The 115,343-nt window shown below is 42.1% G+C and carries 98 protein-coding genes and 1 riboswitch (1 of these 99 only partly in view); of the genes, 5 read left to right on the top strand and 93 right to left on the bottom strand.

The genetic code is table 11. The annotated features are described in order from the left end of the window. The 3 genes in view from AC1TO9_RS10475 to AC1TO9_RS10465 are tightly spaced (at most 12 nt apart) and all read right to left on the bottom strand, a layout consistent with a single transcriptional unit that may run on beyond the window. Positions 1-898, bottom strand: the 5' portion of a protein-coding gene (locus AC1TO9_RS10475) for an ABC transporter permease (protein ID WP_482059106.1). Its footprint begins 377 nt before the window's first position; only the first 898 of its 1,275 coding nucleotides appear in the window; its start codon is at positions 896-898; the stop codon falls past the left edge of the window. Continuing rightward, positions 891-2,111 carry an ABC transporter permease gene (locus AC1TO9_RS10470; RefSeq protein ID WP_482059105.1) on the bottom strand — a complete coding sequence of 407 codons (1,221 nt, stop codon included), beginning with the start codon at positions 2,109-2,111 and terminating at the stop codon, positions 891-893. Before AC1TO9_RS10470 ends, AC1TO9_RS10475 begins: the two co-directional genes overlap by 8 nt. Positions 2,112-2,123: 12 nt before the next feature. Further along, positions 2,124-3,059 carry an ABC transporter ATP-binding protein gene (locus AC1TO9_RS10465; RefSeq protein WP_482056615.1) on the bottom strand — a complete coding sequence of 312 codons (936 nt, stop codon included), beginning with the start codon at positions 3,057-3,059 and terminating at the stop codon, positions 2,124-2,126. 181 nt (positions 3,060-3,240) lie between these two features. Here AC1TO9_RS10465 and AC1TO9_RS10460 point away from each other — a divergent pair, with 181 nt between their 5' ends. Beyond that, complete coding sequence (locus AC1TO9_RS10460; protein ID WP_482059104.1) at positions 3,241-4,398, top strand: sensor histidine kinase; 1,158 nt, start codon at positions 3,241-3,243, stop codon at positions 4,396-4,398. 109 nt (positions 4,399-4,507) lie between these two features. Then, on the top strand, positions 4,508-5,239 hold the full coding sequence (locus AC1TO9_RS10455) for a response regulator (protein ID WP_482059103.1): 732 nt from the start codon (positions 4,508-4,510) through the stop codon (positions 5,237-5,239). A gap of 613 nt (positions 5,240-5,852) precedes the next feature. Here AC1TO9_RS10455 and AC1TO9_RS10450 read toward each other — a convergent pair. Continuing rightward, positions 5,853-5,993: a hypothetical protein gene (locus AC1TO9_RS10450; protein WP_482059102.1), complete on the bottom strand. Its 141-nt coding sequence runs from the start codon at positions 5,991-5,993 to the stop codon at positions 5,853-5,855. Between the two features lie 558 nt (positions 5,994-6,551). Here AC1TO9_RS10450 and AC1TO9_RS10445 point away from each other — a divergent pair. Further along, the gene (locus AC1TO9_RS10445) at positions 6,552-7,226 is read left to right on the top strand and encodes a hypothetical protein (protein ID WP_482059101.1); all 675 of its coding nucleotides are present in this window, start codon (positions 6,552-6,554) and stop codon (positions 7,224-7,226) included. 126 nt (positions 7,227-7,352) lie between these two features. Here the strand turns inward: AC1TO9_RS10445 and AC1TO9_RS10440 are convergent, their stop codons facing one another. From AC1TO9_RS10440 to ftsE, 5 genes are all read right to left on the bottom strand, one after another. Then, the gene (locus AC1TO9_RS10440) at positions 7,353-8,789 is read right to left on the bottom strand and encodes a PDZ domain-containing protein (protein ID WP_482059100.1); all 1,437 of its coding nucleotides are present in this window, start codon (positions 8,787-8,789) and stop codon (positions 7,353-7,355) included. A 970-nt stretch (positions 8,790-9,759) separates the two neighbouring features. Continuing rightward, a complete protein-coding gene (locus AC1TO9_RS10435; protein WP_482056609.1) occupies positions 9,760-11,229 on the bottom strand; it encodes a S41 family peptidase in 1,470 nt (489 codons plus the stop codon). A gap of 129 nt (positions 11,230-11,358) precedes the next feature. Further along, positions 11,359-12,642 (bottom strand): murein hydrolase activator EnvC family protein, encoded by a 1,284-nt coding sequence (locus AC1TO9_RS10430; protein ID WP_482056608.1) that lies wholly within the window; start codon positions 12,640-12,642, stop codon positions 11,359-11,361. A gap of 85 nt (positions 12,643-12,727) precedes the next feature. Beyond that, a complete protein-coding gene (gene ftsX / locus AC1TO9_RS10425; protein ID WP_482056607.1) occupies positions 12,728-13,642 on the bottom strand; it encodes a permease-like cell division protein FtsX in 915 nt (304 codons plus the stop codon). Beyond that, positions 13,632-14,318: a cell division ATP-binding protein FtsE gene (gene ftsE / locus AC1TO9_RS10420; protein WP_482056606.1), complete on the bottom strand. Its 687-nt coding sequence runs from the start codon at positions 14,316-14,318 to the stop codon at positions 13,632-13,634. Before ftsE ends, ftsX begins: the two co-directional genes overlap by 11 nt. A gap of 204 nt (positions 14,319-14,522) precedes the next feature. Between ftsE and AC1TO9_RS10415 the strand changes: the two genes are divergently transcribed. Then, the gene (locus AC1TO9_RS10415; protein WP_482059099.1) at positions 14,523-15,971 is read left to right on the top strand and encodes a VanW family protein; all 1,449 of its coding nucleotides are present in this window, start codon (positions 14,523-14,525) and stop codon (positions 15,969-15,971) included. A gap of 477 nt (positions 15,972-16,448) precedes the next feature. Here AC1TO9_RS10415 and AC1TO9_RS10410 read toward each other — a convergent pair whose 3' ends face one another. The 24 genes from AC1TO9_RS10410 to AC1TO9_RS10295 form a co-directional block, all read right to left on the bottom strand. Beyond that, on the bottom strand, positions 16,449-17,246 hold the full coding sequence (locus AC1TO9_RS10410) for a hypothetical protein (RefSeq protein ID WP_482059098.1): 798 nt from the start codon (positions 17,244-17,246) through the stop codon (positions 16,449-16,451). Between the two features lie 15 nt (positions 17,247-17,261). Then, positions 17,262-17,984: a polymer-forming cytoskeletal protein gene (locus tag AC1TO9_RS10405; RefSeq protein ID WP_482059097.1), complete on the bottom strand. Its 723-nt coding sequence runs from the start codon at positions 17,982-17,984 to the stop codon at positions 17,262-17,264. 2 nt (positions 17,985-17,986) lie between these two features. Next, complete coding sequence (locus AC1TO9_RS10400; RefSeq protein WP_482059096.1) at positions 17,987-18,628, bottom strand: YhbD family protein; 642 nt, start codon at positions 18,626-18,628, stop codon at positions 17,987-17,989. 1,074 nt (positions 18,629-19,702) lie between these two features. After that, positions 19,703-21,124 (bottom strand): argininosuccinate lyase, encoded by a 1,422-nt coding sequence (gene argH, locus AC1TO9_RS10395; RefSeq protein WP_482059095.1) that lies wholly within the window; start codon positions 21,122-21,124, stop codon positions 19,703-19,705. Between the two features lie 86 nt (positions 21,125-21,210). After that, positions 21,211-22,443, bottom strand: a complete 1,233-nt coding sequence (locus AC1TO9_RS10390; protein ID WP_482056599.1) for an argininosuccinate synthase — start codon at positions 22,441-22,443, stop codon at positions 21,211-21,213. Between the two features lie 85 nt (positions 22,444-22,528). Further along, positions 22,529-23,485, bottom strand: coding sequence for an ornithine carbamoyltransferase (argF, locus tag AC1TO9_RS10385; protein ID WP_482059094.1), 957 nt, complete (start codon positions 23,483-23,485; stop codon positions 22,529-22,531). Positions 23,486-24,528: 1,043 nt separating this feature from the next. Next, the gene (locus AC1TO9_RS10380; protein WP_482059093.1) at positions 24,529-25,749 is read right to left on the bottom strand and encodes an acetylornithine transaminase; all 1,221 of its coding nucleotides are present in this window, start codon (positions 25,747-25,749) and stop codon (positions 24,529-24,531) included. A gap of 96 nt (positions 25,750-25,845) precedes the next feature. Further along, on the bottom strand, positions 25,846-26,637 hold the full coding sequence (gene argB, locus AC1TO9_RS10375) for an acetylglutamate kinase (protein ID WP_482059156.1): 792 nt from the start codon (positions 26,635-26,637) through the stop codon (positions 25,846-25,848). A 411-nt stretch (positions 26,638-27,048) separates the two neighbouring features. Beyond that, the gene (argJ, locus tag AC1TO9_RS10370; RefSeq protein WP_482059092.1) at positions 27,049-28,440 is read right to left on the bottom strand and encodes a bifunctional glutamate N-acetyltransferase/amino-acid acetyltransferase ArgJ; all 1,392 of its coding nucleotides are present in this window, start codon (positions 28,438-28,440) and stop codon (positions 27,049-27,051) included. 16 nt (positions 28,441-28,456) lie between these two features. Then, positions 28,457-29,506, bottom strand: coding sequence for an N-acetyl-gamma-glutamyl-phosphate reductase (argC, locus tag AC1TO9_RS10365; RefSeq protein ID WP_482059155.1), 1,050 nt, complete (start codon positions 29,504-29,506; stop codon positions 28,457-28,459). Between the two features lie 529 nt (positions 29,507-30,035). Continuing rightward, the gene (locus tag AC1TO9_RS10360; RefSeq protein ID WP_482056595.1) at positions 30,036-30,923 is read right to left on the bottom strand and encodes a YitT family protein; all 888 of its coding nucleotides are present in this window, start codon (positions 30,921-30,923) and stop codon (positions 30,036-30,038) included. 451 nt (positions 30,924-31,374) lie between these two features. Then, positions 31,375-32,491, bottom strand: a protein-coding gene (gene prfB / locus AC1TO9_RS10355) for a peptide chain release factor 2 (protein WP_482056594.1) whose coding sequence is annotated in 2 segments (ribosomal slippage) — positions 31,375-32,418 and positions 32,420-32,491 — 1,116 coding nt in all. Because the reading frame shifts where the segments join, the coding sequence is not laid out codon by codon here. Positions 32,492-32,654: 163 nt separating this feature from the next. Further along, entirely contained in the window at positions 32,655-35,162 is a 2,508-nt protein-coding gene (gene secA / locus AC1TO9_RS10350; protein WP_482059091.1) for a preprotein translocase subunit SecA, read from the bottom strand. A 333-nt stretch (positions 35,163-35,495) separates the two neighbouring features. Next, positions 35,496-36,050 carry a ribosome hibernation-promoting factor, HPF/YfiA family gene (hpf, locus tag AC1TO9_RS10345; RefSeq protein WP_482059090.1) on the bottom strand — a complete coding sequence of 185 codons (555 nt, stop codon included), beginning with the start codon at positions 36,048-36,050 and terminating at the stop codon, positions 35,496-35,498. A gap of 229 nt (positions 36,051-36,279) precedes the next feature. Continuing rightward, positions 36,280-36,477 carry a cold shock domain-containing protein gene (locus AC1TO9_RS10340; RefSeq protein WP_482056591.1) on the bottom strand — a complete coding sequence of 66 codons (198 nt, stop codon included), beginning with the start codon at positions 36,475-36,477 and terminating at the stop codon, positions 36,280-36,282. Positions 36,478-36,578: 101 nt separating this feature from the next. Continuing rightward, positions 36,579-37,646 (bottom strand): tetratricopeptide repeat-containing glycosyltransferase family 2 protein, encoded by a 1,068-nt coding sequence (locus AC1TO9_RS10335; protein ID WP_482059089.1) that lies wholly within the window; start codon positions 37,644-37,646, stop codon positions 36,579-36,581. Positions 37,647-37,692: 46 nt separating this feature from the next. Then, positions 37,693-38,367 (bottom strand): hypothetical protein, encoded by a 675-nt coding sequence (locus AC1TO9_RS10330; RefSeq protein ID WP_482059088.1) that lies wholly within the window; start codon positions 38,365-38,367, stop codon positions 37,693-37,695. 178 nt (positions 38,368-38,545) lie between these two features. Beyond that, complete coding sequence (locus AC1TO9_RS10325) at positions 38,546-39,730, bottom strand: class I SAM-dependent methyltransferase (RefSeq protein WP_482059087.1); 1,185 nt, start codon at positions 39,728-39,730, stop codon at positions 38,546-38,548. Next, entirely contained in the window at positions 39,714-40,649 is a 936-nt protein-coding gene (locus AC1TO9_RS10320) for an NAD-dependent epimerase/dehydratase family protein (RefSeq protein WP_482059086.1), read from the bottom strand. Before AC1TO9_RS10320 ends, AC1TO9_RS10325 begins: the two co-directional genes overlap by 17 nt. Beyond that, a complete protein-coding gene (rfbC, locus tag AC1TO9_RS10315) occupies positions 40,646-41,179 on the bottom strand; it encodes a dTDP-4-dehydrorhamnose 3,5-epimerase (protein ID WP_482059085.1) in 534 nt (177 codons plus the stop codon). Before rfbC ends, AC1TO9_RS10320 begins: the two co-directional genes overlap by 4 nt. A 124-nt stretch (positions 41,180-41,303) precedes the next feature. Continuing rightward, positions 41,304-42,533, bottom strand: a complete 1,230-nt coding sequence (locus AC1TO9_RS10310) for a methyltransferase domain-containing protein (RefSeq protein ID WP_482059084.1) — start codon at positions 42,531-42,533, stop codon at positions 41,304-41,306. Positions 42,534-42,547: 14 nt separating this feature from the next. Then, positions 42,548-43,624, bottom strand: a complete 1,077-nt coding sequence (gene rfbG, locus AC1TO9_RS10305) for a CDP-glucose 4,6-dehydratase (protein ID WP_482059083.1) — start codon at positions 43,622-43,624, stop codon at positions 42,548-42,550. Further along, positions 43,625-44,395 carry a glucose-1-phosphate cytidylyltransferase gene (gene rfbF, locus AC1TO9_RS10300; protein WP_482059082.1) on the bottom strand — a complete coding sequence of 257 codons (771 nt, stop codon included), beginning with the start codon at positions 44,393-44,395 and terminating at the stop codon, positions 43,625-43,627. 3 nt (positions 44,396-44,398) lie between these two features. Next, a complete protein-coding gene (locus tag AC1TO9_RS10295; RefSeq protein WP_482059081.1) occupies positions 44,399-46,012 on the bottom strand; it encodes a glycosyltransferase in 1,614 nt (537 codons plus the stop codon). 243 nt (positions 46,013-46,255) lie between these two features. Here AC1TO9_RS10295 and AC1TO9_RS10290 point away from each other — a divergent pair, with 243 nt between their 5' ends. After that, the gene (locus AC1TO9_RS10290) at positions 46,256-48,157 is read left to right on the top strand and encodes a glycosyltransferase (RefSeq protein ID WP_482059080.1); all 1,902 of its coding nucleotides are present in this window, start codon (positions 46,256-46,258) and stop codon (positions 48,155-48,157) included. Between the two features lie 62 nt (positions 48,158-48,219). Here the strand turns inward: AC1TO9_RS10290 and AC1TO9_RS10285 are convergent, their stop codons facing one another. From AC1TO9_RS10285 to AC1TO9_RS09990, 60 genes are all read right to left on the bottom strand, one after another. Continuing rightward, a complete protein-coding gene (locus AC1TO9_RS10285; protein WP_482059079.1) occupies positions 48,220-51,105 on the bottom strand; it encodes an IPT/TIG domain-containing protein in 2,886 nt (961 codons plus the stop codon). Between the two features lie 30 nt (positions 51,106-51,135). Beyond that, positions 51,136-51,504 carry a hypothetical protein gene (locus AC1TO9_RS10280; RefSeq protein ID WP_482059078.1) on the bottom strand — a complete coding sequence of 123 codons (369 nt, stop codon included), beginning with the start codon at positions 51,502-51,504 and terminating at the stop codon, positions 51,136-51,138. Further along, complete coding sequence (gene fliS / locus AC1TO9_RS10275) at positions 51,501-51,890, bottom strand: flagellar export chaperone FliS (RefSeq protein ID WP_482059077.1); 390 nt, start codon at positions 51,888-51,890, stop codon at positions 51,501-51,503. The genes AC1TO9_RS10280 and fliS overlap by 4 nt, the downstream gene beginning before the upstream one ends. A gap of 7 nt (positions 51,891-51,897) precedes the next feature. Beyond that, complete coding sequence (locus AC1TO9_RS10270; protein ID WP_482059076.1) at positions 51,898-52,248, bottom strand: flagellar protein FlaG; 351 nt, start codon at positions 52,246-52,248, stop codon at positions 51,898-51,900. A 62-nt stretch (positions 52,249-52,310) separates the two neighbouring features. Further along, positions 52,311-53,255 carry a flagellar filament capping protein FliD gene (gene fliD / locus AC1TO9_RS10265; RefSeq protein WP_482059075.1) on the bottom strand — a complete coding sequence of 315 codons (945 nt, stop codon included), beginning with the start codon at positions 53,253-53,255 and terminating at the stop codon, positions 52,311-52,313. A 175-nt stretch (positions 53,256-53,430) separates the two neighbouring features. Then, positions 53,431-54,249 (bottom strand): flagellin N-terminal helical domain-containing protein, encoded by an 819-nt coding sequence (locus tag AC1TO9_RS10260; protein ID WP_482059074.1) that lies wholly within the window; start codon positions 54,247-54,249, stop codon positions 53,431-53,433. A 116-nt stretch (positions 54,250-54,365) separates the two neighbouring features. After that, positions 54,366-54,593: a carbon storage regulator CsrA gene (gene csrA / locus AC1TO9_RS10255; RefSeq protein ID WP_482059073.1), complete on the bottom strand. Its 228-nt coding sequence runs from the start codon at positions 54,591-54,593 to the stop codon at positions 54,366-54,368. Beyond that, positions 54,594-55,016, bottom strand: coding sequence for a flagellar assembly protein FliW (gene fliW / locus AC1TO9_RS10250; protein ID WP_482059072.1), 423 nt, complete (start codon positions 55,014-55,016; stop codon positions 54,594-54,596). It abuts the gene before it with no gap. A gap of 57 nt (positions 55,017-55,073) precedes the next feature. Continuing rightward, positions 55,074-55,640, bottom strand: a complete 567-nt coding sequence (locus AC1TO9_RS10245) for a DUF6470 family protein (protein ID WP_482059071.1) — start codon at positions 55,638-55,640, stop codon at positions 55,074-55,076. Between the two features lie 32 nt (positions 55,641-55,672). Continuing rightward, complete coding sequence (flgL, locus tag AC1TO9_RS10240; RefSeq protein ID WP_482059070.1) at positions 55,673-56,569, bottom strand: flagellar hook-associated protein FlgL; 897 nt, start codon at positions 56,567-56,569, stop codon at positions 55,673-55,675. 14 nt (positions 56,570-56,583) lie between these two features. Beyond that, positions 56,584-58,143 (bottom strand): flagellar hook-associated protein FlgK, encoded by a 1,560-nt coding sequence (flgK, locus tag AC1TO9_RS10235; RefSeq protein ID WP_482059069.1) that lies wholly within the window; start codon positions 58,141-58,143, stop codon positions 56,584-56,586. A gap of 39 nt (positions 58,144-58,182) precedes the next feature. Continuing rightward, positions 58,183-58,680, bottom strand: a complete 498-nt coding sequence (locus tag AC1TO9_RS10230; RefSeq protein ID WP_482056573.1) for a flagellar protein FlgN — start codon at positions 58,678-58,680, stop codon at positions 58,183-58,185. A gap of 6 nt (positions 58,681-58,686) precedes the next feature. Further along, a complete protein-coding gene (gene flgM / locus AC1TO9_RS10225) occupies positions 58,687-58,962 on the bottom strand; it encodes a flagellar biosynthesis anti-sigma factor FlgM (RefSeq protein WP_482056572.1) in 276 nt (91 codons plus the stop codon). Positions 58,963-59,057: 95 nt separating this feature from the next. Continuing rightward, positions 59,058-59,468, bottom strand: coding sequence for a TIGR03826 family flagellar region protein (locus AC1TO9_RS10220; RefSeq protein WP_482059068.1), 411 nt, complete (start codon positions 59,466-59,468; stop codon positions 59,058-59,060). A 150-nt stretch (positions 59,469-59,618) separates the two neighbouring features. After that, positions 59,619-60,422, bottom strand: a complete 804-nt coding sequence (locus tag AC1TO9_RS10215) for a ComF family protein (protein WP_482059067.1) — start codon at positions 60,420-60,422, stop codon at positions 59,619-59,621. Positions 60,423-60,726: 304 nt separating this feature from the next. Then, positions 60,727-62,715 (bottom strand): ATP-dependent helicase ComFA, encoded by a 1,989-nt coding sequence (locus AC1TO9_RS10210; protein ID WP_482059066.1) that lies wholly within the window; start codon positions 62,713-62,715, stop codon positions 60,727-60,729. 151 nt (positions 62,716-62,866) lie between these two features. Next, complete coding sequence (locus AC1TO9_RS10205) at positions 62,867-63,301, bottom strand: hypothetical protein (RefSeq protein WP_482059065.1); 435 nt, start codon at positions 63,299-63,301, stop codon at positions 62,867-62,869. A gap of 170 nt (positions 63,302-63,471) precedes the next feature. Then, positions 63,472-64,197 carry a response regulator gene (locus tag AC1TO9_RS10200; RefSeq protein WP_482056567.1) on the bottom strand — a complete coding sequence of 242 codons (726 nt, stop codon included), beginning with the start codon at positions 64,195-64,197 and terminating at the stop codon, positions 63,472-63,474. Positions 64,198-64,201: 4 nt separating this feature from the next. Continuing rightward, the gene (locus AC1TO9_RS10195) at positions 64,202-65,356 is read right to left on the bottom strand and encodes a sensor histidine kinase (protein ID WP_482056566.1); all 1,155 of its coding nucleotides are present in this window, start codon (positions 65,354-65,356) and stop codon (positions 64,202-64,204) included. Between the two features lie 57 nt (positions 65,357-65,413). Further along, positions 65,414-68,131, bottom strand: coding sequence for a stalk domain-containing protein (locus AC1TO9_RS10190; RefSeq protein WP_482059064.1), 2,718 nt, complete (start codon positions 68,129-68,131; stop codon positions 65,414-65,416). Positions 68,132-68,501: 370 nt separating this feature from the next. Further along, positions 68,502-72,206, bottom strand: a complete 3,705-nt coding sequence (locus AC1TO9_RS10185; protein WP_482059063.1) for an S-layer homology domain-containing protein — start codon at positions 72,204-72,206, stop codon at positions 68,502-68,504. 174 nt (positions 72,207-72,380) lie between these two features. After that, complete coding sequence (gene metK, locus AC1TO9_RS10180) at positions 72,381-73,583, bottom strand: methionine adenosyltransferase (RefSeq protein WP_482056563.1); 1,203 nt, start codon at positions 73,581-73,583, stop codon at positions 72,381-72,383. Positions 73,584-73,778: 195 nt separating this feature from the next. Beyond that, on the bottom strand, positions 73,779-74,051 hold the full coding sequence (locus AC1TO9_RS10175; protein WP_482059062.1) for an alpha/beta-type small acid-soluble spore protein: 273 nt from the start codon (positions 74,049-74,051) through the stop codon (positions 73,779-73,781). Positions 74,052-74,159: 108 nt separating this feature from the next. Next, a complete protein-coding gene (locus tag AC1TO9_RS10170; RefSeq protein ID WP_482059061.1) occupies positions 74,160-74,690 on the bottom strand; it encodes a hypothetical protein in 531 nt (176 codons plus the stop codon). A gap of 139 nt (positions 74,691-74,829) precedes the next feature. After that, positions 74,830-77,622 carry an Ig-like domain-containing domain gene (locus AC1TO9_RS10165; protein WP_482059060.1) on the bottom strand — a complete coding sequence of 931 codons (2,793 nt, stop codon included), beginning with the start codon at positions 77,620-77,622 and terminating at the stop codon, positions 74,830-74,832. Positions 77,623-78,110: 488 nt separating this feature from the next. Then, entirely contained in the window at positions 78,111-78,452 is a 342-nt protein-coding gene (locus AC1TO9_RS10160) for a hypothetical protein (RefSeq protein ID WP_482059059.1), read from the bottom strand. Between the two features lie 135 nt (positions 78,453-78,587). Next, positions 78,588-82,532 (bottom strand): S-layer homology domain-containing protein, encoded by a 3,945-nt coding sequence (locus AC1TO9_RS10155; protein ID WP_482059058.1) that lies wholly within the window; start codon positions 82,530-82,532, stop codon positions 78,588-78,590. Between the two features lie 147 nt (positions 82,533-82,679). Beyond that, complete coding sequence (locus AC1TO9_RS10150; RefSeq protein WP_482056663.1) at positions 82,680-83,804, bottom strand: glycosyltransferase family 4 protein; 1,125 nt, start codon at positions 83,802-83,804, stop codon at positions 82,680-82,682. Between the two features lie 115 nt (positions 83,805-83,919). Beyond that, positions 83,920-84,684, bottom strand: coding sequence for a WecB/TagA/CpsF family glycosyltransferase (locus AC1TO9_RS10145; RefSeq protein ID WP_482056557.1), 765 nt, complete (start codon positions 84,682-84,684; stop codon positions 83,920-83,922). Then, the gene (gene csaB, locus AC1TO9_RS10140) at positions 84,681-85,838 is read right to left on the bottom strand and encodes a polysaccharide pyruvyl transferase CsaB (protein WP_482059154.1); all 1,158 of its coding nucleotides are present in this window, start codon (positions 85,836-85,838) and stop codon (positions 84,681-84,683) included. The genes AC1TO9_RS10145 and csaB overlap by 4 nt, the downstream gene beginning before the upstream one ends. Next, positions 85,814-87,829 carry a DUF5693 family protein gene (locus AC1TO9_RS10135; RefSeq protein WP_482059057.1) on the bottom strand — a complete coding sequence of 672 codons (2,016 nt, stop codon included), beginning with the start codon at positions 87,827-87,829 and terminating at the stop codon, positions 85,814-85,816. The genes csaB and AC1TO9_RS10135 overlap by 25 nt, the downstream gene beginning before the upstream one ends. A 19-nt stretch (positions 87,830-87,848) precedes the next feature. Next, on the bottom strand, positions 87,849-89,567 hold the full coding sequence (locus AC1TO9_RS10130; protein ID WP_482059153.1) for a phospho-sugar mutase: 1,719 nt from the start codon (positions 89,565-89,567) through the stop codon (positions 87,849-87,851). Positions 89,568-89,613: 46 nt separating this feature from the next. Next, positions 89,614-90,051 carry a 3-hydroxyacyl-ACP dehydratase FabZ gene (gene fabZ / locus AC1TO9_RS10125; protein ID WP_482056555.1) on the bottom strand — a complete coding sequence of 146 codons (438 nt, stop codon included), beginning with the start codon at positions 90,049-90,051 and terminating at the stop codon, positions 89,614-89,616. Positions 90,052-90,458: 407 nt separating this feature from the next. Next, complete coding sequence (locus tag AC1TO9_RS10120; protein WP_482056554.1) at positions 90,459-90,680, bottom strand: DNA-directed RNA polymerase subunit beta; 222 nt, start codon at positions 90,678-90,680, stop codon at positions 90,459-90,461. Positions 90,681-90,692: 12 nt separating this feature from the next. Then, entirely contained in the window at positions 90,693-91,532 is an 840-nt protein-coding gene (locus AC1TO9_RS10115) for a flagellar hook-basal body protein (protein WP_482059056.1), read from the bottom strand. An 89-nt stretch (positions 91,533-91,621) separates the two neighbouring features. After that, complete coding sequence (locus AC1TO9_RS10110) at positions 91,622-92,506, bottom strand: flagellar hook-basal body protein (protein ID WP_482059055.1); 885 nt, start codon at positions 92,504-92,506, stop codon at positions 91,622-91,624. Between the two features lie 43 nt (positions 92,507-92,549). Further along, positions 92,550-93,548 (bottom strand): rod shape-determining protein MreB, encoded by a 999-nt coding sequence (gene mreB, locus AC1TO9_RS10105; protein ID WP_482059152.1) that lies wholly within the window; start codon positions 93,546-93,548, stop codon positions 92,550-92,552. A 197-nt stretch (positions 93,549-93,745) separates the two neighbouring features. Continuing rightward, complete coding sequence (gene spoIIID, locus AC1TO9_RS10100) at positions 93,746-94,033, bottom strand: sporulation transcriptional regulator SpoIIID (protein WP_482056551.1); 288 nt, start codon at positions 94,031-94,033, stop codon at positions 93,746-93,748. Between the two features lie 415 nt (positions 94,034-94,448). Beyond that, entirely contained in the window at positions 94,449-95,189 is a 741-nt protein-coding gene (locus tag AC1TO9_RS10095) for a peptidoglycan DD-metalloendopeptidase family protein (RefSeq protein ID WP_482056550.1), read from the bottom strand. Positions 95,190-95,248: 59 nt separating this feature from the next. Next, positions 95,249-96,700 carry a stage II sporulation protein D gene (gene spoIID / locus AC1TO9_RS10090; protein WP_482059054.1) on the bottom strand — a complete coding sequence of 484 codons (1,452 nt, stop codon included), beginning with the start codon at positions 96,698-96,700 and terminating at the stop codon, positions 95,249-95,251. A gap of 552 nt (positions 96,701-97,252) precedes the next feature. Further along, a complete protein-coding gene (gene murA / locus AC1TO9_RS10085; protein WP_482056659.1) occupies positions 97,253-98,617 on the bottom strand; it encodes a UDP-N-acetylglucosamine 1-carboxyvinyltransferase in 1,365 nt (454 codons plus the stop codon). Between the two features lie 259 nt (positions 98,618-98,876). Next, a complete protein-coding gene (locus tag AC1TO9_RS10080; protein ID WP_482056548.1) occupies positions 98,877-99,134 on the bottom strand; it encodes a DUF1146 family protein in 258 nt (85 codons plus the stop codon). A gap of 247 nt (positions 99,135-99,381) precedes the next feature. Next, positions 99,382-99,798, bottom strand: a complete 417-nt coding sequence (locus tag AC1TO9_RS10075) for a F0F1 ATP synthase subunit epsilon (protein ID WP_482056547.1) — start codon at positions 99,796-99,798, stop codon at positions 99,382-99,384. Between the two features lie 95 nt (positions 99,799-99,893). Then, complete coding sequence (atpD, locus tag AC1TO9_RS10070) at positions 99,894-101,294, bottom strand: F0F1 ATP synthase subunit beta (RefSeq protein ID WP_482056546.1); 1,401 nt, start codon at positions 101,292-101,294, stop codon at positions 99,894-99,896. 41 nt (positions 101,295-101,335) lie between these two features. Beyond that, positions 101,336-102,196, bottom strand: a complete 861-nt coding sequence (gene atpG, locus AC1TO9_RS10065; RefSeq protein ID WP_482056545.1) for an ATP synthase F1 subunit gamma — start codon at positions 102,194-102,196, stop codon at positions 101,336-101,338. Between the two features lie 281 nt (positions 102,197-102,477). After that, entirely contained in the window at positions 102,478-103,992 is a 1,515-nt protein-coding gene (gene atpA / locus AC1TO9_RS10060; RefSeq protein ID WP_482056544.1) for a F0F1 ATP synthase subunit alpha, read from the bottom strand. Positions 103,993-104,003: 11 nt separating this feature from the next. Continuing rightward, entirely contained in the window at positions 104,004-104,555 is a 552-nt protein-coding gene (locus AC1TO9_RS10055) for a F0F1 ATP synthase subunit delta (protein WP_482056543.1), read from the bottom strand. Beyond that, positions 104,552-105,040, bottom strand: coding sequence for a F0F1 ATP synthase subunit B (gene atpF / locus AC1TO9_RS10050; protein WP_482056542.1), 489 nt, complete (start codon positions 105,038-105,040; stop codon positions 104,552-104,554). The genes AC1TO9_RS10055 and atpF overlap by 4 nt, the downstream gene beginning before the upstream one ends. Positions 105,041-105,134: 94 nt before the next feature. Then, entirely contained in the window at positions 105,135-105,347 is a 213-nt protein-coding gene (gene atpE, locus AC1TO9_RS10045) for a F0F1 ATP synthase subunit C (protein ID WP_482056541.1), read from the bottom strand. A 97-nt stretch (positions 105,348-105,444) separates the two neighbouring features. Beyond that, a complete protein-coding gene (gene atpB, locus AC1TO9_RS10040) occupies positions 105,445-106,206 on the bottom strand; it encodes a F0F1 ATP synthase subunit A (protein ID WP_482056540.1) in 762 nt (253 codons plus the stop codon). A 29-nt stretch (positions 106,207-106,235) separates the two neighbouring features. After that, positions 106,236-106,610 (bottom strand): ATP synthase subunit I, encoded by a 375-nt coding sequence (locus tag AC1TO9_RS10035; protein ID WP_482056539.1) that lies wholly within the window; start codon positions 106,608-106,610, stop codon positions 106,236-106,238. Beyond that, positions 106,603-106,836 (bottom strand): AtpZ/AtpI family protein, encoded by a 234-nt coding sequence (locus AC1TO9_RS10030; RefSeq protein ID WP_482056538.1) that lies wholly within the window; start codon positions 106,834-106,836, stop codon positions 106,603-106,605. Before AC1TO9_RS10030 ends, AC1TO9_RS10035 begins: the two co-directional genes overlap by 8 nt. Positions 106,837-107,007: 171 nt before the next feature. Next, positions 107,008-108,165 carry a non-hydrolyzing UDP-N-acetylglucosamine 2-epimerase gene (gene wecB / locus AC1TO9_RS10025; RefSeq protein ID WP_482059053.1) on the bottom strand — a complete coding sequence of 386 codons (1,158 nt, stop codon included), beginning with the start codon at positions 108,163-108,165 and terminating at the stop codon, positions 107,008-107,010. Positions 108,166-108,290: 125 nt separating this feature from the next. After that, a complete protein-coding gene (gene upp, locus AC1TO9_RS10020; RefSeq protein ID WP_482056536.1) occupies positions 108,291-108,926 on the bottom strand; it encodes a uracil phosphoribosyltransferase in 636 nt (211 codons plus the stop codon). An 835-nt stretch (positions 108,927-109,761) separates the two neighbouring features. Then, a complete protein-coding gene (locus tag AC1TO9_RS10015; protein ID WP_482056535.1) occupies positions 109,762-111,009 on the bottom strand; it encodes a serine hydroxymethyltransferase in 1,248 nt (415 codons plus the stop codon). A gap of 253 nt (positions 111,010-111,262) precedes the next feature. Continuing rightward, entirely contained in the window at positions 111,263-111,871 is a 609-nt protein-coding gene (locus AC1TO9_RS10010) for a TIGR01440 family protein (RefSeq protein ID WP_482056534.1), read from the bottom strand. 13 nt (positions 111,872-111,884) lie between these two features. Next, positions 111,885-112,340 (bottom strand): ribose 5-phosphate isomerase B, encoded by a 456-nt coding sequence (gene rpiB, locus AC1TO9_RS10005; RefSeq protein WP_482059052.1) that lies wholly within the window; start codon positions 112,338-112,340, stop codon positions 111,885-111,887. 106 nt (positions 112,341-112,446) lie between these two features. Beyond that, positions 112,447-112,528: riboswitch (ZMP/ZTP riboswitch) on the bottom strand. A gap of 53 nt (positions 112,529-112,581) precedes the next feature. Continuing rightward, positions 112,582-113,163 carry a low molecular weight protein arginine phosphatase gene (locus tag AC1TO9_RS10000; RefSeq protein ID WP_482056532.1) on the bottom strand — a complete coding sequence of 194 codons (582 nt, stop codon included), beginning with the start codon at positions 113,161-113,163 and terminating at the stop codon, positions 112,582-112,584. Positions 113,164-113,236: 73 nt separating this feature from the next. Continuing rightward, the gene (locus AC1TO9_RS09995) at positions 113,237-113,797 is read right to left on the bottom strand and encodes a manganese efflux pump MntP (protein WP_482056531.1); all 561 of its coding nucleotides are present in this window, start codon (positions 113,795-113,797) and stop codon (positions 113,237-113,239) included. A 70-nt stretch (positions 113,798-113,867) separates the two neighbouring features. Beyond that, on the bottom strand, positions 113,868-115,079 hold the full coding sequence (locus AC1TO9_RS09990; protein ID WP_482059151.1) for an L-threonylcarbamoyladenylate synthase: 1,212 nt from the start codon (positions 115,077-115,079) through the stop codon (positions 113,868-113,870). Between the last annotated feature and the right edge of the window lie 264 nt (positions 115,080-115,343).

Raw genomic sequence — 115,343 nt, 5'->3', positions numbered from 1 at the left:
CTTGTAGTACCCAACGACTAAGAATTAGAACAACAACGATTTGTATAAGACCAACCAATAAGCTCCCTAGCATAAGGCCAAGTGAGATCTCATAAGATCTTACTGGAGTGCTAAAGATACGCGCAATGGTTCTGCTCCTGCGATCATCCATGATCAACTTAACAGTACTTGTCACTAATCCCATCATGAACATAAGGGTGAATCCTGTTGCATTATTGATCCACGGATTGGCATACAGCTGATAGTCTGTCTTGTCCGATTGAATACGATGTTGACTGATTTCCGCTAAACTTTTGGCGAACACATCCAATGAAGCAACATGCAGCTCAGTACTACTCACTTGCTCTACTGCCGCATCCACACTACTCACCAGCTCTGCTACCGCTTCCCTACTACTCATCACCTCTACCGTCACATCCGTACTATTCACCACCTCTACCAACGGGTCCATGCCACTGATCATCCCTGCCGTCTGCACCATTCCCCCAATTAAGCGATTCAGGCTCATCTTGGTTATATACGTTGCTTCACTAGTTGTAAGCTCAAGCATCGTTATCTGAGGTTCTAGTCCTAGAAGTATCTGTTCTGTGAATCCAGCGGGTATCGAAAGACCAAGTGTCCCTTTTTTTCCAAGAATGATGTCTCTAACTTCCTCTTCACTATCTTTCAATTCCAGCACATAGTTACTATTCCTAGATAATTCATCAATCACATGTTGTCCTGCTGGTCCAGAGTCCTGATTCGAGTATGGAATTATTACCGTCGAACCATTCGCCCCGCCCAAAAATGCCACGGCTAGGGAAACAACAATACAAGGAAGAATAACATACATTAGGATGCCTTTGCGGCTTCCGATAATTCTCCTGATCATGTTCCAAGCAATCGTTAGGCTATTCATGGTATCCCACCTTTCGATATAGACCAACTGTCACTACGATTAGAATCAGGCACATACTTGCCAACATACCGATGCTTTTCATCGTTTCCATGGTATTGGCCTGTAACATAATTTGTAGCAAACTTTCCATTCCCCAATGGCTAACGTTCAACACTCCGATATAGTTAATGATATCCACGGGCAGAGGCATAAACCCACCACTCAGAAAAGTCATCGCTATAATAATAACTTGCATAATCGTATCGGCACTTGAACTGGTTCTGACCATCAGCGTCACAGACGCGGCAATCGCCATTGAAGCTATAATTAGCAAGATACAGACCCCAGCGAGCAATATTGGCTGGTTGCCCCAATCCACACCATATAATAGAGAAGATACCGTAATAATAACCGTTGCTTGAAATATGGCTACAATACTATTCCCAATAATTTTACCAATAAAAATTTGGGCAGATGAAATAGGTAGCGACTGAAGACGGTACAGGGTATGATTACTTTTTTCATTAAACAGGCTCGTACTGGCCGTACTACCCGCATATAGCAGGAACATGATCATCATCGCGCCCGCATAATACTGGGAAGCTGTGTATGCGACTCCTGAATCGCTCAATTTACCCACGGTAACATAGGATGGAGGAGCCTCAGGCGTATTCGAGCTTTGACTCGAATTTGAACTTATGTTTGCGGCCTCAGTATCGCTTAATGACTTCTCTCCGATATTTCCTATGACAGACGACACCGCTAGACTCTGATTCATCTCATCCAAAATAGTATCAAATACCGTACCCGCAACTAGATTATCACTTTGGTTATGTCCAAGGATCAACTCAAGTCTTGCTTCGTTACCACTTATCACTTGAGTATCGAAATCAGAAGGAACGATAACGGCATAATCTACTTCTCGTGCGCGTACACTTCGCTCCGCTTCTTCTCTAGAATCCGCTTGGTGTAGCTCTATCCTTTCCGCAACTTCTGGACTTCTCAAATACGCTTCTAATGGAGAACTCTCACCATCCTTCGTCCCCGCGCCCCCTACCATAGCAACTTGCACGACTTCGGGTGTAAACTCCTGATTACCATTGTTAAATGTACTAGAGAAAACAGTACCTAGTATGAAAATAAGTATCAAAGGTAGTAAGAACAAGTTGATTATTACCGACTTCGAACGAAACATTCTCCTTAACTCGTACCAGGCAATCGTCCATGTACTCAAGTCAACCACCCCCTAATCACGCAGCTTACGTCCCGTAAGATTTAGAAAAAGTGTCTCTAAATTCGGCTCTTCGCAAGCAAGCGATTGTATAATGACATTGTGTTTGGCACAGATAAATAAGATATCTTGCAAATCTTGCTGAGAGGAACCCACATACAGCTCAATCATATTTTCATTGACCGATACTTTAGAAATTCGTGGATGGAGCTTCAGCTCGTCTATGACAGCTGCTGGGACCTGCGTCGTCTTGATCACAACTCTCTCTTCACTTGAGACACGCTCGCGCAGCTCCTGTTGTGTACCACATGCGATGATATGCCCTTGCTCCATGATGGCGACCCGATCGCAGATCGCTGCTACTTCTTCCATGTAATGACTTGTATAAATAATCGTAGATCCCATCGCATTCAAGGTGCGTACAGATTCAAGGATATGATTACGTGATTGTGGATCAATACCTACCGTTGGCTCATCCATAATAATTAACTTCGGACGATGCATGATCGCACACGCGATATTCAGCCTTCTTTTCATCCCCCCAGAAAATGTAGCTGGTGTTTCTTTCGCACGATCTTGTAGGCCGACGAACTCTAACGCCTCATCCACTCGTTCCTTCCGCAGTTTACCCCGCAGTCCATATAATTTAGCGAAGAACGTAACATTGTCTGCTGCCGTCATCGTCTCATACAACGCTAGATCCTGCGGGACTAGACCAATACGTCTCTTCACATCAAGCGGCCGCTCATCTACTGATATACCGTCGACTATAATACTTCCTTGATCTAATTTCATTAACCCACTCATCATATTAATTGTTGTACTCTTCCCTGCTCCATTCGGGCCCAATAGACCAAATATTTCACCTTCATGAATGCTTAAATTCAAATGATCCACCGATATCTTATTCTCATAGCGCTTCACAACATCTTTCATTTCTACAAATGCCATGTTCATCGCTCCCTTGATCCTTTTTGACTCTTGCAACTTATTATACTGCCATTTTATTTATAAAAGAGGTCCTAAAGGTCATGAGCTATTGGTGACGAAAGTCATCTCCTTCCTCATTCCTGTCCTATGCTATAATGAAGCCATCTTGGACTATTTCGATTTATAAAGGATGTCGATCACCTTGTCCTATTCTCTCTCAGCGATTCGCTACAGCATCATTATCTTAAGTGCATTTATCTCGATGTATATCTATCCGTATGACAATTACGGGAAATTCACTTTAGTCATGCTGCTCTTTCTGAGCCTCACAGTATTAGAAAGATCTCTACATAACCTCTCTGTCAAAAGACTCATTCTCTGCGTGGAAGTCATATTTTCTGCTTGGCTATGTACTACATATGGTCATCTGATGTTGTTTGTATCGCTATCCGCCTTACTCTCCTATGCTTTCTTGCCGGCTGTTTCATTGCTCCGCTTGATGGCATTGGGTAGTCATCTTGCGCTACTTAATCTAGCTTTTCAATACGAAGAGCGTTTATGGATCATCTGTGCAAATTTCATTTTTATAATCGTGGCTATCTTAGTATCCTTATTAAAGCGTGCTACCACGGGCCGTGAAGAGATCATTGGTCTCTATGATGAACTACGCAAGAAGCACTACGAGCTGGATGAAACACGTAAACGACTAGTAGAGTTCAATCATCAAGTGGAGGGTGCGGCTCAATCCAGTGAGCGCGAGCGGATAGCTAGACAACTGCATGACGATATCGGTCACCGACTCATTCGTGTCAAAATGATGATGGAGGCAGCCATTCAGATCATACCAAACGATGCTCCCCATGGATACGATATGATGCTTCAAATACGAGACCAAGTATCCGAGAGCATGGATAACATGCGTAATACTGTAAAAAGAATGCATCCTATCACTTCTTTGAAGGATGAGTATGCTATCGATCGACTTCTTGAGAATATCGGTCGAGAAACAGGGGTTCACACTAGCCTCACCAACAAAGGAACTCCCTTCCCTTTGTACCCGAGCATACAAATTATATTGTACAAGAATGCCCAAGAAGCGCTTACGAATGCTCTCAGGCATGGCCAAGCTACATCCATTGAGGTCCTTCTTGATTATCAAGATAATGAAATACGTATGTCTGTCAGCAATAACGGGATCGTCGGTGAATCTATAGGTCAGAGTAAAAGACAACTCGGAATGGGCCTGATCGGGATGCAAGAAAGAATACAACTCGTTGGTGGGAGTGTAGATATTCAGTGGGCCTATCCCTTTACTGTTGTAACACGACTGCCTGTATACAGGAGTAGCGAGATTATATGAATAAAGGCCGGTAACACTGAGTCCCTCTGTCAAGTTGCAAGAGTAACTCGATCATACAAACACAGCGTATTCCAACACCAAGTTCATGTAGATATAGGGAGGATTCGAGATGATTTCTTTATTGATCGTAGATGATGATGAATTTATTCGTGAGAGTTTAAAAGTATTAATGGCTGTGGATGCTGAAATTAAGGTCGTAGGTTGTGCAGCAAATGGAGTGGATGCCGTAGAGTTGATGGTATCGGGGCTACATGTAGATGTCGTGCTCATGGATATTCGAATGCCGATATGTGATGGTGTCGAGGGAACGAAGCGGGTAAAGGAGCTATTTCCTGACACTCGGGTACTCATGCTCACTACTTTTGATGATGACGAGTATATTATTCAAGCACTGGAGAACGGTGCGAGTGGATATTTACTTAAGAACATCGCACCCGATCGCATCATCCATGGCATTAAAACGGTACATGAAGGAGATTTCCTAATTCATCCCGACATTGCCCGTAAACTCACGACTTTCTTGCGTCCCCCAGCTACTGCAGCAAATTTACAGGTAACTCCGGCTGTAAATGCAATTGCAACTGCAACAAATTTACAGTCAGCGGCAAGTACAACTTCAACTCCTCATGCTGATGGGAAAATGCTATCCCAGTACGGCCTATCGCCCATGGAACTCACAATCATCCGCCACATTTCAGAAGGACTATCCAATAAAGAAATCGCCCAGGAATGTTTCCTCAGCGAAGGCACGGTAAAGAATTATATTACAGACATCCTTAGCAAGCTACAGCTACGAGACCGCACCCAGATTGCCATCCTTTATCTCAAGGCTCAGATATGAGGATCATTTGCGGATGTGAGGAGCATACGGGGATATGAGAATGTGAGAATCGTTCGCGGATGTGAGGTGCTTGCGAGGATATGAGAATGTGAGGGGCATTTGCGGATATGAGGATCCGTGATCCGTACAAAGGCAAGGCGCACAGATCCATAAAGGAAATGGCTGCCCCCCACTCTGGATGGAGAGGCATCCTTTTATCGCCTGCGGTTGGCGCCTGCAGTTGCATTAAGTACATCTAAATCCAGCCATATTCTTCTTTAACCAACTTTAGTTGCACAAACTACATCTAAATTACTGGAAATTCCACTTTTCATCGTTTTCGCCACTTTTAACTGTAGTTTTGCAACTATTTCTCTCATTTCTGGCTGTTCCCCCAAATTAAGTGTATATTATGCAACTATTCCGCAGTATTGCGTTCTGATTAATCAATTACACGAATAGTCCGTTATACAACAGCACTTCAGTAAACTCTCGACAGTTATTCCGCATAATTTTTTATTCCTAATCCGTTACTGCAAGGTCCATATTAGTGACGAAGAGCATCCTACCATCTAATCTGATGAGTGGGGCGTTTCAGTGTGCGCTATTAAGTAAACGGATTAACGTTTGCCCCTTAGAAATAAGAGTTACACAATAAGCTACTCTCAGAGTGGATTGACACATACCAGTCTTTCTCCTTACCCTGCTCCTCCACTGGCACCACAAGTCGCTCCAACTCTACCCCTCCTGGAGCCCACACAGTTGCATTAAGCACATCTAATTCCGGCCACATCGCCCTTTAGCCAACTTTAGTTGCACAGCCTACATCTAAATCCAGCCATATTCCTCTTTAGCCAACTTTAGTTGCACAAACTACATCTAAATCCAGCCATATTCCTCTTTAACCAACTTTAGTTGCATAAACTACATCTAAATTACTGGAAATTCCACTTTTCATCGTTATCGCCACTTTTAACTGTAGTATTGCAACTATTTCTCTCATTTATGGCTGTTCTCCCAAATTAAATGTATATTATGCAACTATTCCGCAGTATTGCGTTCTGATTAATCAATTACACGAATAGTCCGTTATACAACAGCATTTCAGTAAACTCTCGACAGTTATTCCGCCTAATTTTTTATTCCTAATCCGTCACTGCACGGCTCAAATCAATGACTCTAGATTATTTGGATGTATATTGTTATAATCAAAATATATTAGTGACGAAGAACGTCCTACCATCTTATCTGATGAGTGGGGCGTTTCTGCGTGCGCTGTTAAGTAAGCAGATCCATGTTACTACTCATCCATCGACTAAGGAGTTGAATTGGAATGAGAAACTTTGAGGAGGAGCATCAGGTATTCTTCCAACATCATTTGAATCGCCGTTCAGGTGAGAGAAGAGGGCGTCTTGAACGCGGACACAATCATGGGGAAATTCTATTTCTGAAACATGTTTGGTGGCCACTCTATGAAAACTTTGATGGATTACACCCAGAATTCGAGGTTGCCGATTGGCGCGGTCGTTCCTACTTCGGTGATTTCGCCTATTTGAAGGGACACTTAAAGTTCATCATTGAAATTAAAGGTTATGGCCCACATGTGCGTGATATGAATCGCCAAAAGTATTGCGATGAGTTGAATCGGGAGTTATTTCTACAGTGTACTGGTTACCGCGTAATTTCCTTCGCATATGATGATGTCTCTGAACGACCAGAGCTTTGTAGAGACTTACTTCAAATGTTACTCAATCGGTATCTTGCGCTAGACCAACCAACGAATCTCTCATCAATATCCGAGAATGAGGTCATCCGCTTAGCACTATCCCAGACTAAACCTCTTAGCCCGAAGAGAGTATCCATTCATCTCGGTATTAACCATCGAACTGCCATGCGAATACTTCAATCACTGTGCTCCAAAGGCTGGATTCGTCCAATTGCAACTAGGGATGGTTTACGAATCCATCACTATGAACTACAACGCAATGCTTGGGAGTTCATCCATTGAACTAATAATGCTATTTATGACGGCTTGTCAAATCAAATACAACCCCAATTGGTTTGACAAGTCATCAGCTTTAGTTGCAAAAACGATCACCGATCCCACGGATATCGTACCGCTCCATCCACATCCTCACCGATCCCATGGATAGCGTATTACCACATCCGAGTCATCAGGGACGGTATCCGTTAACGTTGTCACTTTGCCGTCCGTTGACACTTTCCCATCCGTTGCCGCTGCTGTTTCGGCTAGCGCCAAGTCAACTGGCGATACAGGTTCCGTGATGTAATCTTCCCAACTTAATCTGAACCGCTTTCGAGTGTTAAGCTTCATTCCAACAATCTGATAGATGCTGGCGGGTCTCAAGTTGGCTACGTCTCTGACAGTTTGATCCGGCGCAAGAATAACACCCAACTGATGATGATCCCCCGCATACATTGGACGCTGAAGATATTTACTCTCGCCAGCCAAGTTCTGCACTTCTAATTTACAGAAGGCTGAGTTCATTCGCAAAGAGCTGTGAAGCTCCGCTTCAGTATGGAGAATAACACCATTTACTTTCAGCAACGTCTCGCCAGGGGTAATCCCAAGCTCTTCAGCCGGGCTATTAGGTACAATAGCAAGTACACGCAATCCCTCCACGGGGTGAACAAATAGCGAGTTACGACTTTGCTCCTCTATTTGACTAGCCCACTCCAACACTCTGTGCAACACAAAGCTCGCGAGCGCAGCCACAATCATAAGTGGATTCCACCATGCAGAAAGTGCTCCAATGATCAGAAGAATGACGCTATATATTATAAGCCTCTTGAATGTACTCTTAGACTTCTGTTGAGGAAGTACACTTTGTGTCATTCCACTAAACCCTATGATGACAGGGAGTGCCAGCATGCTAAAGCCGTAAGCCCAACCCTCTCCCCCAAGAAGAGGTGTCCAAGGTAATATATTACCCGTCGTCTGAGCTGGAATAAGTAGAAACAGTGGCAATGGCCAGAAGGCCTGCATCTGATACCCTCCCACTAGCTTTCCTCGTTTACTCTCCAATAACAGCGGCATCGCGAATGAAGCAGCTTGTTTCCTTATCAGAATAGCCTCAACCAAATGTAAAATAGCTACCAAGATAACTAGAGATGGTATATCAAGCGCCCTCACCGCTTCGGTCGTGCTCCCTAAATAAGATTCCGGCTGCCAATTCGGAAAGAATCCCAGAATAAACTGAATGACCCCCAGCACACCTACCGAGTAGGCCAAACATAAGTATCGAACACCTAACAGTAACAAAGCTAGCGTTACAACCCATATGCAAATAATCGCTGCTGGAGTTAATGAGATTCCTAGGAAAGCAATCACGATCGATACACATATACCACCTACCAAGCCGCCAATCAGCGTACGCCAAGCTTGTAGACTCCAACTATGAAGCCGTACATGGAATAACTTCCGTTCCATCAACATCTGTTGACGATAGAATAACAAGATAAACAGAATTGAAATATAATAAAAGGGCTGAGTCAACAGCTGTACTAGAGCGTCCGTCATATTCCACATCAATTCTAGAGCCACATCCAAAGTCTAGTCACACTCCTTCACAATCTAACACAACCATTCATAGCTAATCCTAAGTCTCAAGCAGAAACGGCTATGACGTCCTTTTTCGAGGACGGTACCCGTATCTGTTGAAATTTAAGAAATAGAGTATCAAGTGAAACTTATACTTTCTTATATTTAAAAAAAGGCGTCCATCGACGTCCTCGGCAAAAGAGTTCATGTGGTGGGTGTAATTTAAACGTCAAATCACCAGTTATAGTCACCTTCCACCATATACAACATATACAAATCACCAATAGTTGCAAAAAGCACATCTAAATTCGGTTAAACTTGGTTAAATCGCCCTGCCGAGGGTTTTAGTTGCATAAACTGCATCTAAATCCGGCTAATTCCCCCTGTAGCTCTATTTAGTTGCAGGGAGTACATCTAAATTACTGGAAAACCCTACTTTTACCGTTATCGCTACTTTTAGCTGCAGTTTTTACAACTATTTCTCTCTCCTACTACTTTTCCTTCTAAATAAGTGCAGTTTATACAACTATCCCAACTTCATCAGCCTTCATCCATGCGTAGCCTTATTCATGTGTATTCATCGTTCACGATCAGCCTTCATCCATGCGTAAGCTTATCCATGTGTGTTCATCATTCATGATGAGCCTTCATTCATGCGTGTTCATCGTTCACGATGAGCCTTCATTCATGCGTAAGCCTTATACGTGCGTGTTCATCATTCACGATCAGCCCTCATCCATGCGTAAGCCTTATTCATGTGTGTTCATCGTTCACGATGAGCCTTCATCCATGCGTAAGCCTTATTCATGTGTGTTCATCGTTCACGATCAGCCTTCATCCATGCGTAAGCCTTATTCATGTGTGTTCATCGTTCATGATGAGCCTTCATCCATGAGTGATGCTGCCTTCATGTGTGAAACGGATGCTTTCTTATCCTGTAAGTCCTGTAAGAAAAAAAGAAGGCTAACGTTCAGCCTTCTTACTTGTTCGACGCCATCGCCTTTATTTCCTTCTGCACTTCTGCAATACCTTGTTTCAATTGTGTATCGTTCAGAGGATCTTGTATATGCTTAATCAACATGGTTTCCAACGCCTCTGCTGTCTTCGCATCGACGATACCATTAGCCTCAATCTTCTGGCTGGTCTGGAAGCTCTTCACAGCTTTCTGAGTTCCTTGATCGAAATAGCCATCTGTACGTCCTGGTTTCATTCCAAGTCCGTCCAACATGATTTGAGCGCTTTTCACATCCTCACTGTTCATGTTGTACTCCAGGGTCTTCTCCTTATTAATCGGGGCTACCGAGAAGTATCCAGGCTGCAATACTGTAATATCTGGCTTAATTCCTTTCTCGTGAATCCAAGTACCATTAGGAGTAAGCCACTTCGCAATTGTAATCTTAAGTAAGCTACCGTCACCCAATTGCTTCTCGAAGCTTGTCTGAACGGTGCCTTTGCCAAAGGAGTTATCTCCCACTAATATTACACCAGCGGATTGTTGTAACGCCCCTGCCAATATTTCAGACGCACTTGCACTTCCTTTGTTCATTAACAATGTGACCGGATAAGATTTGCTTGAGCCCTTAGAGAAACTCTTCTCACGCTTGCCTTTCTTATCCTCCACTTGAACAATCATTTCACCCTTCGGTACGAATTGTTGAGAAATATCAATTACGACAGAGAGAACGCCACCCGGGTTGTTACGGACATCAATGACAAGTCCCTTCATCCCTTTTTGCTCCAACGTCGATAATTCATTCTTAAATCGTTCCGCTGTGTTTGAAGAGAACTGAGTGATCTCAATAATACCAATTCCATCATCTCCCAAACGAGCGTTGACCGTTTCTAAAGCGACATCATCGCGAACAATAGCGTATACAATGGGTTCAGATGTACCCTCACGTTTCACCTGTATTGTAGCTGTAGATCCTTTGACACCACGAATCTTAGCGACAGCAGCATTCAACTCAAGACCCGCCAATGATTCTCCATTCACAGAGAGAAGAACATCCTGAGATCTAATACCTGCCTTCTCTGCAGGAGAGCCCTTAATCGGAGAGACTACAGTAACGTTGCCATTGACCAAGGATACCTCTGCGCCAATTCCACTAAAAGAACCCTCGATTGTCTCTACGAATTGTTGTGCTGTCTCTTGTCCCATATACGTGGAGTAGGGATCAGACAATGCTTGCATCATGCCATTGATCGCACCATCTACCAAGGAACTGCGATCAATATCCTTATAGTAATTCCCCTCAATGAGATCAAGCGCCGCTCCGATCTTCCGAGTCTCAGCAGATTTCAGCCCACTACTAGTAATACTAGCAAATAGTCCTTCACCACTCGCAGCCTGTCCAGCGAAACTACTGGAATTACCTAGGAAAAGTGTCAGCAGACTACCGCTTATTAGGGCGACAACCACCATGAGTGCCGCCGTACGTTTCTTTAACATGTTGAGTTCACCACCTTCTTCGCGTCTGTCCAACGCTATTCACAGTCTTATTGTACCTCGCTTAGTATATGTTCGAAAGGTTAGGATTATTTACGTTAGATAAGCATGATTTAGAGTTTAACATATTGTTTAAATATATGGCGATGGATCTACGGTACTCCCATTAATACGTACTTCAAAATGTAAGTGGGGTCCCGTACTTTGGCCCGTGCTTCCAGACTCGGCAATTTTCTGCCCACGACTAACTCGGTCACCTACTTTAACCGAGATACCGCCTTTGCGAATATGTCCATATAACGTCCACATGCCACCACCATGGTCTACAATAACAGCATATCCGTAACCGCCGTACCATTCAGCTAGAATAATCGTTCCTGATTCTGCTGCACGAATCGTTGTCCCCTGTGGCACAGCGAAATCAACACCGTTATGCATCTTGCCTTTTGCACCCGTTACGGGATGTGTTCGTTTACCATATCCGGAGGATAATCGCCCGCCTGCTACCGGCATCATCAACGGACCTCCGCTACCACTATAGCTAGCCACTGAGGGTGTAGATTTAGATTTATTCTTAGCTGCCGCTTTGGCAGCAGCAGCCCGCTTAGCAGCAGCGGCCTTAGCTGCTTTAACCCGTGCAGCTTCTTCAGCTACCAACTTATTCTTCGCCTGTAGCAAGGTTGATCGCTCACTGGCAAGAGCAACTAGCTGTAGCTCCTGTTCTTCCGTTAATTCATTGGATTCTTCAATTTCTTTATCATACTGAGCAATGAGAACTTTCTTCTCAGCTTCCTTCTCACTTAGTATACTCTTCTGCGTCTCTATTTCCGAATAGAGGCTTTCCGCCTTGGCGTACTGTAATTCTAACTCCACTGTCTTCTCAACGACAGTTTCCTTGTCTTTCTTATGCTCAACTAATAAATTCTGATCCTGATCCACGATCATCTTAAGTGAATCAGCCCGTACGAGGAAATCACTAAAGCTAGTGGAAGCCATTAACACTTCTAGATAAGAAACAGTACCGTCCGTATACATCAGTCTCACACGAGATTCCAACATCACCTCACGCGTTGCAATACGTTCTTCCGCAGCATCTAGCTCAGTAGCAGCTATCGTTAAGTTTTCCTTCGTTTCATCAATTTGCCCTGAAATATCGGCTAACTTATTCGTAACGCTATCAATTTCATCTAGCACAGAATGTAAGTACTCTATATTCTTCTCCTTGTAATGCTCTGCTTCCTCCTTCTGAGAGGCTGCTTTCTCCTGTGTCTTCTTAGCTTCCTGCGCTCGTTCCTGCAGAACCTTCAATTCCTTCTCAATCTGACTTACCGTTTGCTTCTTCGCATAAGTATCACTAGGTTGAAATATCATGGTCGCCGCCAAAATAACAACCAATAATAGATTTATCTTCTTCAAATTGGTTTCGCCATCCTTTAGCATATTCTAATTCTATAATATATCGTTCACGTTAGCCGTTAGGCATGTCCGAAAGCTTTCAGCACTATACTTTCAAAAACTTACGAATAGAGACGGTACTTCCCCATATGCCGATCAATATACCTATAGAGAGCATCAGAATGCTCAATAACAACCATATATCAGATAACGGAATTAATATCATTCCTAGAGAAACATCCCCGCTTATCGCCTGTACCAACTGACCATATCCTATGAAAAGAAGGCCTAATGTAGCTAAAGAACCGATCCCTCCGATGAGCGCACCTTCTATAAAGAAAGGCCATCGAATGAAATAGTTAGTCGCCCCTACCAATTTCATAATGCTAATCTCACGACGACGAGCTAGAATCGTAACTCTAATCGTATTGGATATAAGGAACATGGACATCACTCCGAGAACCCCGACAAATATAAACCCTATGTTTCGCACAGCACGAGTAATCTTGAATAGCTTCTCGACAGCTCCTTCGCCATACTTCACCTTCATGATCGGAGACTCAGGATGACTCTCATTCAGCGCTGTAATCTTCTCCGCCACTTGGACTATTGTTATTGCTTCAATAACCTCAACCACCAACGTATCAGGAAGTGGATTATTGTCATTATCGAATCCTGAAAGAAGTTCCTTGCCATCTTCTCCTAAGCGCTCAGTAAATTCCTTCAGTCCTTGTTCTTTGGATATAAAGGTAACTTTGCTAACCTCAGGTATGAGACCAATCTCTGTGTTAATCGTTTCACGTAGCTTCTGATCTACATCAAGATTCAAGTACGCACTAATCTGGACTTTGCTATCGACGTCATCCGCCAATTGATTGACATTAAGCACTAATAAAATAAATACACCTAAAACGAAAAGAGAAACAACGATGGAAGTTATAGATGCAATCGACATCCATCCATTACGAAATACGTTCTTGCATCCTTCTCGTAGATGCCGCAAGAAGGTGTTAAAATTCATACCCATATTCCCCTCTCGCTTGGTCTCTGACAATGTTACCCTGTTCAATCGCGATAACTCTTTTGCGCATGCTATTCACGATATCTTTGTTATGCGTTGCCATCACAATCGTTGTCCCACGGAAGTTAATCTCATCAAGAAGCTGCATAATCCCCCATGAAGTCTCGGGATCTAGATTACCTGTAGGCTCGTCCGCAATAATAACAGATGGATTATTCACAATCGCTCTAGCAATGGCAATCCGTTGCTGTTCTCCACCTGAGAGTTGATCTGGTTCACGTCCCGCCTTGTTCTTCAATCCAACCATATCTAGTACTTCCATAACCCGCTTCTTGATCACACGTTTCGGCACTTCAATAGCTTCCATTGCAAATGCAACATTCTCATACGCTGTCATACGTGGTAGCAGTCTGAAATCTTGAAAGATAACACCTATATTCCTGCGTACGTAAGGGATTTTGCGTTGCTTCAGCTTACCTAGATTGAACCCGTTAACTGAAATTTGACCTTTCGTTGGAACTTCTTCTCTATAAATAAGCTTCATAAATGTCGATTTACCTGCTCCAGAAGGACCTACAACATATACAAACTCGTTACGGTCAATCTTCACGGAGACCCCCTGTAAAGCATGGGTTCCATTCTTATATGTCTTCCATACATCTTGCATTTCAATCATATTATCACTTCCCAGTTCCCATTATCAGCCAAATACAATTTCGACACGATCCAGCCATTTCCTCTAATAACCTTCAAGAAACATCACTATTTATATATTGTAACAAAATTGTTACCCTTTGAGTACCCGCAATTATCCTAATCTTCTGACATACAATATATAAGTGCGTGAATAACGGCTAAGAAGAGAGAAGGTAGATACATTATGAACAGGTTCCATATCAATCTATTTGCAGTTACCATTATATTCATCGTCGGGTCCACTCTATTCGGTTGCTTATATCTATATTCACAACAAGATAGTCTACCTAAAGGAACAACATTATCAGGATGGGCCGTAGGAGGGTTAACTACTGAGATTGCACTACAGGAGCTCGAGGATAGAATACATCGTCTGGAGCAACTACCACTCCATATCACTATTAAGAATCCATCCACATCCGAGACACACTCCAAATGGACTCTAGCTGATGCTGGTGTGCATTACGATGCAGATGTTTTTCGCAGAGCTGCATTGAAATTACGAGAGGGAAACATGTTTGAGCGTATCTCTTACCGTTGGCATTTCGAGAGTAGCTTCGTTATCACATCACACTGGAATCCCGCTCCTATGAAATCAATCTATAACGAGGCATGGGAAAAGAATCAGTTCGGCGTCCCCGTTAACGCTACCCGGCGCATTACCGCGGATGACAGAGTAGTGTACACACCTGAAACTTCCGCATATCGATTGGATTGGAATACCCTAACTACCCGTATGACTTCTTTAATTCCACACGATTTCGATAGATTGGAGCATGAAGCTGAAGATCCACTTGCTTGCGAACTTCCCTTCACGTTAGAACGTCCCAAGATTAGTATTGAAGATTTAAAAAATGAAGGGATAGAGCGTAAATTCATACAATTCTCCACTCCGTTGAAGACAAGTACTCCGGGCAGAGTATTCAATGTTAATTCTGCGGCACAAGCAACGAATGGCACCATTCTGAAGCCAGGAGAGATATTTGATTACGGAAAGGTGATCGCCCTTGCAGAGAAACAATACGGGTTCCGTGAAGCACCTGTTATTCTCAACGGAAAATTGGTTCCTGGGATAGGCGGAGGTATCTGCCAAGTATCTAGTACTCTCTATAGTGCGGCAATTCGAACGGGCTTGGATATTGTGGAACGAAGAAGCCACTCCCTGCCGGTTAGCTATTTACCTAAAGGTCAAGATGCCACCTTCGCTACAGGGTCGATTAATTTCCGATTCAAGAACAATACAGGCAAACATTTGTTAATTCAGACGACAGTGAGGGACCGTACACTTACAGTTAAATTCTTCGGTACCTTTCCTACTAATGTTCGATATGATATTGAATCGATTGTCGTCGAGACACTCACGTCCTCTAATAAATACGTCAAGAATTCTACCTTGCCCGTGGGAACTCAGGAAGTTCTCCAGAATGGAACAATAGGCTATGTCGTTGATACTTATCAGATTAAAAAAGTAGATGGTGTCGTCCAACAAAGAAAACGCATCTCACGCGATACATACCATCCCCAGAAGCGCATCATTAGCATCAACCCTGAGGAACAATTGGACATCGCTCCACCAATCGCTCCGAAAGAGAAGCAAATCATCGAGGATGGCGTGAGTGGTCCGAATTTTTGAAGAGGTGATGAGGCCTTACTCGGCCATATAAGGCGGGAGATGATGGGCGTGCCAACCTAATTACCCCGAATAAGTGCCTAAAGTACATCTAAATCCAGCCTTATTCCACTGCCGCTAACTTTAGTTGCACAAACAACATCTAATTTACTCAAAAACCCAAATTTCCACCATATCACCATTTTTAAGTGCACTTTTACATCTATTTCCTCCCCTCTCGCCCTTTCGCCCAAAATAGATGCATCTTATGCATCTATTTGATGAGCGACCATACAAACTCCCATTTCTTCAACTTTTCCACTCCTCCTCCACTCTCCGATTCCCCAACTCCCAACCCCACAAAGCTCCAAAAAGAAAAATAAGCGGTGCCCTATCGGGACGCCGCTTTTCTTGTATGGCACCATATGCCATATGCAATTTGCAATATGCAATTTAAAAATACCACTAGGTTACTTCGCTTTCTTTTACGAGAAAGATTCCCTATATTCTATTATACTGACCCACTACCGCTCCATTATCTTGCTTATATTCGTCCCTATATTCAACGAGTCCAATCTCACACCCAGCTCCAATGTAGACATTACGTCCACGAACGACAGAGGCTTTTGTATTCTCTAAGTGAATTTCGTCCCCTTCAATGCTATCTGCTTGCATGGCACCATAGGCACCAGGGGAGTATTTGCCAATGAGCGGAATCACCATGGCTTTGTTAATCGTAATCTTACCTCCGACAACTTCACGCGCACGGCTCGGACCATACAATTTTATTTCAATGACTTCCGCGTTTAGCATGTCTCCAATGTCCATAGAACCTTGAATCTTCAATTCCTCTCCCTGATAATCTCCTGTAATAACCACGGCACCTTGCCCGCTCATCTTCTCCACATTCACATTGCCTTCCACTCTAAATTCCCCATTGACCTTCATCGTTCCAGCAGATAAATCCCCTAGCACCTCGAGATCTCCTTGAATTGTAATGGCATCACTATGTAGCTCTTGGTGGACCTTCATATTTCCTTGGCAGTTAACGCTTCCTGATTTGAGAGCTCCCTCTACAGACACTGTTCCCATACATTTGAAAAGAGTACATTCGACATCCCCATAAATCATACTATCTCCCATTATTTTAACCTTATCGTACTGACCTCCGCCCGAACTACCATTGCCTGTAATTCTCAGATCATTCAATCGCGTTGCACCTGCAACTGAATCCGATCTATCCCCGCCTACCTTCATATAAATCCCTCCGTTTCTACGTTCATCGTAATATTCGTTCATATTCCAAGTCAGTCGTTATATTCGCACACAAGATCCAATCTTCGCATTAGGATCCTGATGAATGGTATTCTTATACTCCACTAATCGAATCATGCACCCTGGACCAATAATCACGTCGTTCCCACGAACAGTATCTGCCTCCGTATGCTCAAGATCAACATGGTCACCCTCAATCATGACTGCCTTCAGCCGAGCTGTGAGACCAAACTGTAATTGTTCCCAGAACCGAAGATTCTTCCATTTCCTCACGACAATACGTTCTCCTCCAATCTCATGTGCTGAGCAAGGTAGATTCAGCTTAATATCCACTTGATCTGCGTTCAGCAATCCATCAATCGTAAATTGTCCTTTCACCGAGAAAATCTCACACTGCACATCCCCTTTTGCCTTCAACGTCCCTCCAACTTCCACTTTATCGCTTTTTAAACTCTTTTCTATAGATGTTCTACCATAAATGGAAACTCTGCCACAATGTACTTCATCCTTAAATGTAGCCATTCCGCCAATGACCATCTCATCCAGCGTAGTGGCTCCCTCCACCTTTGCTGTCCCATTAATATTCAGCGATTCCGCATGAAGTGTGCCCTCGATCCCCACGGTACCGTTACATATGAACTTTACACACTCTATGTCCCCACCAACTTTGCCCGCGCCATCGATCCGAACATTCTTATAACAACCACCACCCGTTCGACCGATCCCAGATATATTCAGATCATGCCTAAGTTGCTGTTCCATCCTTATCCCTCGCCCCCACTCTCACTCAATTTTAACTTTAATTCCTCAATGCTAGACGCAAGAGGCAAACGAATAACCCATTTGACACCATTGTCAAAATACAATCGATCCGCTGATTCCGTAAGAAACAATGCAGATACGCCCATTTTGCGGATTAGAATCAATTCACTGCTCTTGCCAGCCAACTTACCATAATGTTCTTCCATCGTACGGACGAGTAAAACGCCCTCATCTCGCGACAATTCACCGCTTTGAAGCAACTTCTCTAGTATGTATAGACACAGTATATGATCAAATGTGAAATGCTCCTGTTGTCCTTGAAGTTCAACGTATAGGTCCAACGCTACCGTCGACACAATGTTACGTTCAATTAATTCAATCGATGATAATGAAGTCTCCCCCGCATTCGGCGAGAAGACATCCGCAAGCTCATCCAAGGATAGTTCATCTTTCATATTCATAATTTTATCAATACGCGAAATGATCTTGCTCCTAGGAAAAAAGGTTTCCTGCCCCGTATAAGAGGACTTGCGTATAAACCAATCCTCTGGGATTAGGCTTTTTCGTTTCCAGCGATACAGTTGCCCATAAGAGATACCGGTGATCTCTAGCAATTCTTTCTTCGATATTAAGTCGTCATCCACCTTGATCTCCTCCTTCAATAACAATGTAACATAACATTGTTACGTTGTAAATATTTTTTAATGATCAGAATCTCTTAATGTCAAGAAGCCACTCTCCCCGCTATTATTTCGCAACGCCGCTGATAAAATCCAAACATATTAGTGGCGTATTTTCTAACAGAACCCACAGACCTTATTCCACAAAAAAACACTCGTATGAAATTCTAACGGAAGCACAGGCCTCTATATGCAAATAACCAGCCTAAATCCGCAGAATATGACCAAATAAGGTCGCTCCGTTCCGTTAGAATATCAAAAGTCACATTTTGAGCCAAATAAGGTCTGTCACTTCCCTTAGAATGATGCACTCCCCATCATGTCAAGCAGAAACCGCTATGACTCACTACATATCGTTAGCACGGGGGAGCTACAACTATTTAGACGTTTTTGCTTATTCTGTCCTTCGGTCCCCGCCAACAGCTGCATAAAGTACATCTAAATTCGACCTTATTCCATTGCCGCCAACTCTAGTTGCACAAACGACATCTAATTTACTCAAAAACCCGGTTTTCCTCCATATCGCCAGTTCTAACTACCATTTTTGCATCTATTTCCTCCTCCCACCACCTTTCCTCCTAAATAGATACATGTTTTGCAACTACTCGATGAGTCGACCTTACAAACTCCCTAAACTCCTCCATTTCTTCAACTATTCAACTATTCAGCTTCTGCTTCCCGACTCCTCATCTCTTCAACTCTCTAACTTTTCATCTCCGCCACTTTTCCACTCCTACCTCTCTTATCAACGCCGGCGCTAACCTAGTTCCCCACTCGCGCGTAAGTAGAGTGGGCGGTAGGGCGGTTCACAGCAAAAAAGATGGCCCCTGATAAGTTCAGGGACCATCTTGTAGTAGCTTAAGGTAGTTATAGTTGTTGTAGCACGTGTCCACACAATCGGGCAAGCCAGGTTACGCTACCTGCTTGGTGACTCTTCATCGTATTGCTCAGCTCACACTGCTTCGCGGATTATTACGGCTACTTACTTAGTGACTCTTCATCATGCTGCTCAACCCACTGCTTCGCGGATTATTACGGCTACTTGCTTAGTGGCTCTTCGTCGTGTTGCTCAACCCACTGCTTCGCGGATTGTAGCTTCACTTCGCTGCGTTCTATTGCTGCTGCAACTTGGACCGTAGCTGTTCCGCCGTACACGTTACGTGCATTTACAACTGCTTCTGGTTGTAGCACATCATAAATTCGCTCATCGAATAATGTTGAGAATTCTTGGAACTCCTCTAGCGTCAGATCGAGCAAATATTTATTGTTCTGAATACAGTAAAGTACGGTTTTGCCGATTACTTCATGTGCTTGACGGAAAGGTAATCCTTTACCCACGAGGAAGTCGGCAATGTCCGTTGCATTGGAGAAATCCTTATTTACAGCTTCACGCATCCGACCTTTGTTCACTGTCATCGTTGCGATCATCGGAGCGAATAATTGCAGGGCACCTTCAAGTGTTGCCACTGTATCGAACATGCCTTCCTTATCTTCCTGCATGTCCTTGTTATAGGCTAGAGGGAGCGACTTCAATACGGTGAGAAGTCCCATCAAATTCCCATAGACACGTCCTGTCTTACCACGTACTAATTCGGGAACGTCTGGATTCTTCTTCTGTGGCATGATACTGCTACCCGTACAGAACGCATCATCGAGCTCAACGAAGCTAAATTCCGTACTGCTCCACAACACGAGTTCCTCACTAAGTCGGGATAGATGTGTCATGATGAGCGAAGCATTCGCTAGAAATTCAACGATGAAATCACGGTCACTGACCGCATCTAGACTGTTCTCATATACGCCATCGAATCCAAGTTGCTCAGCTACGAAATGGCGATCAATCGGGAACGTCGTACCCGCAAGTGCTCCTGCACCAAGTGGTAGAATATTAATCCGCTTATAACTGTCCATCAAACGTTCAGCATCGCGTCCGAACATCGATACGTACGCCATCAAATGATGGGCGAATAGAATCGGTTGTGCCCGTTGGAGATGCGTGTATCCTGGAACGATCGTATCTAGATTATCTTTGGCCTGAGTGATCAACGCTGCTTGTACTTCTTGCAGCATAGCCGTCAAAGCTACAACCCGCTTACGTAAATACAAGTGCATGTCCGTCGCAACCTGATCATTACGACTCCGTCCTGTATGTAGCTTTCCACCTACGGGTCCGATCTCCTCTATAAGATTCTTCTCAATATTCATATGGATGTCCTCATCTGAGACGGAGAACACGACTTCACCGGAGCGTATCTTCGCTAGTACCTTCTTCAGTCCTTGGCGAATCGTTTCTGCATCCTCCTCTGGCACGATACCACATTTACCAAGCATCGTTACGTGTGCCAAACTGCCTTGAATATCTTCTTCTGCAAGCACCTTGTCGAAGTTGATGGAAGCTGTATATTCCTCTACCAAATGGTTGGTCTGCTTCGTAAAGCGACCTCCCCATAGTTTGCTCATGATTTGTTCTCCCTTCTTATGACAACATAAGAGCCGCTCCTTCTTATTGAATAGACAAGGAGCGGCCACTTGCTGCCTTTAAGCTATTATTTGCTTTGTTCTACACCCGCTGCCACTTTAAGGCGCAAAGCATTGAGATTGATGAATCCAGTAGCATCACCTTGATCATAAGCTTGTGATGGATCTGCTTCCATTGTAGCAATATCCGGATTGTACAAGCTAACCGGACTCTTCACACCCGCTCCGATAATATTCCCTTTGTACAATTTAACGCGTACTGTACCAGTGACATTGTTCTGACTCTCCTTCACGAGCGCTTGCAGAGCTAGACGTTCTGGTGCGAACCAGAAGCCATTGTAGACAAGTGTACTGTAACGAGTGATCAGACTATCACGTAGGTTCATTACTTCACGATCCATCGTAATCGACTCCATTTTGCGATGAGCTGTGAATAGAATGGTTCCACCCGGAGTTTCATATACACCACGACTCTTCATGCCGACGAAACGGTTCTCCACCATATCCACGCGACCGATTCCGTGTTTACCACCGAGCTCATTCAGTTGTTCCATAACCTGCAGTGGGCTAAGCTTCTTACCATTAAGAGCTACACAATCGCCTTGTGCGAATTCAAGCTCCAAGTATTCTGCCTCATCCGGTGCATCCTCTGGGGATACGCTAAGTAGGAACATGTCCTTGTTCTCAGGAGAACTTGGGTCGAACCAAGGATCTTCGAGCACACCACTCTCATAGCTAATATGTAACAAGTTACGATCCATCGAGTAAGACTTCGCTGCGGATGCCGTAACTGGAATATCATGCTTCTCTGCATACGATATCATCTCAGCACGTCCTGGAAAATCATTACGGAACTCTTCTAGACGCCATGGCGCAATAACCTTGATGTCTGGCGCAAGCGCCGCAACACCTAATTCGAACCGAACTTGATCATTCCCTTTACCCGTAGCGCCGTGAGCAATCATCGTTGCCCCTTCAGCACGTGCAATATCTACCATACGCTTAGCGATCAAAGGACGAGCAATACTCGTTCCTAATAAATATTGACCTTCATACAAAGCACCCGATTGGAACATCGGATAGATGAAGTCATTCGCGAATTCATCGCGTAAGTCATCAATATACACTTTGGATGCACCCGTTGCGAGCGCTTTTTCCTCCAAACCGTCTAACTCTTCTTTTTGCCCAACGTCTGCTGTGAACGCAATAATCTCTGCATCATATGTTTCCTTAAGCCACTTCAGAATGATCGAAGTATCCAATCCTCCGGAGTAGGCGAGTACTATCTTTTCTTTAGCCATGTTCGATAACTTCCCTTCCCATAATTCCTTATATGAACTTCCAACCTATACTTCATTCTATGAACTTAATCATACTATGAATAATTTATCCCATCAACGCAGCCATCAAGGCCTTCTGTGCGTGGAGACGATTCTCCGCTTGGTCAAATATAACAGAATTACTTCCGTCAATTACACCTTCGCTCACTTCTTCACCACGATGTGCAGGTAGACAGTGCATGAAAAGATAGTCACTCTTCGCGCCTTGAACTAGCTTCTCATCTACTTGATAGTCTTTAAAAGCAGCTTCCCGCACCTTCTGTTCCTCTTCAAAACCCATGCTTGCCCATACATCTGTGTAGATCACATCTGCATCCTTCACAGCTTCTTGCGGACTGCGAGTAACGATGATCTTCGCACCCGTCTCACGAGCAATCTCAAGACATTCCTTCACAACAGACTCATCCGGCTCGTATCCTTCAGGCGTCGCAACCGATACATTAACTCCAAGCTTGGCACCACCAATCATCAGAGAATGTGCCATATTGTTGCCATCTCCGATATATGCGAGCTTCAATCCTTGTAGCTTCCCTTTGTGCTCATACACGGTCTGATAGTCCGCTAGAACCTGACAAGGATGCGCCAAATCGCTAAGTCCATTAATGACCGGTACAGTCGCATAACGTGCTAAATCAATCACATTCTCATGACCGAAAGTACGGATCATCATTCCATCCAAATAACGTGATAATACCTGTGCTGTATCGCTAATGATCTCCCCACGTCCAAGCTGGATATCATTCTTGCTCAAGAAGAGCGCATGCGCCCCCAATTGAAATGCTCCTACTTCAAAAGACACCCGCGTACGCGTTGAGGATTTCTCAAAAATAAGTCCAATCGTCTTGCCCTTAAGCGGTTGATATACCTCACCGTTCTTGTGCTTAGTCTTAATCTCAATCGCTAAATCGATTAAATATTGAATCTCTTCTGTTGTGAAATCATCTAACTCAATGAAATCACGACCTTTTAAGTTCATTGCTTGTTGCTGTTCACTCTGCGTCATTCGTCGAAACCTCCATTCATTATTCTGATGAGTTGTAGAAAGTACAGTTAAACCCAACTAATCAGTCCATCGCGTAATCGGTCCATCGCGGATTTTAGTTGCAGAAAGTGCACTTAAATTCGGCTAAATTGCCCTCCACCGGGTTTTAGTTGCAGGAAGTACATCTAATTACTCGAAAACACCCGCTTTACCTGTAATCCCCACTTTTAACTGTATATTTTGCAACTATTTCTCTCCAACTCTAACTTTCGCTCTAATTAGATGCATGTTATGCAACTAATTTTCTATCAACATCAAACTTCAACTTCAACTTCAACTTCAACTTCAACTTCAACTTCAACATCAACTTCAACATCAACATCAACATCAACATCAACATCAAACTTCAACATCAAACTTCAACCATCAACCATCAACCATCAACCGTCGATACCCAAATCAAACAGTTGCAGAAAGTACATCTAAATTCGGCTGAATTGCCCTCCAGCGGGTTTTAGTTGCAGGAAGTACATCTAATTACTCGAAAACACCCGTTTTACCCGTAATCCCCACTTTTAACTGTATATTTTGCAACTATTTCTCTCCAACTCTAACTTTCGCTCTAATTAGATGCATGTTATGCAACTAATTTTCTATCAACTTCAAACATCAAACATCAACATCAAACTTCAACTTCAACTTCAACTTCAACCATCAACATCAAAATCAACATCAACATCAACATCAACATCAACCATCAACCTTCAACCGTCGATACCCAAATCAAACAGTTGCAGAAAGTACATCTAAATTCGGCTAAATTGCCCTCCAGCGGGTTTTAGTTGCAGGAAGTACATCTAATTACTCGAAAACACCCGTTTTACCTGTAATCCCCACTTTTAACTGTATATTTTGCAACTATTTCTCTCCAACTCTAACTTTCACTCTAATTAGATGCATGTTATGCAACTAATTTTCTACAAGGTAGCATACAATCGCTAAATTTCAACTTTTCAAACCATTAACCCTATTTTGCTACAGTCCAATAACTATTCCGTTCCCGTCTAGACCGTCTTTACCTTCGTATGTTCGTGGATTAAATCTGCCACAATCGCTACCGCCTGATCAATCTCCTGCTCTGTTACATACAGGTTAGGCAACAGACGAATGACGTTCGGTCCAGCATTGACAAATAACAGTCCACGTTGTTGTCCTTCCATCACAAGACTACCTACTGGCTCCACACATTCAATACCAACTAGCAGTCCTAATCCACGGATTTCTTTGACAAAAGGGTTCCCCTTAAGCTCCTCATTCAACTTCGCGAATAAGTATTCACTCGCCTTCGCAGCTAGCTTGGGAACATCGTCTTCCCTCATCGTCTCGATTGTAGCAATGATCGCCGCTGTGGCAAGCGGTGTTCCACCAAAGGTCGAACCATGACTGCCTGCCGTAAAGGCCTCACGTAAATATTCTTTACCTAGCATAGCACCCGCTGGGAATCCACTTGCAAGTCCCTTAGCCACGGTGAAAATATCCGGTTCAATACCATAATGTTCATGAGCGAACCATTTGCCTGTACGCCCCATCCCCGTCTGAATCTCATCGATAATTAACAGCAATCCCTCTTGCTTACACAATTCTGCAACGGCCTGCACAAATTCCTGTTGTGCTACTAACACGCCGCCTTCAGCAAGTACCATCTCCATCATAATCGCTGCCGTCTGATCCGAAATCGCTGCCTTCAGTGCATCTAGATCATGTAATGGTACCGTCTTAAATCCAGCTGGAAGTGGTAGGAACCCTTCCTTCACCTTATCCTGACCTGTTGCAGTCAGCGTAGCTAATGTACGCCCATGAAAGGATTGATTGAATGTAATGACTTCATAGCGCCCGGTTTCTTTAACCTTTTGATGATAACGACGAGCTATTTTGATTGCTGCTTCATTCGCTTCTGCTCCACTGTTACAAAAGAATACCGCATCCGCACATGAGACAGATGTTAACAAAGTAGCTGCCTTCTCTTGGTTCGGAATTTGGAAGAGATTCGATACATGCCATAACTCATCGAGTTGATCTTTAAGCTTCTCTTTTACCTTTTCCGGGGCATGACCTAGATTCGTTACCGCCAACCCACACATGAAATCCAAATATTTATTCCCTTGATCGTCCCATAACCAGCTTCCTTGACCTTTAACCAAGCTAATCGGGTAACGAGCATATGTTGGGAATAAAGCACTTGGTGGTTGATTCTGTTGACCATTCGAGCTCACTGAGTTCGCCATGTATAATTCACTCCATTCTATTCATTGGCTATATCCATCGCATTGATAATATTTATCACCGTTAATGTATTGGCTACATTCACTTTATTAGTTATGTTACCCTCGAGCTATTCGAGTTCCGATCGTCTCACCTTGCATAACACGGCTTAACACCTTCGGTTCACTACCATCTACAATGACAACTTCTTGAACATCCCCGTGGATAGAGCTCATCGCTGCACGCACTTTCGGAATCATACCACCGTAGATTTCTCCAGTCTCAATCATGTCATTAATCTGCTGCATAGTAACCGTTGGCAACACGACCTTCTCGCCATTCACCGTCTGCATAATCCCTGGCACGTCGGTCACGACGATCATCCGCTCCACACCTAGATGGGAAGCGACAGCACCCGCCGCTGTATCCGCATTGATGTTATATCGCTGGCCGGATTTATCTATACCGATTGGGGCGATGACTGGGATATAACCCATGGCCTGCACCCCTTGAATAAGAGCAGCTTCAACGTCTGTAACCTCTCCGACCCAGCCTACCTCTGCGCTATTGGCTACAGGCTTCGCTTGAATAAGCATACCGTCCACACCCGAAAGGCCCCATGCACGTCCTCCGACATTCTGAATTCTCCGTACGATTTGCTTATTAATGCTACCAGACAGCACCATCTCGACCACATCAAGGACATCCTCCGTCGTCTTCCGTAACCCGTTAACGAACTCACTCTCAATTCCGAGCTTCGCAAGATTATTCGAGATTGCCGGACCCCCACCATGAACGATGACTGGCTGCACCCCACTCTCCTGCAACTCTCTCAAGTCATGGAAGAAGGAATCGGGTAACGCTGCAAGCGTACTTCCACCGCACTTCATCACGAAGCTTGCCTGCTCCATGCTGGTGATTGGAAGTTGCTCCTTCTCTTGACCTACAATACTCGTACCCATAAATAACCCTCCCCTCTCATTGAACGTCAACATTAACGTCAGTGCCAGTGCCAGCGCCAACTTCGTCGGCGTCTACAATAGTTGCAGATAGTACACTTAAATTCGGCCCAACTCCACTAATCCCATTTTTAATTGCAAATACTACATCTAAATTACTGAAAGTTCCCTATTTTCGGCGTTTTTCCTAGTTTATGTGTCCTTTTTACAACTATTTCTCGCATCTGCTACTTTTCTTCTTAATTAAGTGTTGTTTATGCAACTAAACCGCGCTCGTTCTGCTTCCTTCGAGTGAAGGTTGTTATGCAACTGCTCCGCGCACGCATTGATACCAGCCGGTGTCTTCCTACTCCTAACTCCTAATCAAGTCCGATATGCTGCATTGATTCGTACATAATCATATGTTAAATCGCATCCCCATGCTGTCGCTTGCCCTTGGCCGCCATGGATGTCTACGAATATACGTACTGTGTCACCTTTGAGATAGACTAATGCTTCTTCTTCGTCGAACACAACTGGACGTGATCCTTCGAGCACCGAGATCGACCCCAATTGAATATCTACTTGCTCTGGATTGACAGGTTCGCCTGCTCGCCCTACAGCAGCGATGATTCGTCCCCAGTTCGCATCCGCTCCGAACACCGCGGACTTCACGAGACTTGAACCCACAACGGTCTTCGCAATGACTCTTGCTGAGTTGTCACTAACGGCTCCGTGTACCACAACTTCAACCAATCTAGTAGCACCTTCCCCATCGCGAGCAATTGCCATAGCTAGCTTCTGACATACATACGTAAAGGCATCAGCGAAAGCAGCCCAATCTGGGTGCGTCGAGTTCAGACTCTGATTGCCTGCAAGTCCACTCGCCATCGTAATGAGCATATCATTCGTACTCGTATCACCATCTACGGTAATCATGTTGAACGTGAGATCCGTAGCTTGACGCATCAGTTGTTGCAGTGCAACTTGATCGATATTGGCATCTGTCGTCATAAAAGCTAGCATCGTAGCCATATTCGGATGAATCATCCCTGACCCCTTCGCTGCTCCGGCAATGGTAATCTCCTTGCCGTCAACTACAACAGATACACAAGCCTCCTTCTTCACCAAATCCGTGGTGAGGATGGCTTGTGAGAAGTCCTCCGCGCCGACTTCGTCTTGGCTAAGACGCGGCGGCAACGCCTCGATGCCTGCGTGCACGCAGTCCATCTTCAGCAACTCGCCGATCACGCCTGTCGACGCGACAGCCACATCCAGCTCCGCCACGCCGAGCTGGCGAGCCATCTCCGCCCGCATAGCGTAGGCATCGGCTTCGCCTTGCTGCCCCGTGCAAGCGTTGGCGTTGCCGCTATTGACCACGACGGCTCGTAGCTTGCCGTCGACAAGACTCTCTCGCGTCACCTTCAGTGGCGCCGCTTGGAACACGCTAGTAGTGTACACAGCCGCTGCTGTGGCCACCACATCACATACAATCGCGCCGATATCATGGCGCTCTGTCTTTTTCAATCCGCAGTGTACTCCGCCTGCGCGAAACCCCTTCGGTGTTATAATCGAACCACCCTTAACCACCGTGTATTTTCCATGTCCGACAGGTTGTTCACTCAACTCCACGCCCTGTCCTGTAAATTGCTCACTCGACTTGGTGTCATGTCCGGCAGGTTGTTCACTTGATCCCACGCTTTGTCCTACAGTCGTTCCACTCGACTCCACTTCTTGCCCCACAGCTTCCCCACTCAACTTTGCGTCATGTCCCATAATTAGTTTCCTCGCCTTACGGATACACTGGTGTGTAACCTAAACCGAGATTTTCCTCCCATCCCATCATCAGGTTTAAATTCTGAATCGCTTGGCCCGAAGCGCCTTTTACAATATTGTCAACGACAGAAATAATCGTGATTCTTCCTGTTCGATCATCTACCAACAATCCCATATCGCAGTAATTAGAGCCTGATACTTCCTTCGTCGCTGGCCATACGCCATCTTCTCTTACTCTTACAAAAGGCCGACCTTTGTAATAGTCTCGATACAACGCAACAAAATCAGCTTGCGTATGTTCTCCATTCACCTGTGCATACATCGTACTCATAATTCCGCGCGTCATCGGTACCAAATGCGTTGTAAACGACACTGTAACCTTCTCGCCCGATACATCGCTAAGCACCTGCTCAATTTCCGGAATATGCTGATGTTTATTTATTTTATAAGCTCTCAAATTCTCATTAATCTCTGCATAGTGCGTCGTTAGATTCGTTCCACGACCTGCTCCTGATACGCCTGACTTCGCATCAATAATAATACTCGACGCATCAATCCATCCTGCTTCTATTGCTGGAATAAGCCCAAGTAGCGTTGCTGTTGGGAAACAACCTGGATTAGATACAAAGTCCACGCCTGCAACACGATCACCATACACTTCGCAAAGCCCGTATACCGCCTGCTCAATATAAGCAGGATCAGCCGCTGGATGCTTATACCACTGCTCGTACGTCGCCCCATCCTTGATTCGGAAGTCACCAGATAAATCAATCACCTTTAGACCCGCTTGAAGAAGCTTCGGAACTAATGGTGTACTTACCCCAGAAGGTGTTGCTGCGAACACAACGTCAGCTTTACTCGCCATATTCTGTATATCTAGATCGTCTAATTCTTCCATAATAATATCTGTTAAATGTGGAAAACCTTTCGATATAGGAACTCCCGCACTTGAAGACGAAATAACAGAGGTTATCTCCACCCTTGGATGCCCCTGCAATAAGCGTATTAATTCTACTCCGCCATAACCTGTTGAACCAATAATAGCTACTCTAATCTTAGATTCCACTGCCATGATTATCGTATCCCCTCTCTCTTTGACCCTGAACGATGCCGCACTAATTAAGTATGTATTATTATACATCCGAGTTAATATAAATACAACAGTTATCTGACTAGTTATACAAGAAATCGAGTATCATATGAAACCTATGCTTTTACTTCCTTAGGACAATCTCGTCACCTACGCTATTTCGTACTTCCCCACTTCATCCGACCCAATCCCTCCTATTTGGAGTTAAGGAACGCAAAATTAGATAGTGAAACTCTTCCCACCTACTTGTTCAGATAAATGTCATATTCCTGCGAGAGTGCAGGCTTTTCCTTCTAAACGAATGATACAACAAAAATACCTGCGATCATGCAGGTATTTAATCGTAAATAGGAGAGTCTCTCCCTTTATATAGTAGGATAAAAGATGTTCATCGCAGGCATCTAGAGTAAACCTCCAGAACTGGAAGAATAAAGATGTGCAATCTCGCAGGTTTTATACCGTTTTATACCATACGTCGGTTGGTGTTGTCCTATACTTCTACATTCTACACCTGCCGCTTAAATCCTTCTCCCAGAACTTCATGCGCATTGCTAATAATGACAAAAGCATCCCGATCCACTTTCTGAACCAACGTCTTCAACCGCGTCACTTCATTCTGTCCTACAACGACCATTAGTACCGTCCGATCATCCCCTGTGAAGCCACCTTGCGCATTCAACTTCGTTAATCCCCGATCTAGATCCTGAAGAATAGCAGTCGTTATCGATTCAGTATGATCCGATATGATGTAAGCGACCTTCGTATAATTAAATCCTAGCTCAACGGTATCAATCACCTTACCTGTAACATACAACGCAAGCAACGCATACAACGCCTGCTCCATCGACATAACAAACGCGGCTAGAATAATGACCGTCCCATCTAATAACACCACGCATAAAGAGAAGCTGAGACCACTTATTTTCTGAATCACCTGTGCCAGTATCGTCAGTCCTCCCGTAGATCCACGTCCACGAAATACGAGACCTATCCCGAGTCCAACACATAATCCCCCATAAATAGAAGCCAGCAACGGATTAGCCGTTGGAATTGGCCACTCTTTCGTCATCAGCACGAATAAGGGTAGAATAATACTTCCAAGCAAAGAGCGAATACCATAATCTTTACCTAGCAATAAGAAACCCAAGACGAACAAAGGAATGTTAAAAGCCCATTGTGTAAAAGCGGGTTCTAATCCAAGCCATGCCTCACCCAGCACGGAGAGTCCTGATACACCACCCGATGCAATGCCATTAGGTAGAAAGAACAAATTAAATCCTACTGCAATTATAAAAGATCCAACAATAATACAGATCGTGTCAAAAGCATGCCTTGCAGGGCCATTCATGGGAATGAACCCTCCTGATCTGCGAGTTCGTGATGTTTGTGCCATTTATGTGTTGTTCTCCTCTCATTTTTTACTAAGAATACCTCTAACCGCGTCCTTGGTGAAAAAGCTACACTCGCCAGCCACCATATTCGCAGAAAGTTACATGCTCCAACCATAATAGTCTCAGAAGACACATGCGACAGTCACCATTAGTTGTATAAAGCACACTTATATTCGGCCAAATTCCCCAAACACTAACTGTAGTTGCATAGAGTACATCTAAATTACTGGAAAACCCTACTTTTCGCCATTATCCCCATTTTAACTGTACCCTGTGCAACTATTTCTCTTTTCTCCTGCTTTTCCCGCGAATTAACTGTGCTTAATACAACTACTCGCTCCTCATCTGTCTACTTCGCCAGCCACCATCGGCTATTGGTGGATTGATAAGTGTGCGATTACCTATTCCCAAAAAAATCCCTACACATGTTAGCGTGTAGGAATTTCATATTCTTTATTCACTTTCAGCCACTTTAAGTTGGCTACGGAGATATCCATCAATAAATATATTGATATCTCCGTCCATTACAGCACCTATATTACCTGTCTCGACAGATGTGCGGTGATCCTTCACCATGCTGTAGGGATGGAATACATAGGAGCGAATCTGACTGCCCCAAGCAATATCCGAATGCTCTCCGCGAATATCTGCCAACTCTTGACGTTGTTCTTCGAGCTTACGCTCCACTAATTTGGACCGAAGGGCTGTCATCGCCCAGTTCCGGTTCTTAATCTGAGAACGTTCAGCCTGGCTCGCTACGATAATACCCGTTGGGATATGCGTAATACGTACGGCCGAATCTGTTGTATTGATATGCTGTCCACCAGCTCCCGTAGCTCGGAAAGTATCAATCTTCAGATCCTCTGTACGAATCTCCACTTCTGCATCCTCTGTAATCTCAGGTACAACATCGCAGGATACGAATGACGTATGACGTCTTCCCGAGGAGTCAAAAGGCGAAATTCGTACTAGCCGATGCACACCCTTCTCCGCTTTAAGATAACCGTAAGCATTAAAGCCCTTGATTAGCAGAGTCACACTCTTGATACCCGCTTCATCACCCGCCAGATAGTCCATCGTCTCAACTTTGAATCCGCGCTTATCTGCCCAACGAGTGTACATTCTGAGAAGCATCTCTCCCCAATCTTGAGACTCTGTACCACCGGCACCAGGATGAAGTTCTAGAATAGCGTTCATCTTATCATAAGGTTCGCTTAGTAGCAGACCGAGCTCGAATTCACCCAGTTTCTTTTTGAGAAGATGTGTAGATTCTGCAATCTCTGTGAATAAAGATTCTTCTTCCTCTTCATCTACTAGCTCTGCCATCATTTCAATATCATCGTACTCGCTTTGGAGCTTCGCATATTCATCAATGGAAGACTTCACAGCATTAAGCTCAGCAATCAAGCCTTGTGCTTTCTCACTGTCATCCCAGAAATCAGGAGCAGCCATCTTCTCTTCGAAGTTAGAGATCATCTCTTGCTTAAGATCTAAGTCAAAGAGACCCCCTAAGATTGGTTAGTTTACTACCCATTTCACGTAGATCATGTCTTATACTTGGATCGATCATAATTTTCACGTCACCTCTACAAAATATTGTCTCTTTTCACTATCAGAAAATCCCTCAATTCAGAAGGTACATCAGTACACGTATCCCAGTCCCTCGCCGAGAATGAACGTAACTTCAGAACCTCCTAGAACTAAGGGAGTCTTATTCCTGTCTCACTTCTTCATTATGATGATTGACCATGACACTGTTTAAATTTCTTACCACTACCACAAGGACAAGGATCGTTACGACCGATCTGCTGACCGACATGCACCGGAGTCTTCTCGACTGGTTCAGCATTCGTAGATACTTTGGTCTCGTCAACGACTGCTTGACGTTCCTGGTTACCCTCAATCTGCGCCTTCATAATGTAATTCGAGACTTCTTCCTGGATATTAGCTGTCATCTCATTGAACATTTGGAAACCTTCAAATTGATATTCACGCAACGGATCTGTACCACCATATGCACGTAAATGAATCCCTTGGCGAAGCTGATCCATCGCATCAATATGATTCATCCATTTACTATCTACGGAACGAAGCACAATAACCTTCTCGAATTCACGTACTAGCTCAGAACCAATACGCTCTTCACGTTCGTTATACTTCGTCTCCACGCGACTATAGATGTATTCTATGATGTCCTCTACTTCTTTAGCCCATAGATCATCACGAGTAATAGTCTCCTCATCCAAAAGCTTACTATTCATGTAATCCGCAACTTCTTGTAGCTCCCAGTTCTCAGGAATGTCATCAACACAATGTGCTGTAACTACACGTTCAACTACGCTCTTGATCATCTCCATAACAACAGCCTTGATATTCTCTGACTCCAGAATCTCACGGCGTTGCTTATAAATAATCTCCCGCTGTTGGTTCATAACGTCATCATACTGAAGTACGTTCTTCCGCGCATCGAAGTTGTTACCTTCCACACGCTTCTGAGCAGATTCAACAGCACGTGTAATCATCTTGCTCTCAATAGGTTGGTCTTCTTCAAATCCGAGACGATCCATCATATTCAATACATTATCTGCACCGAAACGCTTCATCAATTCATCACCTAAAGATAAGTAGAACTGTGTAGATCCAGGGTCACCTTGACGCCCTGCACGTCCACGAAGCTGATTATCAATACGACGTGATTCATGACGCTCTGTACCAATAATATGCAAGCCACCGACTTCTGCCACACCGTCACCCAGTATAATATCTGTTCCCCGACCTGCCATGTTAGTAGCAATCGTCACTATACCTGGTTGACCTGCCTGCGAGACAATTTCTGCTTCTTCGGCGTGGTATTTCGCATTTAGAACGCGATGCTTCACACCTTTTCGCTTCAACATCTCAGAGACAAGCTCAGAATTCTCGATAGAGATCGTACCAACCAATATAGGTTGATTCTTCTTATGTCGTTCAACAATTTCCTCCACAACAGCCGTGAACTTGCCCTTCTCGCTCTTATACACGATATCTGGCATATCTTGACGTTGATTCGGCTTATTCGTTGGCACTTGAAGAACTTCCAAGCCATAGATCTTCTTGAATTCTTCTTCCTCTGTCTTCGCCGTACCTGTCATACCCGCTAACTTGCGGTACATCCGGAAATAGTTCTGGAATGTAATCGTAGCAAGCGTCATGCTCTCATTCTGTACTTCCAAGCCTTCCTTCGCTTCGATCGCTTGATGCAATCCATCGCTATAACGACGACCTTGCATCAGACGCCCTGTGAATTCATCTACAATCATGATTTCTTCTTCCGCTACAACATAGTCTACATCAAGACGCATGATGACATTCGCCTTCAGAGCTTGTACGATATGATGATTCAGCGTTACATTCGCATGATCATATAGGTTCTCAATACCGAAAGCCTTCTCCGCCTTGTTTGCGCCCTTCTCCGTAAGAGCAACTGACTTCACCTTAATGTCAACAGTGTAGTCCTCTTCGGCTTCTAGACGCTTCACAAAGCGATCTGCTGTGTAATACAGTTCCGTCGACTTCTCAGCTTGTCCTGAAATGATCAACGGCGTACGTGCTTCATCCACAAGTATGGAATCGACTTCATCTATAACGCAGAAAGACAATGGACGTTGTACCATTTGTTCTTTATACAACACCATGTTATCACGCAAGTAATCGAATCCGAATTCATTATTCGTACCATAAGTAATATCGCAGGCATAGGCCACTTGTTTGTCTGCATGATCCATACCATTCATGTTGACCCCGACCGTCATGCCAAGAAATTCATATATTATTCCCATCTGTTCGCTATCCCGTTGTGCCAAATAATCGTTGACCGTAACCACATGCACACCTTTACCCGACAGTGCATTCAAATACACAGGGAGAGTTCCTACAAGAGTCTTACCTTCACCCGTCTTCATCTCAGCAATTCTACCTTCATGAAGTGCCATACCGCCCACTAACTGTACATCGAAATGACGCATCTGAAGTGTACGCTTGGAAGCTTCTCGAACCGTTGCAAATGCTTCTGGCAAGATCTCGTCTAACGATTCACCTTTCTCAAGGCGAGTACGGAATTGCTCCGTCTTAGCTTTCAATTGTTCATCCGAGAGCGCTACATATTCTGGTTCCATTTGGTTGATTAGTTCGACCGTCTTCATAAGACGTTTGACATCACGCTCGTTGACATCACCGAAAATTTTCTTTACAAGTCCTAGCATGGTTAACCCCTTTCGTTCAAACAGATGGTAGAACCAACTTCTTAACTTCGAGGGTTAATAATGAAATTGATTCCTTTAATGATTGGTTTGCATAAATTGTAACAGTTTGCAACCGATGCCGCAACACACGTTGTCTCTTCTTTACCACTAAATTACTATAACACTACCTATATTAGAATGAACTAGAACTACGTTACCTTCGTTAATTCTATCTATATATACGCACAAAGAGCCCTATCCGTTGCACGGATAGGAGCTCATTTCAATAATATATACCAATTAAATGAATCTTCCTGACTGTGAACTGCGTGGATCGATTGGACTTTCGTCTAACTAACTTTGTTCAATTAGACCGTATTTACCATCTTTACGCTTGTACACAACATTCACCGCTTGATTATCAATATTAGAAAACACAAAGAAATTATGTCCAACCATATTCATCTGTAGAATAGCTTCTTCAATATCCATTGGCTTAAGGAAAAAGCGCTTCGTACGTACAACTTCCAATTCGTCTTCCACTTCACCATTGACAATCGAACCTGCTGCACCTGACGACTCAGTGAATAGTGCCTTCAGACTTCCATCTTGACGGAACTTACGATTAAGCTTCGTCTTATGCTTGCGTATCTGACGTTCCAGCTTGTCCACGACTGCATCAATCGATGAATACATATCATCACTATGATCTTCTGCACGGAGCATGAGACCAGGCAATGGGATTGTTACCTCTACCCTGTGTAACCCACGATTAGCACCCAAAGTAACGTTACCATCTGTCATCAAAGGTTCGTCGAAATACTTCGTAAGCCTACTAAGCTTCTTATCAACATACTCCCTCAAAGCATCTGTTACCTCAATCTGTTGACCACGAATACTGAAATTCATAAGGCACTCCTCCTTTGCTTATCCATTATATCACAAGTGTTAACGGGATGTAAAAGGATGATTTCGTGAGCCAACACAATATTGGAAGCACTTACAACCCCTCGGGTTTGACCACCTTTACAGACTTCTTGTAACAATAAAGACCCTGAATTTATCCAGGGCCTGAACTTTATGATTTCAGTTAAAAGTCATCATTCCAACTATATTGGTTCGGCAGATGCCGTACGAATTATAATTTGGTTACGTTAGCCGCTTGAGGTCCACGCGCACCGTCAACAACGTCGAATTCAACTTCTTGACCTTCATCCAATGATTTGAAACCGTCTGTTTGAATTGCGGAGAAATGTACGAATACATCGTTACCCTCATCTGTTTCCAAGAAACCATAACCTTTTTCAGCATTGAACCATTTCACTTTTCCTTGCATAGATCAACATTCCCTTCGTTTTTAAAAATAAAGTAGGAAAACGCTTACTTTAGGAATATAACACCTAAAGGTAAGGAATGTCAATTAATATTGAACTCTGATTATGGAGTCTTTAGTTTTGACAACCTCTCAATAGATGGAGCATAGTGATGTTTCTTTGCATATGAATATTGTTTCTTAGCCTTTTCAATATCACCTGTCACCTCATAGAATACACCCAGATTGTGATGTGCAGAAAAACTACCTGTTCCTATCACGCCACCCTCTCGATCCGTTTCTCCAATATCTAAAGCTCTCAAATAGAAACGTTCAATGTATGGCATCAATTCCCCAAACTGTGTAGGGTCACTTAGAATAAGCTCTAACAGATATAGGGCCGAAACAAAGTAAAAGTCAGGGTAATCCCTAAGATATTCTTGTTCATCCTCAACAACAGATATACCTTCTGATAAATTACCAGATTCCATAATAGCATATAGATAGTTCACAATAAGACTTGGTGCATATCCCTCGTTTCGTGTAATTGATGAATATGCCTGTTTCAAATGAGCAAATGACTTTTCATGATTTTTCAGCCCACGGTATTCTTTTGCAATTTGATAATGATAGTATGGGTTTTTCGGATTCTCTTCAATAACTTGCATCAAAATAGGAATATTACGATCCGTCTTCATCTGGTTCAGATACCCGTCATGCTGAATTTCAATATTCACCCTAAGTCTCGGCAGGTTTGATTGCACCTGCTCGTGAATTTTACCGCTATAGCGGCAATTAGATGGAAACAATCTCGAAATGTAGATTTGTTCATAACTGACGCCATCTTTGCTCATAAATTCATCTACTCTTTTTACCTTTCCAATAGATGGCCCATTAAGTATAAATTTCCTGATATCATCTGCACAATCATTAGATATATATTCATCTGCATCCAGTACCAAACTCCACTGACATGTTGACTTTCCCAAGGCGAAATTTCGTGCAGCTCCGAAATCATTCTTCCATTCATAATCGAATAATTTAGCTTGAAACTCAGAAGCAATCATCTTGGTACTATCAGTTGACCCTGTATCAACAACTACAATTTCATCTACTAGATTTGAGACACTCTCCAAACAACGTCTTATCGTTCTCTCCTCGTTCTTCACAATCATAACCAAGGATAACTTCATTATATACACCTCAAAATACACGATTTTTTTAAATTTTACGAATATCTTATTGCTTGAGCATATTGAAATAGCGCTCAGAAACGCTAGTCTTATTAATTTTATAGGTATTAGATCCACTATCATCTCTAAAAACTACAGTATGATCTGCAATATTTTTTTCATAGACGGATGCACTGTTACCTATAGACACATAGTCCCCAATTCTGCAATCACCAACGATCGATGAGTACGGTAACAGGGATACGCCTTTGCCTAATGTAGGGTATCTTCCTTTTTGTGCGCCAACCGTACTCCCCTGAAATGCTACCAAAAAATCAGAGTATTCAGCCTTGCCCAACATCGTCCCAACAGTGTGAAAGAGTAAAAAGATGTCCGGTAGTTTCGTGTCATACATACAGCTAAATCCATGAAGTGATTTATTTAAATAAAAAATTTTATTCGCTAATGTATTATTTTCATTTTCTTTCCATACACTATTCGACAGAAACCATAGAAAAACAGCATATTGATCTGAATGCAGATGATTAAGAAATGTATCGCCATTTTTCCGATAAGACTCCAAAGATACTTTAGAGAAACAATGATCTGTTCGATCTAAGGCTAGGTCAAACGCAGACTGCCCAGCTTCTTGGAAACGAACGGTGTGATTATCCGGAAAAAAATGATTAAGTTGCGCAGACGTATACCCTTTAAGATCATATAAAGAAAGCGATAATTCCATCACAATCACTTCTTTCCGATAACATTTTGTCGTATTAAAACTTCAAGCAAATTCATACCCTTTTACTGCATGGATTCAAAAAAGTTTGTACACCAATAATTACTTTAAATAGAAAATCACAACGAAATATTTAATTAGGAAGTGACAGTTATTAGTCTCTTCCTATTGAAATCCAATTTCATACATTCCATGCTTCAATATTAATAAGTTCTATCTTTAATTGTTCCTGTTCAACAAGCAACTTATTTTCTTCATAGTAATTAGGATTCATTACAATTACAGTTGATAAACCTCTGTTAACTAAAGCATTAATCCCTACTATTTCATGACCTGTTCCAGGTAAGAACTTACCTACCTTATTTGGATTAACATCTATTACACAATCAATATGTACCCTATCTGGATCATTCAAATTCAAGAAGGTTACACCTTTTGCACCTGCACCCCAAATTGCTATCTTACCCTTCTCAGAATAATGGACAAGCTTCTCCATTACATTTCGCTTCCATTCCCACTCATGCTGAGCAAACTGAATACTGTTCGTATCAACATGTCCTAGAGCTGTCTCATTATAAGATTTATCATTGGTATCCACAGCCTTAGCTTCTATCCACATATACTGATTATTAAATATATGTTCTATATTCACAACCTCAAAACCAGCTATTTCAAATGCCTTTGCAAGTGAACTCTTATTGAAATATGAACAATGCTCGTAGAAAAAATCAAACATAACTTTATTGTTAAAAATCCATTCCACACATGGTGTTTCAAAAAACACTCTAGCATGCGGAGAATGAGTCAGTGCTTTTCGAATAGCCTTCAGTAAAAACAATGGCTCCGGAATATGTTCGATAACATGCCGACAAATGACAACATCCGCCTTTATATCAGCGCAATCCTCATTATACAAGCGTTTCTCAAATCTCAATTTCCCCTCTAGTTCCACTTCTGGTCCAATATAACTTGGATCGAATCCATAACCGCAGTTATTACCAGATTCGACTATTTTTTTTAAAAAGACACCTTTTCCACACCCTACTTCTACCACGTTTACATTTCTTACTCCTTTTTTATTAACAAGATTAGAAACAAGATCATTTAAATACTGATTGAAATACTCTGAATAGGATTGAGTATTCTCATAATCACTACCATAAACAACTTTATTCGGATCGAAAGAGCTGTTAAAAACAAATCCACAGTCTGTGCACTCGACAATAGTCAACTCGCCTTTTACAATCTGCCTAGCACTATCAAAGCTATTAATCAGTAGATTTTGATATACTGGCATATTTTCACGAGTTAATATACTCCTTATATTTGATGATTCACATATTGGACAGTTATTTTTTGTCACCATGCTTGCCTCCAATAAAATAAGATTGCCACCATTGTACGGTCTCGTATATTCCTTCCTCTAACGTAACTGTTGAACTCCAGCCAACATCCTGCGCCAGCCTTTGCACATCAGCCAACACAATTTTTGGTTCATCCGCTGAGGTTGGAATTGCATTGAACTGAATGAGTTCTCTCTTATTCAGTACATCCGCTATATTATTTATAATTTCATATAATCGTATTGGCTTACCTGAACCAATATTAATAGGACCGTCAACTTCACTATCCAATAAACTGACTAACGCTTTTGCAGCATCCTTAACATAAAGATAATCACGAATTTGCTCTCCATGGGAACATTTTGCTTGATTGCCCTGCAATAATGATAATATAACAGAAGGAACCAGGCGCAATTCATGCTCACTTGGCCCGTATAAATAAAAAATTCGAGCCCACGCACTAGAGACTTTATAGTGTTTTTTATAAGACATCAACATATGATACAATGAATTTTTACTTGATCCATAAATGCTATTATACTCCAGTGGGGTCTCAAATTCTTTACAGACACCCTGACTCAAATCATATTCTGCGCAAGAACCTGCAGCTACGATTCTCAATCCCCCTGCAGAACAAAACTTGTCGAATAGAGACAAACTTGCCTTCATCCATTTGAAATTAGCAGATGAATTCCAATATTGACCTGGTGTGGTATCCCAGGCAAGGTGTAACAGGTGCGTTGGTGAGTTAATTATAGAAAACATTTCATCCAGTTGATTGTCATTAAGTAAATCAACTTTCACCCAAGTGACATTATTGGTGTTCTTTTTATTTACGAGACTTGATGTTATGGCATAGACTTGATCTTCTCGACCTACGAATTCGTTCAGTACATGACTTCCTATAAATCCATTTGCACCTGTAACAATAATTTTCTTCATTCTACATACCCGGAATAATTCAAATCTTTTTCAGATATTATTCGTTGATCTTCATTCGGCCATTCTATGTTAAAAGCAGGATCATTCCACACGATTCCACGAGCGTATTCTTCTTTATAAACCTGACCCATTTCATAAAAAACCTCAGTATCATCAGACAAGGTTTGAAATCCATGTGCGAAACCTTTAGGTATATAAAGCATCTTATGATTTAATTCTGATAATTCAATCCCATACCACTGTTTATAAGTCGGTGAATTGGGCCTTATATCAACGATGACATCATAAATGGAGCCTTTTGTACATCGAACTAACTTAATTTCTTCATGGGGGAATGCTTGATAATGCATCCCCCTAAGAGTACCCTTGTTCTTATTGAATGAAATATTACTCTGTACAAAGGAAGATATTAACCCACGTGATGCGAATTCTTCATTGCACCACGATCTAGCAAAAAAACCCCGTGAATCTGATAAAACTTCTAATTCTACTATATAGGACCCTGATAAGGGTGTTTCTGTAAAATGCATTTATTCTTCCTCCGTTTATTCGCTTGCTAAACATTTCAGATATCCATTCACAGTTAGGTGAAAATATAATCATATTTATGTTAATCCTACTGAGAAATAAAGACATGCAATTATCCATTTTTATTTAATCTATAATCACTACTTCGGGTATTGGGACAATCCATTTACCGCCCCACTCCCGAATAAACGAAGTCTGCTCCATTATCTCTTCTTTCAAATTCCATGGAAGAATAAATACAAAGTCTGGTTTCGTATGTTTCAACTGTTCAGGAGAATAGACAGGGATTCTTGATCCTGGTAAGAAGGTTCCCTGCTTATAAGGACTACGATCAACCGTATATTCCAAATAGTCACGATCAATTCCGCAATAATTAATCAAGGTATTCCCCTTAGCAGGAGCACCATACCCAGCAATGGTGTGTCCCTTTTCTTTCAAATCAATCAGGAAGCTCATAATGTTTCTTTTTAATTGAACCGCATTTTTATGAAACCCTTTATACATTTCAATTTTACTCATACCAAGTAACGTTTCTTTTTCTAATAGTGACTGAACAGCTTGACTTACTTTTAAATCCACATTTTCAGAATGACATGCAAAAATTCGCAGAGATCCACCATGTGTCTCTAACTGCTCAACATCGTAAATTGACAGGTTGTGACTCTCAAAAAGTTGGCACACGGTTGTCAAAGAAAAATAAGAATAATGTTCATGATATATTGTATCAAACTGATTATGTTCTATTAGTTGATGTAAATGAGGGAATTCCATGGTTATTGTACCCTCAGGTTTTAAAAGAATTTTCATACCTGCTACAAAGTCATTTAGGTCAGGAACATGAGCAAGTACATTATTCCCTAGCAAGAGATCTGCACTCTTACCTTCTTCCTTTAAGGATCTAGCCAATTCAGTCCCGAAAAAGCTCACTGTCGTGTCGATCCCCTTCTCAATAGCAACTTTCGCAACATTTGCCGCAGGTTCAATCCCCAACACAGAAATGCCCTTCTCTTTAAAATACTGCAATAAGTAGCCATCATTACTAGCGATTTCAACGACTTGTTGGTCAGCGGTATAATTAAATCTCTCTACCATGGTTTCAACATAATTACGACAATGGTTAAGCCAACTATCCGAATAACTGCTAAAATAAGCATACTCGCTAAATATATGTTCTGGAGACTCGAAATCCTCTACCTGAACTAGAAAACATTGTTCGCAGACATAAGTTCTTAATGGATACATATGCTCCATTTGACTTTCAGACTTCACATACGAATTGGACAATGGGGATATCCCCAAATCAAGAAAAACAGTACTTAGTGGCGTACTGCAATAGCGACATGTTCCGTTTGACATTTATTCGTATCCCCTTAATGAGCAAAAATTCTAGTAGCTTTTATACTTTCATATTGACTTATTTGTTTTAACGTTAAATCATGCAGATTATTACTCATATAATTAGAATACCATTCCATTGTCCATTCGATCGATTGGGAGACTGGTAATTGTATGCCCCAATCCAACAACTGGTGCGCTTTATCGCTATTAAGGACTAGACAAGACGCTTCATATGGCTGAGTGTTCGTCTCATATACTACATCCAGTTGGCCTCCGAGATGCTTGTTACATTCTTCGATCAGTTGAGCAACGGATATATTAGAAGATTCACCCGGGCCAAAATTCCAGGCCCCCACATGCTTTTCTCCGGATTCCCACATTTTTTGGGCAAGCAATAAATAGCCATTCAAACAATCTAACACATGCTGCCAAGGACGGATTGCTTGCGGATATCTGATATTTAAGGGCTTTTTATTAATAAGCGAGCGAATGACATCTGGAATAATCCGATCTACTGCCCAGTCTCCTCCACCTATTACATTACCTGCTCTAGCAGACGACAAGAGTTTACCACTAGCAGAGTAGAATGATCTTTCATATGCAGACGTAACAATCTCTGAGCATCCCTTACTAGCACTATAGGGATCAGATCCTCCCATAGGATCATTCTCACTAAAACCTCGTAAAGAGTTATTATTGTTCTCATAGCATTTATCTGTCGTAACATTAATAACAACTTGGACTGATTCAGTATTCCTAGCCACCTCTAATACATGAACCGTACCCATGACATTAACAGAGAACGTTGCAATAGGATCAAGATATGACTCTCTAACTAAAGGTTGAGCTGCAAGGTGAAATATAACCTCCGGTTGAATTCTTTGAGTGAAAAATTGTAACCGTTGGTAATCTAATATATCACCATACATGGACTCCATATCTTTCGAAACATGTGCAATTCCATATAAATTAGGCTCACTCACAGGTTGTAGACTGTATCCATACACATCTGCTCCCAACTGCTGAAGCCACAAGGCTAGCCAACTCCCCTTAAAACCTGTATGCCCTGTAATGAGTACCTTTTTGGATTTCCAAAAGTCTTGGTTCATTTATTCCCACACCTTCCATGGGGCATTTCCCTTTTCCCACATTTCATCAAGTTTCATTTTTTCCCTCAGCGTGTCCATCGGTTGCCAGAATCCCTCATGCATAAAGGCCGATAACTCCCTTGATTTTGCTAATTGCTCCAAAGGCTCTTCTTCCCATATGGTACTGTCTCCACTAATTAAGTCAAATACCTGTGGTTCCAGAACAAAGAAGCCACCATTAATCCAGTTTCCGTCTCCCATTGGTTTTTCTTGAAAGCCGATGATTTGATCTTTTTGAAACTCAAATGCTCCGAACCTTCCAGGAGGACGGACTGCCGTTACGGTTGCAAGACGTCCCTCGCTCTTATGAAATTGTACAAGTTCTGATATATTAACGTCACATAAACCATCGCCATATGTAAAGCAAAACGTCTCATCACCTACATAGGGCTGAACCCTTTTCAACCTTCCACCGGTCAATGTATGTTCTCCTGTATCAACAAGTGTCACTTTCCAAGACTCGGTGTTATTCTTATGAATTTCCATTTCATTCGTCCTGAAATCGAATGTAACATCCGATGTATGCATATAATAATTAGCAAAAAATTCTTTTATAAGATAGCCTTTATAACCCAAACATATAATAAATTCATTAATTCCATAGCTAGAGTATATTTTCATAATGTGCCAAAGCATTGGAGCTCCGCCGATCTCCACCATAGGTTTTGGTTTTAACACCGTTTCTTCACTCAATCTTGTGCCTAGTCCACCAGCCAATATTACCGCTTTCACGTGTTATACATCCTTTCTAAGGATAATATCCAGCCCAACTTCAGATGGATTCTTGCGTATGATTTCATTGTAAGTAACTGCTAACCCTTGTGTTTTAATTAAACTAAAATCTTTATTTATCTGAACTTCATCAATTTCTGGATAGCTTATGCTTAATGCTAATTGCCCTCCTTGATCAAGCAAGGCTATTAATTGACCTATGGTTTGAGGATATTTATTCAAAATGTTCGAGTCGAATTCAAAAATAATATAATTAAAACTTTCACCTTTCAATTCCATTTCAACATCTTGAATTTTCCCATGCATATAACGGTCTGAAACTGTGATGATATCTTCTAGATACCTCTTATCTAAACAGTAATTTGTGATATGTATATCAAGAGTACCCTTCTCTTTCAACATGTTCTTCAATTGTAATGGATTTCCGCCGCACTTCGTATTCACACCTAATATTGATGCTTTAATTGTTGACAATTTAAGTGACAATTCATTGAGTTGTAGTTGATTGAATCCAGTATCTAACCATGAATCTAAATTATACTTTTCTATAAATATATCCCTACTTACACTCAGTGAGTTATTATTCGTCTGGTCTTCACGAACCGTGACCGAACCAAAGTGATAAGTAAATGTATCCTTGCAATAAACCAGTTTATATCCTGCTCTTCGAATCCGAAAACTAATATCATCATCCGCAAACTCTCCATAATAAAATCTAGGATCATAGTAATCTATTTGTTTAAGTAACTCAGTCTTAACCATTAAGACGCATGGAAGAAGTCTCACTCTTTCTTCCCATTTACGAGGATCAGAATGATTGTATCTTTCTGCGAATTGAAGCATTTCCTCGAGATTATTATAATCTCCATCGATTTGCTGCAGATTACTTATCATACTAGCCCCAGGAGATACATACCCAATTCTCTCATCTGATTCTATACATATTAATAAATTCTCTAACCAACGAGGAGTGAAAATAAAATCATTACATACACAGGCTGTATATTTACCCTCCGCAACTTTCATTCCTTCATTAAAACCATTCGTAACTCCAACATTCTTTATCAGATGAAGGGGCTTTACCATGGGCAATGAATCAAAATACTCCTTTGTTCCATCAGTAGAACCATTGTTCACAAGAATAAACTCGTAACTAATATTCTTAGTATATTTCAATATACTTTCTATACATAATTTAGTGTAATCTAGTTTGTTATATGCTAGAACGACAATGCTGACTAGTGGCTTTTCAATTAGGGAACTCTGCTGTCTATTGTCATTCATAAATTGTTCTATAATATTTATAAGTTCAGCATCCTCAGTTGCCTCTAAAGCCTTTCTAAAGTAATAATTAGATTGAACGATATTTTCCCGTAACTTGTAAATATATCCGAGGTTAAACAGTAAATCAGGGTATTCAGAATCAATAAGTAATCCTTTTATTAAAAAGTCCTCAGCCTCTTGTAAATTATTATCTGCTACGGCTAGAGATGCCTTGATTGTGTACATCTCAATATCTTCAACTATCGGATTTATCTGTTCCAACTCTAACATTAGCTTCTTGGCATCATCGAGATTACCTATTTGAATAAGTTCTTGGATTTCCTGCTTTATCATACGGTTATATTCTCCATTCTTAACTTAATAACATTAATTATCTCTCATACTATATATCGACTAAACGTTCGTTATATTTAACTAGTAAATATTCTCACAATTAACTATAGTGATCAAGATGCTCTGTTACACTAGAGGAAAAGGGAGTTGCTCGATTGGGTTATTATATTATATATCGGATAATGAAGAAGAATCCGATATATATAATATAAGAATTAATATATGAACCAACTTGGAGGACACATGAAACTAATTTCACTATGTATGATTGTTAAAAATGAAGAAAAATTTCTCTCTCGATGTCTAGAAAGTGTGCAGGGTTTAGTTGATGAGATTATCATTATAGATACTGGTTCAGATGACAATACAAAGTCAATTGCCCATCAATTTACGGACCAAGTTTATGATTTCGAATGGAATAACGATTTCTCCGCAGCCCGCAATGAATCGTTGCGATATGCAAAAGGACAATGGATTCTTGTATTAGACGCTGATGAATATGTTCAAGACACAGGACATGAACAACTTCGACAATACCTTAAGAAGAACAGAAATAAAGGCCCCTCTGGGTTTATAGTAAATATCAAGAACTTTACAGGAAGCGGTTATGATGAGACTAAGACGATGGAGTCAACTGGAGCTCGACTGTTCAAGAACCATTCAAATATCCGTTATGCACAACCAATTCATGAACAGTTAACTTCTAGCAAAGGAGAGATTCAATTCACCTCTCTTTCATTCACATTATTTCATTCCGGTTATATACAAGAGGTCGTCCTAGAGAAGAATAAATCACAAAGAAATATGTCCATACTGGAAACAATGAAATCCAATAACCATAATGAATCCTATTACCACTTTATTCTGGGGAATGAATACTCAAATGCAGGGGAAATTAGATTAGCACTTGATTCCTACTTAAAATCTTATGATTCAGTTAAAGATACTAATACTTGGTACCATCACTTATTGAATCGCCTTATTACTATTGAAATGCAGCAAGATCTTTATCAGATGGCTTATACACATATTCATACTGGTATACAGTCAATGCCTCACCATACGGATTATTATTGTTTGCATGGCATTCTATTGGATACTTTGGGATATTGGAATGCAGCTGCGCATGAATTTGAGAAGTGTATTCAAATTGCAGATCATGCTGAACAAAAGAACGTCCCTTATTGGATAGTCCAACCTACCCATGGAAAGATCATTCCTTATCAAATGCTAGGTGACATATATCGAAAAAAGGGAGATCTAAAACACGCTGTTCAATATTGGGTTAAGGCACTTCATCTTCAGCCCAAAAACTTCCTGGTATTACAGCAAATGACCGATCATCTAATTGTCACTGAATCCCATGAACAAGTAGAGCACATTCTAGAGATGATATATCCAACTAATGTTCCTATGAACACTATCCTGTTATATAAAGTTGCTCTCCAGACAGGGAATAAACAACTGATTAATAAATATCAAATGTTAGTTCACAAGCTCGGTATTCAGTTAAAATTTGAAGACCTACTTTTATCCAATTTATGTGATCATACGAAGATTTCTACCATCAGCGGTTACTCGGAGAAAGTAGCTCCTCATATTGCTGTCGTGTCAGCTATTGTCACCAACAATATAGAATTCGCAAAAATATCAACAAGTGATTACAACTCTTGCGATATTCTTGCCGGCACGGCGCTCTTGTCCCTACAAGAACAAGAGTTGGACCTTGAGCTCCTAAATGGACATGAGCACTTATTATCACAAACATTGTTTCTGTTGTGGAAATATGATTATAAAGAAATTTACTTTACACTGTTACAAGGTATAGCCAATGCTGATACTCTTAATTTTCTCGCTGAGCTATTCTATCAAACAGGTCAAATGGAAGAAGCACTTGAATTATCTAGTCTTTTACTAGAGAATCAACTTCTCAATTCCCAAGGTCTTATGACTATTGGGCAATGGTACCTAAACATGGGACAGCTAGCAGAAGGTTATAAGTTTATCCATGCATCTTTAAATAGGGAGCCTTCTCTAAATTTACTTGGTATAATTACTGAGAACTTCCCCAATGCTGAGAGCATTGATTTACTAAACTTATATCATATTAGTTATCCTGAATTACAAGATTGCCAATTCTCATAAATTAAAAAGAACTGTTTGACCATTAATGGTCAAACAGTTCTTTTTTTAGAATCTATAATATATTACTGAACAGTGAATACATGTATATTACTTACCTGACCATCGACATTCACTACTTTCACATCAACTGTTCCAGATACATTCGGAACAGTCACCGTTAAACGTTTTGCAGATGCATACACTGCTGTAGCTTGTGTATCTCCGAAATAAACGGTAGATTGCCTTGTGAAATTAGTACCGTTAAGATAAAACATATATCCTACCGGACCACTTGTTGCTGAGGTCGTGATGGTTGGAGTCGGTAGAGCCGGTCCATTATCATACGTGAATGTAGTTGATGCCGTTAGACCATTCGACAATTGAACAACTAATGGTACTGTTCCAATATCTGAATTAGCAGGTATTGTTACTTGCAATCGAGTTGCTGACACGTATTTAACAATAGCAGCATGTCCATTCACAGTGACTGTAGCACTACTATCGAACATTGTACCATTGACATATATACTATCTCCACCCGCTTTATTACCTGTAGTGGATGATAAACTAGTAATAGTAGGTGCAACTATTATATATTCATAACCTTGAGCCAATGTCGCAGTTCCCCCATCTTTATTGGTAACTGTCACATCAACTTTCCCTAATACAGTCGATGCTGGTACAGTCACTTGCAATCGAGCGGAGCTGACAACTCTACTACTCGCTACGTTTGTACCCATGGTTACAATTGCTCCAGAAACGAAATTCTCTCCATTCACATAAATCACTTCTCCACCTGCCATATATCCTCTATCAGACGATAACGACGTAATAGCAACTGGTAAAATAACGGGAATTATATATTCATAGGCCAGAGGAAGAATGACCTCATGGGTATCTAATGTTAACTTCACATCTACTAATCCTACCGCATCTCCTGCAGGAATTGTAACTTGTAAACGTTTCGCGCTAACATATGTTGTTACAGCTTCCTTTCCACCAATAGATACTTTCGTAATATCTCTCACGAAATTCGTTCCATTTACATAGACTGCTTCGCCACCTGCGATTAACCCAGTATTAGGCGTTATAGACGTCACGGTTGGCGCAGGATATACAATTGCATTGTAGGTATATCCATTTGATACCGTATAACTATAAGTCGCTTCTTGAACAGTAACAACTACACCACCTACAGCTACACCTGCTGGAACAATCACACTATAACGTGTTGCCGATACATATGTCGCTGTAGCTTCTGTGTTACCGAAATAGATCTTCGATCCCGATTTAAAGTTTGTTCCATTTACATAAACTGTTTCTCCACCCGTTATAGGGCCGGAATTAGGATTGATACTCGTTATGATTGGATCTGTTTTTGGTGGTTCATTGTAGGTATAAGCTTGTTGAATTGTTGTCGTTGTACCATCAGGGTTGGTAATGGTAATATCAACAGTACCAGCTTCTAATGCAGTAGGAACTATCGCTGAAAAGTACGTCATGCTTGGATTCAGTGATACTGAAGTCGCTAGATTATCTCCAATCTTAACCGTTAGTCCCTTCATGAGGTATTTCCCGGTCATTACTATGTTAGTGCCACCTTCAAGTGGTCCATTATTAGGGTCTATACTTGTAATGAGGGGATCTGTCTTATACTGATATGGCGCAATTGCCGTCTGTCTATCTGGATTCATAACAGTTACATTAACCGTTCCTTGTACACCAGCAGGAACAGTGGCTGTAATTTGTGTATCATCTATCACTACAGCGTTTGTTGCACTACTTGAACCAAATAGAACGGTAGCACCACTAACGAAATGCTTACCATTAATTGTGATGTTTTCTCCACCATTAGGATGACCGAATGATTCACTTAGTGATGAGATTTCAGGAGTTGGTAAAGTAACCTTTAAAGTTGCAGACGGGATCGCTTTCGTTCTGGCTGCCCCTGCATAATCTTTATAATTAATGATTGAAGCCGCAGTAGAAGCTTGGAAACTACCCGCTTTAGACTTATCTACAGGTCGAATCTTATACTTAAATGTAAGTGCGCTGTCTTTAAGCTCATTAAAACTCCATGTTAACGTATTACCAGTTATTGTCGGTTTCGGTATATTGTTATCAGCTGAACCTGGTACGATCTCAAAATTCGGGTCAACAATATCCGTTACCGTAACATCATACGCACTAGCTAAACCAATTTCTTTTACAATCGCTGCATAAATTTCAGCCAATCCTGTCGAACCAAGCACAAAATGATGGTGGACCGCAGTCGTGGCCATCTCTTTAAGCAATATGTTTGGTCCACTTGTTTCTGGATTATCGGTTGTATTTAGTAATGCAATGGTATAGAAAATGATACCCGCATCTTTGGCATTTTGAGACTTTTGCTTCGCATATTCAAATGGATTTACAGATGGTACAGTAGCATCACCATCGGTCATGATAACAATGACTGGTTGTGCTTCTGGACGATGCCCTTCTAACATAGTCATTGCCACTTCTATTGCATCCCCGGTAGCTGTCGCTCCGTTAGCTTGAATTGTATTTATGTAAGCCTTAGTTGCATCTTTATCTGTGTTTAGAGGAAATGAACTTATTCTATCCTTCGCGGAATAATCAACAATTCCAACCTGATGCTTAGTTAAATCTAGTAAATCAACAAAGCCTTTGGCTGCATCTTTTGCATTGGTTATTTTATCATCAGGATTAGCAACTGTAGGCAACATACTTCCTGATTTATCTATTATGAGAACAACATCGTTCGGAACAACTACGTTTACGGGTGGTGTCCCAGTCAATTTTAAGATGACTTCGGCTTCATCCAACGTTGTCATCGAACTTGGATTTACCGATTTAGTTACAGTCACATAGTCATTTACCGCTGCATTAACTTGAGGCACAGCTAACCCAACAAATAATAGAGTTAGCGATATGAACATTATAAATAATTTACTCATTTTCTTCATAGTATATTACTCCTTTTTCTTAATAATAGTTCATTGCTGTTTATCTACGAAATATCCCATATGTTGAATATCTTCATGTTGATATACAGTACGTACTCGTTTACCCGAGGATAAACGCTCTAATTGTTCCTTCGAATCACGGAGAACAGCATTAAACTTCGAGGAGATCCGTTTCTCTAACTCGGAACAAGTTTTTAAAATTTGAAGTTCCTTATCCGTAAACGAACGTTCTTCTGTACTCATGATGTGATCGATCTGATCGCGTAGTTCTACTTGTTTATTCTGAAGATCAGGAATTATAGACTCGTCTAGATCTTCATCCACATTCAACTGTAAAATAGATCTGGTTGTATCCTCCATTTGCTCAAGAAGAGTTAACATTTCAAAGTTTGGGCTCATTTCGAATGTACCTTTTTTTCACTTTTCAGACTTTTCATCGCTTCAACCCAAGTATCTCGCAATTCCGTGATCATTATTATACTGTACTCTGCAGATGAGTGATCTAGTTTAATATTGGCTTCAGTAATTCTACTATGAATATAGGAGTATAAACTACTCAGATCACGGGAAATTTCATATTCCATTTTTAATGTTAACTGAAGTTCCTCAATAATATTCTGAGCTTTTACGAAATTCATATGTTTTCCCGCCATATCATCCTGATTTAAACAATTTAGCCCCATCTTTAAGAAACGAATACAACCGTTGTACAACATTAGTGTCAGTTCTCCTGGATTACTAGTCTGTACTTTAGTATTTAAATAACGTTCCTGCGCGTGATGCATTATAGGGTCACCCCATTTCGTCGATAATTGCGCCCACTGATAAATCTTTAAGCTTTTCTACCAATAGAATGAACTTTTCAGATGGCACCTCATGAATAATTTCCTGTGTATCTTTATTTAGTATTTGAACGATAACATCTCCAGTAGTCTCAAGAAATTTATACTTGAATTCATGGGGAGTGCCTTGAGCAACTTTGTTAGCCTTAGTTATAGACTCAAGTACTGCCTTCTCGCCAACTGTTAATATTTGAGTTTTGTTCTTTTCTTTAAGTTCAAAGTAAAGTCCGATTGCCTTAATACTATCCGTTCCATTCTTCGCAGGTGTCTGTACATGATGCAACTTGGGTTGAATCTCCATTTCAACATCTCCCTTCCCCCCTATTTGTTGCGATAAAGTTCAATGACAATTCCCCTTTACCACTAGCTAAATTGACTCGACAGCCAACTCATTTGTGCATTTCCATTTGCAATTGCCTTTTCCATAGCAGAAAACATACGATAATAATTGTCTTCCTTCCTAAGAAGGCTATCGTTTAATTTATTTATCTTAAGATCAATATCACTATCTGCTTTTCCCAGAGCCGTAGTAACGTTAGTGTACGATGACCCCATCCCGCCAGCCTTTTTAATAATCGCCGATACGGTGTTGCTAGTTGATTCATAAACCCGCTGACCAATCCCCATACTTGCCCCTGTGCCTTGAGCAGTAAACAGATCAATTACTGCCTGGGGATTGGCATCAATTGCCGCTTTAAGCTTGTCTGAATCTATATTTAATTTTCCTGCAGCAGCAGGATTACTTCTGTCATACTCTCCGGTTGCGATCCCAATATTATCCAATGATATTGTAGTACCATCAGCTAATTCGACCGGCGTACTCATCCCAGTCCGTAGTCCATTGTATGATCTCGATAAAATATCATCACGACGAAGTATGCCTGCTTGCGCTTTTTCCTCCCAAGTCTTAATATCACTCTCTGACATAGCTGACTTCTCATCACTAGTGAGTGGTTGATATGCTCTATCTGCAGTCTCCTCCATTTTGGACTTAACTTTATAGCTTGTTTCATTATAAGTCGTGACGAACTTGCTAATCTTAGCAGAGATTGCATCTTTATCAGCCTGGGTATACTCCCCATTAGTACCCGTGGCTTTAGGCCAGTCGCCACTGTATTGCACTTGTCTTGCTCCTTCTTTAAGCGTATTCACACTTGTGTTAATCGCTCGATAAGCATCCTGCATCCACTCATTTTTTACTTTCTTCGCCTTCATACCCTGGATAGGCATTCGGTCTACTTCCAAAAGCTTTTTAACCATGCTTTCAATATCCATACCCGAACTAAGTCCCGTCATACGCATTACCATATGATTTTCAACTCCTTCATGATTCATTCTTATACTATATTTATCGAATGTTTATCCTCTTAAAGTTAGCCTTTTCTAAAAATATTCATAAAATTTATGTTTTAAATATGAATTCCCATTACTTATGTAAAAAGAAGCCCACGTCCATACGAGGGCTTCTTTCTCTGATTACAGATTAACGAAGCAACTGTAGTACTCCTTGCGGCGCTTGGTTCGCTTGAGCCAGCATAGCAGTAGCTGCTTGTTGTAAAATATTAAACTTCGTATAAGTCATCATTTCTGAAGCCATATCTGTGTCGCGGATACGTGATTCAGCAGCTTGCAAGTTCTCTGCGTTCACACCAACGTTATTGTAAACGTGTTCCATTTGGTTTTGGTACGCACCTAGAGTAGAACGTGCTGTGTTAACCTTTCCAATTGCTAAATCTACTACTGCAGATTCTGCTAAGAATTGAGCCTGGTTAGTCATCGGATCTTGATCGACTCCAAGAGTATCACTTGTAACATCTACAGCTGTAAAATCGATTCCGATACTGTCAGTTTGGCCGCCACCAGTTTGGATTGTGACAGTACCTGCATCTCCGTCAAGAAGCTTTTTACCATTGAATTCGAATTTAGTACCGATATCGTCAATTGCAGATGCCAATTTCTTATACTCGTCAGCCATCGCTACAAGGTCTGAAGTACTATACGTTCCACTTGAACCTTGAACTGTTAATTCTTTCATACGAGTAAGCATGTCAGAAACTTCGTTCATTGCACCTTCAGCTGCTTGAACCATTGAAATTCCATCTTGCGCATTACGCATACCTTGGTTCATCGATTTGATTTGTGAGCGCATCTTCTCTGAGATTGAAAGCCCAGCAGCATCATCAGCTGCACGGTTGATGCGGAATCCAGAAGATAGCTTCTCACTAGATTTACCTTGTTGAGTGTTGTTGAACACCAAGTTACGGTGCGAGTTCATTGCGTTAAGATTGTGGTTAATAATCATTGTTTGTTCCTCCTTGAGTTTTTAAAATTTCACATCCATGTGAAGTAGGCTTTTCGCCTTACAATATATATATCGGTTATCTGGGACTAAAGTTTATAGTTATTTAAAAATCTTTTTTATTTTTTGTTTTTTAAGTTTTTTATCAGATTTGAATCAAGGTAAACTAAGGTTGCTTCACGATTATTCGCTTGAATCTCTTCTACTAGCTCCTTCCTCAAGATGACTACCTCTTCAGGAGCTCTGATTCCAATTTTGACGCTATCCCCTTCTATCGAAGATATATATATTTCAATATCATTATTGAGTAGAATCGACTGCCCTCTCTTTCTGGTAAGTACAAGCATTTACTCTCCCCCCTCTTCCTGAGTACCTGTAAGCATTAATGAACTATTCGTCCGATAGTTCGTCTTTTCTTGGAGCACATACTGGCACCCAACCTGTTCATGAACATTAATAATTAAAGGCGCCAATAAGTTAAGGGTAGCTGATTCTATAGATTCCTTTATGGTGACTATACATAGAACTAACGTATCTTCTGGACTCTCCAACTTCAGTTTCTTTTTCAATACATCATCCAGTTGAATAGTATAGTTCGGATGCCAGTGAAATGGAGATGTAATCACAAATGAAATATCCGTGTCTTCCATACTCTTCAAATATGCAAAGTTTGTATCTTCAATTGCTTCAATCACAAACATATTTAATTCATCAAATCCTAATATACTTCCTTGGAAGGCGAGTTCTACTTGATTAAATGGTTTGTACATTTCAATTCCTCCTATAAAAAAAATCTAAGACTATAGCTGTATAGCTATAGTCTTATTTCAACCGAATACATCATAATTTCTAACTGACATTTGTATACTATTCTGATTTACAAGGTAAATATTCACATTCCCAGGTTGATATGATGTTTGCGGCTTCTGAGGGGTATACTTAATATTTGTATCATGAAGACTCCAATTCATATTTATCTCAGCTGGTCTGTACTCAATATCTACGTTGTCCAATGATGCTTCTCCGTTATATTCAATATTAGATTGTTCCAAAGTACGCTGTAACATCATATTTGAGATAGAATTACCCGGTTTAGTGAAGTCAGCTAGTCTGTTTCCCTCTTCGACCATTTGTGACACATGAATAAGAAACTCTTGATGGATCTGGCTTGAAATCATCCAAAGCCATTCCAGATGATCGCCTTTTCCGAGTGCCATCCAAGCTCTTGAGCTATCTATATCCAGTTGATCAGGCTGGGTGCTAACTTCCATGGCCGATGGGGTGGTTTGAATCTCCAATTCACCTCTAGGTGACTGTATATTTAACTGGGCCGCTTGAGTACTAATACCAGTAGTAGCATAAGTCTGTTGAATAGAAAGTCGTAAAAGATTCATATCAAGACACCTCTACTCCATTTATCATTACTTTATCGTAAATAGTCCAAGAGACTTACTTGCATAATCTTGGCACTGGTCGCCAACGAAGCTTGGTACACACTTTCATCTTGTTTCAACTTCATTATAGTTTCAGCATAATCCGCATCTTCCGTCTTGGCCTGCATATCGGTTAGATTCATCTCTAGATCAGTTAACCGATTCGTTATCAATTCTACTCTATTCGTCTTCGCCCCTATTTCCGAGCGCGCTTCATTTATTTTGGAAATACGACCTTGTAGCAGTTCAAGTTCTCCCCGTGCTGCCGCTTGGTTTCCTGCACCAAATGCTGTTTGCATTCTAGTTAACACTCCAAATAAGTTATCTGTATCTGTTGGTTCACCAAACACGTCTTGACCTGTTACATTGATTGACAATGATGCTCCTTCTGTAAACTTATACGTTATACCGAAAGTATCTGTCCCTTGGGTTTGAGCAATAGCAGCATCGTATGGAGCTTGATCTGTAAATTGACCATTAAAAATATACTTATCATTAATTTTGGCATTACCGAGTGAAACCAGTTGTTCGTAAATTTGCTGTATTTCAATATTAACTGCATTCATTGCTTCTTGCGGATTAGATCCAGTTACCCCTTGAACTAATAATTCATTTGCACGTTGAGTAAGGTCATTAATCTGACCCAGAACCGTATCACTATAATCCAGCCAGGATACAGCGGCATCTGCATTCTTCTGATATTGATCATTGATGGACAGTTCACTGCGATATCGCAACGAATAAGTAATGCCTACTGGGTCATCAGAAGGTTTGTTCAACTTCATACCGGTGGATAGAATGTTCTGATTCTTATCCATGCTAACCAAATTTGTATTAATATTTCGCATCATCTGTAAATTCATCATGCCTGGCGTAACACGTAATGCCATTTCCTTCGCCTCCCTTATCTACCTACAATACCCATACTATTGATAACTTTATCCAAGTTCTGATCCATCGTTGTCATCAGACGCGAAGCAGCCCCGTAAGCATGTTGAAATTTAATTAAGTTTGCCATTTCTTCATCTAGGGATACGCCACTTACAGATTGTCTTCTAGATTCCACTTGATCGACAAGCAATTGGTTATTTCCTTGCTGACGCAATGCTTCTCTGCTCTCAACTCCCAATTGCCCCATAATTGAACGGTAGTAATCGTTAATCGTCCCATCTGTAATACCATTGTTACTTGCGATTGGATTAAACTTAAATGAGCCTTCTCTCAACTGCGACATAAGCAATGCAAGAGTGTTATTCCCCTTAACAGCTTCATCACCTGTTGCGCTTGTCAAGACACGTAAAGACGACACAATCTGATTCGGGTCCTTCTCAATAATAGTATTCAATTGAAAAGAAGCTGCTGTTAATGCCCCACCGCTAGAATTGAAAAATTCTACTCCACTTGTCGCTGGTGAGGAAAGAATATAACCTAGTCTATGGAGACCATTGATCCCATTGACTGTTGCAGTCAGATCCGTAGTCAAGGTACGATTGGCTCCACTATAAGTAATACCATTCAATATAGTCCCTTCAGGTAAAACAGAACCTGCTGGGATCGTTACCGTTACCTCACCATTAGCCATTGTATTGGCAAGTTGATCGAGTTGATCCGTATAATCTCTGACAATGACATCTCTAGACTTGATGGTTCCAAACATTTCACCACTAGTCAGTGTGTTACCTGCGTATGCTGTTTCCCAATTCGCTGCCGTTGTGAGAACGGAATCTCTTCCATTTACTAACTCCATACCACCCATAGTTACCCGATATCCGTCTTCCTCTTCGACTACGGTTGTATTACCCATCCTTGATAATTGATCGATAATAAGATCTCGCTGATCCCGCAAATCATTAGCATTCTCTCTATATCCTTCTATTTTGTATATCTCTTGATTGAGACTCGCTACTTGAGCCGTTAGCGAATTGATACTATCTGTATTTACAGATAAGCTGTTCGTTAAGTCCGACTGCATATCCGATAATTTTTTACTCATTTCATTAAACGCGTCCGCTAAAGCCAATGCATTCTCTTTTACAATTTTTCTAGAGGTCACATTCTCAGGATCCTTACTCATCTCTGACCAAGACTTCCAGAAGTTATCAATGACTGTCGTTAACCCCGTATCAGAAGGTTCATTAAATAACTTTTCAAGTTTAGACAGTGTAGTCGCTTGCGCCTCCCACTCCCCAAGTGAGCGGTTCACATCCCAATACTGGTCATCCAGGAATGAATCCCGAATTCGCTTGATGTAGGTTACCTCAACTCCAGTTCCTAATTGCCCAGGATTTGTAGACTTAAATAGCCCTGGCGCTTCTAGTGGTCTCGTAGCCGCCATACCCACAGTTTGGCGTGAATACCCCTGTGTACTAGCATTTGCTATGTTGTGTCCTGTTGTGTTCATCGCAGCCATCTGTGTAAATAAACTTCGCTTGGAAGTCTCAATGCCGTGGAACGTAGATGCCATTTATACCCCTCCTTAACTTTCTGCAAACTTAACTTCATACTAAACTTTGGAATCGAAGAAATTATTCTTCTTATAGCCTACTGACGGTTGCATCGGATTCTGATAAATCAATTCATCATCAACGCCTACAATAATATTTAATGAAAAATCAATGAAATGTAAGGATTGCTCTAGTAGTTGTTCAATGGTTTCATTTTGTTTCTTAAGAGATTGAACATGAAGGACTAATTGATCTCTAACCTTCAGTAATTTCTGTTTATCTTCAGGTTCGAATACAAGACGACTCAATTCCGTCACCGTTAGATTCAGACGCGATTTAATCCCCTTTTCTTTCAAAAATTCATCTACTACTCCTGTCCTTGTATCCTCTGTTATTGCAATTTGCTTTATCAACCGATTCTCTTGTGTCATTAAGCGTGTCAATTGTTCTATATCATTATCCACAATCGCTCGCTTCTTTTCATTCGCAGTGTTAATCAAGCATTCATGAAGTTCAATTAACTGCTCCAGCGTTGAGATGACCGGACCAATACTCACTCGATCTCACCCTCCTTTAAAATACGGCAGGAGCTTCTCAGCAATCTTACCCGCTTCAACATGATAGGTACCAGAAGATACGGCTTCCTTCAACTCCTGAATCCTCTCAGTACGTTTCGGATCCTGAACTTGATTATTCGCTTCTAGCATTTCCTGTGCCTCATTAGAAATCGATACCTGATCTTTTTGAAACTTCTTCTTATCTACATGATTCTCTCGAATGTCTATATTCCGTTGGTAAGGGTTCACCCCACTAATTCTTCCAGGTTCATTAATCTTCATAATCTTCACCTCACTGTTTATAAAAAAAGCCGATAATCTTTAATAAGTTTATCGGTCTCCATTGGAACATATTTAATAGCTGACAGCGTAATTAACTATTTATTGTATTTATCAATCGCACTATATACACGTTTACCGCTATCATTACTGTCTTTTCTAGACTGCTCATTCTTAATAGATTGATCTAATTCCTTGGTTAAACGCGTTCTACAAGAGGGGCACATATTACCTTCTTGAATAAAGTTAGTCCCACATACTTCACATGGATAGCTAAGATTTGGAGCATCAATAACGGAGATACGTCCTTCTCGTATGAATTTGGTAATCTGTCGTATAGTCACTTCTGTCGCCTCTGACAGTTCAGTTATCGTAGATCCTCTATGTTCCCTTAAATAATCAGAACACAAATGATATTCATCTTCGATTCCCTTCGCACAATCCGGACAAATATCTCTAAAATTCATTGCAAAAAGCTTGCCACATCGCGGACAATTCCCAAGATTCATAGCTTCTTACTCCCCCGTTCCATATATTTCATATAACCTTACAATCTAGTATACATAGATTAACGTATATAAGCATAATCCGTCTATCTTTTAAGTATGACGAATTACCAACCCTTGTCACACTCGGCTTGATAATTCGTTCTAGAAATATCAAGATCGTGCCCATGTCAGACTATATACCTCGACTGGATGTCCGATGAATTCCCCCGCTCCCCACAATACACCGGCACAAGCATTAATAGTACTTCCGGTCGTGTAGACATCATCGACCACAAGAATACGTAACGGAGCATTACTTAATGATCTTTGACGTGCCTGAAGAATGTTATAGACCGTACTAATCATATCCGGATCACTACTAAAAACATTCTGCATGTCGCGAATACGATCACTCCGACTCTTAAAGCTCTGTTTATCGGTATGTCGTTCCCTTATAAGCAATCTGGCAAAAGGAAGCCGTATAAGTTCTGCCAATCCTACAGCTAACACCTCAGCTTGATTAAACCCTCGCTCCTCTAGCCTAATTATACTGACAGGAACGCAGGTGATGACATCGATGGTCCATGGTGAGGCTCCTTTGGTCTGTCTGTGTTCACACCGCATGCTAACGTAAGCCTTACCCAGCATCATTACGAGTAGCGCGCTATATCTTTCATTCCCCCTATACTTATACTGTCCAAGCCACTCACGCATCATGGGGTTATACGCTACCACGCTCCGATTACACTCGAAAAAACGTTCATATCCATTCGTACGCGTACAATCCGGACAACCGATATGCCGACCGCAAATAGCGCAACGTGGTTGCCTAATCCATGGGATCACCCTGTAACAATCTGGACATATCCCATGAACATGAGTCGATCTGTTACTCATTCTTCCACACGTGAGACAACCCGCCACTGCGGGAGCAAGTAAGCGATGTATAGGATCTAATATACTTTTCCAGGTCATATTGCTCTCCTCTCCAAATCATAGCTATCAATTACCAACTAACAACTACCAGCACCAATAGTTGCATATCGTGTATCTAAACTGAGCTAATTTGCTCTGGAGCTACTTTTAGTTGCATAACGTGTATCTAAATTGAGCCAATCTGCGCCGGAGCTACTTTTAGTTGCACAACGTGTATCTAATTACTCCAAAACCCCTACTTTTCACCGTAACCCTACTTTTAACTGATCTTTATGCAACTACTTCTCTCTTCCGGCCTTTTCTTCCTAAATTAAGTATCTTCTCTACAACTACGGCACTATAGCTATGGCGCTTGTCTCTTCTTGAGATGGTTAGTTAAATACCCACCCTTCTGCGCGATACGGTTCATTCCTTTGATCTGAGAAATAGCTCTCTTCTGCGATCTTGTCCATGCGGGGGAGGCTAGGAATACTCTACCTGCTGGATCATCTTTGGACCTTCCAGCCCGCCCAGCCATCTGTATTAGCGAGGCTTCATCAAAAAGACCGCTATCCGCATCGAGAATAAATACATCACTTCGCGGCACAGTTACTCCCCTTTCTAGAATAGTTGTTGTAATCAGCAACCTAATCTTAGTATCCCTAAAGGCTAATACCTTCTCCGCTCGTTGTGGGTCTACAGATGAAGTGCCTTCTATGTAAGTACCTGGTAAATAACGACGAAATAGCATCACCAACGGCTCAATATGGCGAATCCGCGAGACGAATATGAAACACTGCGCACCTCGCTGAATGGATTGTCCCAAGTTACGAAGAAGCTTGTCTGGAATTCGCTGCTGACTAAGACATTGCGCTACAGATTTCATATCGAGTCGAGTAGGGACGGGCAGGGGATGTCCATGAAATCTCACAGGTACTTTGGCGTGAGAAAGTTTGCCGGAAGCTGCTTCTCTCTGTAATTGACGTGGGGGTGTCGCCGACAGGTACACGAACTTGCCCTCGGGTTTGCAAGCATTCTGTGCTGCATAGGCCAACATGGGATCATTATGATATGGGAATGCATCAATCTCATCAATAATGACGAGATCAAATGCCTGGTAGAAGCGCATTAATTGATGCGTTGTGGCTAACGTCAACATCCCCGGTCTCCAGCGTTCCTCACTGCCCCCATACAAGGTAACCACCGTCTCATCTGGAAAAGCTCTAGCTAATCTTGGTGCAAGCTCCAACACGACATCCCTCCGCGGTGTGGCGACAAGCACTCGCCCTCCAGCATGCAGTACGGCATGCAGCAAGGGGAATATCATCTCAGTCTTGCCCGCCCCCGTAACCGCCCAGAGGAGAAAGCGCTCTGGCATTACCGGAGCCGAAAGTGAAGACAAAGATTGCATAGGGAGCATAGCTCCTGTGTTCGATGTGGGAACCGAAGGTGAAGGGATCAAAGGGACCATATGCCCCCCCGCTCCGCCCCCTCCGGGAGGCTTCGCTAGGAACTGCAACGCCGCGCCTGCGGCTGCGCTTTGCGCTGCACTAAGACCCCACCGGCCCATGGCCTCGGTGGGGGAACCCCCGGCCGTGCCACGCACGGCCGGATGCGCTGCTCCGCGGAGCAGCAGCGCACAAGCGCGGCTGCGCCCCATAGCGAGGCAGGCCTCGCAATAGGCGCACGCCGCGCTGCCGCACGAGGCGCATGCCGTGCGGCCAAGGGCAACGCTGCCACAGCGATGGCAGCGGAGGATCTTACGGCGGCGCTGCAGCCACGAGGCGCCGCTACGAGGCACGGCAGCAGGCGCTACGCCTGCGCCGAAGGCGAGCTGGCCCTGGAGATAGGCCAGCTGAGCGGCTGTGAACCAGGCTCCAGCCATGGTTGGGGCCGCTTCCGCTAGAAGTGCGTCCACTTCGGACTTAAGCAGAGAACGCCCTCGGAGCACTTCTGCCAGCACTTCCGCCTCTCGGAACACTTCCTGCACCAGCCCATCTTGCTGTAATCCTTCCGTTTCAGGCACTGCGTGCACTTTCGACATTGAATCTTCACAGAAATATTGTACGAGTGACGAAGACTTAGACGCCACTTCTTGAAGTTCCTCTTCAAGAACATCGCTGATAACCTGTTGCCACTGAGCAATAGTCCAAGCATCCATCCCTTTATCACGTAACTCCATCTGTTCAAGCTTCATCCCCCATCCCAAAGGAATTCCCTCCGCCAGAAGTACCATCCTACTTGATGAGCCTCTCGCTGCTCGTCTCCACCACGCAAAGTCCACTCTCACATCGAGAGAAATCCTCATCCTCCAGCTCTCAGCATTGCGAATCGCATACACAGCTACCTTCATTTTTCCACACCCTCTCTAATTTATTGCATTAAACTTTACAGGATGACTGAACGCAAAAAAGGCACATTCTCCCGGAATCCCGATCTTGGAGAGTGTGCTTCACACCTTATCACCTATACGATTGCTACCCGTCTTCAGACAACACCATTTACTAGCCTTGCACATAAGGTATACGTCCGGCCTCATGCGGTATTCTTAAATCGATTACTGTTGATCCTTGTAACTCTTCTTGTGATATATAGTCATAGCTACTGAGTACATCTTCATCTACCCTTGCACAGACCCTTACCGATAGATTAGATCCTGAGTACTCACTCATTCTGCGAATCATTCGCACCGTTTCATCACTTGATGCATGATCCACGATAAGAATGCGCACTTCCTGATTTCTAAAATAAGAAAACAACCAAAGTGCACGCACATACCATTCTACATGATTCTCATGATTAGAAGTAATAAATATGAACTGATTATCATATCCCTTCCGTCGATTGCTACTATCTTTATCGGTTGTCGCATGTACGCCATGAACGACGGCTATCGCTAATCCGTAAATGATAGCAATCCAAATACATTGGATGATCACGGAGCCTCACCTCCTTCTTTACCAACAATATATGCTGATACAGAAGGCTAGGTGACAAGATATACTCACTCTGCGCCCTTATGCAACTATCCCGGTCTTACTGCGGCTTGGGTCTGCATCAAGCTCGGGTGTCTTGTTGCCAGTAACGAGTAACGGGTTACATTTACCGGCTACAGCCTTACCCAACCATATTTAATAGCATTAATAACTGCTTGCGTGCGATCATCAACTTCCATCTTTTGCAAGACACTACTGACATGGTTCTTCACTGTCTTCTCACTAATAAAGAGATGTTCAGCAATCAACTTATTACTCTTACCCTCAGCCATAAGACGTAACACTTCTGCTTCACGGCGAGTGAGTGGATTATCTTCTCCGCCCACAAACTTAACTCCAGCTTCTTCCATGGTAGACTTCTGATTCATTGCACCAGCTTCATTAACGAAGGTCATTCGACGCAACTGCTGAATAAGCTTCCCCGTTACTTTAGGATGGATAAAGGCATGACCCTGATGCACCGAACGAATCGCATTAATGAGGGACTCCGCCTCCATATCTTTCAGTAAATATCCATTGGCGCCTTTGCGCAACGTCTCAAACACATAGCTCTCATCATCATGTATAGACAAAATGATAACCCTAATATTGGGGAATATCTCTCGAAGCTTCTCGGTTGCTTCCACACCATTCTGCTCAGGCATATTAATATCCATGAGCACAACGTCGGGTTGAATCTCATTACAGAATTCTAGTACGTGGACACCGTCACTACATTCTCCGATGACCTCCATATCTTCCTCCATATTCAAGATCCGTTTCAGACCTTCACGAAACAATTGATGATCATCAACCAAGAGTACTTTAATGGTTTCTTTTCCAGAACCTCTATTTGTCATTTCGTCACTCCTTTCTCTTATCTACATTAGTAGGGATATGAATGGTGATTTTCGTCCCTTCTTTTAGTTGAGATTCGATCTCCATCCTACCCTCAAGGAGTTCTGCCCGTTCACGCATGCCTACTATACCGAAATGTTCATTTTTCTTTTGTTCCAATAGTTCGGGTTGAAACCCACATCCATTATCCTGTACAGCTATCTTCACGATTTGCGCCTGAAATGTCAATTCTACAACCACATATGAAGATCCAGAATGCTTAGCTACATTCGTGAGCGCTTCCTGCACAAGACGATAAATAGCCGCTTCCATTGCTGAGGTGAGTCTCCGTTCGTTCCCTCTCATTTCAAGTAAAGTTCGAATTTTTGTTTTCTCTTCGAAATCATAAATGAATTTACGGAGTGTAGGGATCAGACCCAAATCATCTAGAGCCATCGGTCTTAAATTAAAGATCACTTTGCGCATTTCTTCAAGACTAGCTCGTACTTGTCCCTTAAAATCTACTATTTCGTCTCCCACCATCTTAAATTCCTGCTTCTTTAACATTCTTTCAACAATTTCAGTTCTTAGAACTAGATTGGCTAGTAATTGAGCAGGCCCATCGTGGATTTCACGGGCAATTCGTTTACGTTCTTCTTCTTGAGCAAGAATAATCTTCAGTCCTATGAGCTGACGACTCTTAGCATTCTCGATGAAACGACCAACTTGGCTTATTTCACCAGACAAATACTCCTTTACCACACTCATTTGCGATCCAATACTCTCCGCACGTGTTACTGAACTCTCTACGTTCCGAATTCTCTGCTTTAACTCATCACGTCTGGCTTTGAGATACATCTCTTTTTCACGATATATGATTAGATCGAGTTGGAGCCGCGTTGCCTTCTCATAGGCCTGTCTAATATCCTCTTCCTTAAAGCGAACAAAGTCACGACTGACTTCCGTCAGACGAATACGAGATCGCCGATAACTTAACTCAAGCTGGTCTACTTTTTCTAAAGTCACCTGAGTTTCCTTCACCACGTACTCCAACTCACTCTTCATCGTATTCAACTCATTACGAGCACTTTCCATAATCTCGAATATTTGATATTTACTATTCTCAACTGCATCAATCGCATTCTTAATAACCTGATCAATAGCCTCTGCTTGAAAACCCACTTCAGCTCTACCCCATTCCAACTTTACCGTTATTAACTATTCCATATTATAGCATAATTACGATTCGATGGTGATCGTCTTCGTATTCTGATCCCAATTCACAATTAACCCCAGTTGTTCAGATACTAGACGTAATGGCACTAGCGTTCTACCTTGCGTAGTGAACGGCGCTACTGCCGCTGTAAACCTTTTTCCATTGAGTATAAATTCCTTCTTGTTCACTGTAAGATCTAATAATTTACCTCCACGTAGTACCGTAATACGCTGATTAGCAGCGTCCCAATTCGCACTTCCTCCAGCTGCATCTAGTACGAAACGAATCGGCACATACGTCGTATTACTCTGCATTATTGGTGCAACATCCATCGCTATCTTCTCGCCATTAACAGTCATCGATTTCTGTCCAATAACCATCGTTGCTGTTCCTTTAGGGAGAAGTGCCTCACTGGATAATGAAGGTATTGTAAATTGAATATTGTCAAAAGCAACCGAACCGCTCAACGCACGTTCATCCTGTCCTTCTCCTACATTAACGACATATAACCGCTTCAACTGTGCTGGGTATTGAATATTCAATCCGCTCAGATCGATGTTCAGATTCTTCCATCCTTCCCAATCAATCACCTCGGCTAGATCAACATAAACCGTCTTACCCGTCTTATCTATAAGCTCAGCACGAAGCCAATTCAAACTGTTATCCCCTTGAACATCCACTGACATCGATGTTGCAGGAGCCGAAATAGCTTTACCCGTCGTACCATTTATTTGTGCATAAGCGTACATTTTACCAGTTCCCTGGGTCATATCATATTGAAGACTTAGTACTTTGGAATTCGAGCGATCTCCACTTCCTTGCGTAATGTTTGCAGATCCCATCACCTCAGCCACATTACTGGTAAATTGAATAGGATAACTCGTATTCTCGAAATCTTCCCACATGCTATTCGCAGCTTCCGAGAGCACAATCACGGTACTAAATCCATTATATCGACCAATCGCATAACCGACCTTCGCGTTTGCATTTACGGAAGTCACCGTCAAATTGTCACCTTGTACATTCCCTTTGAATCCAACAAATTCCCATTTCAATGCACTAGCAGAGATTTGTATACTTTGTCCATTCTTTGTAATTGCCGTTATAGGAATTGATACGGTTGTTCCTGCGCTCAGAGGCGCTGTTGCATTAGCCGTGGTCAGACTCGTGAGTTCATCTGCCCCAAGAACGCTTACCTCCATACTTGTTTTCACATCACCGCTTATCGCCGTAATCGTCGTTGTTCCGGGTTGTACACCTATGATCTTACCACCACTGACTTTCACATTACCATTACTAGACTTCCAGGTAGGAGTAATCTGTGTGAGATCCATCGGATTATAGTAGGTATCATAGGCTTTTAGAGCATAAGCAGCTTCTTGACCAATCAAGAGTGATGAGCTGCCACTAATCTTAAATCCTTTCAATTGACCTTGTGGAGCCGTACTGAATACACCGAGGGCATTCACAATACTACGCTGCACGGTGCCATATTCCGTATTAAATGTTAGTGTCGCGTTATTCTCAGCTAAAGGGCGGGTTACCATCGTAGTAGAACCACCACCATCCAGATTCATCCCTTTCCACACACCTATCTTCACCATGAAAGCCTGTAGCTCGGATAGCGACATTCCTGAACTGTTGCTGTTATCCTCCGCTGTTACGATATAGGCATATCGTCCATCTTGCGAATAACCCAAGGCGGTACGAGCACGGTAGCCACCAATAGTTGCAACATCTCTTGTGAAACCAGATGCCTTGCCGCCATTCACCAGAAGGGTATGTCCACCAATCATCATTTGTAGACTCGTAGGGTCGACCTCTTGGCCTGTCGTTTCCGATAGAAGTGAGGAACTCACATTCACTGCCTGCCCTACGACTAAATTGGTGTTAGTGAATTCGGCAGCCGTTCCATGCGCACGAAGAATGTAGCCATCTTCTGGTACAGGTATTAGCAATGGCGATTTATAAGATATATCTGTTACGATTCCATTCTGTACAAGAACTTCCGTAGCCGTTGATGAACTATCAACAGGACGATCCAATGACTTCCAACTACTTGTATACATATACATTTTATTAACATGACTATAATTTGTGCCTGTTCCTTCTGGATAGTAGGCTGTCTTATTCACACCTGATAAAGGGAATGTTTGTCCATTATCTGCTGTTACGGAACCCTTGAATTCATATTCATCAATCATGGGTTTACCGTCTTTGGACACTGTAAAAGAATACATACCTTTCAAATCTGCTGGTGTAGCCATCAACACACCATCTGTAATCTGACCGCCTAATGGTGCCCATTGCGCCCCTAGCCCACTTGTAATGTAATAATCCCCATTCACCGCAGCTACAGCACCATTCTCTTTGGCCATGGCTAGAGTGCTTTGTCTAGTCGTAAACTGACCACCCACACCATTCATGACATCCATTTTCACATTAGAATTGTGTAGATCCACACGAATGACGTCAGCAAGCGTAGTCACCTGCTTACCAGAACGAGTCGTAGTAAACTTATATTTGTATAGAATAGCTCCAGAAGTAATGATGTCTTCTCCGATCTTAGTAACCGATTGCGAAGCAGCATTAACAACTGATCCTTGGAATGAACTATATATTGGAAATCCACTACCAACAACGGGGCCGATCCATAATAAACCCGCCATTGTAACAATAACCCACTTCTTACCTGTAGCGTTAACCACTCTTTTTTGCATTTGTTGTAAATCTCTCTTCATTATTTATGTAATCTCCCATCTGCTATCTTGTTCGCACAATCTTACATTTCTGTAGAAATGATAGACTATATATTTAGCGTATATACTATTAGACTTGGTTTTTGAATAAAAGTTACGAAATCGACATTATTTATTCTAGATTTTACAATTCTATGCAATATAACCGACTTTCCCACCAATTTCATATTAAATTCCCCCTAAAGCGACAGCTTCAGAGGTTGAACAGTTCATTCTAAACTTCATCATTTTATTCTTTTAAGTTCTCAAATAATCGTCTGCTGTTCAACTTAGATAAAGTATAACATACAAAAAAAACGATAACCCCTCCAGATCCGAAGAGGTTATCGTTATATGTCTTTCTAGAATCCTATTATAGATACCCTATTATACTCAATAGTCTCTTCAGCATCACCGCAGCTTGGGCACGTGTTGCATTCCCTTGCGGTTGGAATGTTGTTGTGGATACGCCTTGAATAATTCCTTCCTTAACGGCTCTTGAAACAGGCTCCTGTGATTGGATTTTACCAACATCCTTAAATTTAGACAGTGTTGCTGTAGCCGTACTTGTGTTGGTAGTCTTATACTCCGCATAATCCATCGCTCGTACCATCATGATCGCCAATTGCTCTCGAGTGATATTATTGTTAGGTTTAAACGTTCCGTCCGTATTCCCGGCAATAATACCCGCTTTAGTAGCTGCTCCAATGTACGCACCTGTAATTGATGTTGACTGAACGTCACGGAACCGTTCTGCTGCCTGAGAATCTCCTGACAATCCTAAAGCCTTCGCAATAAATACTGCAAATTCGCCACGAGTAATGTTGCTATTCGGTTCAAAAGTGGTAGCGGTTCTTCCATCTACAATATATTTGGCTAGAAGTTCATTGATTTCGCCCTTCGCCCAATGATTACCGACATCACCGTAGAACTTGCTAGCCGTTACTCCGGTTACCATATAATTGTCTTTCACCATCGCATGTAAAATAGTACCCCCACTCCATTTCTCGATCTTGGTGGGTACAAATGAGATTTGAGCAGTCGATTTATCAAAGTATACGAGTGCTGATGTACTCTCAGGTACTGACTTAGCTGTACGTATCAAGTATTCACTTGAAACATGTACAGGAATAGATCTTCCAGAAGCCGTATTTTCCGCAGATACATAAAAGTCATACGTGTCTACAATCATGTTTGCTCCAACTTCACTAATTAGATTATTCATTACAGACACAGCACTAATCGGGACTTTCTCGATCTGGATCCATATCATTGCCGTCGAAGTAGCCGATGTAAGATCCCTCGCGATTTGACTAGTATTCAGGCTTCGTAATGGAATAGTAACGATACTATCTCCTAATCTGACTGCGAACTGTGCTGTTGGATCCGAGAGAGATCCATCTTGAAGTGATTGGACAGGAACTCCCACATAGGCTGCTCTCTCGGTAGTAGGAACCTCAAATACAATCGTTTTGCTAGTTGCATTGGCCGTCGCCACATAATCATAGGCAGCCTTTAATTTTATCGAATCTACCTTATACTTTTTAACGCTTTGGTTATATTTGGATTTACCATCACTACTAGTTGCAGCACTGGTATCGAGAACGTACATCATTCTACCGAATTCGCTCTCATTTAACGTTCCCAGATTACTAGGAGTAAAGACGCCACTGCTCGCTGAATTCTGCACATCTAGATTAAGGAAAGACGGAATATTATTCCCTTGACTGTCCTTAAGCGCAGTACTCATTGAACTATAAGATACTTGTACTTTCTGGCCGAGTGATGCAGGAGACATCAATTGAAGAGTCACCGTATTCCCACTCACATTGGTAGATAGTATAGAACGCGCATTGTTGTCCACTCTTACGGTAAACAATGCGTTTAATGCGTTTGAACTTAGTGAACTTGTCAGACTACTGTGGAATTGAAGTGTTAATATATCTCCCTTAATCGAAGCCGACTTCACATCAGCGTTGAGCGTACTGGTACTTACACCAACGGGCTCAAGATTGAGGTAGCCTGCACTATTTCCATTTAAATCAGTTATACGTTGGCTTCCAACACCTGGTACATAAGAAACAGTAGCCTCTTGGGTTACAGTTATAGGAGATGCCAACGTTAGTTCTACATGGTTAACATTCACAGCCATTGCCGTTACATAGACAGCTGTTTTATTCACCAATACTGAGAATTGACTCTTCATCGGTAAGTTATCTGATTTCAGAGCTTCATTATATTTCAAGATAACCTTACTACCAGACCCTTCCGCTCCCATAAAGATTGGGGCTTTGGTATCATTCTGATTCCGGACAAAGAAATCACTAAATGCAGACATATTCATGCCTCTGTAGTCCTGAATTGGATATGATCCAGGGCTATAGGATACTTGAACGACATCCCCATTACTAATGCTCTTATTCAAAGTTAATACTAGCGTTGAACCACTCTGATACATACTACGAACGCCTAGAGAAGAACCATCTGCCATTACAGTGAACTGTTGATAAGCACTCGTTGACGGCGACTTCAACGTCTCATTGAAATAAAGAGATACTGTTGTTCCATAAGCCGTACCCTCACGAGGCTTCGGTAGCGCAGAATCGATCCCATTCGTCACCTCTCTCAGCCCGAAGCTAGCTGCTGGATTAAGGGCGCTATCTATAATTCCGGAGTTACCGCCAGTGTAAGATATTTTGACATTTTGTCCAACGGAAACCCCAATCTCTAATACAACATATACACTTTCACCTGATGTATATACTTGACTAACTTTTCTATTCTCATCATTAACGGTCACAGCAAAGTTTGATGAGTACAAATAATTCGAATAATTCAACGTCTCATTATATGTCAGTCGAATGGTTGTTGCATTATGCATTAGAGCGGTCTGGAGAACGGGAGCCACCGTGTCGCTAGAGCTCGTCCTAAATTTCCAATTGGAGTTGCCATTCAGACCCCCATAGACGATACCTGCATTTACTCTATCTATAAACACGCCACTATCCACAACTACATAATATGAACTGTTCTGATCCAACGTCACCTTATTCACTGAACGGACCTGTGAAGGGTTATTGGCATCTACTACTACATTGACGTTGAATGATTGCCCGCTTGTTGCGTTGTACAGTCTGATTACTGCTTGATCGGACCCATTAGCCGCTTTCACGGGGCGATTGAGGGTTAGAACCAAATCTATGCTCAGTGGTACGGCTGAACTGCCATTCGCTGGTGATACGGCGGTCTCCCGCAATGCAGATGAATCACCAATAGCTGTGAACGACCAGCTCATTTCATTCTGTGGTACTGAATTACCGGCATTATCTAGAAAGGCACCTACTGGCATCGTTACTGTATATTGTTTATTATTCTGGAATGTGATGTCCGGTTTAATAACAATCGTATTCGTACCCTCCCCCGTAACTCTCGGTGAGATTACTGGGATATTCGATTCAATCGATGAACTTCCAGCGGATCGAATCGTTATATTCCCACTGCCTTTATTAACCGTCTGATTAAATATGAGTTGAATTGGGCTGCTTATGGGAACTGACGTAGCCTCATCCGCTGGGATTGTCTGAGTCAAGACACCCGGACTTCCCTTCGTAGTAAATACCCATTGCGTATTGTCAGTTATACCAGCAAAAGCTGTACCATCCACATCTACTAGTGTTCCTGAATCGATTAATACATAATAAGTTGTTGATGGAGCGAGTTGCGAAGTCTCGATGTTAATGAGATCCTGACGGGCAGGACTCAAAGAAATCGTAGTAGAGCTTCCCGATTGAACGGATAGCTTCTCGACCTCTTGATTGTCTGCTACCTGGTGTATATGTATCATACCGTCAGCTAAGAACACCTCTTTATTGAACAGTAGCTGAAGCATTGCCTGGTTAGGCTCTACTCCAGTTGCGCCAATCGTAGGTGTATATTGCGAGATCGCAGCAGGATCTGTACTCGCGATCACTGGTTGACCTGCAGCTTGAACACTTATTGAAGTTCCTAATCCTAGACTAGGTACCAATATTTCCAATGTCATTATTAAAGCAATCCAAATTGAAATCTTCTTCTTCATTACGATTATAAACTCCCCTCTTTGAATACACTTGTATCTATATTTTCGGTTTCAAGTGCTTACAAGTTTAGAGCAGTGACATTATTTCATTGAATCGAACGATTTCTCTGCGCACCAAAAAGCCGCTGAACGATCCAGCGACTTGAATTGTACTAATAATAAGGGCAATAATCTTTACATTCCTGCTTGTGCCTTCAAAGTCTCCGCCTTATCCACTTGTTCCCAAGGAACATCTAGATCCGTACGACCGAAGTGTCCGTAAGCTGCCGTCTGTTTGTAGATCGGACGACGCAAATCAAGCATTTGAATAATGCCAGCTGGGCGAAGATCGAAGTTCTCTTGGATGAGCGCAACCAATTTCTCTTCGCTCACTTTACCTGTACCGTAAGTATCCACATTAATCGATACCGGCGTAGCCACACCAATCGCATAAGCCAATTGAATCTCCAACTTATCTGCCAGACCCGCAGCTACTAGGTTCTTAGCTACATAACGCGCCGCGTAAGCCGCTGAACGGTCTACCTTCGTAGGATCCTTACCAGAGAACGCTCCGCCGCCATGACGCGCATAACCACCGTATGTATCGACAATGATCTTACGTCCAGTTAGACCCGCATCTCCTTGAGGACCGCCAATAACGAAACGTCCAGTAGGGTTAATGAAATATTTCGTATCCCCATCTAGCAACTCCGCAGGAACAACAGGAAGAATGACGTGCTCTCTAATATCCGCTTGGATCTGCTCCAACGTAATCTCTTCCGCATGTTGCGTAGATACAACGATCGTGTCAACACGTACTGGCTTATCATCCATGTATTCAATCGTAACTTGCGTCTTACCATCTGGGCGCAAATACGCTAACGTACCATCTTTACGCACCGCTGCTAAGCGACGTGCAATACGATGTGCTAAGGCAATCGGAAGAGGCATCAGTTCAGGTGTCTCATTCGATGCGAAACCGAACATAAGCCCTTGATCTCCGGCCCCAATATCTGCCGTTTCCTTATGCATCTGATCAAGATCACGATTCTCTAATGCAGCATTCACCCCTTGGGCAATATCAGCCGATTGCTCATTCAATGAAGTTAGTACAGCACTTGTATTATAATCGAAACCATATTTAGCATTGGTATAACCAATCTCTTTGATTGTATTTCGAACGATAGCTGGAATGTCGACATATTCAGAGCTTGTACTAATCTCTCCAATAACAAGCACCAATCCTGTTGCCACAGCTACTTCACAAGCAACGCGTGCATTAGGATCATTCTCTAAGAAAGCATCTAATACCGCATCTGAAATCTGATCACAGATTTTATCTGGATGTCCTTCTGTAACGGACTCTGATGTAAACAAATGACGTCCTTTAATTGACATGAATTAACCTCCTATAAGCAAAAAATGAACCTTTCCCAATTGGAAAAGGTTGCAGTACAATCCTTATTCGTCATATTAACTTATTTGCGAAATCGTGTCAAACGTTTCTCTATTATAAAGGAAGACCAAAAAGTCAGCTGGTGATCATGATATATCCTTGAACTGCTAAGGATTAATAGACATTGTGGACTCTTGTTACAATAAGGTCTGTTCAGCTTGGCGTATCAACCGTTTTGTAATTTCCCCACCCACGGAGCCATTCTCCCTTGAGGTGAGGTGACCCCAGCTTGTCCGTCCACGATTCGTATATCCTCCAACCTCTCCGAGATCAGAAGCGAATTCAGCATCCATTCCAGCCAGTCCACCAAATCCACCTACCTGTAGTCCGAACTCCGCTGCAATCTCATATTTCATCTGATCAATCATCTGACGACTTGCCGGTACTACTGTCCGATTGTTCCTTGCCATTATAATAAGCACCTCCTGTATGATGATCCTACAAGAGTATTATTAGCATGCTGATTCAGATTACACGTATAAAAGATTGCTACTACTGGCAATAATAAGGGATAAGCATTATTGAATGCTATATCCACCGCGTACCATAACAACTAGACCGAATTTCTGCCCATCTTGAACCGTAATACCGCGCCCATCTCTTGGGAATGATAATAGATGATTCGTAATAACCGCTTGTCCATTTACAATATCTATACCGTCAGTCAAATCTGCTACACCATTAGCATCTTGACTATAGATTACCGCTTTACCATTACGAACAATAAATTCAGCTCCTGCTTCGGCAATGAGCTTCTCACCTGGTCTCACATCAACGATAACAACAGCGTTGCTTGTGCTCGCAGCACTATTATTAGTTGGATTCGTTGGTACCGTAGGTGCTGGTGTAGGTGTCGTCGTTGTACTCCCACCACCTAACGCTTTTTGGATCTGTTGATCTACGTAACTTTTGGTGACAACAGGGTCATCGGCTGTACCGGGTTGACCCATAGCTCCAGCACTGCTGGCTGTGGTGTTGAGTAGGGAGCCTAGCCATACACCGCCACATAGCAATGTAGCTACTGCAGTTACTTTCCAAACAGGTTTCATGATATATCCTCCTTATGTATACTCGTATCGATCACAAGCACTTTCAATTCTGTGATCCGTACTTATAAAAATAACAGGAAGCCATTATTCGGCTCCCTGTTACTTTATCTAACTAAATCATTTAAGATGTTTTACAATACTACTTTTTTACTACACCTTTAGTGTCTTTAGTAAATTCAGCTACTTCGTTCTTAGCAGCGGAAGTATCTGTAAGGTACTTAGAACCCAAGAACTTCACTGTGTACTCAGTTGCATTCTCTCTATCATCAGTAAGTCTAATTTCGATACCGTTAGTTCCTACTAGAGCAACTGTAAATTGGTTACCTGCAACTAACTTCTTACCGTCATAATAACGAGTAATTTCAAAGTCTTTAGCAAGCAATACAAGATTGGCATTTTTATCCAAGACGATTTCTTCACTGAAGATAGCAGTCAATACTTCACCATCAACAGATAAGTTGTCACCTTTGAATGTTGGAGCTACTTTGTCTAGAACTTTTGCTGTACCAGTACCAGATACATTTCCAGCTAGAGTTGTCAACTTGCCAAAGTCTACTTCAACTTCAAGGTTATCACTGTAAGTTGTATTCAATACGCTATCCTTGAAGTTCAACTTCACTGTAGAAGTTCCATTATAGTCAACACTATTAACAGCATATACTTCCTCAGTAACAGTGTTTTTAACAACGAATGCAGAAGCAGGAGCTGTAGATACACCAGCAGACAACTTCACATTAATTTGGCTTTTACCTACCAAAGCAGCTTGATAACCGGCAATTTTATCATCATATACAGCTAACTCCAAGGTAATATCTTTAGTCAAATCAATTTTATTCTCATTATTTTGTTTAGTGAATTCTTTCAATAGGTTACCAGCTTCATCTTTCAAGCCACCTACAAATAACGATGAAATTTGTTTCGAACTAGCAACAATATTTTTATCTTTATCACGAGTACCGAAGCTTACGTCTTCAGCAAACTTAATGGCAACAGCGTTGCTATCATTAAACACAGTAATATCAGCTACTGAACTAGTTAATGTTCTACGAGCAGCATCAGTACCTTCACCATACTGAACATGGTAGTTCGCAAGATCTTGTAATGAAGCAGGATCCATTTTCTTGTCGAAACCAATGATTAGAGTACCAGTTCTCGCATTGAACAATTTAGAATCAATTTTCGGAGCAGATACGTCAGCAAGATTCACTTTGCCGCTGTAATCAAGCATAGTGTTTTCAAGTCTTGTGCTATCTTTTACATTCTTGATTGTTACTGTGTTATCACCAGTGGACAATGCAGTGTACAATTCAAGAGTTACTACGTTGTTCGAACCTAATTCTGCGTTTTTAACAGAAATCACATCACCATCTTTATTCTTGATAGTGTAGTTCCCTCTAGATTCTGCAGATTCCTCTAGTACTGATTTAGAGTAAGTAACTTTGATTGTTTTATCATCTTCAGCTACTACCTTTTTCACTACTGGACGAGTTTGGTCGATTTCAGGAGTTACAACAACAGTAGTTCCATCAGCAAGTTTGTTGCCGCTGTAGTCTTTCACACCTTCAACATGAATCGGAAGGGCACCTGTTGGTAAAGAGTTAGCTTTAGTAAAGAAGAATTTAACTTTATCATCAGCTACTACAGTGAAAGTATCCGCTGTTTTCTTGCTATCACCAGACTTCCAGTAAACATTGGAAGCACTGATTGTATCAGGATCAACTTCTTCAGAGAAAGTTACAGTTACAGTTTCCAAAGTTGCTGACGCTTCAGTAATTGTAGGAGCATCTTTATCTTCAACTACTGTAATATCATGAGTGCTAGTTAGTGATCTGAATCCTGCGAAGTCATAAACTCCTCCAATAACAAGCTTATGATCTCCTACTGCAAGAGCAGATGTGTTGTAAGGAGTCAAGATAACTGTTCTAGATGTTGGAGCAGTGATCTTACCGAAGTAAGCTTTACCATCCAGTTCAAAGCTAGCTTCTACTGGTAATACTACTGGCTCACTGAATACAACTTTAACTGATTTAGTTCCCAATGATTTAACGGAAGCAACTTCTGGAAGTACGTTGTCAGAAGTACTGAATTGATATTCCTTTTCACTAAGTACGTTATTTCCAGCTTTAACATTAGAGAAATTCAAGAAGTCTGCTTTGTTATTAGCAAGAACGCCGCTTAATGTAAGAGTAACTGTCTTCTTGTCTTCAGATAATGAAGCCGATTTAACTGCTTTACCTGATTTCAAAGAGTAGTTAGCTTCATCTTCAGCAGTATCAGTGTCAACAGTACCGTCAAAAGTTATAACAACTTCTTTCAGGTTGCTTGCAGATACGCTTGCAACTTTAGTTGCATCTGTAATTACAGGGTTCAATTTCGCTTCAGCTGCAAATGCTGCTTCTACTAACAATGAACGCTTAGCGTTTGCTTGGAAGTTAAGGTTTTTGTCAAGGAGTCCAGCGTCGATTGCTGCTTGAACTTTTTCCTTTTCCCAAGATGCACTGTTGTCTGCAGTTGCTGGAACTTTAAGATCCAATGCGTTAGTCAACACAATTGCCAATTCTTGAACAGTTACGTTAGCTTTAGGAGCGAACAATTGCTTAGTCAAATCTTGACCTTGCATAATTCCTGCTGCTGTTACTGCTTCGATGAATGGAGCAGCCCAGTGCTTCTCGTTGTAGTTCTCGTCTTTGTAAGAAAGAGTTTCTGGCAATTCTTCATTCAACCCTGCTACCTTAGCGATAACTTTCGCGAATTCAGCGCGAGTCATGTCATTGTCAAGACCTGCAGTACCGTCTACATAACCGTTGAAAATACCTTTTGTTTTCAATGCATCATACTTCTGTTGGTTTGTTAGTTCGTCTCCGAACGCTACAGATGCAAACATTGAGAATGCCATTGCTGTAGATAGTGCTACTGATAAAATTTTCTTCATAACCTTTTTGTCTCCTCCTTGGGAATACATAACATTATTATTTTTATTTTCATAGAGTGGGCTCGTATTACTCATTTGTTGTTGCACCCCCTTTCTCGAGTTGAGCAAGTAAATATAAATGATGTCTGTGACGGGTATCACAGAAACTGGTAAACAAAAATCTGCAAATATAGACTAGCATCCAATCCTACAATAAGTATTATACATTGGGTCCAAGTTGCCGTAAAGCTAAATTTTCTAAAACATAGATAATTTTCTTTATCCGGACACAATTGGATGACTCCCCTTGCTGAATCCTTATAACTCTTAGACGCATGAGTTTCTAAAAAGTTGCACCTTTTTAAAAATAAAATCATTTTTGTTACTAAATTAACAGTAAGCGTATGATTTAATAACTAGAAAACCTTATTCTAACTATAAAGACAAGAAAAAGACGCCCTTCGGCGTCCTTTTCACGCTGTTCTTCCATATTAACTATTACAAATTTGTTACCGGATTTTCATCGACAATTGAATAATCTGCGCTCTCGTCTCAAGACTATTGCTGAGGCTTGCATACATTCTTTCTATTGATTGCTTATTCTCACGATAAGTCTTATCATGCTTAATTGTAACATGTGACCATGCGATGAGGTTATTCTCTGCTGTCTTCAATTCATTGTAAGCATCATGGAAGCCTGTCTCAAGAACGAGCCCTTCCATCAATTCCTGAGTAACCTCTGTCTTCTTACGAGTTGCTTCAATTTTCTTCTCCATCACACTAGCTCTATTCTCAAATACCGTCTTTGCCTTCATATAATCCATCTGAGCTTTAGAATAGATTGGTTTCATTAGTAACGTTCACCCTCTAGAAAAAGTTAAGTTCTTAGACATTGTATCGCATAGATCCGTAAATTACAAAATATAGTTCATGGAAAAAGAGTAGTTGACAGGAGACTCCTGCCCTCTACTCTTTACCAGTACTACTTAGATTTTAGGAAGTTTCTTCATATCCACCATTACTTTAGCAATAATGATAGCTGCATCACCACGAAGCATATTCGCTTTTGGATTAAATGTATATCCCTTTTTCAGATCCGTAGGATCCACAGGACTTCCCGTTATAAATCCCTTTTTGGCAATGGCCAGAACAGAAGGTTGAGCATAATAATCTATATTCGTATAATCAACGAAATACTTCTGTAAATCTTTAGTGATCTTAGCGCGATCAGTATCGAGCTTCAGATTTAGTCCTCTAGCAATCATGACTGCGGCGTCCTGACGCATGATGTTATCATCTGGACCAAATACCTGAGGTTCTACCCCTCTAATGATCCCCGCTCTTGCTGCTGTCTCTACATATCGGAAATCCCAAAGTCCATCATAGTTAATCGTGGCTATGTCGGTAGGAATATCCACGAAATGCTTATTCCCATTATAGTTCAAAGGCAAGTCAAGGGATCTAACTATCATTCTTGCGAATTCTGCCCGACCTACATATACATCTGCACCGAAACGACTGGCTGGATCTTCAGCATTCATAACACCCTTTGCAAAGACTGTCTCAATGTACTCACGAGCATAAGGATGTTGGACAGTATCATTATAGGTGTACCCAAGTTTCCCTACAACGAAATAACCAAAGCGGTTAAATGGAACCGTAATGGTATGTTTCTTCTCATCTACGACTCCGCCAATATTCTCCCATTGCTTCAATACAGGGTCGAAACGGAATACAGTAACTAATCGGCCAGCATCTTGAGTAATACTCTTATCGTAAGAGAGCGTCATTTTTCCTACTTTAGAAGGTATCAACTCACGGCTCGCATCGCGTTGATAGAAATTAGCGATTGGTGCATTAGGGAATTGATATGGATCGTTACCATATTTTACCGGATCATAGGCATTTGGCGTATTAATATCATCGGCTAATCCTGCATCTATCCAATATACAGCACTTGATTTCACAAAACGCTGTTGGAAGTTGCCTGTGAATACTTGCTTACCTATCGCCAACTCTAGATCGTAATTAGCTGGAATAGCATCAAATTCATGTCGATCGACTACACCATCTGCACTATTGGCAATAGAGAACAAGATATCGTGATTTGCGAATACTTGGTTCTTGAATTGTTCAGGTACATTGTAGTCTTTACGCACCAGGCTTGTTCCTTTGGCAAAACTAATGTTCAAAGCTCCTTCAAAAGCCTTATGAGATGTTTTCATTGCCTCCATGTATTCTGCCCCCGGAATGCTTGTAGGAACATATTTCACGGTAAAGGAATCTTTAATCTGATCATTCCCTCGTGAAATAACCAACTCAATCTTCGTATCCTTATTGGGTTTCAAGTTCTTAACAATGGCGCGATACGCTGGTGCATATTCAATAATACCATCATAATCGGGATCATAATTAATCTTCTCAGCTTCTACTTTGTTAATGATGACTTTCTCAGCACCTTCGGAATAAATGACAACTTCCACAAAGTTCTGATTAAGTACACGCTTCTGAGTAAGTGGTGCTACAACCGTATACGGGATTGAGATCGGGTTGACTTCCAAACGATATGTCGCTCTTGGTCCACCTTTACCAGAATTAAATACAGTCATAGTATACACTTTCGGGCTACCATCTAAGGGTATCTTCTGATCTTTCATTACAAAACCGAAATATTCATGCTCAAGATCATAATAAACATTTATTCCTGGTACCTCTGTAGCGCCAGATGAAGTAGGGTTTAGAGGAAGCCCTCCTACTCGAGAAGTTAATTTATTCCCAAGGTTCCACTCGATTGGTTTTTCGCCAGGAGATTGAATCATTAAGATGTAATTATCCAGATCTGTCCCCATGCTCCCCAACTTGGTCTGCACGCTTAGCTCATTAGTTCCTAAATCTAGAAAATCAAATGTACCATGCACATTCATAATTGCTTCCTTCGTCATAAAGACGCTACCCTTAAGCTGAAAATTGGTATCATTCGGCTTAGGTTCTAGGTAAGTCGTGCTGTACGGGTACACACCATCTGTTCCTGGTGCCGGGATAACTGGAATATTGGTAGGAATCAAACTAATGACAAAATTCTTCTCATATGTGTTCTTATTCGTTGTGAACAAGAACTTAATGTTGTTATCCCCCGGAAACAATGCATCATAGGCTGCTTCTAAATTAGTATTACCCACAATCCCGAACTTGCTTGAGTCCGATGCGTCTCCCGTTAGTGCCACAAGCGTGTTATTAACATATAGGAATACCGTTTGTCCGGTAGTACCATATTCAATCTTCTCATCACTTGCTACATTTATTAATTGTCCCTTGAAATTCAAGAGTTCATTCATTACTTTATTCTGCCTTATATCCTTAGCATCCGTGGTATTGGTGTAAATCTTCATATCGTCATATGCACCATCAAATTTGACGTAAGGACCATAAAGTAGAGTTACAGGAACTTTCTTCTCTACTCCACCAGTAACATTAAAGTAAATATTTTGTTTCCCTGAAATAGGAAGCTTATTTATTACAAGAACGATTCGTTGTACTGTTGTAGGCACGCCGTTAATGTTCTCAATCACCGTCGTATTCAAGACGACAGTCGATGCAGGGGCGTTCACCAGGAGAGCATCCGCTCCATCTGTTATCTTACTTATTGCTGCTGTTACGTTTCCTCCCGTAGGGTTAACAATCAATATTTCAGCCGCAACTGGCGTAGAGAATATATCTGCATTCTCCATCGTTGTGCCTGTAAGACTAGATATAGAAGCTGAACTCATACCTGCTGAATAACCCGTTAGATAGTTCACTTTGTATATATAGGATTGGCTCTTATTCTTAGGCATGAAGGATAAATTTCCTTCTGTCTCATCCACAGGAGGAGTCAACGTTCTATTCTGTGTAGTTAATGCTAAAGACACACGTTGATCCCATTGAATTGTCCCCACAGGAATGGTAAATTCCACCTCAACACGAGTATCGCCTGGCTGTATTGTCGCATGAGTCGGCGTTACACTACCTGTAGCGTTGACACCACCTGAAAGCGTATAACGGATATCATCCAACGCGATCCCTGTAGTAGGAATAATCGCCTTCCCCGTTATTGTAGCTGCCGTAGCACTTCCCATTGGAAAGTCAGGGTTACTACTTAAATCAGGTGATACATCCGCTCCACTCTTGGCTATCACATCAAAGAAGGTAACTCTACCATTATAGAATGTGATCTCACGGGTTGTTTCTACTGTTTGGCTTTGATTAGAAACTCTAATTGTAATAATGTTCTTACCTTGCTTAACATTTAAAGGTGATGCATAAAATTTATAATCATTCGTACTTGATACATTATAGGTCCAACTTCGACCATTAATGATTACAGTTACTTTATCAGCATTAGGTGCTTTACCCACTAAAGCAATATCCGTATTGGATCTACCAAACGAAGCTCCAGCTGGTGCAGATGAGATCACTGTCGTCCCCTGCTCATTCACATTGGTAGTAATTCCATCAATAATGGCTTCCAAATCATAAATCGTTGGACCATTACGATATTCAATATAGATGGAATCTTCCACTTCCATAGTCCCTTGTTGGCCTTTGAACGTAATCATGTTCAATCCCGGAAACAATTGAAGGTTATTTACTGTCATATTTGAACCGCTTAGTTGAATATTCCCAGTCTGTCCTTCGCGAGAATTAATCGCTGAGCCTCCATCTTTGGGAATTTGAAATACACTGTAGGAAATGGTACTTCCATTAACATTATTTAGTGTACCCTTAATCGTTACGCGTTCTGTATTGGTAATTCGTGCAGATGCCAAATCATACTGTTCGCCTGGCAAGATAAAGAACCTTCCCACCGCTGCTTCAGCTGACTGCGATAAGGTTGCCGGTATTAGGCTGACAATCATGGCTAGCGTCAACATCAATGATAATAATCTTTTCAAAATTATTTTCCTCCTCTTTTTGAATCCTCATCCATATCAAATTTGATGAATTCATCTCGTTATCTTCTATATCGGTAATAAACCTACAAAATTTTAGAAAAACATACAAAAAAACAGCCCACCATGAAATGATGAGGCTGTTAATCTTTATTTCGATCTCGTACCCGCATTTTCCTTCATCCGTAATCTTGCGATGAGGTTCAGCAGCGGTTTCGTTGTTTTGCCGATGAGGCCAATGACCTCGGCTCCGATCTGGAGTAACAACATCATCATGCAGATGACGACGAAGGTGACCCAGTTCGCATCGTAGAATGCAGCGGATGATTGAATAACGGCCAATACACCGAAGAAAGTAGCAATTCCGTAAATGATGAGCACACTTTGACGGTGGCTGAAGCCCAGTTCGCCTAAGCAATGATGTAAGTGACCTTTATCTGGAGCAAAGATCGGCTTCTTCTGAACCCAACGACGTACGATCGCAAAGAATGTATCCGATAACGGTACAGCGATAATAATTAAGGGTGTAATTAAAGATACTACAGCAATCTGCTTAAATCCTAACAATGATAACATGGCCAGGCAGAAACCTAAGAAGAGGGATCCTGAGTCGCCCATGAATATCTTCGCCGGATGGAAGTTAAAGAATAGAAATCCAATAATAGCTCCTAGCAGAATCATACATAGTAATGCAATCATCATATTCCCCATCAACAAAGACATCACTAAGATTGTCCCAATGGCAATACCTGACACACCTGCAGCTAGCCCATCTAATCCATCGATCAGATTAATAGCGTTCGTCACACCAACAATCCAGAAGATGGTGAGGGGTATGGAAATCCAGCTTTCTAATGAAGAGTACGTATCATTAAAAGGTATATTTACAACGTTCACGGATATATCAAATCCAAATACGACAATGCACGCAGCTGCAATCTGTGCGACGAACTTCAATTTAGCAGATAATTGAAAACGATCATCCAACGCACCAATCAACACGATCATCGTTCCACCGATCAGAAAGGCTTTGATGAAATTCGCATCCCTCATCGACAAGTCATTCGCTATGAATGGCAATGCCAGTAGAAGAGCTACGACAAAAGCTAAATAAATTCCGAGTCCACCCAAGCGCGGCATAATCTTCGTATGCACTTTACGGGCGTCTGGTACATCTACTGCTCCCACTTTAAATGCAAATTTCTTTACTTGCGGCGTCAATATAAGTGCCAGTCCTAAAGCGACGATAAATCCTATAATCGATATCATCAAAATATTCAAAGTTCAACCTCCATTTTCTCTAACGGAATAAATTATACTCCGTCCGAAAAATAAACACCAACTCCGTATTTCAGTAGTTTTTCACCTAAATCAAGCGATTTAGCCCATTTCAACTCGATTTTGTCACGTTTCCTCTATCCCGTAACACTTTGACAACGAATTGCGGCAATGCAATCATTCTTCGATATCTTGTTGGCTCACTTAACAGACGATATAACCACTCTAAGCGAAGTTTCTGGAAGATCACAGGTGCACGTTTGATTTTACCTGAAATGATATCAAAACTTCCTCCAACTCCCATCATAACTGGAACAGCAAGTTGAGCCTTATATTTCGCAATCCAAGGTTCCTGCGTGTCGGCGGATCGAGCCACGAAGAGGATATCTGGCGAAGTCGCTCTAATCTGTTCAACCACCGCTTCATCTTCCTCTGGACCAAAGAACCCATCATGATATCCCACAATTTCCACACCTAGATACTGCTCTTGCAGTCTAGATGCAGTCGCCTTAATGACCTCTGCTGTTGAACCAAGTAAATACACTCTCCAACGATAGTTTTCTCCTGTGCTCATTAATTCATGTAACAGGTCATAACCTGCCACCCGTTCTTGTACGGGTTGTCCACCAACACGCGCAGCCCATACCACGCCTGTCCCATCCGGAACGATGAGTTCAGCATGCTGCATAACCGACATATACGTCGTGCTCTTTAATGCCGCCATGATCATAATGGGATTAGCCGTAATAACCTGATGTGGGGTCCGTGATATAATCACTTCCGTTAAATACTTAACGGTGTCGTCCATCCCCCATTTACTTACGTGAATTCCGAATATGGGAACCGTCGGCACTTCTTTTAATAATGTCTTATTCATTTTATCACCTTACTTGCTATATATTCAACAATACGCTCAGCAGGCTTTGAGGCTTCCTGCTTCAATTGATCAATCTGTGCAGCATGGGCTTCACGCCAAGCTTCTTCATGGAACAACAATTGTTCCAGCGCAGTAGCTAACTTAGCTGCATCCAATGATGACGTATCCCCCACTGGTTGAAGCTCCAACCGCTGAAGGAAGTGATCAATCTTCGGATCATAGGAAATACCGATCATCGGCACTTGGACATTGGCCGCATAGATCAAGCTATGAAGTCGCATTCCAATGACGATCTTGCACTTACTGACCTCCTCCAGCATGTCCTGTGGAAGAACAATGTCTGGGCAAATACTGACGCGGCTTCCTGTTGCTGTGACATCTCCAAGCAATTTCACCATGAACTCTGAAGCTTCAACATCAGTTGGGAGATGAAATGGGAGAAATCTAATATGAAGGGATTGTCGTGCCATCACTTGTTGTAACCCTTCAACAATCTGCATAAGTTCCTTCTTGTCTTTCTCCCAATAACGAATCGAGATCCCAACGACCGGTAACTCCTCGTTATTCATAGTAGCTACATCATTCTGAACGTCTGCATTAGACCGCTTCCGATCATTCTTTCGTTGTAATCCCATCACCGCATCGGGAACAACATCTATCTTGCTTCCTTGCAAGCCCATCTGCTGAAGTAACTCGGAAGACCCCTGGTCACGAACTGAAATATACGCACATTGATTAAATACTGATTTAATCATCGGGTGAAAAATCCCTCGGCTAACAGGGCCAACTCCTTGAGAATAAATAAATGTTGGCTTTCTCATCCATTGAGCTAGCTTAATGACACCTAAATAATAAGGGATCGTCTTGGAACCGGTAGCGTCCTGAAGCAAGCTCCCGCCACCACTGATCAGACCACAGCTATTCTTGATCGCCTGCCTTACTTCACCAAGCTTCAATCGATGAACAGCTTCGACGCCGTAAGTAGACCTGGTCCACTCGGGATCAATCGATAGAACTACAGGCTGAAGTAGCAATCCTGCAACTTCAGCCTGTTCTTGTAATGCTGTTAAAATCGATTGAAGCACAGCTTCGTCCCCGCTATTCTTGTATCCATAGTACCCCGATATGACTATCCTTTGAGGAGTGGTGACCATCGTTTCCAACACCCTTCTGCAATCTGCCATATCGCTATGGCAATAAGCCCAATAATAAGTCCTAATCCTAACCCAAGTAGGTCCCGAACGAGTGAAATGCTCAGCGGTGTATGGATATGTGCAAATGTATCCACCATAGACAGTTGACCTATGACCGCAACGACCATCATGTAGACAGCATTACGGTATTTAATGGACATAAAGATACCTAGTAGAAATATAGGGTGGGCCATCATAAATTCCTTATTACGTGGACGGACACCGAAAGTATCTTCCATTAGCGTACGGAATGTCATTTCAATCGACGTTACCGAACCGCCGTTACCAGTACGTTGTAAATAATACCAGCCTACCACACCGATGATTCCAACGACTATGATACCCATTACAGTAATTCGACTACGTAGAATTGTACCTATTTGCTGACGTAGATTCCCTCCACGATAGAGAACAACGTACAAAGCCACAAGTGCAATTGGACCAAGGTGCAGTAGACTAACACCGCGGAATTGTTCAAGAACCATTTGATACGTCACGTTATTCAACAGTGCCACTACAAAAGGTATTGCGCTCAAAGAAATAATCGCAGTCTTCACATATAGAACAACTGTATGCGTTAAACGACGACTCAACTTCATTTCTACATCATTGACATTCAGTTCGTTCAATTTGCGTATAGCTAGCACCATCGCTATCGTTGGTCCACTAATCGCCACTAGCAACGCTAGTGCCTGTTCGAACAAAGTTGGTCTTAGCATAAATAGTCCAGCACTACCGATCATCCCAATTACGAAGGCAGGGATCGTTAATAACGGAATGAAGTACGACGCTAACAATGCTATGAATGCAATCGCACCAAGTACAACAACCATTTTAAGAATACGTTGATAGGATGAGTCTACAATGTTGAAGGCTTTTGCCTCACCGATTGTAAAGCCATTGCTCTCAATCTTATCTATAGCGTTACCTGGTTCTACAAGGCTGTGGATTAAATTATCCATTGGATCTGTAACCATCGCTTTGGCGGTATTACGACTTGGTGCCGCATTCAAGTAAAATATACGGATATTACGATCTTTACTCGCCAATGCGAAACGATCAGCAATTGTCTGTACATCCAGATATGCGTCGGCTTCACTCAATGAATACAAGCGTACAATATTATAATCAAGTGCGTAGGCTAATTTGTTCAAGCCCAGTTGAGGTTTCTTCAAATTCTCAATAGCTACAACACCTATTCCATGCTCCTTAAGAAGTTCAGCAAAGGCATCCAAACTATTCATATCAGCATGATCATTGTACCCTTTGACGGATTCTCCTTCAAAAAGAATACGCGTTACCCCTTCAGAGGCATAATGAGATATCACTGACTTCATGTATTCCTGATTATAGGGAAGACTATCCCCCAGCCGTGGCATAATGTTAAATCCCTTGCTACGTAGCATAGCGAACGTAACAGGATCCGACTGCATCGGCTTCATGATAGCATTCTCCAAAGGCGTCTCGATCACAAGCCCTCTTTGATCCCCATTCGACCATGGTCTAACTACAATCTCCAGCATATCAAATGTCTCTTCAATAACAGGAGCGATTTCACTTTCATTCTCTTCATTCGTAAATGAAATATACGTGAAATTCTCATTGACTGGGATCAGTTGATTGTTCTGCATAGCTATATCCTTACTACTATAAAGCATAATACGTCGCGATTTCTGGAATTCGTCCAACGTACTTTCAAACATAGCCATCGTACTCACTCCGGCATCCTTCAGCCGATCCAATTGTTCGTCTATATAATCTTGGGGATGGGCTTGTAAGACAGCTATATCCACCAAATCACGGTAATCGAAAGCAAACTCCACTTGATTCGTAGATGTCTCTGTCTGGAAGCGATCATACGCGACAGGCATAGCGGCTACAATTCCGATTACAACTATAATCCATAACCATTTGCGCGAAGACTTGCTCCACTGGTTCCATTTATACTGCACTACAAGTACCTCCTCATTCTCAAGCGTCAACACGTAGCATAACGACTTCAACTAACTTCGCTATCCGCTCTTTCGCATGTATTATAGTCTCTCCATGGACTGCAAAATAAACCTTGATCTTCGGTTCTGTTCCTGATGGTCTTAAACAGAACCAAGAGCCATCTTCCAGCATGTACTTCAGTACATTTTCTTTCGGAAGTCCATTAAGACCTAATGAGTAATCCAGCACTTCCTGCACTCGAACTCCCCCAATCTCAACCGGAGGCTGATTACGCCAAGCTACCATTGTGGATTGAATTTGTGCAAGTCCATCCTTACCTTTTAACGTGCGCGATTCCAATTGCTCTTGGTAATATCCGAATTGCTCATACAGCTCTTCCAATACTTCGTATAACGTCTTACCTTGACCTTTATAGTAAGCACCCGCTTCAGCAATCAGCATCGAAGCAAGCACCGCATCTTTATCCCTAGCATAATTCCCCGCGAGATAACCATAGCTTTCCTCATAACCGAATAAATACGTATATTGACCAGTCTCTTCATATTCAGTCATTCGCTCACCAATATATTTGAATCCAGTCAGTGTATTCACAACTTCCACTCCGTAGTGGCGTGCAATGGTTGCGCCCATCTCGCTTGTCACGATCGTCTTCACTACGACGCCATTGTCAGGGAGCTGTCCCGCTTCCTTCAATTGGCTCAGTAAATAATGAATCATGATCGCCCCAGATTGATTGCCTGAGAGCACGACGAATTCACCATTTCGATCTTGAACAACAGCACCCATGCGATCACAATCCGGATCCGTTCCAATGAGTATATCTGCATTCAACTCTCGCCCTAACTTCATAGCTAATGTAAAAGCTTCACGTTCTTCAGGGTTAGGAGATTTAACCGTTGAGAATTCTGCATCGGGTTGCTCTTGTTCCGGAACGACATGAACATCGGTAAATCCAATCGACTCTAGCGTCTTCCGTACAGGTATGTTACCTGTGCCGTGTAACGGGGTATAGACGATACAGAAATCTTTACTTAATGAAGAACGTATAAGATCCGCATTCACACTTTGCTGAGCAACTGTACGGACAAATGTATCATCATCCGCTTCACCAAGCCATACTAACAAACCTTGTTCTTCAGCTTCCGCTTGGGTCATTCTCTTCACATCTGCGAAAGAGCCTACCTCTTGAATGCTACGAATGACATGCTCTGCTTCATGTGGAATAAGCTGTCCACCTTGTGCATTGTACACTTTATATCCGTTATACTCTGGTGGATTATGGCTTGCAGTAATAACAATACCACCGGTCGCTCCCAAATCACGCACACTAAAGGACAACTGAGGTGTCGTTCTTAAAGATGGGAATAACTTAGCAACTATCCCATTACCCGCAAGTACAAGTGCAGCTTCCAGCGCAAACTCAGGTGAGAAATGGCGAGAATCATGTGCGATAACAACAGATGGTTTATCCTTTGTCTGATCATGACTACTTACTATAAATTGTGCGAAACCTTGTGTTGCTTTACCAATCGTATAACGATTCATTCGATTGCTACCTGCACCTATAACACCTCTAAGTCCCCCCGTACCGAACTCCAAATCCTTGTAAAAGCGATCCTCTAGCTCTGTTGGGTCCTGCTCTAAACTCCGAAGTTCCTGTTTCGTTTCCTCGTCAATGGAAGAATCCTGAAGCCATTTCTGAATATTATTAATAGATGTTTGAGTTAATTGAGTCATCATGAAATCCCCTTTCGTTTCAACCTCATTGATTATAAACTTATGATTACGATTTAGTTGGATCGGATAAAGCAAACATAATCTCGCCTTCTGCTACAACTTTGCCATCAACCGAAGCTTTGGCATGACCTTTACCGATGCTGCCCTTTAATCTGGTAATTTCAACTTCTAGTCTCAACGTGTCGCCCGGTACAACTTGCCCACGGAAACGAAAATTATCAAGTCCCGCTAGAAATCCGATCTTGCCCTTATTGCTCTCCACATTCAAAATAGCGACAGCTCCTACTTGAGCCAACGCTTCTGTAATAAGAACACCTGGCATGACCGGGTACCCTGGGAAATGTCCTGTGAAAAATGGTTCGTTGATCGTCACATTCTTAATTCCTACCGCCCGCTTACCCTCCTCGATCTCTATAATACGATCAACAAGTAGAAATGGTGGTCTATGAGGTATGATCTCTTGAATTTGATTCACATTTAACACAAACAAAACTCCCTTCGAATAACATTATTGTGTAACGGCTATACTATGTAATATCCTTCATATTCTGCAGAATGTGGAGGTTCAGATAAGGAGCTTTCTTACGCTAGGCAATTACTGCCTACTGGGGAGAGCTCTTTTGTCCTTAGTCCTCAACCATTATACATTTATCAGCCCAAGAAAACCACCTTTCGAACCAATAAGCCACCTCTTGAACGCCCATAATTTGGTATTTTATACAGTGGACTATTACTAGCGACGGTAGCATAATTAGCATTGCCATACGATTCTTTCTAAATCTGCGTTCAAATAGAACAGCAAAGACGGGTACCGTCCTTTTACAAGGATGGCACCCGTCTCTGTAGGAACATAAGGTATAGAGTGTCCAATGTAACTTATGCTTTCTTTACTTATGATGGGGCAAAAACAAGATCTAATACATGCTTCCAAGTTTCCCAATGAAATACTTCATCGATACTACGCTTACCGAAAACAACATACCCTACAATCATCCCGCCCATTAAGCCTATCAGTAGAAATACTGGCACCAAGCACCGTAGAACAATTCTCCATGCAGGCGTTTTGGACTTGGCACCCTTTGTAGTCTTGGTGAGTTCATCAGCTTTACTCATGGATATCGCCACCTATCCTCGCATATTGTTTGCAAGGTTCATCATCGTATCACTTGATGTTAATGCACGTGACATCAGCTGATATGCCCTTTGAACTTGAATCATCTCTGTCAACTCAACAGTCAGATCCACATTAGATTTCTCTAAATGTCCTGATAGTAAAACTACCCCCTCAGGCGCATTCTCAACAGCACCGTCTGCCGATGTTCCAAATACATCTACTGCTGTTACACCATTCGCTAGAACAAACTTATTCCCATCTATTTGAACCAATCCTTCAGGTCTTGCTGGCTCAACTACATAAATCTTCCCAGCCAGTTCTCTATCCATTGTGCCATTCGGTATCGTCCATACATTTCCTTTATCATCAATAGCGACCTTCGCATCGGTTGGAACTTTGATCGGGGCTGGATCAGCTTCTCTGCTAAGGACCTTATCACCCTCGTTATTCACCAAGAGCATAGAAGACGCATCTTCTGGATCAGGAACGAAATGAAAAGCCCCTTCACGTGTGTAGGCAATATTTCCGTTGCTCTCTACTGCAATTAACCCATTCCCTTGAATAGCAATATCCGTTGGAATACCCGTCTCCTCCAAAGGTCCTTGCTCCCAGTTCGCAGCAACAGAAGCAGGCTTAATACCGTACCCTACATTATAACCCATCGGCGTAGCCCGATCTGTGCTCTTAAAGTCTTTATGTTGCTGTTGTATCGTAGTGAGCACGTCTTCGAAAGAATTCTCTTTACGTTTATACCCAACTGTGTCCATATTGGCAATGTTGTCTGCAATGACGTCAAGTCTTGACTGCAGACTATTCATAGACACCATAGCGCTAATTGCGGAGTTGTTCATCGTGTGACCTCCCGAAAGCTTTACGAAGTAAAGCTACTTCGTAAGCATATACCAAGCTTTACGAAGTAAAGCTACCTCGTAAGCATATACTATATTCTGCCGATTTCGTTCACGGCCTTTTCCAAACTTCTATCATAAAACTGAATGACCTTCTGGTTCGCTTCATAAGCACGCGCGGCTATATTCATTTCTATTACTGATTGGGCTGAGTCTACGTTGGACCGTTCTAAATACCCTTGACGCACAGTAACATTATCGTCTTCTGCAATGAAACGAACATCCGCCGCTTCTAGATTATCTATCCGGTAGACGCCATTTCCTTCTCTTACCATTTCATAAGGATTATTAACTACGCTAATGGCTAAAGTTACCCCAGTCTCTTCACCCGTATCGGTATTTATTATTCTACCTTGCCCATCTATCTTAAGTTGTTCAATCGTCCCATTTACGATGATCGGCTGATTATTGTTATCCATCACACTGAATCCGGTAGATGACAGAAGCTGACCAGCAGCATTCACTGTGAAGCTCCCATTACTAGTGTACCTAGTCTGTCCTTCATTATCCTGTATGGTAAAAAAAGCTTGTGACTGAAACATGATATTGCCTTCTCCATCCACATATTTACCATTATCATCGAATGCTATAGGTTGTCCCGTAGCAGGGTCATTCATTTGTAGATTAGATACAAGTGCAAAATCTGTTGGATTGTCACTCTGTGTCACATCTCCCTGTAAGAACATTGAGAGACTTTCCTCCATAAACACTCCTGTATTCAGCTTACCTAACTTGCGATTGCTAATATTAGGATCCCCGCCTTGGATGGACACAAGCGCTTCCGGAAAAGAACGTGCAGCCGTATTTACTTGTTTGTATCCCGGCGTATTAATATTCGCTATGTTCTGTACTACTGTATCATGTCTGCGTTGTTGCGTCAGCATACCCGCAGCAGCCGTATAGAGTCCTCTTAACATAAGGTTGCCCTCCTTTGATTACTTCTTAATATTTATCGGTTAGTTAGAAGCTTTTCTTAATAACCCGATCTAAATTGTCGAGCATAATGCCGGTTCCCTTCACAACACAGTGCATAGGATCTTCGGCTATTAGTACTGGAACATGTAGCTCATCGGACAATAATTCATCTAATCCGTTCAATAATGCGCCTCCACCTGTGAGGATCACTCCACGATCAATAATGTCTGCTGACAACTCTGGAGGTGTTCGTTCTAATACGGATTTCGCTGACAACACAATAGCCATTATCGGATCAAATAACGCCTCTTGCACTTCATTTGAATAAATAGTAACTGTCAAAGGAAGTCCTGTGACCATATCTCGCCCACGAATATCCATCTCAGCCTTAGTTCCACCTGGACGCACAGATCCAATATTCACCTTGATATCTTCAGCCGTACGTTCCCCTATAAGGAGCTTATATTTATTCTTTATGTACTTAGAGATAGCTTCGTCGAACTTGTCCCCTGCTACTTTAAGAGAAGAAGCGGTAACGACGTCGCCCATAGAAATCACTGCGACATCTGTCGTTCCGCCACCGATATCGATAACCATGTTACCACTCGGTTCATATATATTCATACCGGCACCAATTGCTGCCGCTTTAGGCTCTTCTTCTAAGTATACCTCTTTAGCTCCGCTATGTTCAGCAGCTTCTCGAATAGACTTTTGTTCCACAGATGTAATATCCGTTGGGGTACAAATGAGGATACGAGGGCGACTATACCAATTACGCCCCCCTACACTGTCGATGAAATATTTCAGCATCATTTCTGTCACTGCAAAGTCAGCAATGACTCCATCACGCAATGGACGAATCGCAATAATATTGCCCGGAGTACGTCCAATCATGCGACGTGCATCTTCACCCACAGCAAGAACCTTTTTGGTATCCCTTTCAATAGCAACAACCGAAGGTTCGTTTAATACAACGCCCCTCCCCTTAACGTGAATGAGCACATTTGCCGTGCCGAGATCTATTCCAATATCCTTACTTAACATCATGAAAGGGCCCCCAAAGTGTTATTTTATGGTGAATAGAGATGTCTAACGTGTCTATCTTCTGCATTCGACAATAAGCTACAATATCCCTGCATTCTCGAATACTTTATGATTACACAATTCGACTCCATACCATCTTTTAACATATCATACTTCAGGGGGAGTATTCAACGGGAATTGTCAGTATTCTAATAAACTTAAGACTTTGCTGTGCCTACTGTCTCTCTTTTTTTACTGTTTGTTTTCTTATACTTAATTTTCGTGGCTTCTCCTCCTCTAAGATGGCGGATAGATTTGTGGTACTCGAGAATATTCTTGACTTGATCCGCTAGCTCAGGATTAATTTCTGGCAGCCGTTCCGTTAAATCTTTATGCACTGTGCTTTTCGATACGCCAAACTCCTTGGCAATGGTTCGGACCGTGTTCCTAGTCTCCACGATACAACGTCCAATCTTAATGGTCCGTTCCTTAATGTAATCGTGCACGCCCCCGCCTCCCTACTGTGGATGGTTTGGTACATTATATGAGGGGCGTGCCCATATATTCGCAGTTTAGAAACATGACAAGCTTCATTATGCTCATTTATTTTGTGGACATGTTGTGTTTAAGGGGGGTGAAGGGAGATTAGATACCCGTTATATAGCTATTCAGCGAGCCTACCCTACATACTCCCCCAGATCTTCAACTAATCATCTCCCCACTTCCACATTTCCCAATTAAGTTTCCTTTTTTCACAAAACACACTTAAATAAATAGCCCAGAACAAGAGAAAGACACCCCTCGGGGTGTCCGTTAGTTATACTGTCCTAACAAGAAAAAGGGATAGGTATGTAGCTCATACCCATCCCTTTCTGTGCATTATAGTAACCTCTTCATCCAATCCACCGTTAAGAGTTCTGATTACTTCGGAGGAAGTAATTCTGCTGGGTTGACTAAGTTCCCCTTGCTATAGACTTCGAAATGCACGTGGTTACCGAGATCACTTTCCATCTCGCAGCGTCCGGCGCTCGCAAGTGTGTGCCCTTGAGTAACCTCATCACCAATCTTCACTTTAGCGTCGGTTACGCTTTGGTATACGGTCTTCAAATCTCCAGAATGAGTAACTTCCACAACGGTTCCCATTAACGGATGCATCTTCACTTCGGTGACCTTACCACTAAGCGCTGCTTTTACTTCGAACGAGCTGTTATCTTCACGAGCTAGATCAATACCATTGTTCGTTACAGAAATATCATTGTATTGAACCATAGCTTCTAGATGATTCTCCTTGGTACCGGCTGGATCATAAAATGGTTTCACAACATTGACTTCTTGGGCGTTAGCTACTGGCCATGTCATACTTTCTGCTTTTGCAAGAACTTCTAGTGCTTCAGGATCTACCATATCCGTATTCGCGGGCCCAATCACTTGAGAGACTGTGTTCCCTGAACCATTAGTGAGGTCTGAAGTAAGTGATTTCTGACTGGCATCCTGATAGACCCACACTAAGGTTAGTATAATTGCTGCTGCGGCCATGTAGGCTGCCGGATAAACCCACCTTTTCGACAACAGTTTCTTCCATGCAGACGGTTCATTAACCGGTGCTCCTTTAAATGGTTTAGGAGTTTCTCCATGGTTTTGATCTTTGTTTTGTTCATTCATTGTTATCACCTCTGTAACCATTGTTACCGAGATGAACTCTTTTATACCTTCTCTATATATTATTTTTTGGCGAGTAGTTTAGTAACTTGTTGGAATTCTATCCCCGTATAGTAGTGTTCGAGAATCTGAGTAGCTGTATATCCTTCTTGAGCCATCCCATTCGCTCCCCACTGACTCATTCCTACGCCATGCCCGTTACCATACGTGGTAATCACAATATCATTCCCAGAATCCACCCAAGAGAATTGGCTTGAGCGTAGTCCGAGCTTCTCTCGAACTTCACGACCACTAAACATAACACCACCAATACTCAGTTCTTTTATACGGTTTCCTTGAGTAGTTGAGAGTATATGAATAAGAGAGTCCAGAGAATACTCTCCTTGTTTGTTCTTCAATGTGGCTGTAGCTAGCTTGTTTAGTCCCATTTGATTCAGAAATTTCTCCTTGCTTAACTTGACAGTATCTTTATAGTGCGGGGCTATTTCGATATCCCAAGGGCTTGATACACTGCGCAAATAAGGAATAGTAGTCTGCCAGTAATCTTCTGAATTCTCAGTATATCCATTACTAGTAGAAAAAAAGGTTGCAGTGATCGGCTTTCCTTTATACGTCATAACTATGTTACGACTTTCCAACACTGCACGCTGTACATTGGCCAACTGGGCGGCCTTCCCCTGGCTCTTCCACTCTGTCTCAAGTGTCTGCAGGGACAGATATGCTTGATGAGAGACTGTATCGGTGACATCTGCTCCTTCTACAGGAACACCACTCGTATCATTCGTTAATAGTCGTTGCACGATATAGGTACGAGCAGCCGTGGCCTGTGCCTTTAGTGATTCGAATGCAAAATCAGCAGGCATCTCTGCTGCAACAACACCTCTTACGTAGTCTTCAAGCGGAAGAGTCTCGATCTGACCCAGCTTAGTTAGATATACCGACACCTGAGGCTCCTCCTGCTCTGCTTCTGCAATCAAGCCGGACAGCGCTTCTTCTGGCAGTGGTGGAACGGATACTGGAGGGTTATGATGTACATTCACGATCAACACGGGAAGAAGCATCGCCATAACTAGTAATCCTCCCACTGCTAATAAGATCGGAGGGATTCGCCACTTGATGGGGTTAGTCGTGCGCCGACCGAAACCTCGACGCGTAGCACGCTTACGACGGGCGTTAACTCCCCTTGTAGGGGCGAGTCGCGACGCCGCTTTCGCATCAGTGACATCAGGAACAAGGTGCGACAGGGGTGGCTCGGGCGCGACATCAAAGGCAGGCTGCGATAGGCCCGGTGTGGGCGGTAGATGCGCAGTGTCGCACGATTCGACAACGTTCGCGGATGATGATCGATGCGACATTACAGGTGACGCTGAGACTGATGGGGCGACACTCTCAGATTGTGATAACGACGGGTCGAGCGATGCTATCGTCGACGAAATGTTACATAACGATGCAGGTATCTGCGATAGATTGTCTGGCTCCATCGGGCTGCTCGTTTGCTGATCTTGCTCTTTCATATAACGATAAACCTCCGTTCTCTACATCGACATGCCTACGATTTCTTGTTCTATCTATCTTATACATATGAATCCGAAAGATATGATAGAACCATTTAGTAGAATGAAGATTTACCATTAATGCTAGAACGGATAGTTCCATATCCCTTCAGGCTGATCTCCAACAGCTGCAGAAAGTACATCTAATTCCATCCTATTCGCTCAAATGGTAACTTTAGTTGTACAACCTACATCTAGTTACTCGATAAACCCTACTTTTTACGATTTTCCTTATTTTAAGTGTAACTAATGCAACTATTTCCTTCTCCTCCCACCTTTTCTGCCAAATAGGTGTGCTTTTTACAACTATTCGGCAATTACGGCGGTTGATGAGTCGTTCCCCAACTTTGCTGCAATCGCGATGGATTAGACGTATGGGCGTTCAACCGCAATCATAAAAATCAAAAAAGACCAAAAGATCAACCCGATTGGGCTCTTCTTTTGGTCTTTTTCATAACATAGATTATATAATATTTCATTCTAGTATTAGGTCTTCGCTTGAAGTCTCGTTATCTAGACCCAGGTTGGCTGAGTGGAGAAACGTTTCACTTCATCTTTCACTTTATGCGAAACAGCCTTAGCCTTCGACGGCTCCAATGTAGACTCCTTTGAATGCTCATCCAAGCTAATTCGCCAAATATCAGCACCCAACTTGGATAACTTCTCAGCTAAGTTCACATATCCACGATCAATATGATGCACACCACTAACCTCAGTTGTACCATTAGCTACAAGCCCAAGCAAAATTAATGCTGCACCTGCGCGAAGATCAGTTGCACATACTTTAGCACCATTTAGTTTAGCTCGCCCTGTAATAATGGCTGATCGACCTTCAACTTTAATCTCAGCGTTCATATGTTGAAATTCATCCACATGCATGAAGCGATTCTCGAATACCGTCTCCGTTACGACACTGGTTCCTTCTGATACAAGTAATAAGGACATCATCTGAGACTGCATATCTGTAGGAAACCCAGGATAAGGTAGCGTCTTAATATCCACTGAACGTAAAGGATGATTCGCAGTAACACGAATACCATTCTCGTCCGGTACAATCTTCACTCCCATTTCTTCCATCTTGGAAATGACAGGACCTAAATGATCCGCGATTGCACCTTCAACGTATACATCCCCGCCCGTAATCGCTGCAGCCACCATATATGTACCTGCTTCTACCCGGTCAGGAATAACAGTGTGCTTGACACCATGCATTTTGTCGACACCTTCAATACGAATGATCCCTGTACCAGCACCGCGAACTTTGGCACCCATACTGTTCAAATAATTCGCTAAATCGACAATTTCCGGCTCTTTTGCTGCATTCTCTATCGTCGTAATACCCTCAGCCAGAGTTGCGGCCATCATAATATTCTCAGTTGCTCCTACACTTGCAACATCCAAATAAATTTTGGCTCCACGCAGTCTACCGTTACTTTTTGCTTCAATGAAACCTTGACCAAGACTAATCTCTGCACCAAGAGCTTCGAATCCCTTCAAATGCTGATCAATTGGTCGTGTACCTATGGCACAGCCGCCCGGTAATGAAATTCGAGTGTGACCCATACGCGCCAACAATGGACCCATCACTAAGAATGAAGCTCGCATTTTACGCACATACTCATAAGGCGCCTCACAGGTTGCTATTTTCTCTGCATTCACTCGCAATACTTCGTTGTCATAGCTTACTTTCACACCAAGCGATTCCAATACTTTACTAATTGTCATCACATCGTCAAGAGGCGGGGCATCGTAAATGGTGCTTTCCCCTTCTTCCCCAAGTATAGAGGCAGCGATGATCGGAAGAACTGAATTTTTGGCTCCACTAATTTTAACATTTCCGATCAATCTATTGCCACCGCGGACGATAAATTTGCTCATCATGATTCCCTCCGCGTCCGTAATTTTCATCTTTATTAATAAGGCTTAATAAAATCACTCTTAAATTCCCAACTTTCATCATAGCATTGATTTTTTGACGTGTACAAGCCTTTTTTATAATTTCATCTTAAGAATTAGATTTATTATTCAAGTTAGTTATATCATTATGTTGAAAGTTCACAATTGGTTCTAAGAAATAGTTAGACTTATTCCCCATTGTTTACATAATGATATGTTATTATTCGACACTAACGAAAGATTAAAACATGTATTTGATCATTTGGCTCCAGTTTAGATAATCAATAATAAATCCCGCCACAAAATGACCCAAAACAATCGCCAAAAGTACTTGTAACAACTTCCCTTGAGTTCCCAGTGGATTACGAATGAATAAATCTAATTTCAAATTCTGCAATGCCCACCATGATATCCAAATACAAATAAGCGATACAATAATGGAGACAAGTCCACTCACGCCCACTGCCCCAGAGACTGCACTTGATATACTTTGATTCATAACAATTCATCTTATCCTTTCCGGTTACAGTTCAACGCTTTAACCCGACTCTACTATCATACTTTCCTTATGCAAAAGAATCCACTTTTGTAATCGCTTTAATTGTTTCTTTTGAAAATAAAGTTGTTACTCAACCTTGTCTGCACGATGGAATACCAAGCCAAGTGTCCAATACGATCGTGCTTAACATTCCATCGTGCACAAAAACAGCCAGGCCTAAGTAGCTGACTGTTTTTGTGTATAGTAATTATTTATTAATATGAGAATGTACTTTAATCCGATTCATTGCTTTCTTCAGGGAAAGCTCTGCACGGGCGAAGTCAATATCAGCTTGATTACGCTTCTTAGCACCAATACGACGTTCTGCACGTTCTTTGGCAGCCATTGCACGTTCCACGTCGATCTCTTGCTCGAGCTCAGCGCTTTCGGCTAATACCACCACTTTATCTTTACGAACTTCCACAAATCCACCACTGATGGCTATGAAGGTATAATCTTGGCCTATTTTTATACTAATTGGCGCTACCTGTAGCGGAGTTATGAATGGAATATGCCCTGCTAAAATACCTATTTCCCCTTCGATTCCACGAACAGTCAAGCCATCGACCTCACCAGAGTAGGCTAAATGATCTGGTGTGACGATTTCCAGTAAAAAGGTGCTCATTTGTTCTCCTCCTTAAAGCTATTCGAAGAATAGCTTACTACGAAAGCATGTGCTGAGCTATTCGAAGAATAGCTTACTACGAAAGCATATGCAGCTTAAAGTGTCTTCGCTTTTTCAACTGCTTCTTCAATCGATCCTACGTAAAGGAATGCTAACTCTGGAAGATGGTCATGCTTACCTTCGAGAATTTCCTTAAAGCTACGAATAGTGTCTTTAACAGGAACATATTTACCTGCGAACCCGGTGAACTGTTCAGCCACGTGGAATGGTTGAGACAAGAAACGTTGAATTCTACGTGCACGAGAAACGATTATTTTATCGTCTTCACCCAATTCATCCATACCCAGAATGGCGATAATATCTTGAAGCTCATTATAACGAGCTAGAATCTGTTTCACACCTTGGGCTACGTTGTAATGTTCTTCACCTACAATTTCTGGAGCTAGAATCCGTGAACTGGATGCTAATGGATCTACCGCTGGATAAATCCCCATTTCCGAAATTTTACGTTCCAAGTTCGTTGTTGCATCCAAGTGAGCAAATGTCGTAGCTGGAGCTGGATCTGTATAGTCATCCGCAGGTACGTAAATGGCTTGAATGGAAGTAACTGAACCTTTCTTCGTAGAAGTAATACGTTCTTGTAATTGACCCATTTCTGTCGCCAATGTTGGTTGATAACCAACCGCTGATGGCATACGACCAAGTAGTGCCGACACTTCGGAACCTGCTTGTGTGAAACGGAATATGTTATCAATAAACAACAGAACATCCTTGCCTTCTTCATCACGGAAATATTCTGCCATTGTTAGTCCTGTTAACGCTACACGAAGACGTGCGCCTGGAGGCTCGTTCATCTGACCGAATACCATCGCTGTTTTCTTAATAACGCCTGATTCCGTCATTTCATGATACAAGTCATTACCTTCACGTGTACGTTCACCAACACCCGCGAACACAGAAATACCACCATGTTCTTGAGCGATATTGTTAATTAATTCTTGAATAGCAACTGTTTTACCAACACCGGCACCACCAAAGAGTCCAATTTTACCACCCTTTTGATATGGTGCGAGAAGGTCGATTACTTTGATTCCTGTCTCAAGCATCTCAGCTTGCGTTGACAGTTCATCATATTTAGGAGCTTCACGGTGGATAGGTCTCTTAATTTCAGTAACAACTTCACCAACTTGGTCGATAGGCTCTCCCAATACATTAAATACACGACCCAATGTTTCTGGACCTACAGGTACTGTTATGGAAGTTCCTAGATCTAGAGCTTCCGTTCCACGTACCAATCCATCTGTACTGGACATGGCGATACAACGTACTCTATTGTCACCTAAATGATTAGATACTTCCAAAGTCAGGTCAATCGATCTATTATCCGATAAGACCGTCTGAATCTTAATCGCATTGTAGATTGCTGGCAGTTGACCTCTGTCAAATTCAATGTCAACAACCGCACCCATAATGCTGACTACGCGTCCTTTATTCATCTTTTTGTTCCCCTCCTACAAGTATGCTTCAACCATTAATCTTAAGACTGTGAGTCTGCTCCTGCCACAATCTCGGAAATTTCCTGCGTAATCGCTGCTTGGCGGGCACGGTTATAAATCAACTGTAAATCACCAATCATCTTGGTAGCATTCTTAGTCGCACTACCCATGGCCGTCATCTTCGATCCCAATTCACTTGCTTTTCCGTCCAACAGGGCACCAAAGATTAGTGTCTCTGCATATTTAGGCAAAAGCACTTCCAAAACAAAACTTGCAGAAGGTTCGTATTCGTACGGATCTGTATCCGAATTTGTATGAACTGTTTCCATTGGCAATAGTTGTACCGTTTCAGGTATCTGTGTCAAAGCATTAATGAATCGATTATAGCAGATATGAAGTTCATCAATATCGCCCCGTTCAAAACGTTGAACCGCTGTATATGCGATGGATTTAATATCTGCGAAACTAGGGGTATCCGACAAGTCCATGAGTTCATCGACAATAGGAAGCTCCCTACGGCGGAAATATTCACGTCCTTTTCGACCTATGACGTATATTTCATACTCATCCTTCGACTTGTGATTCTCAGCAATAGTTGTCATTACTTTTTTCAGAATATTCGTATTATATCCACCCGCAAGACCGCGATCTGAAGTGATAACTAAATACCCTGTTTTTTTGACTGGTCTCGTCTCAAACATCGGATGGCTAATTTCTTCCGAACTAGAAGCAATACTAAACACCAATTCTTTAAGCTTCTCCGCGTAAGGTCGGGCTGCGGTTGCCTTCTCCTGCGCTCTTCTTAGCTTAGAAGCGGCTACCATTTCCATTGCCTTCGTGATTTGCTTGGTGCTTTGTACACTCTTGATTTGACGTTTGATATCACGTAATCCTCTTGCCATGTTTTCACCACCTTAAAGTTTTGACGGAGTCAAAACTAGCATCGTAAGCGTTAACTTAGTTTTGACGGAGTCAAAACTAGCATCGTAAGCCTTGTTATTTTTAAAATATAAGAAAGTACAAGTTTCACTTCATACTCTATTTCTTATATTTCGGCAGAGATGGTTACCTTAAAGCGATACGAAGTATCGCTAGCATCGGAAGCATAAACTTCTTCAGAAGAACGGCCCAGCCATTTCAGCTTGTAAATAGTGATACCGAGCCTCCCGGCCCGGTCTATGGTCTATACTGATACCGAGAATCCCTTTTTGAATGTCTCAATAGTCTCTTTCAAAGCAGTCTCATTGTCAGCAACCAAGTCCTTCGTATCCGTAATAGATTGAAGAATTTCAGGTCTGTTACTTTCTACAAAAGCTATGAATTCCTTCTCGAAACGACGGATATCTACTACCGGAATATCATCCAAATGACCTCTTACTGCTGAGTACAAGCTAATGACCTGTTGCTCAACTTGGAGCGGCTCGTTGACACCCTGCTTAAGAATTTCCATCAATCTAGCACCGCGATTCAGACGTGCCAATGTCGACTTATCCAAATCCGATCCAAATTGGGAGAATGCTTGCAGCTCACGATATTGTGCAAGGTCAAGCTTCAAACTACCTGCGACTTTTTTCATCGCTTTGATTTGTGCTGAACCCCCTACACGGGATACCGAAATACCAACGTTAATTGCTGGGCGTTGACCCGAATAGAACAACTCTGATTCCAGAAAGATCTGTCCATCTGTAATCGAGATTACGTTCGTTGGAATATAAGCAGATACGTCTGAAGCTTGCGTCTCGATGAACGGCAATGCCGTCAAAGATCCTCCGCCCAAAGCATCACTTAATTTAGCTGCACGTTCTAGTAAGCGAGAATGAAGATAGAACACATCCCCTGGATAAGCTTCCCGACCTGGTGGGCGACGAAGTAACAAGGAAAGCTCACGATAAGCAGACGCTTGTTTCGTTAAGTCATCATAAATAATGAGCGCATGCTCACCTTTATACATGAAGTATTCACCCATCGCACAACCAGCATAAGGTGCAATGTAAAGTAGTGGTGACGGCTCTGATGCCGCTGCTGTAACAATAATTGTATATTCTAATGCACCATGGCGGCGTAGTGTTTCTACGACTTGAGCAACCGTAGATTGCTTCTGTCCAATAGCAACATAAATACATTTTACGCCATTACCCTTTTGGTTAATAATGGTATCAATAGCAATTTGGGTTTTACCTGTTTGACGATCTCCAATGATAAGTTCCCGTTGGCCACGTCCGATTGGTACCATCGCATCTATCGCTTTTATACCCGTTTGCATCGGTTCATGAACCGATTTACGATCAATAACGCCTGGTGCGCTGTTCTCTACTGGACGAAATTCTGTTGCTGCAATGGGTCCTTTACCATCCAATGGTTCGCCAAGCGCATTAACAACCCGTCCTAGCAATGCTTCACCCACTGGAACTTGCATAATTTGACCCGTACGTTTAACTTGGTCGCCCTCTTTAATCTCTGTGTAACGGCCTAGAATAACGACACCTACGTTACTCTCTTCCAAGTTGAGTACCAATCCGACAACACCATTGGAGAATTCCAAAAGCTCACCGGACATAGCATTCTCAAGCCCATGCACGCGTGCAATACCATCACTTACTTGAATGACAGTACCTACTTCAGCGACTTCAATGTCAGATTTATATTGTTCAATTTGACTTTTAATAAGTGAACTGATTTCTTCAGGTTTGATACTCAATATTTTCACCCCTATCTACTATGCTTGTCATTAAATGACTTTTCGAGACGTGCAAGCTTACTCGATATACTACCGTCATACAGCGTATCACCGATAACAACCTTCAATCCCCCGAGCAGGCTCTTGTCGACTATATTGTTCACACGAATCAACTTATGCGACAACTGGCCAAATTCAGCCGCTACCGCTTCTTTCTCATGCTCATTAAGCGCATAAGATGAATATACATCCGCATCGGCCATTCCCAGGCTATCGCCCTTTAACTTGACGTAGCTAGCTAAAAGGTCAGGTAATATATCAGTTCTCCGTCGTTTCACTAGTAGTTCCACGGTATTCATCACGGATTGTGACAGCTTGCCCTGAAGTGCACTATTAAGTGCATTCAATTTATCAGAATCGGAAATATTCGGTGTAGTGAAGAAGCGTTCAATCTCATCATTAGATTGAATGGCTCCTACGATCGCCTTCAATTCCTGTTCAACTTCAAGCGTTCCTTGTTCCAATGACGCCACTTCGAACAGTGCCTTTGCATACCGTTTAGCAACTACCGTATGGCGGCTCATGATTTGTCCCCTACCTCTTTGAGGTATTGATCCACGAGTTGTTCTTGTGTATTATCCATATTCACTTCTTTATTCAGCAATTTCGAGGCAATTTGTACGGAAATAGTACCAATTTCGCTTCGCAATGCTTCCACTGCCTTGTCCTTTTCACTTTCAATATCGCGTACAGCCTCAGACTTCAGACGTACCACGGCATTGCTAGCTTCTTCAAGGATCTGTTCAGCCTGTTTATTACTTGTCTTCTTAGATAGTTCTACGATATCATAAGCCTCTTTGCGAGCCTCTTGAAGAGCGATCTTCTGATCTTCTACATATTGTGTTGCCTCTTCACGTGTCGTTCTAGCATCTTCTAACTGATTCAAGACTAGCATACGACGCTTCTCCATGACATCAAATAGCTTACTGAAAGCAAATTTGCTTAATAGCCAATAAAGAAGTACGAATGAAAGAATTGTCAATAGCATGTTTTCCCATATAATATTCAATGATGTCACTCCTTTCCATTAGCGCGAAGTGCGATTCTAAACAAAAGGAAGGCGCGGATGACATCGCCCTCCCCGCCAAACCGTCTGTCTTTTATTAAGCAAATATAATCAAGAACGCGATTACCGTTGCAGCCAAAGGTACAACTTCTACGATACCTACACCGATAAACATCGTTGTTTGCAATGCACTCGTAGCTTCTGGTTGACGAGCAATTGATTCTACCGTTTTACTTACGATTATTGCGTTACCAAACCCTGCACTTATTGCCCCTACACCTACTGCGATTGCTGCTGCTAAAAATTCCATTATAAAATATCCTCCTTCAAATCTTCTTAGTATTTGTAAATTATAATATCTTCTGTAAAAGTAATCAGACACTCTGAAGTTACTTCACCGAAGTTAATTAATGCTCTTCATAAATCGTCATTTGAGCGATATACACCATCGTCAATATTACAAATATAAATGCTTGTAGCGCACCTATAAATACACTGAATCCCTGCCAAATTGCCATAAACGGAATGGATACAATCGAAAGTTTCAGAATAACCCCAATGAGTACCTCACCCGCAAAAATATTTGCGAACAAACGTATCGCTAATGCAAATGGTTTCGATAAATTCTCGATAATATTTAATGGCAGAAAAATCGGAGTTGGCTTGACGAAATGCTTCAAATAATGTCTCCAATCTGTTTTGAATCCTAAATAATTCATTAGGAAAAAGGTCGTTAGGGCAAGTCCAGCAGTAATATTGATGTCTGCCGTTGGAGACTTCCACCAGACAATCTCAGCATGTTCTCCCGGCGCCAAATTTCGAGTAGCCTCAATTACATAACCGAACAAGTTGTCTTGACTGGTATGTTCTGTAGCGATCATAAAGGGAAGTCCTAATATATTGGCTACTAAAACGAACAGAAATAACGTCAGCGCGAATGCTAGATAAGGTCTGCCCTTCTTCTCATCCATTGCCTTATTAATAATCCCTTGAACAAATTCCACAATCCATTCCACGAAATTCTGTATCTTGGAAGGATTCTCGACTGAAAGATTCCTCACTCCGAGCATCGCGAGTATAAAAACGATGGCAGCGGTCACAAAGAGCATAATAATTGCAGAGAAATCGAGTTGTAGTCCCCCCACAAGAATAATCGGTGAATCATGCATTAAAATGTTCCCCTCCTTTCAGATAAATGTTAGCTCTTCTTACTTACACTTCCATATATTGCTACAGGGATGGTCAATAACTGCGGTATGAATAGTCCAGCAATTGTTGCTCCAAGAGAAAAATGCTCAAACTTAATCGCAAACATGACTACTAGTATAGAAAAGCTTATTCGAGTCAGAAAGCCTAGACCAAATTGTCTCTTATTGCTTGATATTGATTGAACTGCATTACGAATTTTCATCGAAAGATAGCCTGTATTAACCAGACCGACTACTATACCTAGGACCATCCCCATTGTGACTGTTCGATATTCAGGAACTAAGGCCCATCCAACTAACAATGCTGACATCATCAGTAAAGATAACCTAGTGACTGTTCTTACAATGGAAATGGTATCATCCATTCTTTTCCCCCAAAATTTTTTTGATCAAAACGATAATGTTAGAGATTCCCAAAACTAGCCCAGAAATACTTCCGATCGCCATCCAATATTTAGGCCCTTCCCACAATCCCATCAACCATCTACTTATAAAAAAACCTATAAGAATATGCGTTGTAAGTAAGCCACCAGCTCCACTTATGTAAAGTGCCATAAACCACGGATTATCATTACGTTTTGGGTTCTCCATTACACTAATCCCAACCTATTTTACTGAATATTTTAAGGATTTGTCAATCAAACGTTTTCATCGCTTTAAAGCGAAAAAAGGCAGCTAATTTCTCTTCATAAATCTATAAACACCGCTAAAACCATACAGTTCTACTGTACACTAACCTACACATTATAAAATAACACATTTTTACTCATTTGTGAACATTGTGTGAAATTCTTCTGGGCGTTCGTTTTCCAAACCGAAATTGTGAAGAATCGCATTGACAATTCTTTCTGAAACTTTTCCATCTCCATATGGATTAGTCGCCTTACTCATGGCATCGTACACCTTCTGATCTGTTAACAGGGTTCTAGTCCGTTGATACACATTCTCCTCATCCGTCCCTACCAATTCAAGCGTTCCCGCTTGTATTCCTTCAGGACGTTCTGTCGTATCACGAAGCACAAGTACTGGTACGCCAAAGGATGGTGCTTCTTCCTGCAATCCTCCCGAATCACTCAGAATCAAATGGGTATGAGGATAAAAGTTGTGGAAATCTACCACATCCAACGGTGCAATGAGTTTAATCCGAGGATGATTCCCTAAAATCTCATGTGCTGGGCCCATCACTGCAGGACTCGGATGCACAGGATAGCAGATAACAACATCTTCGAATTCATCAGCAATCCTCTTCACTGCACGAAAAATATGACGGTGCGGTTCGCCTTGGGATTCCCTGCGATGCGCCGTCATTAAAATGAGTTTCTTACCTGACGCCCAGTCTAGCACAGGATGATTATATTCGGGGTGTACAGTATATTTAAACACATCTGTGACGGTATTGCCTGTGATATAAATGCTTGACTTTGACTTGTTTTCAGAAAGCAAGTTATTTGCAGACCATTTCGTAGGAGAAAAATGAAGGTCCGCAAGAACCCCTGTTAATTGGCGATTCATCTCCTCAGGGAAAGGGGACTGTTTGTTCCAAGTTCGCAGCCCGGCTTCCACATGTCCCACTTGAATCTGTTGCATAAATGCAGCGTAACTAGCTAGAAAGGTCGTCAAAGTATCACCGTGAACGAGTACAATATCCGGTTTAACCTCACGAAGTACAGGCTCAAGCCCTGCTAATACCCGAATTGAGATTTCATTCAATGTCTGACTTTCCTGCATAACATCCAGATCGTAATCAGGTTGGATCTTGAATACTTCCAACACCTGATCCAGCATTTGACGATGTTGTGCTGTTACGCAGACAATAGATTCAATTCGATCGGAGTGTTTCTGCAATTCAAGAATAAGCGGTGCCATCTTAATCGCTTCAGGACGAACTCCGAAGATCGTCATTACTTTAATCTTACTCATAGTTAAAGATACCTCTTTTCTAAAAGTACATGTTCAAAAAGTCGACTTTTAAGCACTAAAGTGCAAGCTTACGCTGCTGCGTTTCTTCGTGATCAAAAGATGACTTTTTGAACTTCCTCTAAAACTTACTTAGTACCGTATAAACGGTCTCCAGCATCCCCTAGTCCAGGGATAATATAACCAAGTTCATCCAAACGCTCGTCCATTGCAGCCACATAAATATCTACATCAGGATGAGCATCATGTACTGCCTTAACCCCTTCCGGAGCAGCGATTAGATTCATCATCTTAATTTGAGTACATCCACGTTTCTTCAGCACATCAATGGCTGCAATAGCAGATCCACCTGTTGCAAGCATCGGGTCAATAACAATCAACTCGCGCTCCGTAACATCGGTAGGAAGCTTCGTGTAGTATTCTACTGGTTGTAATGTGTCTGGATCGCGGAATAAACCGATATGACCCACTTTAGCTGCTGGAAGACATTTAAGAACACCATCTAGCATGCCCAATCCAGCACGTAGAATAGGAACGAGCCCTAACATACGCCCTGAAATGACGCGACTTTCTGTCTCAGCCACTGGCGTCTTTACTGTAACGGTTACCAGTGGAATATCTCTTGTAATTTCGTATGCCATTAGTGTTGCTACTTCATCAACTAGCTCCCTAAAGTCTTTAGTAGTAGTCTGCTCATCACGGATGAAAGTAAGCTTGTGTTGAATTAAAGGGTGATCACAAATCACCAATTTTCCTTTTCCCATGGTTCCCCTCCGGATCATTCGTTTGTTTTCATGTTGTAAATGTACATCAATATAGAAGTAGTGTATACAAACTTTGTTTATTATATCATTCTCCGAAATGATTTTGCACCCACATTGATTGAACTTCTAGTTACGGAGGTGTGAATAATTATGCCAAACACTATTACAGTAGGTGTTTATCTCCTTCCACAGCAACAATTTCAGCACTCTTACAGGCGGGACTGCATACTTGAGGTGGGGATTCCAATACTCTTGTAGGAAGCGTCACCTTACTTGAGGTGGGAATATTTGCATAATATATACTTGGACTCGTGTAGACTCGTGCCAATTCCTCTAATACCAATTTTAGTTGCTTGGAGTACATCTAGATTCGGACAAATCCCTCCAACACTAACTTTAGTTGCATAGAGTACATCTAGATTACTGGAAACCCTCGTTTTTCATCGTTCTCCCACTTTTAGTTGTAGTTTTGACAACTATTCCTCGCTTCCACGCCTTGCTTACTCAAATAAATGCAGTTTACACATCTATTCCTCCGTACGGTTTGCGCCGTTTCAGAATTACGTGGCTCTGGGGTTTATCTGTTTATCTATTCTACGTTTCTGCGCTTCTATGGTTTCACTATTGCGCGATTTCGGTCACTCGACTCCCGCCCTCTTTCGGATCGACCTTCTACTGAATTCTTTCTCTCCAGTCCCTTCGGCTACTTCCGTCCAATTCAGATCCTCTAGTACCAGTAGACGCAAAGTAGCCCCTCTTGTGCAAAAAGGGGCTACTCCACACTTATATTATTCTACCAAAAGCTACTATGCTTTATGCATGCCATAGCTTATTCTTAATATTTCAAATCAGGATATAGAGGGTATTGATCTGTAAGTGCAGTCACTCTTGCTGCCGCTTGAGCAAGTATTGCTTCATTCTCTGGATTCTTCAGAGTTAGAGCGATGATCTCACCGATTTCTACCATAGCCTTTTCATCCATACCACGCGTAGTCGCAGCTGGAGTACCAAGACGAATACCGCTAGTCACGAATGGACTTGTAGGATCGAATGGAATGGCATTCTTATTCACTGTGATTCCAATTGAATCTAGAACCTTCTCAGCTACTTTACCCGTAGTGTTCAGGCTGCGAGTATCAATCAATAACAAGTGGTTATCCGTACCACCAGATACGACGTTCAGGCCTTCGTTAACAAGCGTCTCAGCCAACACCTTAGCATTCTTAACTACGTTCTGAGCGTAAATCTTAAATGATGGATCCAATGCTTCTTTAAAAGCAACTGCCTTCGATGCGATAATATGCATCAAAGGTCCGCCTTGCGTTCCTGGGAATACCGCTTTATCAATCGCTTGCGCCCATGGTTTCTTACAAATAATCATCCCACCACGTGGACCACGAAGTGTTTTATGAGTGGTAGTCGTTACAAAGTGTGCGTGAGGTACCGGACTAGGATGAACCCCTCCCGCAACCAATCCAGCAATATGAGCCATATCCACCATGAACAGCGCACCTACATCGTTAGCAATAGAAGCTAGTGCTTCAAAGTCAATCGTACGTGGGTAAGCACTTGCGCCCGCTACAATTAAACGTGGACGGTGTTTAAATGCGATCTTACGAACTTCGTCATAATCAATTAGGAAAGAGTCCTCTTGTACGCCATAAGGAATGAAATTATACAATAGACCTGAAGCGTTAACCGGACTACCATGAGTCAAGTGTCCACCATGAGCAAGATTCATACCCAGTACTGTGTCTCCAGGATTTAGAACAGCCGTATAGACAGCCATATTCGCTTGAGCACCAGAGTGTGGTTGAACGTTAACATGCTCAGCACCGAACAATTCCTTCGCACGATCACGGGCGATATCTTCTACAATATCAACCCGTTCACAACCGCCATAAAATCTTTTGCCCGGATATCCCTCTGCATATTTATTCGTTAGTACGGAACCCATCGCTTCCATAACCGCTTCGCTCACAATATTCTCAGAAGCGATCAGTTCAATATTATTCCGTTGGCGCTTCAATTCTAGGTCCATAGCCTCTAATACCGCTGGGTCATAACTACGTAAATTTTCCATTTTTATATTCCTCCTAAAAGTTTTTGAGCGTTACCCCATGAATAGTCTTCGTAAAAACTCACATCGAAAGCATATACTTTAAGTTTTTGAGCGTAAACTTCCTGATTAGCTTCTAAAAAACTCACATCGGAAGCAAACTCTTTATGTTTTTGAGCGTTACCTCATAATTCATCTTCGTAAAAACTCACATCGAAAGCATATACTTTAAGTTTTTGAGCGTAAGCTAAAAGCATATTCTTTAAGTTTGTAATGCTTAATCACAAAGATTTGAGTTACTTTGTTGGCTGGAAGAAGCTTCTTCCATTCTATATTGTGCTCGTTCCCCACCAATCAGCCTCGGACGGGTATACGCAGCATTCACACGTGCCTGTCCTATATACCGAATACTTGGGCGAAAAGGTACAGCTACACGTCGAAGATGCATCCCGATCATCGTCTCACCGATATCTATTCCAGCGTGGGCCTCCACACTTTCAGCGAGGCACGGCTGTAACATTCTTCGATATGCAGCAGATGCCATGGAACCTCCCGCATGGGGATGTGGCACAGCAACAACCTCCGTTAAACGAAGTTGCTCAAGAAGAGTTCGCTCCATGACTAATGACCTATTCAAATGCTCGCAACACTGAAACACAACATGGAATCCCATCTCTTCGCGAATCTCTTCAATACCAAGAAGCAATTCATTCGCTATGTCCAAGGCTCCACCTGTACCAATATGACTTCCTATCACTTCACTTGTACTCACACCTACCACGAGCAGCTTCCCCGGCCCTAGATGGGCAACCTCCGCTATTTCACGCATGACTTGTGCGACTTGTTCTTTAAGAGATGTACCTGTGGATTGCGACCCTTGATCCATGAAGATAACCTCCTTAGACGTGCAGATTACGCTCTTCAATAAGCTTGATTTTGTTCACACGATTTACATGGCGCTCTTCTCCACTAAATTCCGTTATAAGCCATTCTTTAACGATCTCACAAGCTAATCCAGGTCCAATAACACGTTCCCCAAGCGCCAACACATTCGTATCATTATGTTCACGTGTTGCCTTCGCCGAGAATACATCATGGACAAGTGCACAACGAATGCCAGTTACTTTATTAGCTGCAATACTCATACCGATTCCAGTTCCACATACTAATATACCCCGATCAACTTCGCCCGCCACAACCATCTCACATACAGGAAGAGCGTAATCTGGATAGTCAACTGAGTCAGTGCAATTGCATCCAACGTCCACCACTTCATGTCCAAGTTGCTGAATGACATTAATGATGTCCTGCTTCAAACGAACGCCACCGTGATCTGTCCCTAATGCAATCTTCATCTCTTGAAAAACCTCCTATTATCCCTCTTTTGTCTTGTACCATTATAACCTACTTTTTAGTCAAAAGACGAAAAAAGAGCAGTCTACGGGGATTCCCGTAGAATTGCTCTTGTGCCCAGGCGACCGGCCGTATATCCCGATGCTCCATCGTGGTTTCATCCACAGAGTCGCCAGTTACATCGGAACCGATTGTTCTTCTGCTCTCATGATAAAACAAAAGAGGATGAAATGCAACGATGTTCTAGTTGCTCCGATCCGCAAGCTTAGTTACAATCCGCTCGACTGCTGTATGAATTTCTGCCGCTGCCACATCATAATCTGCTCGTGAACCCCCATATGGATCAGATACATCAAAGCTCGGTATCCGCTGTTGGATTTCAATTAGACGTTCTTGATCCCGATGTTCAATCAATTTCCCCAACGCCCTATTCATCGTTAACGTCGCATAAAGACTATCCAATTCATCCAGATCCCGAAGTACCTGCTCATCATCTTCCGCATATTCTTTCAACGTATAGATCTTACCCACAACTTCTGGGTATATCCGAAGAACATGCTGTTTATGCGATTGAGTAAGGGTCAGAATCAGATCACAATCAAGTATGACATCTATCCCCAACGCTTGCGAAGTTATTACATCATCTATATTATGGTCACGTAGTATCGCTTCTGCATGTCTAGATATTGGCATCCCTTCTGTCGCTGCCACACCCGCAGAACTCACCTCAAGTGAAAGACCACGCTCCTTAGCCAGCTTCCGAAGAAGAGCTTCCGCCATCGGGCTGCGGCATGTATTCCCTGTACAAACAAATAGAATTCGCAACTCGTTACCCCCTTCAAATCTGTCCTTACATATTAAATAACCTCTTATACCATTGTATCATGCTTTGAATGCATCAGAAGATAAACATAAGCCCAAATGCAAGCAATATCGCGCCGCCTAGAGCTTCTCCATGTTCCCCCAGTTTGTGACTCACTCTTCTACCGAGGAGAAGACCCAACATAGACATCAGACCTCCGACAACACCGAATATGAGAACCGTCAATAACAGATCACTCTTGAACATCCCTAGAGATACTCCTACCGAGAACGAATCGATGCTCACACTAATCGAGAACAGCAACATTCCGCCCCATGCGCGATAATTTATTATTTTCGCATGTCCTTTACGATAAGAATTAAATATCATATGTCCCCCAAGCAACAACAATAGCCCGCCCGCAGCATATCCCGTAACCCTTCCCAACAGCGAGCTAATATAATGTCCCGCAAATATCCCCAATAAGGGCATTAACACATGGAAAAGTCCTATTAACAAACTAATTCTAAGCACATGAAGCAACCGAATCCCCCTGATGCCAATTCCCACACCTAGCGATAAAGCATCCATTCCTAGAGCAATTGCCATCAAAAATATCGTAATTAACTGACCCCAGTGGGCAGTAGCTTCCAGCATACACACGCCTCCAAATCCGATTGTACTTTTGTACAACCATATGCGGACAAGGAGTAAAACATGATAAAAGTTAGATATCCACCTCGATAACTCTTCCTCCAGCGGCCTTAATAAGTCGGTTCATCACCGCTTCGCCAAGCCCTTCTTCCGAACAAGCCTCGGCTAGCATGTAAGCGACACCTAACTCATCAAAAAGCCGTAGCGCAACGTATAGCTTCTGAGCTGCCTCAGCTGGATTAGTTAGCGACCCAAGTGAAATAACATGGATTGCGGAGTCCAAATCATACATTGGAATATGTTCGTCAAAAGAAAGTAAACCTGTCATTACTCCATCATCTACAGCTCTATCCAATAAAGCTGTAATTCGAGATACGACGACCTCAGGCGAGATGCCTCGTACAATTGTTAGCTCCCCCTGTGGTGCATAGTGAGCGTACTTCACCCCCGGGGAACGCGGAGCCTCGGATTCAGTAGCATTCACATATGCCGTTCCCTTCAGAAGTTCTGGGGATACAGCAGACTGCGCTTCTACAAGAGCTCCTCCTCCGGTAATAACGGTGACCCCCTCCGCCAAGGCGAGCTGTTCGATCGTAATTCCACCAGGTCGTAGCACATGTATTTCCCCACTTACGAATGTACGCACAACGGTAGATTCCAGACCTACTCCAGCTGGACCACCATCAAGGATTCCGTCAATCCGACCATCTAAGTCTTCCTGTACATGCGAAGCGAGTGTAGGACTAGGTCGCCCCGAGCGGTTTGCACTGGGCGCAGCAATAGGACAATCTGCTGCCGCAATCAAAGCTAGTGCAATCGGATGATCAGGCATACGTATACCAACCGTATCCAGACCCGCAGTAACGCGAGGCGAAAGCACATCAGATCGCAGTGGAAGCACAATCGTAAGTGGACCGGGCCAGTACAGATCCATTAGGACGAGCGCGACAGGAGGAATTTCCGTAATCAGCTCAGCTAATTGCGAACGGTCGGCAATATGAACAATCAGCGGGTTATCCGAAGGGCGTCCTTTTGCATTGAACACCGCTTCTACCGCTTCCGTGCTACGGGCGTCTGCTCCTAGCCCATAAACCGTTTCGGTTGGGAAGGCGACGATTCCACCTTGTTGCAAGAGCGCTGCCGCTTCCTCTATCGCTTGTCCAGTTACTGTATCTTGGTCATCCGACCCTACTCCCTCTTCTAACAAAGAGCTTACATTCCAATAGACTGTATCCAATTTCTCACACCGCATTACGCTGTCCAGTCCGTCATCAAAGTTATGCATCATTTTTATATCCCAGGCTTTCTATATAAATTTCATCTTTTTGTTATAGTGAGCATCACAAGTAGAAACGGCTTCGCCGTCCTTTTTTCAATAAGCTTATGCTTCCGATGCTAGCGATACTTCATATCACTTTCAGGCACCCGTCTCATCGAAAATATAAGGATCTTAGTATCCTGTGAAACTTATAATTTCTTATATTTCGAAAAATCGCTTGTTATTGCAAGCAACTTCCAACATTATCTCACATTTCAATTGATACAGTAA

The sequence above is a fragment of the Paenibacillus sp. Y916 genome, assembly GCF_056786435.1.
This window is presented reverse-complemented; position numbering and strand designations above follow the sequence as displayed.

Coding starts and splice junctions, on each gene's coding strand:
- rfbC (WP_482059085.1), bottom strand. CDS start 41,179: ATGCATTTTACAGAAACACCCTTATCAGGGTCCTATATAGTAGAATTA.
- wecB (WP_482059053.1), bottom strand. CDS start 108,165: ATGAGTAAGATTAAAGTAATGACGATCTTCGGAGTTCGTCCTGAAGCG.
- AC1TO9_RS10185 (WP_482059063.1), bottom strand. CDS start 72,206: ATGAAGAAGAAGATTTCAATTTGGATTGCTTTAATAATGACATTGGAA.
- AC1TO9_RS10360 (WP_482056595.1), bottom strand. CDS start 30,923: ATGGCACAAACATCACGAACTCGCAGATCAGGAGGGTTCATTCCCATG.
- atpE (WP_482056541.1), bottom strand. CDS start 105,347: ATGGAATTTTTAGCAGCAGCAATCGCAGTAGGTGTAGGGGCAATAAGT.
- rfbG (WP_482059083.1), bottom strand. CDS start 43,624: ATGAACCAAGACTTTTGGAAATCCAAAAAGGTACTCATTACAGGGCAT.
- AC1TO9_RS10465 (WP_482056615.1), bottom strand. CDS start 3,059: ATGGCATTTGTAGAAATGAAAGATGTTGTGAAGCGCTATGAGAATAAG.
- AC1TO9_RS10260 (WP_482059074.1), bottom strand. CDS start 54,249: ATGATTATTAACCACAATCTTAACGCAATGAACTCGCACCGTAACTTG.
- AC1TO9_RS10115 (WP_482059056.1), bottom strand. CDS start 91,532: ATGAACAACTCCGCAATTAGCGCTATGGTGTCTATGAATAGTCTGCAG.
- fliD (WP_482059075.1), bottom strand. CDS start 53,255: ATGGTAATGCGTATGACGGGACTTAGTTCGGGTATGGATATTGAAAGC.
- AC1TO9_RS10330 (WP_482059088.1), bottom strand. CDS start 38,367: ATGGAATTATCGCTTTCTTTATATGATCTTAAAGGGTATACGTCTGCG.
- csrA (WP_482059073.1), bottom strand. CDS start 54,593: ATGCTTGTACTTACCAGAAAGAGAGGGCAGTCGATTCTACTCAATAAT.
- AC1TO9_RS10120 (WP_482056554.1), bottom strand. CDS start 90,680: ATGAGTAAAGCTGATGAACTCACCAAGACTACAAAGGGTGCCAAGTCC.
- flgL (WP_482059070.1), bottom strand. CDS start 56,569: ATGGCATTACGTGTTACGCCAGGCATGATGAATTTACAGATGATGCGA.
- AC1TO9_RS10075 (WP_482056547.1), bottom strand. CDS start 99,798: ATGAGCACCTTTTTACTGGAAATCGTCACACCAGATCATTTAGCCTAC.
- AC1TO9_RS10220 (WP_482059068.1), bottom strand. CDS start 59,468: ATGAATCTTGGGAATTGTCCGCGATGTGGCAAGCTTTTTGCAATGAAT.
- argH (WP_482059095.1), bottom strand. CDS start 21,124: ATGAGCAAACTATGGGGAGGTCGCTTTACGAAGCAGACCAACCATTTG.
- flgM (WP_482056572.1), bottom strand. CDS start 58,962: ATGAAGATTAATGAACCTGGAAGAATTAGTGGGGTGAACCCTTACCAA.
- AC1TO9_RS10215 (WP_482059067.1), bottom strand. CDS start 60,422: ATGACCTGGAAAAGTATATTAGATCCTATACATCGCTTACTTGCTCCC.
- csaB (WP_482059154.1), bottom strand. CDS start 85,838: ATGGTCACCACTCCTCAAAGGATAGTCATATCGGGGTACTATGGATAC.
- metK (WP_482056563.1), bottom strand. CDS start 73,583: ATGTCAATTAAAGGACGTCATTTGTTTACATCAGAGTCCGTTACAGAA.
- AC1TO9_RS10405 (WP_482059097.1), bottom strand. CDS start 17,984: ATGGAACAGCAACTTAGGCATGATCTGAATATATCTGGGATCGGTCGA.
- AC1TO9_RS10285 (WP_482059079.1), bottom strand. CDS start 51,105: ATGAAGAAAATGAGTAAATTATTTATAATGTTCATATCGCTAACTCTA.
- AC1TO9_RS10145 (WP_482056557.1), bottom strand. CDS start 84,684: ATGAATAAGACATTATTAAAAGAAGTGCCGACGGTTCCCATATTCGGA.
- atpD (WP_482056546.1), bottom strand. CDS start 101,294: ATGAATAAAGGACGCGTAGTCAGCATTATGGGTGCGGTTGTTGACATT.
- AC1TO9_RS10175 (WP_482059062.1), bottom strand. CDS start 74,051: ATGGCAAGGAACAATCGGACAGTAGTACCGGCAAGTCGTCAGATGATT.
- hpf (WP_482059090.1), bottom strand. CDS start 36,050: ATGAATTTCAGTATTCGTGGTCAACAGATTGAGGTAACAGATGCTTTG.
- AC1TO9_RS10435 (WP_482056609.1), bottom strand. CDS start 11,229: ATGTTAAAGAAACGTACGGCGGCACTCATGGTGGTTGTCGCCCTAATA.
- ftsE (WP_482056606.1), bottom strand. CDS start 14,318: ATGATTGAAATGCAAGATGTATGGAAGACATATAAGAATGGAACCCAT.
- AC1TO9_RS10190 (WP_482059064.1), bottom strand. CDS start 68,131: ATGAAGAGAGATTTACAACAAATGCAAAAAAGAGTGGTTAACGCTACA.
- spoIID (WP_482059054.1), bottom strand. CDS start 96,700: ATGAAAGAGCAAGATCAGCAAACGAGCAGCCCGATGGAGCCAGACAAT.
- argJ (WP_482059092.1), bottom strand. CDS start 28,440: ATGGGACATGACGCAAAGTTGAGTGGGGAAGCTGTGGGGCAAGAAGTG.
- AC1TO9_RS10445 (WP_482059101.1), top strand. CDS start 6,552: ATGAGAAACTTTGAGGAGGAGCATCAGGTATTCTTCCAACATCATTTG.
- argF (WP_482059094.1), bottom strand. CDS start 23,485: ATGACGCAGAGTGAACAGCAACAAGCAATGAACTTAAAAGGTCGTGAT.
- AC1TO9_RS10160 (WP_482059059.1), bottom strand. CDS start 78,452: ATGAAACCAATCTATTCTAAAGCTCAGATGGATTATATGAAGGCAAAG.
- AC1TO9_RS10080 (WP_482056548.1), bottom strand. CDS start 99,134: ATGAATCAAAGTATATCAAGTGCAGTCTCTGGGGCAGTGGGCGTGAGT.
- argB (WP_482059156.1), bottom strand. CDS start 26,637: ATGGAGCAGGCAAGCTTCGTGATGAAGTGCGGTGGAAGTACGCTTGCA.
- AC1TO9_RS10325 (WP_482059087.1), bottom strand. CDS start 39,730: ATGGTGACAAAAAATAACTGTCCAATATGTGAATCATCAAATATAAGG.
- secA (WP_482059091.1), bottom strand. CDS start 35,162: ATGCTAGGACTTGTAAAGAAAATTTTCGGTGATGTCAACGAGCGTGAT.
- AC1TO9_RS10095 (WP_482056550.1), bottom strand. CDS start 95,189: ATGAATGAACAAAACAAAGATCAAAACCATGGAGAAACTCCTAAACCA.
- AC1TO9_RS10030 (WP_482056538.1), bottom strand. CDS start 106,836: ATGGAGAACCCAAAACGTAATGATAATCCGTGGTTTATGGCACTTTAC.
- fliS (WP_482059077.1), bottom strand. CDS start 51,890: ATGCATCACGCGCAGGAACGTTATTTAAATACTAAAGTACAGACTAGT.
- AC1TO9_RS10270 (WP_482059076.1), bottom strand. CDS start 52,248: ATGGAGATTCAACCCAAGTTGCATCATGTACAGACACCTGCGAAGAAT.
- AC1TO9_RS10010 (WP_482056534.1), bottom strand. CDS start 111,871: ATGGATCAAGGGTCGCAATCCACAGGTACATCTCTTAAAGAACAAGTC.
- murA (WP_482056659.1), bottom strand. CDS start 98,617: ATGAGCAAATTTATCGTCCGCGGTGGCAATAGATTGATCGGAAATGTT.
- flgK (WP_482059069.1), bottom strand. CDS start 58,143: ATGGCATCTACGTTCCACGGCATTGAGACTTCCAAGCGAAGTTTATTT.
- AC1TO9_RS10290 (WP_482059080.1), top strand. CDS start 46,256: ATGAAACTAATTTCACTATGTATGATTGTTAAAAATGAAGAAAAATTT.
- AC1TO9_RS10410 (WP_482059098.1), bottom strand. CDS start 17,246: ATGAACGAATATTACGATGAACGTAGAAACGGAGGGATTTATATGAAG.
- upp (WP_482056536.1), bottom strand. CDS start 108,926: ATGGGAAAAGGAAAATTGGTGATTTGTGATCACCCTTTAATTCAACAC.
- fliW (WP_482059072.1), bottom strand. CDS start 55,016: ATGTACAAACCATTTAATCAAGTAGAACTCGCCTTCCAAGGAAGTATA.
- AC1TO9_RS10110 (WP_482059055.1), bottom strand. CDS start 92,506: ATGTTAAGAGGACTCTATACGGCTGCTGCGGGTATGCTGACGCAACAA.
- AC1TO9_RS09990 (WP_482059151.1), bottom strand. CDS start 115,079: ATGCATAACTTTGATGACGGACTGGACAGCGTAATGCGGTGTGAGAAA.
- AC1TO9_RS10130 (WP_482059153.1), bottom strand. CDS start 89,567: ATGACTCAATTAACTCAAACATCTATTAATAATATTCAGAAATGGCTT.
- atpG (WP_482056545.1), bottom strand. CDS start 102,196: ATGGCAAGAGGATTACGTGATATCAAACGTCAAATCAAGAGTGTACAA.
- AC1TO9_RS10310 (WP_482059084.1), bottom strand. CDS start 42,533: ATGTCAAACGGAACATGTCGCTATTGCAGTACGCCACTAAGTACTGTT.
- AC1TO9_RS10035 (WP_482056539.1), bottom strand. CDS start 106,610: ATGGATGATACCATTTCCATTGTAAGAACAGTCACTAGGTTATCTTTA.
- AC1TO9_RS10380 (WP_482059093.1), bottom strand. CDS start 25,749: ATGGCGAACTCAGTGAGCTCGAATGGTCAACAGAATCAACCACCAAGT.
- AC1TO9_RS10340 (WP_482056591.1), bottom strand. CDS start 36,477: ATGCAAGGAAAAGTGAAATGGTTCAATGCTGAAAAAGGTTATGGTTTC.
- AC1TO9_RS10245 (WP_482059071.1), bottom strand. CDS start 55,640: ATGAATCTTTTACGACTTTCTATTCAACAGACTTATGCTACTACTGGT.
- AC1TO9_RS10200 (WP_482056567.1), bottom strand. CDS start 64,197: ATGACAAATAGAGGTTCTGGAAAAGAAACCATTAAAGTACTCTTGGTT.
- AC1TO9_RS10335 (WP_482059089.1), bottom strand. CDS start 37,646: ATGAAGTTATCCTTGGTTATGATTGTGAAGAACGAGGAGAGAACGATA.
- AC1TO9_RS10015 (WP_482056535.1), bottom strand. CDS start 111,009: ATGGAAAATTTACGTAGTTATGACCCAGCGGTATTAGAGGCTATGGAC.
- AC1TO9_RS10320 (WP_482059086.1), bottom strand. CDS start 40,649: ATGAAGAAAATTATTGTTACAGGTGCAAATGGATTTATAGGAAGTCAT.
- AC1TO9_RS10280 (WP_482059078.1), bottom strand. CDS start 51,504: ATGAGCCCAAACTTTGAAATGTTAACTCTTCTTGAGCAAATGGAGGAT.
- mreB (WP_482059152.1), bottom strand. CDS start 93,548: ATGTTAAGTAAGGATATTGGAATAGATCTCGGCACGGCAAATGTGCTC.
- AC1TO9_RS09995 (WP_482056531.1), bottom strand. CDS start 113,797: ATGCTGGAAGCTACTGCCCACTGGGGTCAGTTAATTACGATATTTTTG.
- AC1TO9_RS10210 (WP_482059066.1), bottom strand. CDS start 62,715: ATGAAGGTAGCTGTGTATGCGATTCGCAATGCTGAGAGCTGGAGGATG.
- AC1TO9_RS10415 (WP_482059099.1), top strand. CDS start 14,523: ATGAACAGGTTCCATATCAATCTATTTGCAGTTACCATTATATTCATC.
- AC1TO9_RS10170 (WP_482059061.1), bottom strand. CDS start 74,690: ATGAAACCTGTTTGGAAAGTAACTGCAGTAGCTACATTGCTATGTGGC.
- rpiB (WP_482059052.1), bottom strand. CDS start 112,340: ATGAAGATTGCATTAGGGACAGATCACGGTGGCGTTCGTTTGAAGCAG.
- AC1TO9_RS10455 (WP_482059103.1), top strand. CDS start 4,508: ATGATTTCTTTATTGATCGTAGATGATGATGAATTTATTCGTGAGAGT.
- ftsX (WP_482056607.1), bottom strand. CDS start 13,642: ATGAATTTTAACACCTTCTTGCGGCATCTACGAGAAGGATGCAAGAAC.
- AC1TO9_RS10055 (WP_482056543.1), bottom strand. CDS start 104,555: ATGAGCCGCCATACGGTAGTTGCTAAACGGTATGCAAAGGCACTGTTC.
- atpB (WP_482056540.1), bottom strand. CDS start 106,206: ATGCATGATTCACCGATTATTCTTGTGGGGGGACTACAACTCGATTTC.
- AC1TO9_RS10390 (WP_482056599.1), bottom strand. CDS start 22,443: ATGGCTAAAGAAAAGATAGTACTCGCCTACTCCGGAGGATTGGATACT.
- AC1TO9_RS10295 (WP_482059081.1), bottom strand. CDS start 46,012: ATGATAAAGCAGGAAATCCAAGAACTTATTCAAATAGGTAATCTCGAT.
- AC1TO9_RS10165 (WP_482059060.1), bottom strand. CDS start 77,622: ATGAAGAAAATTTTATCAGTAGCACTATCTACAGCAATGGCATTCTCA.